General features: G+C 44.8%; 105 protein-coding genes (1 of these 105 cut by a window edge). 69 read left to right on the top strand and 36 right to left on the bottom strand.

The genetic code is table 11. The annotated features are described in order from the left end of the window. The first annotated feature begins 106 nt into the window (after positions 1-106). The gene (locus N746_RS0106660; RefSeq protein WP_029935087.1) at positions 107-1,600 is read left to right on the top strand and encodes a SulP family inorganic anion transporter; all 1,494 of its coding nucleotides are present in this window, start codon (positions 107-109) and stop codon (positions 1,598-1,600) included. Further along, positions 1,600-2,463 (top strand): universal stress protein, encoded by an 864-nt coding sequence (locus N746_RS0106655; RefSeq protein ID WP_029935085.1) that lies wholly within the window; start codon positions 1,600-1,602, stop codon positions 2,461-2,463. Before N746_RS0106660 ends, N746_RS0106655 begins: the two co-directional genes overlap by 1 nt. A 99-nt stretch (positions 2,464-2,562) precedes the next feature. Here the strand turns inward: N746_RS0106655 and N746_RS10875 are convergent, their stop codons facing one another. Further along, positions 2,563-3,270, bottom strand: a complete 708-nt coding sequence (locus N746_RS10875) for a DUF5610 domain-containing protein (RefSeq protein WP_162173034.1) — start codon at positions 3,268-3,270, stop codon at positions 2,563-2,565. 222 nt (positions 3,271-3,492) lie between these two features. Between N746_RS10875 and prfB the strand changes: the two genes are divergently transcribed. From prfB to N746_RS0106610, 8 genes are all read left to right on the top strand, one after another. Next, a protein-coding gene (prfB, locus tag N746_RS0106645) for a peptide chain release factor 2 (RefSeq protein ID WP_156018286.1) occupies positions 3,493-4,588 on the top strand; the annotation gives its coding sequence in 2 pieces (ribosomal slippage) (positions 3,493-3,564 and positions 3,566-4,588; 1,095 coding nt in all). A 50-nt stretch (positions 4,589-4,638) separates the two neighbouring features. Further along, complete coding sequence (lysS, locus tag N746_RS0106640) at positions 4,639-6,150, top strand: lysine--tRNA ligase (RefSeq protein WP_029935080.1); 1,512 nt, start codon at positions 4,639-4,641, stop codon at positions 6,148-6,150. Between the two features lie 324 nt (positions 6,151-6,474). Beyond that, positions 6,475-7,146, top strand: a complete 672-nt coding sequence (locus tag N746_RS0106635) for a response regulator transcription factor (protein ID WP_029935079.1) — start codon at positions 6,475-6,477, stop codon at positions 7,144-7,146. Next, on the top strand, positions 7,143-8,474 hold the full coding sequence (locus N746_RS0106630) for a sensor histidine kinase (protein WP_029935073.1): 1,332 nt from the start codon (positions 7,143-7,145) through the stop codon (positions 8,472-8,474). Before N746_RS0106635 ends, N746_RS0106630 begins: the two co-directional genes overlap by 4 nt. Positions 8,475-8,634: 160 nt before the next feature. After that, the gene (locus N746_RS0106625) at positions 8,635-9,810 is read left to right on the top strand and encodes a TolC family protein (protein ID WP_029935071.1); all 1,176 of its coding nucleotides are present in this window, start codon (positions 8,635-8,637) and stop codon (positions 9,808-9,810) included. Next, on the top strand, positions 9,807-10,916 hold the full coding sequence (locus N746_RS0106620; RefSeq protein ID WP_029935069.1) for an efflux RND transporter periplasmic adaptor subunit: 1,110 nt from the start codon (positions 9,807-9,809) through the stop codon (positions 10,914-10,916). The genes N746_RS0106625 and N746_RS0106620 overlap by 4 nt, the downstream gene beginning before the upstream one ends. A 2-nt stretch (positions 10,917-10,918) precedes the next feature. After that, complete coding sequence (locus tag N746_RS0106615) at positions 10,919-14,017, top strand: efflux RND transporter permease subunit (RefSeq protein WP_029935063.1); 3,099 nt, start codon at positions 10,919-10,921, stop codon at positions 14,015-14,017. Further along, positions 14,010-14,312, top strand: a complete 303-nt coding sequence (locus N746_RS0106610; protein ID WP_029935061.1) for a DUF3240 family protein — start codon at positions 14,010-14,012, stop codon at positions 14,310-14,312. The genes N746_RS0106615 and N746_RS0106610 overlap by 8 nt, the downstream gene beginning before the upstream one ends. Before the next feature lie 112 nt (positions 14,313-14,424). On the opposite strand, the gene N746_RS0106605 is transcribed toward N746_RS0106610, so the two are convergent. The 4 genes from N746_RS0106605 to N746_RS0106590 form a co-directional block, all read right to left on the bottom strand. Then, on the bottom strand, positions 14,425-14,874 hold the full coding sequence (locus N746_RS0106605; protein ID WP_029935059.1) for a DsrE family protein: 450 nt from the start codon (positions 14,872-14,874) through the stop codon (positions 14,425-14,427). A 141-nt stretch (positions 14,875-15,015) separates the two neighbouring features. Continuing rightward, positions 15,016-15,702, bottom strand: a complete 687-nt coding sequence (locus N746_RS0106600; protein WP_029935057.1) for a hypothetical protein — start codon at positions 15,700-15,702, stop codon at positions 15,016-15,018. Further along, positions 15,699-16,286: an RNA polymerase sigma factor gene (locus N746_RS0106595; RefSeq protein WP_029935055.1), complete on the bottom strand. Its 588-nt coding sequence runs from the start codon at positions 16,284-16,286 to the stop codon at positions 15,699-15,701. The genes N746_RS0106600 and N746_RS0106595 overlap by 4 nt, the downstream gene beginning before the upstream one ends. 245 nt (positions 16,287-16,531) lie before the next feature. Beyond that, a complete protein-coding gene (locus tag N746_RS0106590; RefSeq protein WP_029935053.1) occupies positions 16,532-17,302 on the bottom strand; it encodes a hypothetical protein in 771 nt (256 codons plus the stop codon). A gap of 62 nt (positions 17,303-17,364) precedes the next feature. Here N746_RS0106590 and N746_RS0106585 point away from each other — a divergent pair, with 62 nt between their 5' ends. Both N746_RS0106585 and N746_RS0106580 read left to right on the top strand, forming a co-directional pair. Further along, positions 17,365-17,613, top strand: coding sequence for a hypothetical protein (locus N746_RS0106585; protein ID WP_029935051.1), 249 nt, complete (start codon positions 17,365-17,367; stop codon positions 17,611-17,613). 80 nt (positions 17,614-17,693) lie between these two features. Further along, complete coding sequence (locus N746_RS0106580) at positions 17,694-19,607, top strand: hypothetical protein (RefSeq protein ID WP_029935049.1); 1,914 nt, start codon at positions 17,694-17,696, stop codon at positions 19,605-19,607. A gap of 46 nt (positions 19,608-19,653) precedes the next feature. Here the strand turns inward: N746_RS0106580 and N746_RS0106575 are convergent, their stop codons facing one another. Genes N746_RS0106575 through N746_RS0106560 form a run of 4 tightly spaced genes read right to left on the bottom strand, consistent with a single transcriptional unit; the run spans position 19,654 to position 23,006 of the window. Continuing rightward, a complete protein-coding gene (locus tag N746_RS0106575; RefSeq protein WP_038125914.1) occupies positions 19,654-20,523 on the bottom strand; it encodes a metal ABC transporter permease in 870 nt (289 codons plus the stop codon). Further along, positions 20,516-21,364, bottom strand: a complete 849-nt coding sequence (locus N746_RS0106570; RefSeq protein WP_051678561.1) for a metal ABC transporter permease — start codon at positions 21,362-21,364, stop codon at positions 20,516-20,518. Before N746_RS0106570 ends, N746_RS0106575 begins: the two co-directional genes overlap by 8 nt. Continuing rightward, positions 21,364-22,119, bottom strand: coding sequence for a metal ABC transporter ATP-binding protein (locus N746_RS0106565; RefSeq protein ID WP_029935043.1), 756 nt, complete (start codon positions 22,117-22,119; stop codon positions 21,364-21,366). Before N746_RS0106565 ends, N746_RS0106570 begins: the two co-directional genes overlap by 1 nt. After that, positions 22,116-23,006: a metal ABC transporter solute-binding protein, Zn/Mn family gene (locus tag N746_RS0106560; protein ID WP_029935036.1), complete on the bottom strand. Its 891-nt coding sequence runs from the start codon at positions 23,004-23,006 to the stop codon at positions 22,116-22,118. The genes N746_RS0106565 and N746_RS0106560 overlap by 4 nt, the downstream gene beginning before the upstream one ends. A 260-nt stretch (positions 23,007-23,266) precedes the next feature. On the opposite strand from N746_RS0106560, the gene N746_RS0106555 reads away from it, so the two are divergent. Genes N746_RS0106555 through N746_RS0106540 form a run of 4 tightly spaced genes read left to right on the top strand, consistent with a single transcriptional unit; the run spans position 23,267 to position 27,255 of the window. Continuing rightward, positions 23,267-23,941, top strand: a complete 675-nt coding sequence (locus N746_RS0106555) for a metal-dependent transcriptional regulator (protein WP_029935034.1) — start codon at positions 23,267-23,269, stop codon at positions 23,939-23,941. After that, positions 23,938-24,999 (top strand): nitrogen regulation protein NR(II), encoded by a 1,062-nt coding sequence (gene glnL / locus N746_RS0106550; RefSeq protein ID WP_029935033.1) that lies wholly within the window; start codon positions 23,938-23,940, stop codon positions 24,997-24,999. Before N746_RS0106555 ends, glnL begins: the two co-directional genes overlap by 4 nt. Next, complete coding sequence (ntrC, locus tag N746_RS0106545; protein ID WP_029935032.1) at positions 24,996-26,444, top strand: nitrogen regulation protein NR(I); 1,449 nt, start codon at positions 24,996-24,998, stop codon at positions 26,442-26,444. The genes glnL and ntrC overlap by 4 nt, the downstream gene beginning before the upstream one ends. A 37-nt stretch (positions 26,445-26,481) precedes the next feature. Continuing rightward, a complete protein-coding gene (locus tag N746_RS0106540; protein WP_029935031.1) occupies positions 26,482-27,255 on the top strand; it encodes a hypothetical protein in 774 nt (257 codons plus the stop codon). Positions 27,256-27,305: 50 nt separating this feature from the next. Here the strand turns inward: N746_RS0106540 and N746_RS0106535 are convergent, their stop codons facing one another. Together N746_RS0106535 and asd are read right to left on the bottom strand one after the other, a co-directional pair. Next, a complete protein-coding gene (locus tag N746_RS0106535) occupies positions 27,306-27,644 on the bottom strand; it encodes a P-II family nitrogen regulator (RefSeq protein ID WP_029935030.1) in 339 nt (112 codons plus the stop codon). A gap of 2 nt (positions 27,645-27,646) precedes the next feature. After that, the gene (gene asd, locus N746_RS0106530; protein WP_038125912.1) at positions 27,647-28,573 is read right to left on the bottom strand and encodes an archaetidylserine decarboxylase; all 927 of its coding nucleotides are present in this window, start codon (positions 28,571-28,573) and stop codon (positions 27,647-27,649) included. Positions 28,574-28,766: 193 nt separating this feature from the next. Here asd and N746_RS0106525 point away from each other — a divergent pair, with 193 nt between their 5' ends. The 5 genes from N746_RS0106525 to N746_RS0106505 all read left to right on the top strand — a co-directional run bounded on the left by N746_RS0106525 (position 28,767) and on the right by N746_RS0106505 (position 34,620). After that, positions 28,767-29,987: an argininosuccinate synthase gene (locus N746_RS0106525; protein WP_029935028.1), complete on the top strand. Its 1,221-nt coding sequence runs from the start codon at positions 28,767-28,769 to the stop codon at positions 29,985-29,987. A 22-nt stretch (positions 29,988-30,009) separates the two neighbouring features. Next, positions 30,010-30,513: a phosphatidylglycerophosphatase A family protein gene (locus tag N746_RS0106520; protein WP_029935027.1), complete on the top strand. Its 504-nt coding sequence runs from the start codon at positions 30,010-30,012 to the stop codon at positions 30,511-30,513. 43 nt (positions 30,514-30,556) lie between these two features. Further along, a complete protein-coding gene (locus tag N746_RS0106515) occupies positions 30,557-30,850 on the top strand; it encodes a rhodanese-like domain-containing protein (RefSeq protein WP_029935026.1) in 294 nt (97 codons plus the stop codon). 138 nt (positions 30,851-30,988) lie between these two features. Beyond that, on the top strand, positions 30,989-33,289 hold the full coding sequence (locus N746_RS0106510; protein WP_162173033.1) for a diguanylate cyclase: 2,301 nt from the start codon (positions 30,989-30,991) through the stop codon (positions 33,287-33,289). Between the two features lie 26 nt (positions 33,290-33,315). After that, positions 33,316-34,620: a dicarboxylate/amino acid:cation symporter gene (locus N746_RS0106505; RefSeq protein WP_029935021.1), complete on the top strand. Its 1,305-nt coding sequence runs from the start codon at positions 33,316-33,318 to the stop codon at positions 34,618-34,620. 24 nt (positions 34,621-34,644) lie between these two features. Here N746_RS0106505 and N746_RS0106500 read toward each other — a convergent pair whose 3' ends face one another. The 3 genes from N746_RS0106500 to N746_RS0106490 form a co-directional block, all read right to left on the bottom strand. Then, positions 34,645-35,385, bottom strand: a complete 741-nt coding sequence (locus N746_RS0106500; RefSeq protein ID WP_038125911.1) for a UDP-2,3-diacylglucosamine diphosphatase — start codon at positions 35,383-35,385, stop codon at positions 34,645-34,647. A 3-nt stretch (positions 35,386-35,388) separates the two neighbouring features. Further along, positions 35,389-35,895: a peptidylprolyl isomerase gene (locus N746_RS0106495; protein ID WP_029935019.1), complete on the bottom strand. Its 507-nt coding sequence runs from the start codon at positions 35,893-35,895 to the stop codon at positions 35,389-35,391. A gap of 72 nt (positions 35,896-35,967) precedes the next feature. Next, on the bottom strand, positions 35,968-36,543 hold the full coding sequence (locus N746_RS0106490) for a peptidylprolyl isomerase (RefSeq protein WP_029935018.1): 576 nt from the start codon (positions 36,541-36,543) through the stop codon (positions 35,968-35,970). Positions 36,544-36,683: 140 nt separating this feature from the next. On the opposite strand from N746_RS0106490, the gene glnS reads away from it, so the two are divergent. Both glnS and cysS read left to right on the top strand, forming a co-directional pair. Beyond that, the gene (gene glnS, locus N746_RS0106485) at positions 36,684-38,357 is read left to right on the top strand and encodes a glutamine--tRNA ligase (protein WP_029935008.1); all 1,674 of its coding nucleotides are present in this window, start codon (positions 36,684-36,686) and stop codon (positions 38,355-38,357) included. A 61-nt stretch (positions 38,358-38,418) separates the two neighbouring features. Next, a complete protein-coding gene (gene cysS, locus N746_RS0106480) occupies positions 38,419-39,795 on the top strand; it encodes a cysteine--tRNA ligase (protein WP_029935006.1) in 1,377 nt (458 codons plus the stop codon). 245 nt (positions 39,796-40,040) lie between these two features. On the opposite strand, the gene N746_RS0106475 is transcribed toward cysS, so the two are convergent. Genes N746_RS0106475 through gloB form a run of 3 tightly spaced genes read right to left on the bottom strand, consistent with a single transcriptional unit; the run spans position 40,041 to position 44,573 of the window. Then, the gene (locus N746_RS0106475; RefSeq protein ID WP_051678560.1) at positions 40,041-42,011 is read right to left on the bottom strand and encodes a transglycosylase SLT domain-containing protein; all 1,971 of its coding nucleotides are present in this window, start codon (positions 42,009-42,011) and stop codon (positions 40,041-40,043) included. Continuing rightward, entirely contained in the window at positions 42,001-43,758 is a 1,758-nt protein-coding gene (locus tag N746_RS0106470; protein WP_245603343.1) for a lytic transglycosylase, read from the bottom strand. The genes N746_RS0106475 and N746_RS0106470 overlap by 11 nt, the downstream gene beginning before the upstream one ends. Positions 43,759-43,784: 26 nt before the next feature. Continuing rightward, positions 43,785-44,573 carry a hydroxyacylglutathione hydrolase gene (gloB, locus tag N746_RS0106465; RefSeq protein ID WP_029935002.1) on the bottom strand — a complete coding sequence of 263 codons (789 nt, stop codon included), beginning with the start codon at positions 44,571-44,573 and terminating at the stop codon, positions 43,785-43,787. A 195-nt stretch (positions 44,574-44,768) separates the two neighbouring features. On the opposite strand from gloB, the gene N746_RS0106460 reads away from it, so the two are divergent. The 3 genes from N746_RS0106460 to N746_RS0106450 are packed head-to-tail and all read left to right on the top strand — an operon-like array spanning position 44,769 to position 46,918. After that, the gene (locus tag N746_RS0106460) at positions 44,769-45,572 is read left to right on the top strand and encodes a class I SAM-dependent methyltransferase (RefSeq protein WP_029934999.1); all 804 of its coding nucleotides are present in this window, start codon (positions 44,769-44,771) and stop codon (positions 45,570-45,572) included. A gap of 22 nt (positions 45,573-45,594) precedes the next feature. Continuing rightward, on the top strand, positions 45,595-46,047 hold the full coding sequence (rnhA, locus tag N746_RS0106455; RefSeq protein WP_029934996.1) for a ribonuclease HI: 453 nt from the start codon (positions 45,595-45,597) through the stop codon (positions 46,045-46,047). Beyond that, positions 46,037-46,918 (top strand): M23 family metallopeptidase, encoded by an 882-nt coding sequence (locus tag N746_RS0106450; protein WP_029934995.1) that lies wholly within the window; start codon positions 46,037-46,039, stop codon positions 46,916-46,918. The genes rnhA and N746_RS0106450 overlap by 11 nt, the downstream gene beginning before the upstream one ends. Positions 46,919-46,976: 58 nt before the next feature. Here N746_RS0106450 and N746_RS0106445 read toward each other — a convergent pair whose 3' ends face one another. Beyond that, positions 46,977-47,708, bottom strand: coding sequence for an outer membrane protein assembly factor BamD (locus N746_RS0106445; protein ID WP_029934993.1), 732 nt, complete (start codon positions 47,706-47,708; stop codon positions 46,977-46,979). A 65-nt stretch (positions 47,709-47,773) separates the two neighbouring features. Between N746_RS0106445 and rluD the strand changes: the two genes are divergently transcribed. After that, complete coding sequence (gene rluD, locus N746_RS0106440) at positions 47,774-48,823, top strand: 23S rRNA pseudouridine(1911/1915/1917) synthase RluD (RefSeq protein WP_029934991.1); 1,050 nt, start codon at positions 47,774-47,776, stop codon at positions 48,821-48,823. Next, entirely contained in the window at positions 48,801-49,571 is a 771-nt protein-coding gene (pgeF, locus tag N746_RS0106435) for a peptidoglycan editing factor PgeF (protein ID WP_211245125.1), read from the top strand. Before rluD ends, pgeF begins: the two co-directional genes overlap by 23 nt. A gap of 49 nt (positions 49,572-49,620) precedes the next feature. Here the strand turns inward: pgeF and N746_RS0106430 are convergent, their stop codons facing one another. After that, positions 49,621-51,618 carry a cation:proton antiporter gene (locus N746_RS0106430; RefSeq protein WP_029934986.1) on the bottom strand — a complete coding sequence of 666 codons (1,998 nt, stop codon included), beginning with the start codon at positions 51,616-51,618 and terminating at the stop codon, positions 49,621-49,623. Positions 51,619-51,675: 57 nt separating this feature from the next. Continuing rightward, the gene (nadC, locus tag N746_RS0106425) at positions 51,676-52,512 is read right to left on the bottom strand and encodes a carboxylating nicotinate-nucleotide diphosphorylase (RefSeq protein WP_029934984.1); all 837 of its coding nucleotides are present in this window, start codon (positions 52,510-52,512) and stop codon (positions 51,676-51,678) included. A gap of 116 nt (positions 52,513-52,628) precedes the next feature. On the opposite strand from nadC, the gene ampD reads away from it, so the two are divergent. Beyond that, on the top strand, positions 52,629-53,186 hold the full coding sequence (ampD, locus tag N746_RS0106420) for a 1,6-anhydro-N-acetylmuramyl-L-alanine amidase AmpD (RefSeq protein ID WP_029934978.1): 558 nt from the start codon (positions 52,629-52,631) through the stop codon (positions 53,184-53,186). 27 nt (positions 53,187-53,213) lie between these two features. Here ampD and N746_RS0106415 read toward each other — a convergent pair whose 3' ends face one another. Next, a complete protein-coding gene (locus N746_RS0106415; protein ID WP_029934977.1) occupies positions 53,214-53,423 on the bottom strand; it encodes a hypothetical protein in 210 nt (69 codons plus the stop codon). Positions 53,424-53,565: 142 nt separating this feature from the next. On the opposite strand from N746_RS0106415, the gene fldA reads away from it, so the two are divergent. Further along, a complete protein-coding gene (gene fldA / locus N746_RS0106410) occupies positions 53,566-54,081 on the top strand; it encodes a flavodoxin FldA (protein ID WP_029934976.1) in 516 nt (171 codons plus the stop codon). Positions 54,082-54,169: 88 nt separating this feature from the next. Here the strand turns inward: fldA and N746_RS0106405 are convergent, their stop codons facing one another. Next, the gene (locus N746_RS0106405; protein ID WP_029934975.1) at positions 54,170-54,826 is read right to left on the bottom strand and encodes a histidinol-phosphatase; all 657 of its coding nucleotides are present in this window, start codon (positions 54,824-54,826) and stop codon (positions 54,170-54,172) included. 178 nt (positions 54,827-55,004) lie between these two features. On the opposite strand from N746_RS0106405, the gene N746_RS0106400 reads away from it, so the two are divergent. From N746_RS0106400 to lpdA, 4 genes are all read left to right on the top strand, one after another. Continuing rightward, positions 55,005-55,493: an RNA pyrophosphohydrolase gene (locus N746_RS0106400; protein WP_029934974.1), complete on the top strand. Its 489-nt coding sequence runs from the start codon at positions 55,005-55,007 to the stop codon at positions 55,491-55,493. Positions 55,494-55,823: 330 nt separating this feature from the next. Next, complete coding sequence (aceE, locus tag N746_RS0106395) at positions 55,824-58,484, top strand: pyruvate dehydrogenase (acetyl-transferring), homodimeric type (protein ID WP_029934964.1); 2,661 nt, start codon at positions 55,824-55,826, stop codon at positions 58,482-58,484. Between the two features lie 60 nt (positions 58,485-58,544). After that, entirely contained in the window at positions 58,545-59,879 is a 1,335-nt protein-coding gene (gene aceF / locus N746_RS0106390) for a dihydrolipoyllysine-residue acetyltransferase (protein ID WP_029934961.1), read from the top strand. Between the two features lie 15 nt (positions 59,880-59,894). Continuing rightward, positions 59,895-61,667: a dihydrolipoyl dehydrogenase gene (gene lpdA, locus N746_RS0106385; protein ID WP_029934959.1), complete on the top strand. Its 1,773-nt coding sequence runs from the start codon at positions 59,895-59,897 to the stop codon at positions 61,665-61,667. 143 nt (positions 61,668-61,810) lie between these two features. Here the strand turns inward: lpdA and N746_RS0106380 are convergent, their stop codons facing one another. Beyond that, complete coding sequence (locus N746_RS0106380; RefSeq protein WP_029934949.1) at positions 61,811-62,233, bottom strand: hypothetical protein; 423 nt, start codon at positions 62,231-62,233, stop codon at positions 61,811-61,813. A gap of 91 nt (positions 62,234-62,324) precedes the next feature. Here N746_RS0106380 and N746_RS0106375 point away from each other — a divergent pair, with 91 nt between their 5' ends. The 8 genes from N746_RS0106375 (at position 62,325) to ylqF (ending at position 68,704) form a co-directional block, all read left to right on the top strand. After that, positions 62,325-63,419: a DNA alkylation repair protein gene (locus tag N746_RS0106375; protein ID WP_029934948.1), complete on the top strand. Its 1,095-nt coding sequence runs from the start codon at positions 62,325-62,327 to the stop codon at positions 63,417-63,419. Continuing rightward, entirely contained in the window at positions 63,416-64,084 is a 669-nt protein-coding gene (locus tag N746_RS0106370) for a TIGR01621 family pseudouridine synthase (RefSeq protein ID WP_029934947.1), read from the top strand. The genes N746_RS0106375 and N746_RS0106370 overlap by 4 nt, the downstream gene beginning before the upstream one ends. Beyond that, positions 64,069-64,521: a YcgN family cysteine cluster protein gene (locus N746_RS0106365; protein WP_245603342.1), complete on the top strand. Its 453-nt coding sequence runs from the start codon at positions 64,069-64,071 to the stop codon at positions 64,519-64,521. Before N746_RS0106370 ends, N746_RS0106365 begins: the two co-directional genes overlap by 16 nt. A 230-nt stretch (positions 64,522-64,751) precedes the next feature. Then, positions 64,752-66,305 carry a TIGR04141 family sporadically distributed protein gene (locus tag N746_RS0106360; protein ID WP_029934945.1) on the top strand — a complete coding sequence of 518 codons (1,554 nt, stop codon included), beginning with the start codon at positions 64,752-64,754 and terminating at the stop codon, positions 66,303-66,305. A gap of 77 nt (positions 66,306-66,382) precedes the next feature. After that, a complete protein-coding gene (locus N746_RS0106355) occupies positions 66,383-67,018 on the top strand; it encodes a hypothetical protein (protein WP_029934944.1) in 636 nt (211 codons plus the stop codon). 46 nt (positions 67,019-67,064) lie between these two features. Beyond that, positions 67,065-67,484, top strand: a complete 420-nt coding sequence (locus N746_RS0106350; RefSeq protein WP_029934943.1) for a hypothetical protein — start codon at positions 67,065-67,067, stop codon at positions 67,482-67,484. A 67-nt stretch (positions 67,485-67,551) separates the two neighbouring features. Further along, positions 67,552-67,731, top strand: coding sequence for an AbrB/MazE/SpoVT family DNA-binding domain-containing protein (locus N746_RS0106345; protein WP_051678557.1), 180 nt, complete (start codon positions 67,552-67,554; stop codon positions 67,729-67,731). A 37-nt stretch (positions 67,732-67,768) separates the two neighbouring features. Further along, entirely contained in the window at positions 67,769-68,704 is a 936-nt protein-coding gene (gene ylqF, locus N746_RS0106340; protein ID WP_029934940.1) for a ribosome biogenesis GTPase YlqF, read from the top strand. Positions 68,705-68,863: 159 nt separating this feature from the next. Here the strand turns inward: ylqF and N746_RS0106335 are convergent, their stop codons facing one another. Then, entirely contained in the window at positions 68,864-69,343 is a 480-nt protein-coding gene (locus N746_RS0106335; RefSeq protein ID WP_051678556.1) for an FKBP-type peptidyl-prolyl cis-trans isomerase, read from the bottom strand. A gap of 109 nt (positions 69,344-69,452) precedes the next feature. Between N746_RS0106335 and N746_RS0106330 the strand changes: the two genes are divergently transcribed. From N746_RS0106330 to N746_RS0106310, 5 genes are all read left to right on the top strand, one after another. Continuing rightward, positions 69,453-69,872, top strand: coding sequence for a CopD family protein (locus N746_RS0106330; RefSeq protein ID WP_029934936.1), 420 nt, complete (start codon positions 69,453-69,455; stop codon positions 69,870-69,872). A gap of 40 nt (positions 69,873-69,912) precedes the next feature. Beyond that, positions 69,913-70,920 (top strand): cation diffusion facilitator family transporter, encoded by a 1,008-nt coding sequence (locus N746_RS0106325; RefSeq protein WP_029934933.1) that lies wholly within the window; start codon positions 69,913-69,915, stop codon positions 70,918-70,920. A gap of 45 nt (positions 70,921-70,965) precedes the next feature. Next, positions 70,966-72,384 (top strand): DNA recombination protein RmuC, encoded by a 1,419-nt coding sequence (rmuC, locus tag N746_RS0106320; RefSeq protein ID WP_051678555.1) that lies wholly within the window; start codon positions 70,966-70,968, stop codon positions 72,382-72,384. Between the two features lie 172 nt (positions 72,385-72,556). Then, positions 72,557-73,888, top strand: coding sequence for a 30S ribosomal protein S12 methylthiotransferase RimO (gene rimO, locus N746_RS0106315; RefSeq protein WP_029934928.1), 1,332 nt, complete (start codon positions 72,557-72,559; stop codon positions 73,886-73,888). 203 nt (positions 73,889-74,091) lie between these two features. Then, positions 74,092-74,481: a Gfo/Idh/MocA family oxidoreductase gene (locus tag N746_RS0106310; protein WP_029934926.1), complete on the top strand. Its 390-nt coding sequence runs from the start codon at positions 74,092-74,094 to the stop codon at positions 74,479-74,481. A gap of 106 nt (positions 74,482-74,587) precedes the next feature. On the opposite strand, the gene N746_RS0106305 is transcribed toward N746_RS0106310, so the two are convergent. Beyond that, entirely contained in the window at positions 74,588-76,372 is a 1,785-nt protein-coding gene (locus N746_RS0106305; protein ID WP_029934924.1) for a hypothetical protein, read from the bottom strand. A 349-nt stretch (positions 76,373-76,721) separates the two neighbouring features. On the opposite strand from N746_RS0106305, the gene N746_RS0106300 reads away from it, so the two are divergent. The 7 genes from N746_RS0106300 to N746_RS0106270 all read left to right on the top strand — a co-directional run bounded on the left by N746_RS0106300 (position 76,722) and on the right by N746_RS0106270 (position 81,959). Next, a complete protein-coding gene (locus tag N746_RS0106300) occupies positions 76,722-77,189 on the top strand; it encodes a hypothetical protein (RefSeq protein WP_029934921.1) in 468 nt (155 codons plus the stop codon). Positions 77,190-77,206: 17 nt separating this feature from the next. Continuing rightward, positions 77,207-77,722 (top strand): DNA-deoxyinosine glycosylase, encoded by a 516-nt coding sequence (locus tag N746_RS0106295; RefSeq protein ID WP_051678554.1) that lies wholly within the window; start codon positions 77,207-77,209, stop codon positions 77,720-77,722. Positions 77,723-77,755: 33 nt separating this feature from the next. Then, the gene (gene trhP, locus N746_RS0106290; RefSeq protein ID WP_029934917.1) at positions 77,756-79,174 is read left to right on the top strand and encodes a prephenate-dependent tRNA uridine(34) hydroxylase TrhP; all 1,419 of its coding nucleotides are present in this window, start codon (positions 77,756-77,758) and stop codon (positions 79,172-79,174) included. A gap of 142 nt (positions 79,175-79,316) precedes the next feature. Next, positions 79,317-79,574, top strand: a complete 258-nt coding sequence (locus N746_RS0106285) for a YfhL family 4Fe-4S dicluster ferredoxin (RefSeq protein ID WP_029934915.1) — start codon at positions 79,317-79,319, stop codon at positions 79,572-79,574. Between the two features lie 15 nt (positions 79,575-79,589). Next, the gene (locus N746_RS0106280; RefSeq protein WP_029934913.1) at positions 79,590-80,273 is read left to right on the top strand and encodes a glutathione S-transferase family protein; all 684 of its coding nucleotides are present in this window, start codon (positions 79,590-79,592) and stop codon (positions 80,271-80,273) included. Between the two features lie 95 nt (positions 80,274-80,368). Beyond that, entirely contained in the window at positions 80,369-80,890 is a 522-nt protein-coding gene (locus N746_RS10670; RefSeq protein ID WP_051678553.1) for a DsrE family protein, read from the top strand. 34 nt (positions 80,891-80,924) lie between these two features. Then, the gene (locus N746_RS0106270; RefSeq protein WP_029934909.1) at positions 80,925-81,959 is read left to right on the top strand and encodes a nuclease-related domain-containing protein; all 1,035 of its coding nucleotides are present in this window, start codon (positions 80,925-80,927) and stop codon (positions 81,957-81,959) included. Between the two features lie 47 nt (positions 81,960-82,006). On the opposite strand, the gene N746_RS0106265 is transcribed toward N746_RS0106270, so the two are convergent. From N746_RS0106265 to N746_RS0106250, 4 genes are read right to left on the bottom strand one after another with little or no spacing between them, the layout of a single operon-like run. Beyond that, positions 82,007-82,240 (bottom strand): SlyX family protein, encoded by a 234-nt coding sequence (locus tag N746_RS0106265; RefSeq protein ID WP_029934906.1) that lies wholly within the window; start codon positions 82,238-82,240, stop codon positions 82,007-82,009. A gap of 9 nt (positions 82,241-82,249) precedes the next feature. After that, positions 82,250-83,071, bottom strand: coding sequence for a CPBP family intramembrane glutamic endopeptidase (locus tag N746_RS10945; protein WP_051678552.1), 822 nt, complete (start codon positions 83,069-83,071; stop codon positions 82,250-82,252). After that, the gene (locus tag N746_RS0106255) at positions 83,071-84,867 is read right to left on the bottom strand and encodes a M61 family metallopeptidase (RefSeq protein ID WP_038125907.1); all 1,797 of its coding nucleotides are present in this window, start codon (positions 84,865-84,867) and stop codon (positions 83,071-83,073) included. The genes N746_RS10945 and N746_RS0106255 overlap by 1 nt, the downstream gene beginning before the upstream one ends. 30 nt (positions 84,868-84,897) lie before the next feature. Next, entirely contained in the window at positions 84,898-85,857 is a 960-nt protein-coding gene (locus N746_RS0106250; protein ID WP_029934899.1) for an SLAC1 anion channel family protein, read from the bottom strand. A 147-nt stretch (positions 85,858-86,004) separates the two neighbouring features. On the opposite strand from N746_RS0106250, the gene N746_RS0106245 reads away from it, so the two are divergent. Both N746_RS0106245 and N746_RS0106240 read left to right on the top strand, forming a co-directional pair. Further along, positions 86,005-87,090: a mechanosensitive ion channel family protein gene (locus N746_RS0106245; protein ID WP_029934897.1), complete on the top strand. Its 1,086-nt coding sequence runs from the start codon at positions 86,005-86,007 to the stop codon at positions 87,088-87,090. A gap of 90 nt (positions 87,091-87,180) precedes the next feature. After that, the gene (locus N746_RS0106240) at positions 87,181-88,026 is read left to right on the top strand and encodes a DUF5718 family protein (RefSeq protein WP_029934895.1); all 846 of its coding nucleotides are present in this window, start codon (positions 87,181-87,183) and stop codon (positions 88,024-88,026) included. A 34-nt stretch (positions 88,027-88,060) separates the two neighbouring features. Here the strand turns inward: N746_RS0106240 and N746_RS0106235 are convergent, their stop codons facing one another. Next, the gene (locus tag N746_RS0106235; RefSeq protein WP_156018284.1) at positions 88,061-89,689 is read right to left on the bottom strand and encodes an FMN-binding glutamate synthase family protein; all 1,629 of its coding nucleotides are present in this window, start codon (positions 89,687-89,689) and stop codon (positions 88,061-88,063) included. A 71-nt stretch (positions 89,690-89,760) separates the two neighbouring features. Then, positions 89,761-91,809, bottom strand: a complete 2,049-nt coding sequence (locus tag N746_RS0106230) for a site-specific recombinase (protein WP_051678551.1) — start codon at positions 91,807-91,809, stop codon at positions 89,761-89,763. Positions 91,810-91,951: 142 nt separating this feature from the next. On the opposite strand from N746_RS0106230, the gene gltX reads away from it, so the two are divergent. The 4 genes from gltX to N746_RS0106210 all read left to right on the top strand — a co-directional run bounded on the left by gltX (position 91,952) and on the right by N746_RS0106210 (position 95,017). Next, complete coding sequence (gltX, locus tag N746_RS0106225; RefSeq protein ID WP_029934890.1) at positions 91,952-93,367, top strand: glutamate--tRNA ligase; 1,416 nt, start codon at positions 91,952-91,954, stop codon at positions 93,365-93,367. A gap of 272 nt (positions 93,368-93,639) precedes the next feature. After that, positions 93,640-94,242 carry an NAD(P)H:quinone oxidoreductase gene (gene wrbA / locus N746_RS0106220; protein WP_029934889.1) on the top strand — a complete coding sequence of 201 codons (603 nt, stop codon included), beginning with the start codon at positions 93,640-93,642 and terminating at the stop codon, positions 94,240-94,242. A 54-nt stretch (positions 94,243-94,296) separates the two neighbouring features. Then, positions 94,297-94,818, top strand: coding sequence for a small multi-drug export protein (locus N746_RS0106215; protein ID WP_029934886.1), 522 nt, complete (start codon positions 94,297-94,299; stop codon positions 94,816-94,818). Then, positions 94,802-95,017: a hypothetical protein gene (locus N746_RS0106210; RefSeq protein WP_156018282.1), complete on the top strand. Its 216-nt coding sequence runs from the start codon at positions 94,802-94,804 to the stop codon at positions 95,015-95,017. Before N746_RS0106215 ends, N746_RS0106210 begins: the two co-directional genes overlap by 17 nt. A 61-nt stretch (positions 95,018-95,078) precedes the next feature. On the opposite strand, the gene N746_RS0106205 is transcribed toward N746_RS0106210, so the two are convergent. The 3 genes from N746_RS0106205 to dnaQ form a co-directional block, all read right to left on the bottom strand. Next, the gene (locus tag N746_RS0106205; RefSeq protein ID WP_029934883.1) at positions 95,079-98,180 is read right to left on the bottom strand and encodes an efflux RND transporter permease subunit; all 3,102 of its coding nucleotides are present in this window, start codon (positions 98,178-98,180) and stop codon (positions 95,079-95,081) included. Then, a complete protein-coding gene (locus N746_RS0106200; protein ID WP_051678550.1) occupies positions 98,180-99,274 on the bottom strand; it encodes an efflux RND transporter periplasmic adaptor subunit in 1,095 nt (364 codons plus the stop codon). The genes N746_RS0106205 and N746_RS0106200 overlap by 1 nt, the downstream gene beginning before the upstream one ends. 69 nt (positions 99,275-99,343) lie before the next feature. Next, a complete protein-coding gene (gene dnaQ / locus N746_RS0106195; protein ID WP_029934879.1) occupies positions 99,344-100,039 on the bottom strand; it encodes a DNA polymerase III subunit epsilon in 696 nt (231 codons plus the stop codon). Positions 100,040-100,099: 60 nt separating this feature from the next. Here dnaQ and N746_RS0106190 point away from each other — a divergent pair, with 60 nt between their 5' ends. The 3 genes from N746_RS0106190 to N746_RS0106180 all read left to right on the top strand — a co-directional run bounded on the left by N746_RS0106190 (position 100,100) and on the right by N746_RS0106180 (position 102,660). Further along, the gene (locus N746_RS0106190; RefSeq protein WP_029934877.1) at positions 100,100-100,525 is read left to right on the top strand and encodes an FKBP-type peptidyl-prolyl cis-trans isomerase; all 426 of its coding nucleotides are present in this window, start codon (positions 100,100-100,102) and stop codon (positions 100,523-100,525) included. 52 nt (positions 100,526-100,577) lie between these two features. Then, complete coding sequence (locus N746_RS0106185; RefSeq protein WP_029934874.1) at positions 100,578-101,096, top strand: DUF3087 family protein; 519 nt, start codon at positions 100,578-100,580, stop codon at positions 101,094-101,096. 232 nt (positions 101,097-101,328) lie between these two features. Then, complete coding sequence (locus N746_RS0106180) at positions 101,329-102,660, top strand: tetratricopeptide repeat protein (RefSeq protein ID WP_051678549.1); 1,332 nt, start codon at positions 101,329-101,331, stop codon at positions 102,658-102,660. 111 nt (positions 102,661-102,771) lie between these two features. Here the strand turns inward: N746_RS0106180 and N746_RS0106175 are convergent, their stop codons facing one another. Continuing rightward, on the bottom strand, positions 102,772-103,275 hold the full coding sequence (locus N746_RS0106175; protein ID WP_029934871.1) for a DsrE family protein: 504 nt from the start codon (positions 103,273-103,275) through the stop codon (positions 102,772-102,774). Positions 103,276-103,513: 238 nt separating this feature from the next. Here N746_RS0106175 and N746_RS0106170 point away from each other — a divergent pair, with 238 nt between their 5' ends. From N746_RS0106170 to N746_RS0106150, 5 genes are all read left to right on the top strand, one after another. Next, entirely contained in the window at positions 103,514-105,247 is a 1,734-nt protein-coding gene (locus N746_RS0106170) for a diguanylate cyclase (RefSeq protein WP_051678548.1), read from the top strand. A gap of 167 nt (positions 105,248-105,414) precedes the next feature. Beyond that, positions 105,415-109,359, top strand: coding sequence for an ATP-dependent RNA helicase HrpA (gene hrpA / locus N746_RS0106165; protein ID WP_029934866.1), 3,945 nt, complete (start codon positions 105,415-105,417; stop codon positions 109,357-109,359). A gap of 64 nt (positions 109,360-109,423) precedes the next feature. Beyond that, positions 109,424-109,954 carry a c-type cytochrome gene (locus tag N746_RS10920; protein ID WP_245603341.1) on the top strand — a complete coding sequence of 177 codons (531 nt, stop codon included), beginning with the start codon at positions 109,424-109,426 and terminating at the stop codon, positions 109,952-109,954. Between the two features lie 93 nt (positions 109,955-110,047). Further along, complete coding sequence (locus tag N746_RS0106155) at positions 110,048-111,943, top strand: SLC13 family permease (protein ID WP_029934862.1); 1,896 nt, start codon at positions 110,048-110,050, stop codon at positions 111,941-111,943. Beyond that, positions 111,940-114,288, top strand: coding sequence for an SLC13 family permease (locus tag N746_RS0106150; RefSeq protein ID WP_029934856.1), 2,349 nt, complete (start codon positions 111,940-111,942; stop codon positions 114,286-114,288). The genes N746_RS0106155 and N746_RS0106150 overlap by 4 nt, the downstream gene beginning before the upstream one ends. Here the strand turns inward: N746_RS0106150 and N746_RS0106145 are convergent. Then, positions 114,285-115,187, bottom strand: coding sequence for a 1-aminocyclopropane-1-carboxylate deaminase/D-cysteine desulfhydrase (locus tag N746_RS0106145; protein WP_029934854.1), 903 nt, complete (start codon positions 115,185-115,187; stop codon positions 114,285-114,287). The genes N746_RS0106150 and N746_RS0106145 overlap by 4 nt on opposite strands. Positions 115,188-115,237: 50 nt before the next feature. Here N746_RS0106145 and N746_RS0106140 point away from each other — a divergent pair, with 50 nt between their 5' ends. Next, on the top strand, positions 115,238-115,343 hold the 5' end (the start) of the coding sequence (locus N746_RS0106140) for an ammonium transporter (RefSeq protein ID WP_029934853.1). The gene runs 1,112 nt beyond the window's last position; 106 of the gene's 1,218 nt are visible here — the first part of the coding sequence; the start codon lies at positions 115,238-115,240; its stop codon lies off the right edge, out of view.

The following is a 115,343-nucleotide window of genomic DNA, read 5'->3' as shown; positions in this document are numbered from 1 at the left end:
CTTTCTTTTGCTTTAATTTTATCTTGGTTTCAGTATCGATTCTCAATTTATAGGCCAGAATGGTCTCGAATGCATATACAAAAATAAACAAATGATGGGCGGTAAAATGTTGTTATCACAAAATAAAAAAGACTGGTTTGGCAATGTACGTGGCGATATTTTGGCCGGTATTGTTGTCGCGCTAGCCTTGATTCCGGAAGCGATAGCGTTTTCGATTATTGCGGGCGTTGATCCCAAAGTGGGATTGTATGCATCGTTTACGATTGCGGTGGTTATTGCAATTGTAGGTGGACGTCCAGGTATGATTTCTGCCGCTACCGCGGCTACGGCATTGTTAATGATAAATCTTGTGAAGGATCATGGGCTGGAGTATTTATTAGCCGCTGGCATATTAGCCGGTCTTCTGCAAATTCTAGCGGGTTATTTAAACCTACAGAATCTAATCAGTTTTATTTCACGTTCCGTTATGGTCGGTTTTTTAAATGCCTTGGCGATTCTGATTTTTATGTCACAACTGCCTGAGTTAACGAATGTCACCTGGCACGTCTATGCCTTAACGGCATTTGGTTTAGCGTTGGTTTATTTATTTCCTTATGTTCCCAAAATTGGTTCGATCATTCCATCGCCTTTGGTGGTGATTATCGTATTAACCGCGATTGTTGTCGCGATGGGTATTGATGTGCGTACGATTGGCGACATGGGTGAGTTGCCAGATACTTTACCGGTATTTTTATTGCCAGATGTACCGTTTAATTTCGAGACTTTATGGATTATTTTGCCCTATGCCGTGGCGATTGCTTTAGTTGGTTTGTTGGAGTCATTAATGACGGCGCAAGTATTGGATGAAATGACGGATACTGATAGTGATAAAAAGCGAGAATGTAAAGGTCAGGGCGTGGCAAATATTGCATCTAGCTTTACTGGTGGTATGGCCGGTTGTGCGATGATTGGTCAGTCTGTCATTAACGTAAAATCGGGTGGCCGTGGACGTTTATCCACCTTTACGGCAGGCGTGGTGTTGTTGATTATGGTGGTATTTTTGTCTGACTTCCTATCGGTTGTGCCGATGGCCGCTTTAGTCGCAGTTATGATTATGGTATCAATTGGTACGTTTAGCTGGAGTTCGATTCCTGAAATGCGAACGAATCCATTGTCTGCCACGATTGTTATGTTGGCTACGGTGATTATTACGGTCTGGACACATAACCTGGCATTTGGTGTGATCGCTGGTGTCGTATTAGCGGCCTTGTTTATGGCTTCTAAGCTCAACCAATTTATGTATGTAAGCAAAAGTTTCGATGAAGCCACGGGAACTCGTGTTTATTCGGTGGTAGGGCAGGTGTTCTTTAATTCTGCCGATAAGTTCATTAGATGTTTTGATTTTAAAGAAGCCGTGGATAAGGTGACGATCGATGTGCATCGTGCCCATTTCTGGGATGTGAGCGCGGTTTATGCGTTGGATAAAGTAGTCATAAAGCTACGTCGTGAAGGCGCAGATGTTGAAGTGGTAGGTTTAAACGAAGCCAGTGAAACCTTAATGGATAAATACGCGGTACATAATGATCCTGCGAAAATAGAAAAAGTAATGGGAGGTCACTAATGCAAGCATTAGAGCAGAAATGGGTTATGGCTTGCGTCGATGGCTCGGAAATGAGCGATTCGGTAGTCGATTATTCAGCTTGGATCGCGCAAAAAGTGAACTCGCCATTAGAGTTGGTTCATTCTATTGAGCACAGTATGTTGTTGGAACATACGGATCATTCGGGCAATTTAACGCCTAATATGCGTGAAAACCTAATGCAAGATTTGTCCGATCAGGAGCAGTCTGAAAGCAAGCGCTTAATCGAACAAGGCAAGGTGATGTTGGAAAAAGCCAAATCTCGCATTGCTCACTTTTCGATTAAAGAAGTGGCTGCTAAGCAACGTCATGGCAACTTAGCTGAAACGCTTTCTGACTTGGAAGGTGAGATACGTGTGCTGGTTTTAGGTTTGCGTGGTCAGGGCCATGCCGATGAAGCAAAAGGGATTGGTTCACAGTTGGAAGCCTCCATTCGCGCTTTGCATAAACCGATTTTTATCGTCAACGGTAACTTTAAAGAACCTAAGTCGATGATGTTGGCTTATAACGATACTGAAGGTGCGAATAAGGCCTTGGATATGGTCTGTAAAAGTCCGCTGTACCGTGACATGCAAATCCATCTTGTACATGTGTCAGATAAGCCTGACGCGCAGACTTTGTTGGACCAAGCTGCTACGCAGTTAAAACAGGCCGGTTTGTCTTACCAAGTGGCCTTGTTAAACGGCGATGCGCAAACTGAATTACTAAATTATCAGGATGAAAACAATCTGGATATGACGGTGATGGGTGCGTTTAGTCATGGTAAGTTACGCAGTTTATTTTTTGGCAGCTTTACCCTTAAGATGCTAGAGCACAATAGCAAACCCGTATTGTTATTGCGTTAAGCGAATCTGCTTGTAACAAAAAAGCCGACATTGATTGTCGGCTTTTTTGTTGGGTCATGCAAAATCTGATGTTTAAATATCAATCACCAAAGCTGTTGATTAGTCCGAACCAGTAGTCTGAGTCAGTGCATCCTCATTTGATTCTTTTGGACTACTGATTCCCATTGCTTGCATTTGCTGTTCACGGAAGGCCGCTAAGCCTTGTTGGACTAAATCAAATGTTTTTTCAGCATTGTCTTTAATCGAATCTTTATATACCCCAAAGCCTTCTAAGATATTGGTGGCATCTTTAAATCCAGATTCAATCCCACCGCCTATCACACTTAAGAATTTATCCAACAAAGCTTCGCCTTCTAAGTCTGGGTTTGCCGCTTTGTAGGACTCAAAAAAACCAGTAGTACCTTGTACAATGCGTCCGGCTGTGTTTTCCGGTGACCAATATTCCATGCCACCCTGTTCAGCTAGTTTTTCTGCGCTAATGGCATTCGGCCCTAAGTCCGGTGCTAATACCTCGTTAAGTTTTTCAACTGTTTCCTGGAAGAAAATCTTTAGGGCATTCGCTTCTTTAGGTGCGCCTTTGCCAAATAAATGCTCAATTAGGTTAGCTTGTTGCTCGATCTTTTGTTGTTCTTTGGTGAGCGGCTTTTCTTGTCCCGAAGCTTGACTGGTTGCGTTGGAACTGTCTAACGAAAACTTCTCAGTTTGACGAGCCTGATTGTTGAGTAATTTGTTCTGTGGTGTGGCATTTTCGATTTGCGACACTTTTGAGTAAGCTTGATTAAGGCCGTTAGCTGATTGAATAGCCATAGTAAAATCCTTTTCTGGTCAAGGTGTTAGCTGGTTTAGCTTGTATTTTTATTTTAACGCACTTTTTATTTAATTTGTTATTTCACCACCAGGCCTGGTGGTTTGTGTGCTTTAACTATATCGGCGCAATGAACGAAAGCTTGAGGCTTGTTCAAAAACGCTCCTAGAATTTGGCTAATAATGGTATTATTCACGGTTTAATTTTAATGGGATTAAGGCGCAATGGAATTGAATCCACTGTACAACCGAATAGACGATTATCAAGCCCGCAGCCAGGTGCTGAGGGGGTATCTTTGACTACGAAACCAAATCCGAACGTTTAGTTGAAGTATCACGTGAATTAGAAGACCCAAAAATCTGGGATAACCCAGAAAAAGCGCAAAGCCTCGGCAAAGAAAAAGTCCAACTTGAAAAAATTGTCGGCACACTGGATGAACTGTTGGGCGGCTTAGAGGCCTGTAAAGAACTGCTTGAAATGGCCGAGGCCGATGATGATGTCGGCATGGTCGAAGAAGTCGAAACCGAACTCGACAGCTTAACCAAAAAGCTCGATGAGCTCGAATTTCAGCGCATGTTCTCAGGTGAGATGGACCCAAATAATTGTTACTTGGAAATTCAATCCGGCTCGGGCGGAACCGAAGCACAGGATTGGGCGAGTATGTTATTGCGTATGTATTTACGTTGGATTGAATCGAAAGGCTTTAAAGCCGAAGTCTTGGAAGTATCCGATGGCGAAGTAGCCGGCATTAAAGGTGCGACCATTCATGTAGTGGGCGACTATGCTTATGGTTGGATGCGCACCGAAACCGGCGTGCATCGTTTAGTGCGTAAATCACCGTTTGACTCCGGTAGCCGTCGTCACACCTCATTTGCCTCGGTGTTTATCTCGCCGGAAGTCAATGATGATGTCGAAATCGACATTAATCCGGCTGATCTACGAATTGACGTGTATCGCGCCAGTGGAGCGGGTGGTCAGCACGTCAACAAAACCGAGTCGGCGGTGCGTATTACGCATATCCCAACTAATACCGTGGTGCAGTGTCAAAACGGTCGTTCGCAACATCAGAACAAGGCCGAAGCCATGAAACAGTTGCGTGCTAAGTTGTATGAGTTGGAGATGCAAAGCCGCAATGCAGAAAAACAAAGTTTGGAAGATTCCAAGTCGGATATCGGTTGGGGTAGTCAAATTCGTTCTTATGTATTGGACTCCGGACGTATTAAAGACTTACGCACCAATGTCGAAACCGGCAACACGAATGCCGTGTTAGACGGTGAGTTAGACCAGTTTATTGAAGCCAGCTTAAAAGCGGGCTTATAACCACCAGGCCTGGTGGTTGATTGCAGAATTAAAATTTAGGGAAAAATCGAATGTCAGAACAAACACCTACGCCAGAAGTCGATGAGAACAAAATTATCGCTGAGCGCCGCGCCAAGTTAGACAATTTGCGTCAAACCGGTCAAGCTTATCCCAACACTTTCCGTCGTGATGTATTGGCGATGGATTTGCAAAACGAATACGCTGATAAAACGAAAGAAGAATTGGCGGCGATGGAGCCGGTACGCGTTAAATTAGCCGGCCGTATGATGTTGCGCCGCATTATGGGCAAAGCCAGCTTTGCTACTTTGCAAGACATGAGCGGGCGTATTCAGGTGTATGTCACGCGTGATGAATTGCCAGAAGGCTTTTATAACGAGCAGTTCAAAAAGTGGGACTTAGGCGATATCGTGGGTGTGTCGGGTTATTTATTTAAAACCAACACGGACGAGCTATCCATCCATGTTGAATCGATTGAGCTGATTACCAAAGCCCTGCGTCCTTTACCGGATAAGTTTCATGGTCTACAAGATCAAGAAGTGCGTTATCGCCAGCGTTACTTAGATTTGATTATGAGCGAGCAAAGCCGCAAGACCTTTGAAATGCGCTCAAAAATTATTCACGCAATGCGCGAATTCTTTGTGCGTAAAGGCTTTATGGAAGTCGAAACACCGATGATGCAGGTCATCCCGGGGGGCGCCTCCGCTAAGCCGTTCGTGACCCATCACAATGCGCTAGATATGCCGTTGTTTTTGCGTATCGCACCAGAATTATATTTGAAACGTTTGTTAGTTGGTGGGTTTGAGAAGGTGTTTGAAATCAACCGCAACTTCCGCAACGAAGGCTTGTCTACGCGTCATAATCCCGAGTTTACGATGGTTGAGTTTTATGAGGCGTATGCCGACTATAACGACATGATGGACTACACCGAAGAAATGTTTAAAGAACTGGCGCATTTAGCGTTAGGAAGTGGTGAAGTACCTTATCAAGGTCAAGTATTCCATTTCGATAAACCGTTTGCGCGTATTCCGTTAAAAGAATCGATTGCGATGTTTAACGAAGGCGTCAAGGCGGATGATTTAGACGATATCGAATACTGCATTGCGTTGGCAGAAAAACTGAAAATTGATGTGCGTCCGGGTTATGGCTTGGGCAAAATTCAAACGGAAATTTTCGAAGAAACGGTTGAGCATCGTTTAATGGACCCAACCTTTATTACCGAATATCCAGCCGAAGTGTCACCGTTGGCGCGTCGTAAAGATGACAATCCGTTTGTGACGGACCGCTTTGAGTTGTTTATCGGCGGGCGTGAACTCGCCAATGGTTTCTCAGAATTAAACGATGCCGAAGACCAAGCCGAACGTTTTATGGAACAAGTACGCGCGAAAGACGAAGGCGACGATGAAGCCATGCATTACGATGCCGACTTTATCACCGCATTAGAACACGGTATGCCACCGGCGGCCGGGCAGGGTATTGGTATTGACCGTTTGGTAATGCTGTTTACGGATTCAGCCAGCATCAAAGACGTGTTGCTGTTCCCACATATGCGTCACCAGGTTTAATCCTACAACCACCAGGCCTGGTGGTCGCTATAGCTTACAAGGTTAGATCCCTTAGGATCTAACCTTGTTTAGCCAGTCTCGGCACAAGCCTTGTCTTATTAACTCAAGTTTGTTCTTGTTAGACCTTACAACCCCACGCGTTATCTTCTCATTTTCTGTAGGCTAATATTAGTGGTCGCTTAGGTTTCACCAATCTCGACCTATTATTTTTTTATTATGAATAAGTGAGTTGGCAATCTTTTTGATACTTTTCTTTATTCCATCGCAGATACCAGGCCTGGTTATAATAGTTACATTCCGCACACACTTAAGATTGAATAAAACATGCGTTTATTGATTGTTGAAGACGAAGTTGAATTGCAAAATCACCTTGCGAGCCAGTTAAAGTCCCAAGGGTACTTGGTTGACCAGGCATTTGATGGTGAGGAAGCGTTATATTTAATGGCGGAGTTTAACTATGACCTGGTTATTCTTGATTTGGGTTTGCCAAAACGGCCTGGCTTGGACGTATTGCGAATTTGGCGCGAACAGCATTTGACGACCCCCGTCATTATTCTAACAGCACGCAATGCATGGCAGGAACGAGTTGAAGGTTTACGGGTTGGAGCAGATGACTATCTCGGTAAACCATTTCATTTCGAAGAGTTATTGGCGAGAGTTCAGGCGACATTGCGCCGTGGGCAACAGCCTTTGGACGAAAGCTTGCAAGTAGCAGGATGGCAGCTCAATTTAGACACAAAAGTATTGAGCCATCGCGATGGTCGACATTTTCAACCGACGGCTAACGAATTTCGTGTATTGCGGCTGTTAATGAAAAGACCGGGTCAAATATTTTCTAAAGAGCAAATTTTAGAGCGTCTGGGCAACCAAGATTCTGAGTCAGAAGGGAATCTGGTTGAGGTCTATATTCGGCGCTTACGCCAGATGGTGGGTAAGACACAAATTCAAACTCAGCGCGGTTTGGGTTACCGTTTTTGCTCAGAGGAGGAGCGATGAAGTCCCTACAAAGCCAACTGAGTATCTCACTATCTTTCGGGTTGATTGCATTGTTTGGTTTGTTCTGGGGTGTAATGAGCTATAGCGTACACCACTTGGCCGAAGAATATATTGTCATGCGGCTGAACCACGATACTGAGAACCTCAAAAAAGCGCTATATCAGGACGAACAGCAACGTATCCAAATTAACCTAGAGGAAGTCGATCCGATTTTCCTGCATCCCGAATCCGGACATTATTTTGTTGTCAAACGTCCAAGCGGCGAACCTATTCGTTCTCCCTCTTTGCAAGATCATCCGTTTTATGTCAAATCGCTTGGATCTGAAAGCCTGAAAGTTTATGAAACCCAGGGGTCTATGAGCGACCATGTGATGGTTCGCGTGTCGAGTTGGTCAATCAACGATCAACCCATTGAATTAGCGTTAGCCGAAGATCATGCTCAAATCGAAGATATGGTGCACTTGTTGGATTGGGTATTTGCCTTATTATCATTGGCTGGGTTGGCGGCCATTTGGTTTTGGCAGCAAACCATTCTGAAACGTGGCTTTTCGGGTTTGCAACCCATGCGTCAAGCACTAGAAACCGCGCCGCATTTAGGGGTTCCAAAAGATATACAGGTGCCTTCCGAAATTGAACCTTTGGTCAACAGCCTAAACAAGACCTTGGCGCAGTTGCATGAACGTTTGGCTCGATCGCGACAGCGTACCGGCAACTTGGCTCACAGTTTAAAAACCCCTTTGAACTTAATTTATCAACAATTAGAGTCGAGCCGCTTGCCTGCTGAACTGAGACAGAGCATGAGCGAACAGGCTCAGAGAATCAATCAACTGATAGATCGCGAGCTAAAGAAAGCACGTTTGGCCGGTGGCGAACTGCATGCGCAAACCTTCGATTTTCAGCAAGACCTGCAAGATTTGATAGAAGGTTTTCAAAAGTTATATCGAGAAAAAGACATCCATTACAATGTGCAAATCAATCTACAAGTTCCTTTTTTGATTGATCGAGAAGATGGGTTTGAACTCTTGGGCAATTTAATTGATAACGCCAGCAAGTGGTGTTGTCAACACGTAAGTATCCACATAACCAGTCAACAGAATGGTTTGGTGGTAATGATCGAAGATGATGGGAAGGGTGTCGAACATGAGGGTTTACAGCGCCTCAAACAACGCGGTCAACGTTTGGATGAAACTCAGCCCGGATATGGACTTGGTTTATCAATTGTTGAAGAAATTGTTCAGATCTATCAAGGTCAATGGCAAATAGAGCCCAGCTATTTAGGTGGTTTGAAAGTCAAGGTTCAACTACCGCAGTTGATAAAGAACTCATAAATAAGCGCGAGTCGCTATAAAATATTGCCTTAATCTAAAGATAATTTTAACCACCAGGCTTGGTGGTTAGTGTTTCTCAGCTATTTCTGCTTCCTTTTCAGTTTCATTTCAGTTTTATAGCTTAGAGTATACAAATTAGGTAATAAACCGGGGTATCGATATGCCACAGCTATTTGTTTTTATCACGTTAATGTTATTAAGCTCGGCGCAGGCCGCCAGTTTAGGTGAATGGGTTGAGCGTTTAGCCCAAAATCAACCCGAAGCTTTACGAATGGAAGCTCAGCAAGCTTGGGCGCAAGCACAAACACAACAAGCAAAACGTTGGTTTCCTCAAGGCGGTCAATGGCGTGTTGCGCATGAAACGGATCAAATGACAGGTTCGCAGGGTATTCAGAATTGGGAAGTCGGGGTTGGTTTTTCATTATGGGCTTGGGGGCAGCGCCAAGCCCAACAGGATTATGCCCAGTTTAGTCAGCAGAATTCGGAATTGTCACAGAGTTTATTAAAGCTTGATATGGCAGAAGTTTTGCGTGAGGCCGCTTGGAACCTTCGTCAATCTAAGGCGGAGCTTGAGATGGCTCAGCGTGAGCATCAGGTTTGGCAACAATTGACTGAAGGTGTCAGCAAAGCGGTTAGAGCCGGTGAAAAGCCGCAGCTAGATCAGAAACTAGCTGAGCAGGCTTTGTTGCGATCAGAGGCTAATTTAGCCCAGACGCAAGCGAAATTTAATCAGGCGCAGGCTTTGTTGCAAAGCTGGGGTGTGGATAGTGAAATTGAGGCGTTAACTGAGCCGCAGGCTAAAGAGGATTGGCAAAATCATCCCGCCTTGATTTGGCAACGCAATCTTGCGCAACAAGCGCAGGCGAAACGTCGTATCGCCGAGAGCGAAGTGTCTGGCCAACCTTCGATCGAATTAACAGCTAAGCAAGAACAGGACGATCAAACGCAAGCGAATGGCGCTTTAGTGTTAGCGTTTAGCATGCCTTTTGGAGAGGGGAACCGTGTGGCATTAGCGGATAGTTTGCAAAACCAAACAGAACAACAAGTTGCGCTTGCGACTCTTAAACGTCAAATCCACCAGGCCTGGTTGAGTGCAGATAATAATTTAAAGCTTGCACGTCAACAAAATGGTTTAGCACAAAAACAAGTCGAAATGAGTCGACAGACCTTAGTGATGGCACGCCAGTCTTATCAGAGTGGGGAGACCAATTTAACCGAGTTGCTGCGAGTTCAGCAGCAAACCCTTTTTGATGAGCGTCAGGCGGTATTGTCAAGCCTAGATGTTCAGTATCAAATTGCCCGTTTCAATCAGGCTTTAGGAGTAGTTCCACAATGAAAAAGTCCGCATTATTTGTTTCAGTTTTTATGACCGCCACCCTGAGTTGGTCAAGTTTAGTCGGTGCGCAAACACAAGATTTGGCTTTGACCGAATCACAACAGCAGGCGTTCGGACTCCAGTTTTCAGAGGTCAAATCTGTATCGAATTATGTATCGTCAACTTGGAACGGATTAGTATCAGTACCTAGTGGGCAGAGCCATATTATGAGCGCGGGTTCGGGCGGCTTGCTGCATCTGCAGAATTTAACCGAGGGTGCACGGATTGAGCCAGGTCAGGTTTTAGCTCAAATCGACAGTCCTCGGAGTTTGACCTTACAACGTGAAGCGTTGGCGGTCTTGTCAGATCTTGATTTGGCGAAACAAAACCTAGCGCGTGATGAAGAGTTAGCCGACAGCGGTGTGGTGGCACAAAAGCGTTTACAGGCTTCGCGCGCCGAAGTTGCGAACCTCAGTCGTAAATTGGATGAAGTTTGGCAAAACCTGGCATTAATGGGTATGAGTTCTCAAGCTTTACAAGCCTTGAAGCAGACTCGAAAGCTGCAAAGTCCAAGATTGAATTTGAGCGCATCGGCACCAGGCCTGGTGGTAAAGATTTTGGCAAGCTCTGGCGAACGTGTCACTGAAAATCAGCCAATTTTACAATGGGAGCAAACCTCGCCACTTTGGTTAAACTTAAAAGTCAGCTTAAACCAAGCGCAAAGCTTGTCAGTCGGTCAGGCTGTGGCGTTGCAGGGTTTGGATGCACAGGGTGAAATTATAATCATTGATGGTCGCGTTGAGCCATTAATGCAAAGTGTTAAGGTCGTGGTGGCTTTGCCGCAGAAGTTGAAGAATTTACGCCCAGGCCAAAGTTTAAAGGCGCAGTTTATTTATCCGAGTAAGGATTTGATGTCAGTGCCCGCGAAGGCTTTAATTCACTTAGATGAGCAGGCCTGGTTGTTTTTTAAGCAAAACCAGCAGTTGCAAGCTTTAACTGCAGACTTGCTATATCGTGATGATCAGCGTGCTACGGTTCGTATTGAAGGGGCCGACAAGTGGTTGGGCACACAAGTCGTCAGTAAAGGTACCGCCGCACTGAAAGCCATACTGGAAGGAGGCGAGTAGTGATGTTGAATCGTTTGATCCAATTAGCGCTTACTCAGCGTATTCTCATGGCGCTGTTGACGGTGGTATTAATCGCCGGCGGCTGGATGGCATTTAAAACTACACCGATTGACGCATTTCCCGACGTTTCTACTACTCAGGTGAAAATCATTATCAAAGCACCGGGCATGACGCCGGAAGAGGTTGAGGCTCGTATTACCTCAAGAATCGAGTTGGAAATGCTGGGCATTCCCAATCAAAAAGTATTGCGCTCTATGTCTAAGTACGCAATAACCGATATCACCATTGATTTTAAAGAGGGCACGGATATTTACTGGGCCCGCCAACAGGTATCGGAGCGGTTAGGCAATATTTGGGCGGATTTGCCGGCCGGGATAGACGGCGGTTTAGCGCCTTTAACCACGCCATTGGGTGATATGTTTATGTTCACCTTGAGTGGTGACAGCCAAACGAACGCTGAGAAACGCGAGTTATTGGATTGGGTGATTCGTCCAGCCTTGCGCGCGGTACCTGGTGTGGCAGATGTGAATGCGTTGGGCGGTGAAGTGCGCGCTTATACTATTGTGCCTGATTGGCAAGCGATGAAAACGCATCAAGTGAGTTTGGAACACTTGCTCGAAGTCGTGGAACGCAACAATCTTAATGATGGTGCTGGCCGAGTGAGTCAAGGTGAAGAAGTCTTATTGGTTCGCTCGCAAGGGCGCATCCAAACGTTAGATGACTTAGGCAATTTAGTTGTTAAAGGGGCTGAGTTAGATGAACAGGGTGAGTTAAGTCGATCAGTAATGATGTCAGATATTGCTGATTTGCGCTTTGAAGGCTTAACACGTTACGGCGGCGTAACCGAAAACGGTGAAGGCGAAGTGGTGCAAGGCTTGGTGATGAGTTTACGTGGCGCGAATGCACGTAAAGTAGTCGAAGGGGTGGAAGCCGCAATTGAACAATTACAGCCCGCTTTACCGGATGGTCTGAGTTTGGATGTTTTCTACAATCGAGGAGATCTAGTTGAACGTGCGGTTAATACCGTGGCGAAAGCCTTGTTTGAGGCGGTGGTATTGGTATTGATCCTATTAGTTGTGTTTTTAGGAAACCTGCGTGCGGCCTTGACGGTTGCGTTAGTGTTGCCTTTAGCCGCTTTGATGACCTTTATACTCATGAAAACCTATGGCTTGTCGGCGAACCTCATGTCGTTAGGAGGCTTGGCTATTGCCATTGGTATGTTGGTCGATGCCGCCGTGGTGGTAGTTGAGAATATTGTTATTCGTCAAGCGCATGCTCAGTCACGTTTGCCTAAGTTGCACGTTATTTACCGAGCGGTGCAGGAAGTCAGTGTGCCGGTGATCACCGGGATTTTAATTATTATGCTGGTTTTCGTGCCTTTATTGACGCTTGAAGGTTTGGAAGGCAAGTTGTTTAAGCCAGTGGCCTTGACCATTGTGTTTGCATTGGGTAGTTCATTGATATTGTCTTTGACAGTTATCCCATTGCTCGCTTCTTTCTTGTTGGGCGAAGTGTCGCATAAAGAACCTTGGTTAGTGCGTAAACTCACCGCTGTGTATCGCCCCACTTTAAATTGGGCCTTAACTCATGACAAAGGCGTTTTAGCGGTGGCTTTAGTGGCATTACTTGGTGCTGGTGTAGTTTATACTCAAGTCGGTAAAACCTTTATGCCAACGATGGATGAAGGCGATATTTTGTTGCAATTGGAAAAGATTCCAGCGATTGATCTTGAAAGTTCTCTCTATATTGATCAACAGGTTCAAAAAGCCATTTTGCAACAGGTGCCGGAAGTTAAGCGTATTGTGGCACGTGCCGGTTCAGATGAGTTGGGTATGGATCCCATGAACTTGAATGACACAGACAGTTTCTTGGTACTTAAACCGCGTGATGAGTGGCGAATGGAGACCAAAGCGGAACTAGAAGATGCGATACGTCAGGTCGTGGAGCAGTTTCCTGGGGTGAACTATAACTTTACCCAACCGATACAGATGCGGGTAGATGAAATGTTGACCGGCGCACGTGGCGATTTAGCGATTAAAATATTCGGGGATGACCCAGATGCGTTAAATCGGATTGCCCAACAGGTGGTGACCAAGGTTGAAAAAATCGAAGGGGCGCAGGACGTGTTTACCCCAGTTAATGACGGGGCCAAATATCTACAAATAAGCTACGATCCAAAAATGCTAGCGCAACTGGGTCTGAGTGTTGAGCAGGTATCTCGTGTGATGAGCACGCAACTAGAAGGTGAGAAAATTGGCGTGGTATATGAAGGCTCAAGGGCTATGCCGCTTCTGGTACGAGCTGACGCAAGCATAAGGTCTGCGCCTGAAGTCTTTTTACAACAGCCAGTTGTGCTACCGAACGGACAATCCATGCCTTTAAGCCAATTGGCTAAAGTTGAGTGGGTCGTCGGCCCGGTTTCGGTACAGCGTGAACAAGGCCAACGTTTTTCGATTGTGGTGGCTAACGTTACGGGTCGAGATTTGGTTGGTTTCGTTGAAGAGGCGAAAGTCGCGGTTAGTGATTTAGATATGCCAGCCGGTTACTATTTTTCCTGGGGTGGTCAGTTTGAGAATCAACAGCGCGCGGCGAAACGTTTAGCTTTGGTCGTGCCAATATCGCTGGGCTTTATTTTCTTACTGCTGTTTATTACCTTCCGCTCGACGGGCTTGGCGGCGATGGTATTAACTAATATCCCATTAGCCTTAATTGGCGGCATAGGCGCACTTTGGCTAACGGGTGAGTATTTATCGGTTCCAGCTTCTGTCGGGTTTATCGCTTTGCTGGGTATCGCGGTGTTAAATGGCGTGGTGATGGTGTCTTATTTCAATCAACTTTGGGCAAAAGGTTTGAGTATTCACGAGGTGGTAATTGAGGGCGCGATGCGCCGTTTGAGACCCGTGATGATGACGGCCAGTATCGCTGCGTTAGGTTTGGTACCATTAGTGTTTGCGACTGGCCCAGGTTCTGAAATACAACGTCCGCTCGCGATTGTGGTCATCGGCGGCTTGTTCACTTCGACGCTTTTAACCTTGTTGGTGCTGCCGATTTTATATCACCGTTTTGCACCTAAATTGTTGCCAAGAGGAAACCATGACTAAGCGGATTCAACTACAAATACATGCGCGTCAAGCACGTGCAACCGAGCTCACTGATGCCTTATTGTGTTATGAACCTGAGCTGGTGTTTAGCACTAGCTTGATACGAGATTACCATCTAGACACACAAGCGTTGAGTGCAAGTGAACAGGTTATGGGATATCAAGATACGCTCTTTTATATGATTGTCATTGAAGAGGCTGAGCTTGAACCTTTGTTGGCGTTTTTACGTAAAACTCTGACTAAGGCCAGTTTGCATTATCAGGTGGTGCCCATCATACAACAAGGCATCATATAACCAGGCCTGGTGGTTAGACATAAAAAAACCGCATGATTGATTGAATCATGCGGTAAAAACTTGCTTGTAAAAAGATCTAAAGGATAAATGATTTGCTGATTTAATCAGTCTGTTATGGTCTGATGTAAACATAACCTTGCTGTTGTAAATGTGCAATTTCAGCCACACCAGCGGGGACGATATCGCTTTCTTTAGCATCATAAAGCTCATCTAAAGAGATATTTTTGCCTCTCAAGGTATTTGCGCAGACACTGAAATCTACCCCTTGAGATTTTAAGTTATCGATACTTGCTTGCATGCCTTGATTGGTTTTTGCGTGTCTTAATAATTCTAGCCCATTACCGTGCATGACGACTTTGGCATCAATTCTATCTGCGCCGACACTATTAATATGGTTTTGGATGTTTCGAAGCGAACCGCCTTGTCTTTTTACATCATCATAATTGATATGGTAGACCACTTTTTGTTCGTTGTATTTGCTGTCAACCGCTAAAGTTTGGGTTGATGTTAAAGCCAATAAGCTAGCCAATGTGATAGAGAAAATGGTTTGTAATGTTTTCATTTGAATAACCTCATTATTTATATTTAATTATTTTTAGAAACTAATGTTTCTTTGCTTCTCATATAAATAACGCGATTATTCCATTTTTATTCCATCTTCGTTTTTTATCAGTCTATTAATTAAAAATATATAGCTATATTATTAAATTTTAATATAGGTCCAGCCTTGCTTCATTTTAGCCACCACTTCATCCACGGCTGGCGAGTCGGCGCGAACTTTTTGCAGAAGTTCAAATGCCTCACCTTGTTTTTCTAAGCGCTCAACCGTGCGCTGACAGGCCATTAAATGCAAATTATCGTACTGAGTGAGTAATTGCATAATTTGTTTAGAGGTGGCTTGCGACGCATCAAATAGTTGTATGCCTTCATGATTTGTAATGATTTCGACTTTTGTTGTGGGGCTGGTATCCAATAGATAACGCGCTTTTTCTAAAGTAGCCGCCAATTTATCAGGTTGGTTAGTATCCAGGTGCACTACAAAATTGGATTCAACTGGAACTGAAGATTCAGTTTGCACGACATTCATCTCGGCTGAATTCAGGTTCTGATAACTGTAGAGTGAGGCCGTGCCAAGAAAAGCCCCCAATAAAATCGAGGCCGCTAATCGACCATATTGATTGAGGGTCGATAACCGAGGCATAGAAGACTTGGGTGGGGTAATATGGCTGTAGTATTGATGCAGTTTACGTTTGTTGTGCGTGAGTTCACATAGCTCGGCTTTTAAGGCTGGATTGGTCGAGAGTTGTTGTTCTAATGTCGCCATTTCATCAGCGGATAATTCACCATCAATATAGGCATGAATTTTATAGTGCGAAAAAGGATTGTTCATTTTTGGGCCTCCAAGTAGACCACATTGTCTTTTTTTGAGCTGTCTTTCTGTTCGGGCTTTAATAAAACCTTTAGCTGGTTTCGCGCACGTGACAGGCGCGACATAACCGTACCAACAGGTATGTCTAGTATTTCAGAAGTTTGTTGATAGCTCAATCCTTGCAGATCCACTAAGGTAATGATTTCGCGTTGTCCAGCACTTAACTGGCCGATGGCTTGATGAATATTGAAGTGGGTTTGTTCTTCAATAAAACTATCTTCAGAAGAGGGGCTGGCAATTTGATTGTCGATTTCGGTTTCTTCAACAAATAACCATTTGTGGTCATAGCGCAATTTATCGATATAGAGGTTGTGCATGATTTTGCATAACCAGGGTGTCATCTCATTAAGCTGTTTGAGTTGATAGTTTTTTTCGATGGCCTTGAGCATGGTTTCTTGTACTAAATCTTGTGCTAAAGGTTTTTGTTGTGCCCAGGAATAAGCCAAACGATATAGGTTTGTATAGTTACTATGTAGCCGCTCATTAAACTGCTGGGACTGCTGATTAGGATTGACCCAACGTTTTATGGTTTTTATGACTTTCATGATTGCTAACCATTTTATGAATTTGGCTGATGATTTAACTCCTATTTATTAGGCTTTTCAAGCTTATTAGATTTTCAATATATAAGATTAAAATGGTATAAGTTTTATTATGGAATGTATTAATAGATAAATAAAATAGATAATCAGTTTTGAATTCATGTCATAAAAGATGAGTTTAGTTTGAGTGGGCAATATCTAAAGCACCAGGCCTGGTGCTTTGCGTAAAGTGTTAATCAACTGACGATCTATTCATTTAAATGGGCTTTGGCTAGGGCATTTAATTGTTCAGCTTTAATACCAGCTTCGCTAGCAAAACCTAACGCTCGAGCTAAGCGCGCTGGAGCAGAACGGCCCATACATTTGTGCTCAGGGTCGCCGGCAAATGCTTCAGTCAATCCTTGCATTAAACGTTTACGGTCTTGTTTTTGATGGGTTAGCCAGTCTTGAATATCCAATACATCATTGGCGACCGCTTGCATCAAATCGGGATGCTGGGTTTCGAGCTGTTGTACATTCCCACCGACTTCTAAACCAGCGATATTGGTGGTGAGAATATAAAGGTTTTTACGCACCAGCTCGTATTCGAGCTCATCGGTTGAATCTACGATATAGCTAGGCAAGTCAAGTTGGGCTAAAGCATCGAATACCAAGCGCGCTTTTGGACCATAAATAGGTGAGGGCATCACCACCTTACTGTCCATGCCTTTCTTTTTCTCAAACCAAACAGAAATAACAGTCGGGTTTTCAATCGAATGTGCTTGCCAATCGCGTGGTAAAAGCTCGTTTTGAATCAGCACTAACCGGTCTTGCCAAGCGTCTGGCACTTCTCCTAATAGGGTATGAATATCGGCTTCGCCGACCGCCATAATCACGGCTTCAGGGTTGACTTGATTAACCATTTCAGCCATTGAATTATGCCGTGTCACCGGGGTTACGCTGTAGCCTAATTTTAAACAACCGCGTGCAAATACGCTTCCTAATTCGCCCAAACCGACGACAACGACACTTTTATTCATGTGAAAAACTCCGAATGATCTACAATAGTCGATTAGTTTAATAAGGATTGGAAGGAGACGCAATGGAGAAGGAACGTATCCCGTTTACTTGGCATTACTATGCAATGGGTTTGGGCGCAGTGGGCTTGTTTTTAGCTTTGACCTTACTTGCCTGGGGGTCGGTCGTTAGTAGCTTGGGATTTATTATTTTATCGCATCCAATGATTCGCTTTAGTGGACCCACGCGAACCGTGTTTTTATTGTTATTTGCCGTAATGTATGGGTTTGCTTTCCCAGATGCTGAGGTCGTGCAAGCTTTGATGGCCGACTAAAATTTGGCTTGAACATATGATCCTTAATTTTATCAAAGACTAATTTCTATCGTATTGATACACACCCGTCGGAATTATAGATGAAGCCTTTTTTTTATTTTTTGTTGGTGACCTTTTATTTTGTTACAGCGCAAGCTAACGACACCCCCTTACTTTTAGCCGGTGAATATACATTGGTAAAGAAGCATGTGGGAAGCCGCTCATATAATCAATTTTTAGATAGTATATCGGCTCCCATTGTTTCTATTGATCGAGTCTGTTCAAAACAAGCGATATGTTGGCCGATTATCCAAAATGAAGAGGGTGACGTACTTAAAAGATTTAGTCGCAATTCGACGTTGAGTGCGAAGGCTCAAGGCCGCTATACAGATCGAGCGTACTTATATTTTTCCGAATCCTACCGTTCAGGTGATAAAACCCAGATTCGTTATTATGTTATGGATAATGAAGGTCTAACTCGCCAGCTTGATAATGAGGTTAGTGGGAGTTTGGCTACCACAGTGAATCTTGAAGGCCAGGTGGTAGCGGTGAGTCCGAGTGGGCTGTATCTAGATGGTCAGATAGAACAACGAACCATCCCGGCGGGTTTGAAGTACGCAGAGTTCGGCGCAAACCCTGAGGGTCAGCTGGCATTGGTCGGTGTTGATACTGGTGGTTTTATTCATCTAAGTGATTTGCAAAACTGGCTGGCAACGGATGAGCAGCTAAGTCGTAAAGGTGATCGTAAAGGGGTGCTAAGTGTCTACCCAGCTGGAAATCAATTACATTTTGCGGCTTATAAGTACGTTAATAGTTACAACAAAGGTTTGGTCTATGGGCGCGCCGACTTGACTAGTGAAAAAACAGTGAGTGGCTGGCTATTTAACTCTGAGCTGGAAAATATCGGTTTTGATCCCAGTATTTATCAAGTTAAAGATGAGTTGCTGATTTCTGCTGTCAATTCATCAAAAAGCGAATACGCTTACTTTATGCTTCCATTGGCATTAAATGAAGATGAATTAACACAAACAACACCTACGCATACGGCTGGTTTTGAAGAAGAAAAGACTTTAGAACTCATGCTTGGAATGGGCGTTGCATCTTTATTTTGGACGGCTAATGCAGATGTAAAACAAGACTCTACTACTTACGCATCTACAGATTATGACTTATCCAACTCACTTTATAAAAATGTTTGGTTGCAAGGAAAGTTGGGTAATAAGCAACTTGCCATTATTTATGGTCAAAACGAGGCGGAAGAAAAAGGCGGGCAAACCAAGCAAGTGTCTCGCATGTTTAACGCGGTTTTAGACTTTAATGGTTTGTTTAATCCCCAGTCTTCTTTACGCTTAAAGGTGGCCCAATCAAGTCTAGGCGGTGTGGCAAACTTATCGGTGAAAGATGTGCTGGGAGTTACGCAATTAACCAGTGCACAAAATGTGGCGTTTAAAACCCGTTTCGACCAGTATTCAGCGCTAGTGCTTGGGGAGCGTGGGCGTTATTGGGGGTTGGTTTATGAGGCTTATCGAATGCCCGGTATGCTGGGCTTTTCGGACAGTTCCAAGCAGATAAGATATGTTGGTTACGACCCAGAAACAAAGTTGAGTAAATATGGCTTAGTCTATGGTTATGACGAACTTGATTATGTTCGACGTTATGAAAATGACTATAGTCAACTCTACTTCGACTGGCTGGTAGGTATTGGTTATGTGGATGTAGATGTATCGAATCAACTCAAAGCCGAACTCAGGGATGAGGGCAAAAAATTGACTTCATCCAGTGCGTTCGGTTTGGATGGTAAGCTAGATCTAGGTTATGTTCATCAACGAAAATTTAAACATTGGCGAGGAGTAGGCTATTCGCTGACAACAGGCTATCGTTTAAAAGCCGGTTATATGGGGGCGGGTCAAAGTGATAACTCAAAAAACACATTAAAACCGGATGAAGTGGCGATTGAGTTTAGTCGCTTAGATATTTGGCATGGTCTTTATGCCAACTTGAGCCTAGTGTTTTAAGTAAAAAAAGTGGTCCCAAAGCTCGGTGCGAAATGAGTTATAACAATCATGATTGAGTCGCCAAACGACTCGTGTATCGAGCTTGTTGTATTCTCTTAATTAGCAAGCTAATCAGTAGTATTATCCCAGCCGCGACACCCATTGATGCGGATATGGCGCTATCAAGCCAAGCGGCTAAACCCAGACCTATCAGCACGGCCGCTTGTGCTAAAAGTACCGAATAAAGCAACATTTTAGCTAAGCTGGTGGCAAACAAATAAGCCGTGCTGGCTGGAATAACGAGTAGGGCCACCACTAAAATCGAACCGACGGCATCAAAAGAGGCGACGGCTGTAATGGAAACTAAACTCATTAAAACGTAATGCCAGAAAGCCGCACTTATACCTAATGTGCTGGCCAATAATGGATGAAAGCTACTGAGTTTAAAGCGTTCAAACGCCATCCCGATGACGACTAGGTTGATCAATAATACGCTCAGCGATAACCAAAAGGCTTTGGGGCCCCAGTTGATGTCAAAAGCGTGCAGAGTGTTAAAAGGAATAAAGGCCATCTCGCCAAAAAGTACATGGTCATGGTCTAAATGGACATTGTCCGCGTACACAGCGATTAAAACGATGGCTAAAGCAAATAACCAGGTGAAAACCAGTCCCAAACTCGCATCTTTTGGTACCGCTGCTTTTTGATGAATCCATTCGCTTAACCAAGCGGTTAAAAGGCCAACCAACACCGCGCCGCTTAACATCCAAAGTATATTGGTTTGGCCAAATAAGAGATAGACCAACACAATACCCAATAGTACCGAATGGCTAATGGCATCACCCAGCATCGACATGCGGCGTAAAATCAACAAGCTTCCGACTAATGCGCAGGACGTGGCAATTAAACTGGCTGTAATGAAAATCCAAAATTCATACATGGCGTTGACCTCGAATCCAAGGGGTTATTAACCAAGATAAACCAAATAATAGGCCGAGAATTAACACGATCCAAGGACCAGTGGGCATGTGCGGAACCATTAATGAAATCTGAGTGCTGATGCCAGCACTAATCACACTCATAATCGCCGCGATGATTAAGAGCATTTTTAAAGATTGCGACCAAAAACGCGCAATTGTAATCGGGATTAACAAGGCCGCCGCCATTAATACCACGCCGACAATTTGCAAGCCGATTACCACGGTTAATACCAGCACTAATGCAAAACTCAATTCGTAAGCTTTTAAATTAAGACCTAAGGTTTGTGCAAATTGTGGATCAAAGCTCATGATGCGTAATTTATGAAAGGTCACCGCAATAAAACAAAGCGAAATAATGGCCACCCAGCTTAACCAAACTACGTCATGCTGTGTGATCGCCGCGGCTTGACCAAAAAGTAAGCGGTCTAATCCAGCTTTGTTCGGAATGTCGAGTGTTTGAATGTAAGATAAAGTCATCATGCCGATCGAGAAAAACAGCGATAAAACAATTGCCATGGCCGCATCCCCTTTAATTTTGCTCGTGCGTGTGATCCAGCTAATTAAGTAATAAGCGATCAGGCTACTGAGTAAAGCGGAGATCAGCACCAGGCCTGGTGCCTTGCTTTCAAATAAAATAAACCCCATCATAATTCCCGGCAGAGCGGCATGCGCCAAAACATCACCAATTAAGGCGCGTTGTCGCAAAACCGCAAAACCGCCGACCACCGCGGCACTTACGCCGAGCAATAGCGTGCCAGTTAATACCCAAGCGAGGTTAGCATCTTGCCAAAAAGCCAGCATTAGTTTGAACCTTTGGGTGTAGCGAGGCCTAGGTTTTGTAAGATCGGCAAACGACCGTCGTAAGTTCTATTGAGATTGTCGAGCGTCAATACTTCTTTTATTGGGCCGTATGCCACTAAGCCAGCGTTTATCATAATTACCCAATCAAAATAATCTTGCAGGGTGTTCAGGTCGTGATGTACGCATATTATGGTTTGTTTGTTAGCTTTCAATTGTCTAAATAGAGCGACAATTGCTTTTTCAGTGGCCATATCCACACCAGCAAAAGGTTCATCCATTAAATAGAGTTTGGCTTGTTGGGTGAGGGCGCGGGCAATAAATACGCGTTGTTGTTGGCCACCGGATAATTGACTGATTTGACGTTGGGCAAATGCTTGCATTCCGACTTTCTCAAGACTCTGTTGCGCCAAAATTTGATCTTGTTTGTTTGGGCGTTGCCAAAACTTAAGCTGGCCATGCCGACCCATTAAAACCACGTCCAGTACGCAAATAGGAAAGTCCCAGTCAACTTCTTCGCGCTGTGGAACGTAAGCGATATTATGGTATTGTTTTTTGAGTGGCTCGCCGAAAAAATCAACTTCTCCTGACACGTGTGGTAGCAGGTTCATTAAGCCTTTTAATAAGGTCGATTTTCCTGCCCCATTCGGACCGATGATCGCGGTGGCCTGAGACCGGGGCAAGTCTAAGCTGATATTTTTCAATACCTTATTGGTTTGATAACCCGCGCTTAGGTTTCGCGTCGTCAATGCGTTCATTTCAAAGCCTTTACAATCGTATTCGTATTGTGGCGCAGCATACCAATGTAGGTGTCGGTACCCTGTTTACGATCCCCTAGTGTATCGGATAGCAGTTCACCACCCAACTTAAGTTGACCGCCTTCGGCTTTAACGCCAGCAATTAAGGACTCAATTGAGCGTTTCGGCACGCTTGGTTCCATGAATACAGCTTTAACTTGACGTCGTTTGATGACCTCTTTGAGAAGACGCAAATCATTCAAACCAAACTCTACGGTGGTATTGATTCCTTGTAGGCCCATTACGTCTAAGCCGTAGCTCACACCATAGTAGTTAAATGCATCGTGTGCGGTAATTAAGATACGTTGGTTTTGTGGAATGGTCATGATTTTCTCGCCAATCCAGGCGTGCAGGTCATTTAATTCTTTGATATAGGCGTCAGTACGTGCCGAAAAATAATTGGCTTGTTCAGGTAATTGTTCCGTCAAGGTGGCTTGCACACCTTTAGCAGCTTGTATCCAGAGAGTTACATTTAACCAAATGTGTGGATCGACGATGCCTTCCTCAAGGATTAAGTCTTCTTTATTTAGAAAACTCGACACTGGAATCACAGGTTTTAGCGAGACGAGATTCTCTAAAACCGATTGCATGCGACCTTCTAGACCTAAACCATTATAAAACACCAGGTCGGCGTGGGCGAGTTTGCGCATGTCGCCAAAGGTGGCTTTGTAATAATGCGGATCAATGCCTACGCCCATTAAACTGGTGGTTTCAATTTGGTCACCGCCAATTTGCTGGACTAAATCCAGCACAATATTGGTGGTAGTCACTACGTTAGGCTTCGCCATTAATGCAGAGGTGAAGCTGAGTGAGAGCGTTAAGGCGGTGAGTTGTATTAAATATTTCATCTATTCACGTTTTCTGGGTGTGCTAATCAAAAGTTTAGTCTAGGCTAAACTTAACTAAAAATCTAGCCCTTAGCTTGCAAATAATGAACATGTTGCAAATAATTTTTCTGTGTTAAGAACTCTAAGTTAGGGTTTTAATGGCATTATTTTGATTGCAAATAGCTAAAATTTAAATCTCAGCGCACTAAAAAGCAGATTTTTGCTTTGTTATGGGGCAAAATAGAGATTCGTGACCAGTTTAAAAAGTTATAAGGAATGGTATGTCGGCGTCTAAGGCGATAGAAGATTATCTGAAGTGTATTTATAAGCTCGAAGATTTGAGTATTAAGGATAAGGGGGTTCATACCTCAGCGCTAGCGAGCCGGTTAGGCGTAGCACAAGCATCGGTTTCGAATATGATTAAAAAATTATCTGAACAAGGCTATGTTAAATATGAGCCTTACTATGGTGTGTCTTTAACTGAAACTGGGCGCCAGTTAGCCTTGCAAATGATTCGACGTCATCGTGTTATAGAGCAATATCTGGTTGATAGGTTGAGTTATTCCTGGGATGAAGTGGATGCGGAGGCCGAAGTATTGGAACACGCCGTAAGCGATAAATTAGTCGACGCGATGTGGGATGCGCTAGGTCGGCCCTCGCATGATCCACACGGCTCACCCATTCCTGACCAAGATGGCATGATCTTGCCACAAAATTTGTTACCTCTTAGTGAGTTTTCAGAGGGCGCGCAAGTGCAATTATCCAGAATTAAAAATCGCTCACCAGACGAATTACGCTATTTGTCCTCGATTGGCTTAACCATGGGGGTTGAGGTACGTATTAAATCAAAAGCGCCATTTAATGGCCCATTAATGATTGAAGTGAATCATAGTTTGCACGCCCTTGATTATCGGTTAGCGAGCGCCCTAATGGTCGAAACGGGTGATATTACATGAAAAGATTAGCTGAACAAACCGCTTGGGATGAGCTATTAGATGGTTTAGCGACAGCGGTAATTTGGATCGATAGCCAGCAAAAAGTCGGTTATATGAATATTGCCGCCGCCGAATTGTTGCAGGTCAGTACTAAGCGGATCGTCGGTGTACCTTGGAATGTATTGCTACCAGGCCTGGTGGACGATTTAACGAGTTTTGGCGAGCAGCGTTTAACCATCCACGAATATCAGGTTCAATTACCAGACCTGCAGCGTCTTCGCATTAGTTGTACCTTCTCCAACTATGAACATAACGGTCAAGATGGTTGGCTTGTTGAGCTATTTAATACCGAGCGCCATCATCGTATTGTGGAAGAAGATGAGCGTTGGCATCAGTACGAAGCAGGCAATTTATTGGTTAAGACGCTCGCGCATGAAGTTAAAAACCCATTGGCCGGAATTTATGGCGCGACTCAGTTACTGCAAAAACGTTTTCAGCAAGATACTAAGGCGTTGAGTTTTTTAGATGTGATTGCCAGAGAGGTACAACGTTTAAAGAATTTAGTGGACTCAATGTTGGGCCCTCGCCAAGGCGCACAAAAAGAGCTACATAATATTCACGAAGTAATTCGACATGTATTAAGTGTAACCAAACCCGAATTTCCACCTAATGTTCAGCTAATGCTGGATTACGATCCTTCCATTCCAGAAATTCTGATGGACTTCGAAGCCATGATTCAAGCTTTGATGAACCTGGTTAAAAATGCCATGCAAGCCATGGAAAAGCATGGAGGTTTGATTACGATCCGTACACGCGTAGAACGCAAGTTTACCCTTGGAACGCAAACCTTTCCGTTAGTTGCGGTGGTCAGTATTCACGATGAAGGTGAGGGGATTCCAAAGGAAGTGTTTGATTCGATTTTTTATCCGATGGTGAGCAGTAAAAAAGAAGGCACAGGTTTGGGATTGCCCGTGGCGCAAAATATTGTACGCCAGCACGGCGGTTTGATTGTCGCTGAAAGCGAGCCAGGTCATACTGTATTTCATATATATATCCCGTTTGATAGAGGTGAAGCATGACGTTAAAAACACAACCCGGTGAAACCCATGTCGAGCCGATTGTTTGGATTGTTGATGACGATGCTTCGATTCGTTGGGTATTAGAAGCCGCTCTGGAAGATAAGCCGTATCAGGTTAAATCGTTTGATTCTCCAACCTTGGCGTTAAAGCATTTGGATGAATTTCCACCCACTGTCATTGTCAGTGATATTCGCATGCCGGATATGGATGGTTTGACCTTTATGGAGGCGATTCACGAGTTCGATAAAAACATTCCGGTCATTATTATGACCGCGCATGCGGACTTAAATACGGCGGTACGTTCGTATCAAAGTAAAGCGTTTGAATATTTACCCAAACCATTTGATATTGATGAAGCGTTGAGTCTGGTGGATCGAGCGATTAAGCGTCAAATGTCTGGTGGACGATCAACGCGCACACGGGGAGAATCAGCGGCAAGCAAGCAGCCACTCAATATCATCGGTGCGGCACCCGCGATGCAGGAAGTGTTCCGTATTATTGGTCGTGTATCTCAGTTAGATGTGACGGTACTGGTCAATGGTGAAACCGGTACAGGTAAAGAGTTAATTGCCCAGGCTTTGCATGAACTGAGTCCGCGTTCTAATAAACCATTTGTGGCGCTAAATACCGCCGCCATTCCGCGTGAACTACTAGAGTCGGAATTGTTTGGTCATGAAAAAGGCGCGTTTACTGGTGCCCACTCACAGCGTGTCGGGCGTTTTGAGCAAGCTCACGGCGGGACTTTGTTTTTAGATGAGATTGGTGATATGCCGGTTGATTTACAAACCCGTTTGTTGCGTGTTTTAAACGATGGCAGTTTTTATCGTGTAGGGGGGCGGGATCCGATTCGAGCCGATGTACGCATTGTCGCCGCCACCCATCAAAACATGGAGCAGTTGGTGCGTGATGGCCATTTTCGTGAAGATTTATTGTACCGACTTAATATTATCCGGATCAAGATCCCGCCATTACGCGAGCGCCGAGAAGATATTCCACTGTTGTTGAAGTTTTACATGAATAAAGAAGCCCAAGCTCTTGGATTAGAAGAAAAGCAGTTTGAAAAAGAAGTCGAACGTTTTTTATCCAATTTGGCTTGGCCAGGTAACGTGCGCCAATTGCGCAGTTTGTGTACTTGGTTGACGATTATGGCGCCAGGCAAATTGGTACATATGGAAGACTTACCTTTAGAACTACGTTCGGCTGCACCCTCGATAGAGTCCGATAGTCAGGCAGATGACTGGCAAACCCCTTTACGTCAATGGGCTGAATCCTTTTTGGCATCGGGTAAAGAGGGCTTACATACCGCCGCCGAACCTATGTTTGAGAAGGTGTTGATTGAAACGGCTTTACAAGCTAGCCATTTCCACCGTCAAAATGCCGCGATTCAACTAGGTTGGGGGCGTAATACCTTAACGCGTAAGTCTCAAGCTTTGGGCTTGGATTAATCCGTGCTGATGCAAAATAGGCAAAGGGTGTGACGCGATGATTTGGGAGGCATGGCAATATTTGATAACGCCTAGTTCTAAACTGGCACGTCAGATGGGCTTTTTGTATGAGTCAATTGCCATGTCTGCGCGTGCTAAACGTTGCCATACTGCTTGGGAACCACATTACCAAAACTGCCGATTGGCAATAGAGCAGGCAGTATCTCTGTGCCACTCCTCCAAACGTAAGGTTTTAATCTTCGGTGCGGGTACGCTACAGGATATTCCACTGGCTTTATTAAGTGAGTCGTTTGACTGGGTGCTATTGGTTGATATCGTCATCACGCGCGATGCGCAGCATCTTCTTAAACCCTATCGAAATATTGAATATATCGAAGCCGATGTGACGAACAGTTTGCAACGCTTCCAGGCGGGTATTCTAAAAGTAGACTCCCCGAAGGCTTGGTTGGATGATGAAACGGTTGACCTAGTTGTGTCGCTTAATCTTATTACACAGTTGCCTTTGTTGCCGGTGCGTTGGCTGAAGCAGCGGTTTCAAATAAATGATCATCAAGCTGACCAACTTGGACAGGGTTTGATCAAAGCTCATCTGCATTATTTGCAAAACTTTGACGCGCCTGTGTGCTTGATTGCGGATAGGGTCGATCGAGAATTTAATCGTCAGGCTGAAAAAACCGATGAGTTTGATCCTTGGTGGGGCGTAAAACCACCGAGTGCGAGTAAAACTTGGCAATGGGAGGTGGTAACACTAGCAGAAAGTGGGACAGCAAGGCGGCGTCAATTAAATGAAGTGGGGGTGTCTTACTGGTAAGGTTGCGGATAAAAAGAAACCATCAAAATGATGGCTTCTTTTAAACTAGATTAAAGCGCTTCTGGCCCAGTTTCGCCCGTTCGGATACGAATAGTTTGTTCAATGCTGGTGACAAAAATCTTACCATCCCCAATTTTCCCGGTTTGGGCGGCTTGCACAATTGCATCAATTGCGCTGTCGACGACTTCGTTGGCGACTGCGATTTCGAGTTTTAATTTAGGTAGAAAGTCGACCACATATTCTGCACCGCGGTACATTTCGGTATGGCCTTTTTGACGACCATAGCCTTTTACTTCAATCACCGTCATGCCGTGAATACCAATGTCATGTAACGCATCACGTACGTCGTCAAGTTTGAATGGTTTAATTATTGCCGTAATCTGTTTCATGATTAATAGCCTCCAGTGGCGTGTTCATCAAGTTCATCTTCATTATTGTCATTGTAGTCGGTTTCATCTTGCGGTTGGTTAGGGAATTCAAAAGCTTCGCCCATTTTAACGAAGCGTTCATCCTGCTCGCCCAGCGCTGGAAATTGATTCTCAGGCGTCACCAGTACCACGGTCGAGCCCATATTGAAGCGCCCGATTTCATCGCCTTTTGCAAAGTAGTGTGGTTCGTGATGATAATCCCAGTGTTGTATGTTTGGTGCATAAGGTGGTGTAATTTTACCTTGAAAAACCGTTTCCATGCTGCCCACAAAAATCGCGCCGACCATGACCAGACAAAATGGACCATGTTGGCTTTCAAAACGTAATACTAAACGCTCATTTCGTGCGAGCAAACCGGGTACTAATTTTACCGTGGATGGGTTAACCGCAAATAAATCACCGGGTACATAGGTCATCGACATTAGCTTACCGCTAATCGGCATGTGCACGCGGTGATAATCTTTAGGTGATAAATAAATTACCGCAAAATCACCATTTTTAAATTGTTCGGCATAATGAATGTCGCCACCCATCAAAGCTTCAGCCGTGTAATCATGGCATTTAGCTTGAATCATACGGTTGCCATCCAGTGAAGCAGATTGGCTGATTACGCCATCTGCTGGGCTTACCCATACATCATCCCCATCGTGAATTGGGCGCGCTTCGGGCTTTAATGCGCGAGTGAAAAAGTGGTTGAAGTCGGGATAATATTCAATATCGGTGTGAACCGCTTCGGTGATATTAATCTTATAAATTTTGCTTAGGGCTTTAATAGTTTGGTTTTTAATCCAAGGCTGCTTGATTTGCATAAACCAATGCATACCGTTTGATAATAAGTGTTTGGGCAGAATGTACTGTGGAACGACTTTTACGTAATCCATTAACGACATATTAAATTTGGCCTTTTAATTAAAATAAAGCATCAGGTTGTCTAATAGACACGCCCTAAAGCTTAGGATTTTAAGGTATAATTCCGCAAAATTATAGGGTTTAGGCCAGTTAAATTTTCAAATAACGAATCACCAGGCCTGGTGGTTGATTTGAAAGGCTGTCTGGTAAGAATTTAGATTAAAAGGAAATAGCATGTCGCAAGTTAAAAAAGTAGTACTGGCTTATTCAGGTGGATTAGATACTTCAATTATTGCCAAGTGGTTACAAGATGAATATCAATGTGAAGTGGTCACCTTTACCGCGGATATTGGTCAAGGCGAAGAAGTTGAACCAGCGCGCGCTAAAGCGCAAGCGATGGGCATAAAAGAAATCTACATTGAAGACTTGCGCGAAGAATTTGCACGCGACTTTGTGTTCCCGATGTTTCGTGCCAATGCGATTTACGAAGGGGAATATTTATTAGGTACGTCGATTGCACGTCCACTTATTTCAAAACGTTTAGTCGAGATCGCCCAACAAGTGGGTGCGGATACGATTTCGCACGGTGCAACCGGCAAAGGCAATGACCAAGTACGTTTTGAATTAGGCGCTTATGCTTTAATGCCGGATGTGAAAGTGATCGCACCTTGGCGTGAGTGGGATTTAAACTCGCGCGAAAAATTGATGGCCTATGCCGAACAGCACAATATTGCGATTGAGAACAAAAAAGGCAAAAAGTCGCCTTACTCAATGGATGCCAACCTGTTGCACATTTCTTATGAAGGTGGTTTGTTAGAAGATCCGTGGAACGAACCGGAAGAGCCGATGTGGCGCTGGTCGGTATCCCCAGAAACTGCACCGGATACGCCTACTTATATTGAGCTAACCTACGATAAAGGCGATATTGTCGCGTTAGATGGTAAAGCTTTATCACCAGCCACTATTATGGCGGAGCTAAACAAAATTGGTGGCGCTAACGGAATTGGTCGTGATGATTTAGTGGAAAACCGTTTTGTGGGTATGAAATCACGCGGTTGTTATGAAACCCCAGCCGGCACTATTATGATTAAAGCGCATCGTGCGATTGAATCTTTAACCTTGGATCGTGAAGCCGCCCACCTTAAAGACGAGCTGATGCCTAAATACGCTAAATTGGTTTATAACGGTTTCTGGTTCAGCCCTGAGCGTGAAATGCTACAGGCGGCGATTGATAAATCACAAGAAACCGTAAACGGTGTGGTACGTCTAAAACTTTACAAAGGCAATGTGATTGTGGTGGGTCGTAAGTCAGAAAACAGCTTGTTTGATGAGTCTATTGCGACGTTTGAAGACGACAAAGGTGCCTATAACCAAAAAGACGCGGAAGGCTTTATAAAGTTAAATGCGTTGCGTTTACGTATTGCGGCGCGTAAGCGTCAGTCAAACAAAGCTTAATCAGAAAGTAAAGGCTAACAAAATGACCAATCCAACTTGGTCTGACCTGTTCAAAAACCCAGCTCTAATGCTGGGTTTTGGTTTTGGGTCAGGCTTATCACCAAAAGCCCCTGGCACAATCGGTACCTTGTTAGGTACCTTGCTGTTTATTCCGCTGATAATCTATAGCATCGAATTAGCGTGGGTCGTGTTTGCGATCGCTTCATTAGCCGGAAGCTGGATTTGCGGCCGTTCTGCCGAATTAGTTGGCGTACACGACCACGGTGGAATTGTGTGGGATGAGTTTGTCGGCATATGGCTCGTGTTGTTATTGTTGCCAACTGAAGCATGGGGTGGCGAGCACCAGGCCTGGTGGTGGTTGGCCGCTTTTGTGGTATTTCGGTTTTTTGATATTGTAAAACCTTGGCCAATTCGTTGGGTGGATGCCAAAGTATCGGGCGGGTTTGGCATTTTATTGGATGATGTATTGGCGGCCGTATTTTCCCTTATAGGGATATGGGTTATTTATATGAGTATTTTGGTTTAGTATCCTGTATATTAGCCCCCAATTATGTAGTTGGAGTTAAGCGATGTTTATTTCTTGTGAAGACACAAAACAATTAATTAAAGACAAGCAAGCCCAGTTGGTTGATGTGCGTACTCCGGAAGAGTTTATGTCGACACAACTGCCCGGTGCAATTAATATTCCGCTGCACGAGATTGACCAAGTGGCCGCGCTTAAGTTAGACAAAGCGCGTCCTGTTGTGGTGTTTTGCCGGTCTGGACAACGTTCTTATATGGCTCAGCAAATTTTAATGGGACAGGGGTTTACTGATGTACACAACATGGGACCTTTCTCAGCTTGGTTTCAATGTCCGGATTAATGGCACTTAATCATTAAATTCTAATAGTTCCTATTTGTACGATTTTTTGATTGGCAAGCTTAGTAAGTTTCGTTATATTGGTCTAAATCCACAGCTTTAAGAGAGTATTTGGTGCTTCGAACACTTACAGGCCATATTTTGAGATCATTTCTAGCTAGTTTCTTGATTGGCTTTAGCTTGACTCTTCAAGCGGCTGATCCGGTTACTTTGCAGTTAAAATGGCATCACCAGTTCCAGTTTGCGGGTTATTACGCGGCAATCGAGAAAGGCTTTTTTGCACAAGAAGGCCTTGATGTAACACTATTGGAACGCGACCCAGAAAAAAATAATATCCTACAAGTTCTTAATGGTGAAGCCGACTATGGCATTGCCGATTCTGCTTTGTTTCTGTATCAATCTCATAAAGTGGGTGTGCGCATTGTCGCCCCTATTTTTCAACACTCCCCAAATGTACTTATTACCTTAAAATCATCAGGCATTAATTCGCCACAAGATCTCGTTGGTAAACGCGTACGTTTTTATCAGAACGATGCCGAAGGTTTTCCAATTATGGCCATGCTGGCCGAATACCGAGTGTTAGAGCAGGGAGTTATTCGCCAACCGTTTACAAAAAACTTTGACGTATTGCTAAACGGTGAAACTGATGCAATTTATGGTTACAGTACCAACGAACCTTACTTGTTACGCGAGAAAGGGGCCGACATACATATTTTAAACCCTGTGAATTATGGAATTGATGTGTATGGCGATATGTTATTTACGAGCTCAACCGAAGCAGAAAATAACTATGAACGAGTTGAGGCGATGCGCCGTGCGGTGATTAAGGGTTGGCAATATGCTTTAGATAACAAGGCCGAAATTGCGCAGTTAATTATTGATAAATACTCGAGTGCTAAGTCTTTTGAGGCCTTGATGTTTGAAGCTCAGGGTATTGAACAGGTGGTGTCGCGCTATACCGTACCGATTGGCACCATTGATCGTGGTCGATTGCAGCATATATCCAAGCTTTTCGCACGGCAGGGCTTACTGGACATAGAGTTTTCGATAGAAAAGAACATTTATAATCGTCCCATGCAAAATGTTGGTGAGATTAACTTAACTTCAGAAGAAGAGGTATTTATTTCGGAAAATAAAACCATTCGCGTTGGCATTGACCGAAACTGGTTTCCATTTGAGTTTGTTAATAAGCAGGGGCAGCATGATGGCATAGCCGCAGACTATCTGAATCTGTTATCGCAGCGCTTAGGCTTGATTTTTGAAGTGGAGCGCGATGCGAATTGGTCAGATACACTGCGTTTAATGCAAGAAGGTCAACTCGACATGCTGGCAATGGCAGCGAATACGCCAGAAAGGTCGAAGTATGCAAGTTTTACCCGACCTTATCTTCGCTCTCCTATGGTGATCGTCACCGATCAAAGCATTGACTTTCTTGATGGAGTAAATGGTTTACAGGGTAAAAAAGTGGCCGTGGTGAAAGATTACGCCTCGCATGAATGGTTGAAAAACCACCATCCCGAGCTTGATTTGTTCGAGGCAGATACAACCACCCAGGGCCTAAAAAAGGTCGCATTAGGTGAAGTGTTTGCGTTTGTTGATAACCTGGCTTCGGTGAGCTTTTTGATTAAACAAGAAGGCTTGGTTAATTTAAAAGTATCGGGCCAATTACCTTACTCATTTGACTTGGGCATGGGTGTGCGTAACGACCAGCCTTTACTACACAGTATTTTACAAAAAGGTTTGGATTCGATCGGTCCTAAAGAGCAAGATGCCATATACGAAAAATGGGTACGCTTGGAGTTCGACACACGTGTAGACTATTCAAAAGTCCTGCCCGCTTTTATCGGCATTTCGATTATTTTATTGCTTGTTATTTTATATACTCTCCGTTTGAGAGCACTTCATGGGCGCCTTCAAACCGCGGAAGAAATGTTAATTGAAAAAAATACCGAGCTTCAAAATCTGTCGATCACCGATAAATTAACCGGTGCCTATAATCGCCATAAACTGGATGAGGCTTTGCAAGAACATATTGCGTTGGCTCATCGCTATGAGCGCCCATTATCGATTATTTTGTTTGATCTAGATTATTTCAAAAACATCAATGACCAATATGGACATCAAGTGGGTGATGAAGTTCTACAAGTCTTTAGTCGCTTAGTGAAAAAAAGTGTCCGAAAAAGTGATGTATTTGGGCGCTGGGGTGGGGAAGAGTTTTTGTTGATTTGCCCCGAAACCAATCGAACTCAAGCATTAGATTTAGCCAACAAAATTCGTTGGTTAATCTCAGATTTTCACTTTAAACAAGGGTTTTATCAAAATGTGAGTTGCGGTGTAACTGACTTGAAACCTCGACAAACGGCGGATCAAATTATTTCGCATTGCGATAAATTACTCTATGAAGCCAAAAATGCGGGTCGTGATCGCGCGGTTACAGATTAAGACTGACAACAATATTAGGAGAGGGAATGAAATTAGCGTTACATTGGCAAATCATGATTGCACTGGTTTTAGCCGCTATTATGGGCAGTACAACGGGTGTGACCGGTCAAGTATTTGGGATAAGCTGGATCGCGATTTATGACTTTGTCGGTACGCTATTTTTAAACGCTCTCAAAATGATTGTGGTGCCGTTAGTCGTTTCGGCTATTATTATTGGCGTCAGTAATGTAGGTGGTCAGGGCGGCTTTAGCCGACTGGGTTTAAAAACCTTGAGTTATTATGCATTTACTGGCTTGTCGGCTATTATTATCGGCTTATCGGTGGTCAATATCATCCAGCCGGGTGTTGGTCACGCAGAGGCACCGGTGCTTGAAACAAATATAGAGTTAATGAGTGCGGTTGAAGGTAAGGGAGCAGGGGATATTGTTCAGGTTTTCCTTAGAATGATTCCTGATAATATTTTTGCTGCCGCCGTCGAAACTCAGATGTTAGGCTTGATATTCTTCAGTATTTTATTCGGTTACTTTATGACGCAGTTGACCGGCCGAACCCGCGAAACGCTGCACGATTTTTGGCAGGGTGTGTTTGATGTCATGATGTTGATCACCAATTTAGTGATGAAACTCGCGCCTTATGGGGTATTTGGTTTGGTCGCCGCGTCGATTGCTCGTACCGGATTTGAGCAGTTTGAAAATCTCGCATGGTTCTTTGTCACGGTCTGTTTAGCACTGGCGTTACACTTTTTTGTCGTAATGAGCTTAATTTTAAAGTTTGTCGGGCGCGTTCAAAATCCCTGGTTGCACTACCGAGCTATGTTCCCAGCACTTTTAACCGCGTTTTCAACGAGCTCATCATCAGCCACCTTGCCGGTGACCATATCCAATGTCGAAAAGCGTGCCGGGGTATCGAATCGTGTATCCAGTTTTGTACTTCCTTTAGGGGCGACAGTTAACATGGATGGCACCGCTTTGTATGAATGTGTGGCGGTTTTGTTTATTGCTCAGCTGTTTGGTGTTGATTTAAGCTGGACGCAGCAGTTATTGGTGGTGATGCTTGCCTTGGCAACTTCTATTGGTGTCGCGGGCATTCCATCGGCCAGTTTGGTCGCAATTAGTGTTATTTTGATGGCGGTAGGCCTGCCTATTGAGGCCTTGGGCATTTTACTGGTGGTGGATCGTTTATTAGATATGATGCGCACATCGGTGAATATATTTAGTGACTCGGTCGGTGCGGTCGTGATTGCGCGTTCAGAAGGTGAGTTAAATCTATTGAAGCCAGTGCAAGACGAGCAAAAAATAGCCGCTGCAGCTAAGGCTGAACAAAAGATTTAAGGTCATAGCATAGGAAGTCGGTTTTTAATTTAACTTAACTAAGCTAATTTGCTGGTTGCTGATTTTGATGATTTGGGCTTCAGGTCGCCAATCGCCTAGTACCCAACGTTGCTTTTCAATATCGCCAATTTTCAGGCAGTGGTGAGCCGGTCGATGAGTATGTCCATGAATAACATGCTCAATTTTAGGGTGCCGTGCATACAAGTCTGTAACGGCTTGACTGGAAACATCCATAATGTTGGCCGGTTTGTTTTGTGCTTGGTTGCCCGATTGTTGACGTAGTTTTTGGGCGATTTTAAGTCGAGTTTTTTTAGGTAAGTGTAAAAATAACCACTGTATCCAAGGTTTACGGAACCAGTGACGCATGCGCTGATACCCCTTGTCATCGGTGCATAAACTGTCACCATGCAACAGCAAACAGTCCACGTCCTCAATCCGTGTTAGGGTCTCGTCTTCTATAAACTCAGCTCCTGTGGCTTGCCAAAAGGCTTGGCGCATCAAAAAGTCTCGATTTCCATAACCTATGTAAAGTTTTGTTCCCGAGTCCGTAAGCGTTTTAAGCGCGCTGATTTCGGTTTGATAGAGTGGAAGACTGAGATCGTCACCCATCCACGTTTCAAACAAGTCGCCTAGAATATAAACCGAATTAGCTTGTGGCGCTTGTTGTCTAATGAAGTTTAGAAACGCTTGATTGATTGGGTGATGATGTTCTGGCTGAAGATGAACGTCAGCCAGAACATAGCTAAGGGAAGGGCGAGTGACCAAAGCTTATTCTGCCGATTTAACCGTGGTGTTTTCCACCAAAATATCTTCAACCGGTACATCTTGATGACCTTGGCGGCTAGTAGTGGCCACCTTGGCCATATTTTCGACCACATCCATCCCATCAATAATGCGGCCAAATACCGCGTAACCCCAACCTTGTGGTGTTTTAGTCGTATGGTCTAAAAAGTCGTTATCTTTAAGATTGATAAAAAACTGTGAGGTTGCCGAGTTTGGGTCCATGGTGCGCGCCATAGATAACGAACCTTTCAGGTTTTTAATGCCATTGTCGGCTTCGTTTTCAATCGGCGCACGTGTGGTTTTGTTTTCCATGCCAGGCTCTAAGCCGCCACCTTGCACTACAAAGTTTGGGATAATGCGGTGAAATATGGTGCCGTTATAAAATCCGTCTTCAGCGTATTGCACAAAATTAGCCGCGCTCATCGGTGCGTTTTTGTGATCGACTTCAATGGTGATGTCGCCCAGTGTGGTATGAAAAACAACCTGTGTCATGTTTTAACTTCCTTTTGTAGGTGTAACCACCAGGCCTGGTGGTTGGTCTATTAACGCTTATTAAAATAATTTTTAACGAATTTGACGTACTTTCTGAATTACAACCGGCTGTAAAGGCACATCTTGATGTCCCATTTTACGACCCGTTGGCATATTACGGATTTCGTTGACCGTTCTCATGCCCTCAACCACACGACCAAATACGGTATATCCATAAGCGCGGGTAGTTTTTTCGCGAAAGTCGAGCGAACTGTTATTGGCGACGTTGATGAAAAATTGAGCCGTGGCGGAATGCGGATCACTGGTGCGTGCCATCGCAATCGTACCAATTTTGTTTTGTAAGCCATTGTCCGCTTCGTTTTGAATCGGCTTTAAAGTCGGTTTTTGTTTCATATTTTCATCAAAGCCACCGCCTTGAATCATAAAATTACGAATCACACGATGAAAAATGGTGCCTTCATAAAAACCACTTTTGACATAAGCTAAAAAGTTTTCAACGGTTTCAGGCGCGTCTTCTGGGTAAAGTTCGATAATCATTGCACCATGACTGGTTTCCATCAGTACACGTGGGTTTTCGGCGTGAACGGATATAAAAGGGGTGAAAAGCAGGCTTAATACGAACCCGATGCGTAACACTAACTTTGACATGATTAGATCCTTAAATCAGATGGAATTGTGGGCATTTTACCATTGATCAACTCAGCAAGGAACTGCATCTAAGGCCGTGTTAAGGCGAAATAGGAATGTTATAATGGCTCACTATTTTTCAACATACATGGATTTTGTCGATGAGTCAGGCTGAAGCAGGTGAACGCGCCACTAATTTTATTCGCAATATAATTGATGAAGACCTTGCAAGCGGGTTGCATAAAAGCATTCAAACTCGTTTCCCGCCTGAGCCGAATGGTTATCTTCATATTGGCCACGCCAAGTCAATTTGCCTTAATTTTGGCCTAGCGGAAGATTATCAAGGTCAGTGTAATCTGCGTTTTGACGATACGAATCCAGAAAAAGAAGACCTAGAATACGTGGGGTCTATTCAGCGTGATGTGGCCTGGTTGGGTTATGAATGGTCGGGTGAGATTCGTTATAGTTCGAATTATTTTGAATCCTTTTATCAGTACGCTTTGGAACTGGTGGGGAAAGGGTTGGCGTATGTGTGTTTCCTTAATGCCGAGCAGCAGCGCGAATATCGAGGCACTTTAACCGAGCCGGGTAAAGCAAGTCCATATCGCGACACGTCCGTTGATGAAAATCGCAACCTGTTAGAAAAAATGCGCGCGGGCGAGTTTAAAGAAGGCGAGTGTGTCTTACGCGCCAAAATAGATATGGCCTCGCCCTTTATGTGTATGCGTGATCCGATTTTGTATCGAATTCGTTTTCAAGCACATCACCAAACTGGTGATGCTTGGTGTATTTATCCTATGTATGACTTCGCGCATTGTATTTCGGATGCGATTGAAGGGGTGACGCATTCGTTATGCACTTTGGAGTTCCAAGATAATCGTCGTTTATACGACTGGATTCTGGATAATATCACCTTGCCGAGTGCCACGCGTCCGCGTCAGTACGAGTTTTCGCGTCTAAATCTAGAATACACGGTGATGTCAAAGCGCAAATTGCATCAATTAGTGAATGATCGTATGGTCACTGGCTGGGACGATCCTCGTATGCCAACCATTTCGGGTTTGCGCCGCCGTGGTTACACGCCTACTTCGATTCGAAGTTTTGCTGATCGAATTGGCGTGAGTAAAGTCGATAGTTTTACTGAGATGAGCATTTTAGAAGCGGCAGTACGCGATGACTTAAATGTGCATGCGCCACGCTCCATGGCGGTGTTAAATCCCGTCAAGCTGGTGATAGAAAATTACCCGGAAAACCAAGTTGAGCCTATTCAAGCGCCAATTCATCCTCAAAATGAAGACATGGGCAAGCGTGAAATTTGGTTTGGGCGCGAAGTCTATATTGACCGAGAGGATTTCCGTGAAGAAGCCAATAAACATTTTAAGCGTTTAGTATTAGGCAAGGAAGTGCGTTTGCGTAACGCGTATGTGATTAAAGCTGAACGTTTTGAAAATGATGAACAAGGTGAACTTAAAACGATTTACTGTAGCTACGATCCAGATACCTTAGGCAAAAACCCAGCGGATGGCCGCAAAGTTAAAGGTGTGATTCACTGGGTTGAAGCCAGCAAAGCTGTGCCGGCTGAGTTTTATTTATACGATCGCTTATTTAATGTACCTAACCCGGGTAAGGCCGAAGATTTTGAAGCCGTTTTAAATCCTGAGTCATTGGTGATTAAACAAGGTTTTGTTGAACCAAGCTTGGCCGATGCCGTACCGGAATTAGCCTATCAGTTTGAACGTGAAGGTTATTTCTGTCGCGACAATAAACAACCAGGCCTGGTGTTTAATCGCACGGTCGGTTTAAGAGATACCTGGAGTGAGCAAACCAAATATTAGCCAGGCTGATCTTGAACGTTTTATCGCTAAACATCAGTCAAACACCCAAAACGGATAGATTATGAGTTTACAAATTTACAATACTGAGAGCCGACAAAAACAAGAGTTTAAACCGATTGTGCCAGGAAAAGTTGGCATCTATGTCTGCGGTGTAACCGTGTACGACTTTTGTCATATCGGCCATGCGCGCGTGATGGTGGTGTTTGATACGGTGGTTCGTCAGTTACGTGCACTGGGTTTAGATGTTAAATACGTGCGCAACATTACCGATATCGACGATAAAATCATCAAACGCGCGCTCGAAAATAAAGAATCGGTGCAATCTTTAACAGAACGCTTTATTGATGCGATGCATGAAGATGAAGCCGCGTTAAATGTGCTGCGCCCAGATGAAGAACCACGCGCGACCGATTATATTGACGCCATCAAAACCATGGTGAAAACCTTGATCGATAAAGGTCATGCTTATGCCGCGGATAACGGCGATGTGTATTTTAAGGTCACGTCTTTTGAATCCTATGGGCGTTTGTCTGGCAAAAAACAAGAGGACTTAGAGGCGGGTGCGCGTGTTGAGATTAACCCGCACAAACAAAATCCAATGGACTTTGTTTTGTGGAAAGCTTCAAAACAAGACGAACCGGCTTGGGATTCGGAGTGGGGCGATGGCCGGCCGGGTTGGCATATAGAATGTTCAGCCATGTCGGAACAGTGTTTGGGTGAGCATTTAGATATTCATGGTGGCGGCATGGATTTACAATTTCCTCACCACGAAAATGAGATTGCCCAATCCGAATGTGCTCACGGCGGACAACATTATGTAAACACTTGGATGCATGTTGGTTTTGTGCGAGTCGATGATGAAAAAATGTCCAAGTCATTAAATAATTTTTTCACCATTCGTGAAGTTCTAAAAGACTACCACCCGGAAGTAATTCGTTATTTCTTACTGTCGAGTCACTATCGTAGTCCGTTAAATTATTCACAGGAAAACCTACAAGCTGCCAAAACCAATTTGGCACGTTTGTATACGGCTTTAGAGGCTCAAGCACCAGGCCTGGTGGCGAAAGATACCGAGTTTGAAACTCGTTTCAATGCCGCAATGGAAGACGATTTTAATACGCCTTTGGCGATCTCCGTATTGTTTGAATTGGTTAAAGAAGTTAATAAAACCAAACAAGCCGATCTAGTGGCGCTTCTGCAAAGCTTGGCAAATCGATTAGGTTTGTTAATGCAGACCCCAGAAGACTTTTTTAAAGGCACAGCGGGTGAAGCTCTGGATGGACTATCGGATGCGGATATTGAAGCTTTAATTGCCGAACGAGCTCAAGCCAGACAAGATAAAAACTGGGCTAGGTCGGACCAGATTCGAGATCAATTATTGGCTGATGGCGTGGAATTATTAGATTCGGCGCAAGGCACCAGTTGGCGTCGCCAGTAAAACTAGGAGACAAAAAGGGTCGGAAAAGCATAATAAGCGTAATCTTATATAGATCGAACTTATGTTGATATAAAATTTATTTGACAGCTTGTTAAACTTTTTATACAATGCGCACATTCATGTTTCTTCATGAGTATCCTCCTTTAGTTATCTTTTAATTGAGATACTATTTAAACCCGGCCAAATATTGAGCCGGGTTTTTTTTCGTCTGTCGAAAAGCAGATTGGGTGGTCGAATTGTGATGATTAATCAAGGGCCGCTTGCTGGTCGTTAGGTGAAGAGATGGGCCGCATTAAGCTTTGCAGTTTTTGCGGTTGTTGACCCAGTAGAGTTTCAAATACCACTTTATATTCCATGATGGCCTTTACATACTTTCTGGTTTCACTAAATGGGATCGAATCCACCCATTGATCGGCCTCAAGGTTGTGATGGCCTTTTATCCAATAATCAACACGTTTAGGCCCTGCGTTATAGGCAGCCGTGGCCATGACTAAATGACCGTTATAACGTTCCAATAGATAAGCTAAATAGGCACTACCTAGTTCAATGTTGGAGTTTGCATCCAGTAGGTTTCGATATTGTTGGCGGGTATAACCAATTTTTTTGCCCATATATTGTGCAGTGCCGGGCATTAATTGCATTAATCCAACCGCTCCTGCGGAGGACTTGGCATGTGTTTGGTAGGCGCTTTCGCGTCGTATAATGCTGTAAATCCAAGCGGCTTCAATATTATTTTTGCTCGCATTCTGGATTACAGGCCCTTTGTATGGAGTTGGAAAGCGAAGCTCAAGCTGATCCCATTGTTTGGCTTGGGCTAAAGCGCGAATGACAAAATTATGTTGTTGCCATTCGCTCGCAATTTGAGCGATCGCCTGGATGTCATGCACGTCTGCTTGACGAATTAAATGTTGCCATTCCCTGTGGGCATTCACTGTCCAACCGATATTCAAAAGCTCTTGAATGAGAGCTAAAGAAGGATACTTCTTGTGTAGTTGTTTTGTACTTAATTCAGAGGCAGGTTGGGTTTGATGAAGTTGATAGTTCAGTCCTAACTGGTCAGCGGCCAGAAATCCATAGTAGTGTCGTTGTTGAGCTAAAGACTGATAAATGGTTTGTGCCGCGCCCGATGCCTGTTGTTTATCGAGTGCGCGAGCCGTCCAATATCGCCATTTAGGTTGGTTTTGTTCATGCTCAGGCATTAGACCAATTGTGCTGAGAAGCTGCGCCCAGTCCGATTGTCGTAGCGCAATTTGGGCTTGCCAGCGCAAGGTATCACTATCGCCGCTATATTGGTGGAGCGAGTTCAGATGCGACTTGGCCTCAGGCGCATTGCGATAGGCGTAACGTAAGCTAATGGTGCGTTGAATTTGATGTTGCTCATCGGGGTGGATCCGATAACGTTCTTTATGAAGGCTTAACAATTGAAAAGCCGCCTCAGGTTGACGATTAGCGAGCCTTTCAAGTGCCTGTAAAAAAATTTTTCGGTTGATAAATGCGCTGGCTTGGTTGGGTAGCTGTCGAATAAGTTTTTGTGGTTTCCGATAGTATTCAATCCAATGATTTAGCGCATCTTGATCGGTCGGTGATAAATAAGACATAAGTGATCGCGCGACGCTGAGTTGTCCTCGCTGCATAGCGAGGTCAATTTTTTGCCAAATTAGCCAGCCCGGCAATTCGCCTGAGCTAATTAATTGATTTTCTATGGGTTGACATGCGGTTGGTAGTTTAAGCTGTTGAAGCCAAAACTGCCGTAGTGCGTTGATGCTAATGGATTGGTATTCAAGTTGAGCACGCATAAAGTAACACTGCTCTAACAGGTTAGGATTGTCTTGTGGGTGCTTAATTAATAAGTCCCAGCGTTCTTGTTCGCCCAAGTAGTTGATCCAATGGTTGCGTAAACTGTGGGACAAAGCAAGGTGCTGGTAACGCTCAAAATATTGTCGGATAGCTAAATCAGGTGTGCGGTCAAAGTTTTTAAGGGTATCTTGGTAAAGTAGTTGCGGATAAAGCGGGTGGTCTTGTAGTAGGGCTTTCAGGTTAGCGACTTGGAGTCGGTCTCCGCTATTGATGTAATCCATCGCCTCTAAAAATTGTTGTTGTTCTGGGGTTAGGTTTTGAGCTTGCGGAGCGGTTGAAAATAGCCCAAAAAAAAGACCGATCCCGATGAGTAAAGGGACGTGTAAGATTAAATATGTGCGAGCTAGGCTAGCTATCATTTGGGATACGTAACACTTGTCCTGGTCTTAAATATTCATTTTGTGAAAGCTTGTTGAGTTTTTTTAAGCTTTCGCTATTTATATTAAACGCACGTGCAATATCCCATAAGGTATCCCCACGTTGAACGGTGTATTGGTCAGGTGGACCAGAACGCCAAATGGTTAATTCTGTACCGGGACGTAACGTATTCGAACTGCTAATTTTATTCCAGCGCGTTAAATCACGAATGGTGACTTGGTAGCGGCGAGCGATTAGCCATAAGCTTTCACCATCTTTTACCGTATGTTGCACGGTGTGGCCGTATTTATTGCTGCGAATTTCTAAACGCTGTCCCACTCTAATTGGCGCGCGAGGATTTAAATTGTTCCATTGCGCTAATTTCGACGTATCTAACCCATAATAGTTGGAGATCGTCCAAAGAGATTCACCGCGCTGAACGTAATGAGTGCGGAAACTTTTATTGTCTGATTCATCATTTTGGGTGTTCTGAGCGAATTGGGTATGCTTATGAGCTTGCGAAGCTGGGATCGGAATTAACAAGGTGCGTCCCGCTCGAATCATATTGCCTTTTAGATTGTTAAGACGACGGATTTCACCAATCGACGTACTATAGCGTTGAGCAATCGTACCTAAGCTGTCGCCCGTCACAATTTGATGACGTTGCCAGCGGATATTAAAAATATCGTTGCTATTTTCAGCGAGTTTTTGTTCAAAGGCTTGTTTATGAGAATTAGGTATCAATAGGTGATGTGGGCCGTCAGGCGGGGTAACACTTTTTAAATAACCAGGGTTCAAGTGTTTCATCATTTCTTTTGACAAACCAGCTAACTCAGCCGCCTTGTTTAAATCCATTTGGCGGTCAAGTTCAATGTAGGTCAAGTAGGGTTCATTGGGAACGTCTTGAATCGCCAAATTATACTTTTCGCGATTCTTAATTAGGTAGCTGACGGCTAATAATTGCGGTACATAATGACGAGTTTCGCGTGGTAAATAAGGACGAATCGTCCAATAATTAATTTCGGCATTCGGTTGATTACGTTTTAAGCGTGCGGTAGCTTGCTGAATACGGCCATAACCCGCGTTATATGAAGCAAAAGCTAACAACCAATCTTCGTTGTTGAGTTTATATAGGCTTTGTAAAAAATCCAGTGCGGCATGGGTACTCATGTACACATCTTGTCTACCATCAAACCACCAGTCCTGCTTTAAACCGTAAATGCGACCAGTGCTTGGAATGAACTGCCACAAGCCACCAGCACGTTTGCTGGAACGGGCATAAGGGTAAAAAGCACTTTCAATTACTGGCAACATCGCGATTTCATAAGGCATCTCACGATTGCGGATTTCATCCATGATGAAATATAAGTAAGGCTGAGCGCGAACCGAAACACGTTCTAAATGCTTGGTGTTATTAAGATAGAAAGCTAAATAATCTTGAAAACCGTCGTGGTGTTGTTCGATTAAGTGGAACTGATCGGCTAGCTCATCCCAAATTTCTGTGTGGGGGAGAGGTTCAGCAAGCTTTAACGGAAAGGGTTCAATTTCACTTAGGATGGACTTTTCAAATTCGGCCTCGGCTTGGTCTAAGGTGGGATCAGTCGGGATGAGAATGTCGCTATTGACGATATGTTCAGGGTTTTCAGGCGAGGTCGAAGCTTGATTTAAGCTTTCACAGCCGCCAATAATTAACGCGAAAGACAAAAAGCTTAAACGTAATAAAGTGGTTTTTAGGCGGGTTATCATCATGTAATTAAGTAGCAACATTTATTTAGTTATTCATCGAGTTCACCGGTAGCATCCAGTGCGTCTTTCCAAGCGCGTAATTCAGCAAATAGTCTTGACGGTGTCATTTTATGTGATTCCAGCCCACAATGCTGTGCAATATTAACTGATAATGGTGTTTGATCAAAGTGTAAAAAAGGATTAGTGTGTTTTTCAAGTGATAATTTTGATGGTACGCATGGTTTTTTCGCTAGTGTGTCGACTCGTACTTGATCACGACGCGCCAAAATATCCGAATTATCAGGTTCAGCGATGGCCGCAAAGTTCATATTGGCTAAGGTGTACTCATGACCACAATAAACCTCAACATCTTGTTTTATAGCTCGAAGTTTTAGCAGCGAGTCGGTCATTTGTTCTGGTGTACCTTCAAATACACGACCACAACCTCCGGCAAATAAAGTATCACCACAAAATAAAACTTGATCGTTAAAATACGCGATATGATCCAGTGTGTGGCCAGGGGTTTCTAAAACAGTTAAGGTTGCACCTGCTACATTAATTTGGTCGCCTTGTTTTAAAGAGTCTGTAATGTAAGTTTTATTGGTCAATTGACCTGCATATACGCGTGCTTTTGGGAATGCGGCCAATAAATCTTCTACCCCATTGGTGTGATCCCAGTGGTGATGTGTTAACAAAATGCCTTGCAGCTGCCACTGGTTTTGCTCAATCAAATTAAGCAGAGGTTGGCTTTCACCGGGATCAACCACCCAGATATTTTTTTGTTCTGAGATGATCCAAATATAGTTGTCTGACAGTGCTTCTAAGCCTTGTACTTGCATGGTTAGCTCGCTTACATTAAGTGGGTGGGGTAACGCTAGGATTCACCAGGCCTGGTTGTTACAATACGATATAATTAATCATTTGGTAAATTTTAAGTCTTTCAATGGCGTTGTGTAAACCTAAGTTTTGTTTGTAAGTGAGGATAAATTCACTTTAAGTTCGCGAAATTAAGCGGTAGAGCGAAAGGGGGCAAGTTGAATTCGGACATCCAGTTTCAACGTTTCTTGAAGGATTGGTTTGATACACCAATGGGTCAAGCATTATTTGAACAAGAGCGCGTGCTGGTGGAAAAAGAGATGCCGCGTTTGTTTGGTTATTATTTGGTGCAAGTCGGTCAAGCATCACGCCAAAGCTTATTACAGACCAGTCGCATAAAAACCAAGGTGGTGTTAGATAATCAGGTTAACCCTTCGATTAGCGACCTTCAAGTACTCGCTGATCTGGATTTTTTGCCCTTTAAAGAGGATAGTTTAGATGTGGTGTTTATGCCGCATAGTTTGGAGTCCGTCGCCGATCCGTATCATTTAGTGCGTCAAGTGGATCGAATGTTAATGGCCGAGGGCGTGTTAATGATATCAGGCTTTAATCCTTATGGTTGCAGCCTGCTACGTAGCTATTTTAGCGGGGCACGCAAAGGCCTTAAACAGGCTAATTTAATTAAAATGCACCGCATTATTGATTGGTTGAATTTATTAGGTTATGACATTCAGGTTGCACAGCATGGCCCAATTTCGTGCTTTAAACAACGTAGCGAACGTTTAGACTCTTGGTTTTGGTTGAATGTTGAACGTTTTGAAAGCTGGTTAGAACGCATAGGCGTTCATTTTGGCAATGTTTATATTATCGTCGCCAAAAAACGTGTGGTGACACCGACACCGGTAGGGTTGAATTGGAAGTTAGCAAACTGGTTACCACTGCGAAAACCCCAGGCCGTGGCATCATGTGATCGTCACCATAGCAAACAAAACATTAGAGCCAACCTAAAGGGTAAATCTTGAATAATAAGTTAGAGGATAGGTTTTGCAAATAGTTGAAATTTTTACCGATGGTGGTTGCCGCGGAAATCCAGGACCTGGCGGTTGGGGCGTTTTACTCAGGTTTAAAGGGCAAGAAAAACACTTAAAAGGCGCGGAGCCCGATACCACTAACAATCGTATGGAGTTAATGGCGGCGATTCAAGCTTTTAAATCGCTCAAGCGCCCTTGTCAGGTGGCCATCACCACCGATTCACAGTACGTCAAAAATGGCATAACCCAATGGATGGCGAACTGGAAAAAACGCGGCTGGAAAACCGCCAGTAATCAGCCAGTTAAAAATCAAGATTTATGGCAACAACTCGAACAAGCCATGCAAGGACACAAAGTGGACTGGCATTGGGTAAAAGGTCACAGCGGACATATGGAAAACGAAACCGTTGATGGCTTGGCGAATCAAGCTATTGATGAATTATTAGGAGTGACGAATGAAGCTTAATCAACTGAAAACCTGGGCGCTCATGAGTATGGGGTGTTTACTATCGTCAAGCGTATTGGCGTTAGAAGTCAAGGGCACGTTAGCACAGGGTGCTTGGGTTCAGCTCAAAGTCGAGCCTAACAGTAAAATTGAGTTCGAAAAACGCCGTTTTACAGCGGATTCAGAAGGTTTAGCGTTAATCGCGTTTTCGCGTGATGCGCAACCGAATGTGCGCTTAACCGTCACGCCTCCAAATGGTCAAACTCAACAACATGAATTGAAAGTGGCACAGCGAGATTATCAGATTCAACGTATTAATGGCTTGCCTTCTAAACATGTTACGCCGGACGAAGCGACCTTGAAAAAAATCCGAGCCGATGCGCAAAAGGCGGCGCAAGCACGCAAGGTGTATTTAAATATGCCGTATTTTCAAAACGGCTTTGATTGGCCTGCAGAAGGTTGGATTACTGGCGTATACGGCAGTCAGCGTATCTTAAACGGTCATGCACGTGCGCCACACATGGGGGTTGATATCGCCAGTAAAACCGGCACACCGATTTATGCGCCAGCCTCCGGCCAAATTACCTTAGCTGAGTCGATGGAGTTAAGCGGTAATACGATATTTATTGATCACGGTTATGGCCTACGTTCTGGTTTTATGCACCTGGAAGACATGTTGGTTAAAGAAGGTGAAGTGGTTGAGCGCGGTCAATTGGTCGCCACTATGGGCGCAACTGGGCGAGCGACCGGGCCGCATTTACATTGGGGGATGAGTTGGTTTAATGTGCGGCTTGATCCAGCGTTAATGTTTCAATTGCCGCGAGATCTAATAAGCGGTGATAAAATTGTCAGTAACCAAGTTGTGTTTGATGAGACACAAGCCAGAAACTAATCAATCGTATCTATTCTGAATTAATTTAAGAACCACCAGGCCTGGTGCCTGGTTTTAATCAAGTGTTTTGGTCGATAACAGCTTGAACACTATCCGCATTACCTTGCATGCCTAGCTTTTCATAAGATGTTTTCAGCAGTTTTAAGGCTTTTAAATTGGTCTGAGCCAATGGGTAATCTTCAAGCAATTGTTTGGCGCGGGTAGCGGCGGCCATATAGGCTTTGCGTTTAAAATAATATTCGGCTATCTGTAGTTGGCCACGTGCTAAACGGTTGGTCAGAATAATTAAACGTTGCTGAGATGGTTTGGCATAGGCGCTGTCAGGAAACTTCTCAATCACTTCTTGGTAAGCGCGATAGGCCTCACGAGACGATTTGGCATCGCGGTTAGCCGGGTCAGTGATAAACTTATCCAACCAGCTTTGGTTAATGGAGTCCGTCGCCACAGCCTTTAAATAATAGGCATAATCTAATCGGCTGTGGCGCGGATAAAGTCGAATAAACTCTTCTAACTCACGAATAGCCGATTGCGGTTCGTCATAACGATAATAAGAGTAGGCAAGTTCTAGGTAAGATTGCTCGGCGTACACGCCATAAGGAAAGTTGGCTTTAAGCTTCTCATAGTACTCAATCGCCATGCTCCACTGGCTACTATCAAACTCATTTTTAGCCTTTTCGTAGAACTCTTCAACCGTCCACTCAGATTCGGGTTTAATCAGTAAGGATGAACAGCCAGAGGTGAGGGTGATAAAAAAGCTGGTAAAGATTAACAGTGAAAGCGTTCTTAACATAGGTTCTCGGTTACAATATGAGCCAAAATAATCAAGAAATAGTATCACACAATAAGGATGTTCGCTTGAGTAGTCAGACCCTGTCCGCAAAAATTTCAGCCGCACACATGGGAGCCCGTTTGGATGCCGTGTTAGCGAGTGAGTTTTCACAATATTCGCGTAGCCGATTGCAAAGTTGGCTAAAGCAGGGGGCCGTGACACTGGATGGTAAAGTCATCACAAAACCACGCCATATTGTTTTAGGTGGCGAGCAGGTGTTGGTCAATGTGTTAAGCGAAGATGAAACCGACATCGAAGCCCAGCCGATTGAACTAGATATTGTTTACGAAGATAATGCAATTCTCGTCATCAATAAGCCTGCAGGCCTGGTGGTTCATCCGGGTGCGGGTAATCCAGATGGCACGGTTATGAACGCCTTGCTTTATTATGCGCCCGCTTTACGCGAAGTGCCGCGTGCGGGTATTGTTCACCGTCTGGATAAAGATACGTCCGGCTTAATGGTGGTGGCCAAAACCTTACAAGCGCAAACACATTTAGTCGATCAGCTACAACGTCACGATGTCGAACGCGTTTACGATGCCCTAGTGGTCGGCAATATGATTTCCGGCGGCAGCATTAATAAACCGATTGGTCGTCATGTGCATGATCGAAAACGTATGGCCGTGCGTACCTCCGGCGGAAAACCGGCGGTGAGTCATTATCGTGTCGCCGAAAAGTTTCGTGCGCATACGCATGTTAAAGTCAGTTTAGAAACCGGCCGCACTCACCAAATTCGTGTCCACATGGCGTATTTAGGTTTTCCATTATTGGGCGACCCGGTTTATGGCCAACGTTTGCGTATTCCAAAACAAATGATGCCCGAATTCGTTGAGTTATTACGCAACTTCAAACGCCAAGCACTTCACGCAGGTGTGTTAAGTCTGACGCATCCAGAAACCGGCAAAATCCTAAAATGGAAAGCGCCAATGCCAGACGATATGGCATTGTTAATTGATATACTGCGTGACGACCAAGTTGATTTTATTGCCAACCGCAATAACGCCTACGATGAGTTTGATTACGATTACGACGTTGAGGTCGAGTGGGTAACGGATGATGATATCCCAGACGATTGATTTGCCACTGATCAAACCGAACTGGCCAAAAGTTGCTTCAGTGCAAGCCTTTACCACTACACGTCAAGGTGGCGTTAGCTTGCCGCCTTATGATTCGCTCAATCTTGCCTATCATGTTGAAGATGATCCGCAAGCGGTTAGCCAAAATCGACAGCTTCTAGCCCAAAAACTCAAACAATCGGCCATTGTTTGGCTAGATCAGCAACACACCACCAATTGTTTGTATGTTGATCATACTCCTCAGCAAATACCCACAGCGGATGCCATTTGGACCGATCAACCCGGCCTGGTGCTTAGTGTTATGACAGCGGATTGTTTACCCATACTTTTAACCAACGGCAAGAGGGTGTGTGCGATTCATGCCGGTTGGCGGGGTTTGGTGGACGGTATTATTGAAACCAGTTTAAACCAATGTATCACCAGGGCTGGTGACGATAGCTGGCAGGCTTGGATTGGCCCGGCGATTTCAGCCGCGTTTTTTGAAGTGGGTGATGAAGTCCGTCAAGCCTTTATCCAAAAATACCCATTATTTACTGACTATTTTCAGCCACACGGCCAGAAATGGTTGGCCGATCTGGCCGCAATGGCCGAACAGATATTACGTTTTCACGGCATCGAAATTATCACTCAATCCGGCTTATGTTCCTACGCCGATTCCACACGTTTTTATTCTTACCGTAGAGACAACCAAACTGGCCGAATGGCGAGTTTGATTTGGTTGGAAGCAAAAGCCGAATCCGATAAATAGGATTAACCACCAGGCCTGGTGGTTAGGTTGTTTCTAATGCGCCGGTTTATTAATAACCTTGCTTTAAAATGCTATCCATTTTTTCGACCGCTTCCGGTAGACCTGAGATAATAACCGTGTCCTCAGTACGTAGGCGGGTGTTTTCATCGGGATTTTCGCCACGTACCGAGCCGCGTTTTACCGCATCAACATGCACGCCATTTTCGGCAAAATCGATTTCTTTTAAGCGTTTCCCGATTGCAAATGCATTCTCATCTAAGCTGACGGCATGAATAATCCCGCCTTGTATTTGCGGTGCGCCGGTTCGGATGTCGGATTCACCGGCATAGAAGTTGGCAAGCAGACTATAACGGTCTTCACGCGCTTTACGGGTTTCTTTAAGCACTTGGCTGGCCGGATGCCCGAGCATTAATAGCAGGTGCGAAGACAACATGATGCTGGATTCGAAAATATCTGGAATCACTTCGGTCGCACCCGCATCCAAGAATTCTTGTAGATGACTATCATCTTGGGTTCTAACCAAAACTGGAATATCACTACGAATCTGACGAATCGCGTTCAGTGTTTTTAGCGAAACGTGGTGGTCGTGATAGGTGATGATGATAACTTTGGCTTTATCTATTTTGCAGGAATGCAGAATATCCGCCTTGGCGGCATCGCCATAATAAACCGGTTCACCCGCAAGTTGCGCCTCTTTGATGCGGGATATATCGAGATCGAGCGCCACAAACGGAAAGTTGGCGTTGGTCAAAAATCGTTTAGTGGTTTGGCCTACACGCCCAAAACCACACAAAATAACATGGTCTTTTAGGTATTCGGTATCTTGCTCAATCGCACTTTCCATTTGTTTGCGTTCAACGTTGTAACCGATACTGATGAAGTTGGTTAAGCGTCCATTAAACTTCACTAAAAGCGGGGCGGCCATCATGCTTAATACAGCAGAAGATAAAAGAATTTGGCCAACCTCGGTTGGCAGAAGATTGTAGGTAAAACCAAGCGTCATGATGACTAGACCAAATTCGCCTACTTGACCTAGTGTAATCGCAGAACGAATGGATACGCCCCCTGGTTTTCTGAACACAAACCGCATTAAACCAAAAATAATCAAGGCTTTAAGAAGCATAATGCCAAATGTGATACTTAGCACCATCAACAGATTTTCGTAAATCACCATCGGGGCAATCATCATGCCTACGGTAATAAAAAACAGACCTAATAATACGTCTTGGAAAGGGCGAATATCCGCTTCAATTTGGTGGCGATATTCGGTTTCGCCCAGCATCATGCCGGCTAAAAACGCGCCCAAAGTTAAAGATAAACCGATTTCTTCGGTTAAAGCAGCTGAACCGAGCGCGACAAACAACACGGTTAACATAAAGAGCTCGGTGGACTTGGCAGAGGCCACTTCGTTAAAGAGCGGGCGTAACACATAACGGCCTAATAACAGCATCAAAATAACGACAAATAGGCCTTTCAAAAACGACATGCCGAGCGCCGAGCCAAGAGAAATATCCGATTGTGTGAGTGCCAAGGCGGGAATTAAAATCAGTAACGGAATCGCAATAATATCTTGGAAAATCAACATACCAATAGCGCTACGACCGTGACGAGATTGGATTTCACCTTGTTCGGTGAGCTGTTTAATGACAATCGCGGTGGATGATAAGGCGAAGGCACTGGCAATCACGATGCTTGTGTTGGTGTCTAGCCCAAAGGCCTGTGCGATTAAAAATACAACACCGCCGGTGACAAATACTTGTAATGCGCCCAACCCAAACACCAGATTTCGCATGGCTTTCATTTGCGCTAACGAGAATTCTAATCCGATTGAGAATAATAAAAAGACGATGCCGATTTCAGCCAGGAATAGGGTGCTGGCCTTGTTCTCAATTAAACCCAATACACCCGGTCCAACAATAATGCCGACAATGATATAGCTAAGGATGGGGGGCATGTGCAGGCGTCTGGATAAAGAAACGGTTAATACGGCCAGACCCAGAAGCATGACTACCATTAATAAAATATGATCTTGACCTGAATGATCCATTCTTAAACCTTAATTACTTTATCTGACACTTGAGCGGAAATAGTAAAAACCACCGAATTATATAAACTCAAAGCGCATCGACAAATCGATGGCTTGAATATGCTTGGTAATGGCACCAGTGGAAATAAAGTCTACTCCGGTATTGGCGAGGGTTTTGAGTTGAGCGATCTCGACATTGCCAGAAGCTTCGAGTTTGGCGCGTCCAGCTACTAATTTGACGGCCTGCTCAATTTCAATCAAACTAAAGTTATCCAGCATAATAATATCGGCTTGCGCCGCTACCGCCAGTTCGACTTCCGCTAGGTTTTCGGTTTCAACTTCGACTGACACCCCTGGGTGTTGTTGTTTGGCGCGTGTTACCGCTTGGGTTAAGTCACCACAAGCAATGATATGATTTTCTTTAATCAAAATTGCATCATACAAACCAAAACGGTGGTTTTGACCACCGCCACATTTTACGGCGTATTTCTGCGCAAGTCTCAAGCCTGGCAGAGTTTTTCGGGTATCAAGCAGGCGGGTTTTTTGTCCGCTAAGCTCCGCTACATAACGCGAGGTAACCGTAGACGTCGCTGAGAGGGTTTGTAAAAAATTCAAAGCGGTGCGCTCACCGGTCAATATTTTGCGTGCATTGCCGGTAATTTCGCATAACAATTGATCCGCTTTAACCCTATCGCCTTCTTTACAATGCCAATGAATGGTGAGGCTAGGGTCAAGTTGATGAAACACCTCATCAAACCAAGGTCGACCGCAAACAATCGCGTCTTCGCGGCATAGAATGCGGGCATGGGCTTGAGTTTGCGGGTCAATTAAATCCGCTGTCAGGTCAGCATGTCCCAGGTCTTCTTGTAGCGCAAAACGCACGCACGCGGTTAAATCCTTAAAAAATTGATCCATAGGCTGTGAGGTGTTTACTTTAAAATGTTTAAATAGAGTGCGAAAATAACCCCATAATTATACACCAAAAACCCAGCCCTGGCGGAGTGTGAAAGGATGAAAGCCAATTGAAAACCATGCATGTGAATCCGCAAAACGGCCGATTAGAAGAAGCTAAATGGATTGCGAGCCCGAATTTTGAACCGCGACCACCAGGCCTGGTACCTGAATTGATTGTGGTGCATGGCATTAGTTTACCGCCTGATGAATTTGGTGGAATGGGGGTAGAGCAGCTTTTTACCAACCAACTTAACCCGCAAGAAGACCCTTATTATCAAGGCATAGATGGGCTAAAAGTTTCATCGCATTTATTTATTCGACGTAATGGTGATGTGATTCAGTTTGTCGATTTTAACCAGCGCGCTTGGCACGCGGGTGTGTCCTGTTTTGATGGGCGTGAAAATTGTAATGATTTTTCGATTGGGATTGAGTTGGAAGGTGCGGATCATATCGCCTATACGGCTAGTCAGTATGAGGCGTTAGCCTTGGCGGTTTTGGCGCTTCAAAAGGCCTATCCAAGTTTAAGTAAGTCCGCCATAGTGGGGCATAGTGATATTGCCCCTGGACGTAAAACCGACCCAGGACCATTATTTAACTGGGCGGCCTTGAGGCGTTTAACAAACTCGTCCACTTAGCCAGGTTGAACCGATTTAAAGTCGGTTTTAAGCAATCCAGCCGTTCTCTTTATTTTTACCGGGTTTGGCATTATTGGGTTTAGGGCGAAATTTCATACAGGCCTCTCCAGAAGTTTCATACACCACCTGGCTGGGCAAGCGCGAGGTTTTAAAGCCAAAGGCCTTGCAGCCACGGGGTTTACTGGCTTCCCAGGTAATGTAGAAATATTGGCAACGAAAGCAGTCAATGTTTTTCATAATCAGTATTTTTCATGCGTGTTCATAAAATTCGTCAATTAGCCAAGCTGGCTGGGTGTGCTATTATTGTCGCACTTTTTTTAAGATTGTCATTATCAAATAGCGCTCATTGTATTGAGTTGCTAAGTGTAAAGGAAATTGTATGGGAAAAATCGGCTTGTTTTACGGAACAGATACTGGCAATACCGAGCGGGTTGCCGACTTAATTAAACAGAAGTTGGGTGCGGATCTGGTGGATGTGCATGATATTGCATCGGCTAAAAAATCAGATTTTGACCAATATGATAAATTGATTCTCGGTCAACCAACTTGGTATTACGGCGAACGTCAAAGTAGCTGGGACGATTTTTGGGAAGACTTTCGTTCAATCGATTTTACAGGTAAAACCGTGGCCTGTTTTGGTTTGGGTGACCAAGCGGATTACGCCGAATACTTTGTCGATGCGGTTGGTATGATGCACGATGTGGTGCTTGAAAATGGTGGCACCCCAGCTGGCTATTGGTCAACGGACGGTTATCAGTATGATGAATCGAAAGCGGCGACCGAAGATGGCGAGTTTTTTGTCGGTTTGGCGCTGGATGAAGATCAGCAACCGGAATTAACTGAAAAACGTATCGCTGAATGGGTAGCGCAAATTAAAGAAGAAATGGAACTGTAAGGTTCATTTCTTTAGTACTAATTAGTGTAACCATCTAACCCTAAGCACCAGGCCTGTTGCTTAGGGTTTTGTGTTTTCAGCTGACGTGTTAACCGCGCAAACTCATTTGTTTCCAACCCTTTTCTTTCGCCACCTGAGTTAAGCGCGGATCGGCATCCACCGCAATTGGATAACTCACTTGTTCTAATAACGGTAAATCGTTGTGCGAGTCAGAATAGAAGTAGCTGTCTTCTAAGCTTTCATCATGTTGTTTTAGCCAGTCCGCTAAGCGCGTCACTTTACCTTGTTGAAACGACGGCACGCCGGCAACGCGTCCGGTAAAGCGACCTTCATGAACTTCTGGTTCGGTACCAATCAACTCATTTATGCCCAATTTTTCAGCAATCGGTCGGGTAATAAAGGTATTGGTGGCGGTAATAATCAGCGGGCGGTGGCCTTGTGATCGGTGCGATTCAATCAGCGCTTGGGCTTGCGGCAACATAATCGGCTCAATCATCTCGCGCATAAATTCGTTATGCCAAGCCTGTAGTTGTTGCATTGAATGTAAAGTAAGCGGCTTGAGCGAAAAAGTTTGGTATTCAAAAATATCTAAATCGCCGTTTTGATATTGTTCATAGAAGCGTTCGTTTGCACGACGGTATTCGTCCGCATCAATGAGTTGATTTTTAACCAAAAATTCGCCCCAAAGATAGTCGCTGTCGCCACCAATTAACGTGTTGTCCAAATCAAAGATTGCCAAGCTCATGCCGAGTTCCTATCACTAAAAATAAAGGGAATCCTAAACCAAGCTAGCGTTTTCAACAATGCTTGGCTAAACAATTACCAAAAATAAACGGTTTTGATTGAAAAGATACGACCTTTTAGGCATTATTAGTTCCAATTAAATTTATTTGGTTTAAAAGCCATCGTTTTAGGGATTTTTTGTGATTGATCAGGACGGATACCGCTTAAATGTGGGCATTATTATTGCCAATAAACAGGGCAAGTTGTTCTGGGGCAAGCGTATTCAGCAAGAAGCCTGGCAGTTTCCGCAGGGCGGCATTCGCGAAAGTGAAACCCCACAGCAAGCCGTGTTTCGTGAGTTACGTGAAGAGGTCGGTTTGTCGCCTTCTGATGTGCGCGTATTAGGCAAAACAAGCGATTGGTTGCATTATGACCTTCCTAAACACTTAATTCGACACTACAGCCAGCCGGTATGTGTGGGGCAAAAGCAAATTTGGTTTCTACTCGGTTTGGAAAGTTCAGACGACGCGATCAACTTAGCCGATCACCCAACGCCAGAGTTTGAAACCTGGACCTGGGTCGACTATTGGCGTCCGGTACAAGAGGTCGTCAACTTTAAACAATCGGTTTATCATCTAGCATTAACCGAACTGGAAGACGCGCTGAATAAGTTCTGGCTACCTAAATAACCGACTTAAACCTCCCTGAAACATCACTACCAGGCCTGGTGCTCCCAAGATTTTTTGTCTACTTTTCGTGTTTTAATCGATAGAAAAATGCCATTTTTTTATGCACTTTTCATGCACATTTTTGGGTTCAAAACGTTGGCACGCTGTTTTTCGGCCTAAAAAGTGGTATGATTCCCGCCATTAATTTTTCTAAAAAACGGTAAAGACCGCGCCCAACCAGGCGTTTACAGGCTTTTATGTTAGACCCAATAGCCCAAAAGTCTTTATTTTTGTTCAGAGTGTATCGCTAAACCCGCGATCTACTCAGTTTAAAACCCAAGAGGTGAATGTATGAGCGATCAGTTCATTGATCAAGATCCACAAGAAACACAAGAGTGGCTTGATGCGTTAGAAGCCGTTGTTCAGTTTGAAGGTACCGATAAGGCCCACCATCTGATTGCAACCTTGATTGAAAAAGCCCGTGTTCACGGCATCGATATTCCTTATTCTGCTAATACCCCTTATATCAATACCATTGCTCTTGAAGAACAAGACAATTATCCGGGTGACTTAACTCTAGAACAGCGCGTACGTTCAATTTTGCGCTGGAATGCGATGGCCATGGTGGTAAAAGCCAACAAGGAAACGGGTGTAGGTGGTCATATTGCTTCTTATGCATCAAGTTGTACCTTATATGAAGTCGGCATGAACCACTTCTTTAAAGGTCCTGATCATGAACTAGGCGCAGATATGATCTTTTTCCAAGGTCACACGGCACCGGGTATGTATGCACGTGCTTTCTTAGAAGGACGCATGGAAGAAGACAGATTGAAAAACTTCCGTCAAGAAGTGGATGGTAATGGTTTGTCTTCTTATCCGCATCCATGGCTAATGCCAGATTTCTGGCAGTTCCCAACCGTATCTATGGGCTTGGGCCCATTAATGGCGATTTACCAAGCGCGTTTCATGAAGTATATGGACTCACGTGGATTGGCAAAAACCGAAGGCCGTAAAGTTTGGGCGTATTTAGGTGATGGTGAGATGGATGAGCCAGAATCACGTGGTGCGATTCAACTAGCGCAGCGTGAGCGTTTGGACAACCTAATTTTCGTGGTGAACTGTAACCTACAGCGTTTGGATGGACCGGTACGTGGTAACGGTAAAATCATCCAAGAATTAGAAGGCATGTTCCGTGGCGCAGGCTGGAACGTGATTAAAGTGCTATGGGGCTCCGGTTGGGATGCGTTATTAGCCAAAGACACCAGCGGCAAGTTAATTGAACGCATGGGCGAAGTGGTCGATGGTGAATACCAGGCCTATAAAGCTAAAAATGGCGCTTGGGTACGTGAGCACTTCTTTGGTAAATACCCAGAAACCGCTGAGTTGGTTAAGGATATGACCGACGGCGAAATCTTTAAGCTAACACGTGGTGGTCACTCACCGCGTAAAATCTACAACGCCTATAAGCGTGCCAGTGAAACCAAAGGTATGCCATCGGTAATCTTGGCTAAAACCGTTAAGGGTTATGGCATGGGCGAGTTTGGTGAAGCCGCCAATAGCGCGCACCAACAGAAGAAACTGGATATTAACGGCCTGAAATACTTCCGTGATCGTTTCTCTGTCCCGATTTCAGATGAACAGCTGGAAAAAGAAGTGCCGTTCTATCGTCCAGAAGCCGATAGCCCAGTAATGAAATATGTTGAAGAACGCCGTGCCGAATTAGGTGGTTCACTGCCAATTCGTCAAGACAAGTCAGAGCCTTTGCAGGTGCCGGAACTGGACGCATTCAAAATGTTGCTAGATGGCACAGCAGATCGTGAAATGTCGACCACTATGGCGTTTGTTCGTGTGTTATCTATCTTGTTGCGCGACAAAGAGCTAGGTAAGCGTGTTGTGCCGATCATTCCTGATGAAGCGCGTACTTTCGGTATGGAAGGCTTGTTCCGTCAAGTCGGTATTTATGACCCAGCTGGCCAGCTATATGAGCCAGTCGATTCAGACCAGTTGATGTGGTACAAAGAATCATCAAACGGTCAGGTATTAGAAGAAGGGATTAACGAAGCCGGTGCGATGTCATCGTGGGTATCTGCCGCGACCGCTTATGCCAACTATGGCGTGAGCATGATTCCTTTCTATATTTACTACTCAATGTTCGGTTTCCAGCGTATTGGTGACTTAGCTTGGGCCGCGGGCGATTCGCGTGCACGTGGTTTCTTAATCGGCGGTACAGCCGGTCGTACCACTTTGGAAGGTGAAGGTCTACAGCACCAAGACGGTCACAACCTAGTGATGTTTGATGCCGTGCCTAACTGCTTAAGCTACGATCCAACTTTCGGTTACGAAATGGCGGTGATTGTTCAGGACGGTCTAAAACGCATGATGCAGAACAAAGAAGACGTGTTCTACTACATCACCGCGATGAACGAAAACTACACTCACCCAGCTATGCCGAAAGGCGCAGAAGAAGGTATTTTAAAAGGGATTTACTCCTTCAAAAAATCTGAATCTAAGTCTAAGACTCGCGTACAGCTAATGGGTTCAGGTACGATTTTCCGCGAAGTAATTGCCGCGGCTGAACTGTTAGAGCAGGATTGGAAAGTCGCCGCTGATATTTGGGCCGTGCCAAGCTTTAACCTATTGCGCCGTGAAGGTATTGAAGTCGAGCGTTGGAACACCTTACACCCAGCTTCAAAAGCCAAGGTGCCTTACATTACGCAAGTATTGGCGGATGCAAAAGGGCCGTTTATTGCGGCGACGGATTACATTCGCGATTACGCTAACCGTGTTCGTGAATATGTGCCGGGCGATTTCCATGTATTGGGTACCGATGGTTTCGGTCGCTCAGATACGCGTGAACAGTTGCGTAAATTCTTTGAAGTGAACCGCCATTATGTAGTGGTTGAAGCCTTAAAAGGGCTTGCGAAGCAAGGTCAGATTAAACCTGATGTCGTGCAGCAAGCGATTGATAAATACGGCTTGGATGCAGAAAAAACCTATCCAGTTCACGCATAAAATTGCTCACAAGGGCGCGACTCAAAAGGGCGCACCCTTGTTTGACTAAGGAAAAATGTTATGGCAAAAATTCAATTTACAGTGCCCGATATTGGTGATTTTGATTCGGTTGATGTGATCGAGGTTTTAGTAAACGAAGGCGATCAGGTTCAAGTTGACGATTCGGTACTAACGCTGGAGTCTGATAAGGCGACGATGGAAGTGCCGTCTACCCATTCAGGTAAGGTCAGCAACATCCAGGTCAAGGTTGGCGATAAAGTCGCGCAAGGTACCTATATTTTCGATATCGAAGTCGATGAGGCCGAACAAGCCGCTGAACCGGCTAAAGCTGAAAACAAAGCGGAAGAGCCGGTGAAACAACCCGCCCCTCAAGCGGCGGCCGCACCAGCGCCTAAGTTGCACGAACAAACCCAGTCTAGCTCGGTTGGTTTACCAACAGACGCTTCGGTAAGCAATACACCTAAACCAGTGAATCATCAGTCGATGGGCGCGGTGAGCCATGCTTCACCAGCGGTTCGTGCGTTTGCACGTGTGTTGGGTGTCGATTTAGCCGGAGTTAATGGCTCTGGCTCAAAAGGGCGTGTGCTTAAGTCTGATATTCAGAACTTTGTTAAGTCGGTCATGCAAGGTCAAGCTTCGGCGGGCGGCGCACAAGGTTCGGGCATTCCGCCGGTTCCGACCATCGATTTCAGCCAGTTTGGTGAAACCGAAGAGATCGAACTTAGTCGTATTAAGAAGTTGTCGGGCAAACATTTGTCGACGGCTTGGTTAAATATTCCACACGTCACCCAATTTGACGAGTGTGATATTACCGAGATGGACAAGTTCCGCAAAGACATGAAAGCCCAAGCTGAAAAAGCCGGCGTTAAACTCACGCCGTTGGTCTTCATTATGAAAGCCGTGGTCGCGGGCTTAAAAGCCTTCCCAAATTTCAACGCGTCCTTGTCGCCAGACGGTCAAAAATTGATCCGCAAAGGCTATTACAACATCGGGATCGCGGTGGATACACCGAATGGTTTGGTGGTGCCGGTTGTTCGTGATGTCGATCAAAAATCAATCTTTGAACTATCACGCGATTTGATGGAGCTTAGCACCAAAGCACGCGACGGCAAATTGTCACCTAAAGATATGTCGGGCGGTTGTTTCAGCATTTCTAGCCTAGGCGGCATCGGTGGTACGCAGTTTACGCCGATTGTGAATGCGCCAGAAGTCGCGATCATGGGGGTTTCAAAAGCCTCAATGCAACCAGTTTGGGATGGCTCAGAATTTAAACCACGTTTGGTGATGCCTTATAGCATTTCATACGACCACCGTGTAATTGATGGAGCGGAAGGTGTGCGCTTTAGCACATTTGTGGGTCAGCATTTGGCCGATATCCGTCAACTATTACTCTAAGCAAGGGAGCCTGATATGAGTCAAATCGTAGAGATTCGTATTCCAGATATTGGCGACTTTGCTGATGTGGATGTGATTGAAGTATTAGTCGCTCAAGGCGACGAAGTGGTACAAGACGATTCATTGTTAACCCTTGAATCGGACAAAGCCACCATGGAAGTGCCGGCTGAGTTATCTGGACGCATTGTCGAATTAACGGTTTCGGTAGGCGACAAAGTTCGTCAGGGAACCGTGATCGGCAAAATGGAAATCGCCGATGAAAGCCCAGCCAAACTAACCGAACAAAAAGCTGAGCAAAAATCAGAAGCCAAACCAGAAACGAATGCACAAGCCGCTCCGCAAGCGGTGTCGTCAAAAGACCTACCACCAGCCGACAAAACTTGCCAAGTGCTGGTTTTAGGCGGTGGCCCAGGTGGTTATACCGCCGCTTTCCGCGCGGCGGATTTGGGCAAACAAGTGATTTTGGTTGAACGTTATCCGGTCATCGGTGGCGTGTGTCTAAACGTGGGCTGTATTCCGTCTAAAGCGTTATTGCATATGTCAGTGGTGTTAAACGAAACCCAAGAAATGGCCGCACACGGCATTGAGTTTGCCAAGCCAAAAATCAATTTGGACAAGATGCGCGATTATAAAAACAGCGTGATCACCAAATTGACCGGCGGCTTAGGCGCGCTCGCGAAACAACGTAAAGTTGAAGTCGTACAAGGTGTTGGCAAGTTCAGCTCAGCGAATACCATCACGGTTACCGCAGAAGATGGCAGCGAACAAACCATCGCGTTCGAAAAAGCCGTGATCGCCGCCGGTTCACGTGTGATTAAATTGCCGTTTATTCCGCATGATGACCCACGCGTAATGGACTCAACTGATGCGTTAGAGCTTGAAGAAGTACCGAAACGTTTATTGGTGATCGGTGGCGGCATTATCGGTTTAGAAATGGCGCAGGTTTACGACTCACTAGGTTCAAAAGTCACCGTAGTCGAACTGGGCGATAACATTATTCCGGGTGCCGACAAAGACTTAACGCGTCCGTTGTTAAAGAAAATCAAAGCGCGTTACGAAAACATTTTCCTTAAATCCAAAGTCACCCACGTTGAAGCCGCCAAAGGCGGGCTAGTGGTGTCGTTTGAAGGTAAAGACTGTCCAGCACAAGACACCTTTGATCGCGTATTAGTGGCGGTCGGTCGCACACCAAACGGTAAATTGTTGGATGCTGAAAAAGCCGGTGTGGTCGTAAACGATTGGGGCTTTATCGAAGTCGATGAACGTCAAAAAACCAATGTCGATCACATTTATGCGATTGGCGACATTGTGGGTCAGCCTATGTTGGCGCACAAAGCGGTACACGAAGGCAAAGTGGCGGCGGAAGTCATTTGCGATATGCCGAGCGCCTTTACGCCAATGGGTATTCCAAGTGTGGCCTACACCGATCCAGAAGTCGCGTGGGCCGGTAAAACTGAAGAAGAACTTAAAGCCGAAGGCGTTGAGTACGAAAAAGGCGTGTTCCCTTGGGCGGCGTCAGGTCGCAGCTTAAGCTTAGGGCGTGATGAAGGTCTAAGTAAGTCCTTGTTCTGTGCCAAAACCCATCGCCTATTAGGCGCGGGTATTGTCGGGCCAAATGCCGGTGAATTAATTGCCGAAGCCATGTTGGCGATTGAAATGGGCGCCGATATGCAAGATATCGGCTTAACCATTCATCCGCATCCAACCCTAAGCGAAACCTTTGCGTTCGCGGCGGAAATGGCCGAAGGTACGATTACTGATTTGATCGCACCCAAGAAGAAAAAGTAACCTAAACAGCTTGTTATAAGCCTTGTTAAGGTTGCCGAGATAAGTACCAGGCCTGGTGCTTATCTATAAAAAAACCCGCTTCAAATAGAGCGGGTTTTTTTATAGATTGACAAAAATCGAACCAGAAAAGTAAAGCCAGTCGATTAAGTGTCCTGATTCATTAACGCATCAATGTCTTCTTGGCTCATATAATCAAGCGCATCCGCTTGTTTTGAGGCGACCGCGCTGGGCAGTTCAAAGTCGACATTTTTCAATTTTGCGCCTTCAAGTTTGTCGGTAAAGCTTTGTAATGCCAGAATAACTTGGCCGCTTAAATCGCGGCTGGTTTGTTCGACAATAATGTCTTGCAACTGATTCATCCACTTTAGCTGGGTGTTGCGTACTTGGTCGGTGTACTCAGCCAAGTTATTATTTTTAACCGCATCAAGATAAGAGTCGTTAAACTCTCGAATGTCTTCCATCATCATTTCGGCGATTTGAATAGTTTGCTGCGAGGTGGTTTCCAAGCGATTATCGATATAGTTTAAACAAGTTCGAACTTTTTCTTGTGGTGTCATATCTGACATGGTGCGTCCTTTTTCAGGTCAGAATCAGAAGCTTCTGAAAGGTGGTTAAGATGGAATTTAATTTAGCACAAAGCGCGTGGTAAAACAAAGCATGTCGAACGCATTAAAAGATCAATTTAACCAGGCCTGGTGGTCACGCTGGTGGCAAGCCCTACAAACCGAGTTTGGCGATTTAGGTGTGGCCGAGTGGTTGAGCGACGCTCAACTGGAAGATTGGTCTGAGTTGAGCTTAAAACAGCGTATCCAATACACCAGCCATTTGAGTTATCAGCGTTTAGAGCAAGCAGGTTTCGGTTATGCCGAAATAGTAGATGGCCTGCAAAACATCGCACCGCAGTTTCCGGGGTTACCAGGCCTGGTGCTTTCGCAGATTGTCGAAGAATATGGTTTAGCGGATTTTGACGTATCCTTTAAAGCGCTCGAAACCTTTACTCAATTTTCGACCGCTGAGTTTGCGATTCGCGCTTTTATTGAACAAAATCAAACCGTTACTATGGCGCAAATGCAGGCCTGGTCTTTGTCGGATAATCATCATCTACGCCGTTTAGCGTCAGAAGGCTGTCGCCCCAGATTACCTTGGGGCAAAGCCCTAACGGAATTTAAGCGCGATCCCACACCGATTCTGCCCATTCTGCAAAACCTAATTCACGACCCCAGCTTATATGTGCGCAAAAGTGTGGCGAATAATTTAAACGATATTGGTAAAGATCATCCTGAGGTTTTATTGGCCTTCTGCCAGGCCTGGTTAAGCACCAGCACACAAGCGGATTGGATTATTAAACACGCCAGCCGCAACTTTTTAAAACAGCGAGACTCGCGGTTTTTAGCCTTATTAAATCTACCAAAAACCGATCATGTGCAACTGGTAGATTGGCAACAAGACACACAAGTCAAACTGGGTGAAGCCTGGCATTATCATTTTGAATTACAAACATCCAAAGCCTCAAAACCCCTAGGGCGCTTACGCCTTGAGATACAAGTGGATTATCCCAGACCAAGCGGCATGCCATTACGCAAAGTGTTTAAGCTGGCCGAAGCGGATTACAGCGAGGCACGCAAAGAATTTAACAAAACCCTGTCGTTTAAACCCTTAACTACACGCCGGCACTATGCCGGACAACATAAAATACAGCTCGTGATTAACGGCGAAATAAAGCACCAGGCCTGGTTTGAGGTAAAAGCATGAATCTCATTTTTGAAAACACGAATTTTGTGTTGCTGGATAAACCAGCGGGCTTGAACTTCCATTCAGAACAAGCACCAGGCCTGGTGGTGTTGGCACAACAGCAGTTAAGTCTGCCGTCACTTTATCCAGTACATCGGTTAGATAAAATGACCTCGGGTTTAGTGATTCTGGCGAAAACCCTCGCCTCCGCGCAAGCGTTTCAAACCTTGTTTGAACAACGCGAAATCGAAAAATACTATCTCGCCATCTCCACCCACAAACCCAAAAAGAAGCAGGGCTGGATAAAAGGCGACATGCTACCCAGTCGGCGCGGCAGTTACCGTTTAACCACCACTATGGACAATCCCGCGATTACGCAATTTGTCAGCGCCAGCCTCGCACCGAATAAACGCGCGTTTTTGGTTAAACCCCATACCGGCAAAACCCACCAAATCCGCGTCGCGCTCAAAAGCCTAGGCGCACCGATAGCGGGCGATGCGCGTTATCAAGCGGTAGAAGAAGCCGAACAAGAAGATCGCGGCTATTTACATGCTTATGCGTTGAGATTCAGCTTATTCGGCGAAAACTTCGCCTTCGTTTGCCCGCCAACCAGCGGCCAGCGCTTTGTGTCGGATGCCTTTAAGGTACAATGTGCGGCTTGGAACGAACCATGGAAAGCGTTTTGATGTCGAAAGCGACCACTAAATACTGGGAAGACACCCCGCTAGAACAACTCACCCCCGCACAATGGGAAAGCCTGTGCGACGGCTGCGGTTTGTGCTGCCTGCATAAACTGCAAGACGAAGACACCGAAGAGATTGTTTATACGCGGGTCGTGTGTAAATTTTCAGACTTAGAAACAGGGCAGTGCGGCGACTACGAAAACCGCTCGGTGAATGTGCCCACTTGTGTGCCGCTAACCCTAGAACGCATCGCCGAATTCGACTGGCTACCCGAATCCTGCGCTTACCGTTTACGCTACTTCAACCAACCCCTACCAGACTGGCACCCACTCAATCTTGGCGACCACACCCAAGTCAAATACCACGGACTAAAATCTATTAACGTCGTAATCGAAACGGCGGATATTGATGCAGAAGATTATTTAATGGATAAGCCTTAACCACTATATTTTTTAGGCTAAATCAGATGACCGTTTAGGTGTAAATTTACGATGCGTATTTCATCTAGAAAAATAGTTTTATTTGCGATAGTATTTATCGAAGTTGTAACGTTTAAGCCCTGATTAACCTAATATGAAATCATTATTACCTGAAAGTAAGTTCAATATTAAATAGTAGGGTAAATGTGTTTTGTACTAAATGTTAGGCAGTCGACACGGAGTCACTTTGAATGAAACTGAATGTGGTTTGCTACTTGATTAAGGAAGGCGTATCTGAAGAGGACGCCTTAGACAAGGACAAGTTATCTACGAGAACTCCTATAGAAATTAAAGGAATCCCCTGTGGCCTTTATATTAAAAAGTCGCGCTCAGAACCCAAATGGGCAAAGCTATTTAGTGATATAAATAGTATTGATCCGAATATTTTTAGGTCGGAAAGCGTTAGAGGGCTCTTAGTTGTAAATATTGAAAATAGGCTATTCGCATTCACCTTTGGGCATGGAAGGTCAATGTTAAAGTCATTTATGGTGGAGCGTGGCTTTGGGTTGAGGGTAACTCTTAATCTTGGAGATTCAGAGCAAATAAAGTCTATCGACAAATCAACCTTGGAAAAGGTTTCGTTGAATACGCGCTCGCAAACATCAAAGAATACAAATGTAAATGACTTTGATTTTGAATTTGACCAAGAGATACTGAAATCGATCTGCGCTGTGGTTGAAAGCAATGATAGTGAAAGCTCAGAGATAGTATCAGGTTGCGACTCTGTTTCAATTAATACCGAAATCGAATTAGATACATTCCCAGACTTAGCAAAAAGGCTACTTGTGGCTTATGAAGATGATAAGTATGAAGAAAAATATCCTTGGGTAGATTTTATACAGTTTGTCTCTGATCCATCACTGCTTCAACAGTTAAATGAAGAAATGGCTAGACTTCTCAATGAGGAGAAATATGAAGATGTATGGATTTCTCCGCCAGAAGTTATTGATTACAATGATTTCTCTGGATTTGTCTACAAAATAAGAAACAATCAAGCTCTTTGCTTTCATAGTGAGTTAGACTTATCTACTTATATCGCTGAATCAAAGCCTAGGAAACCTATAACAATTGATGCATTAAAAAGGAGAGAGATATTAAAATTTAATGCAGAAGAAAAAAATAACGGTAGTTGGGCTGTCTTTCACTGCATGAATTGTGAGCTAATACTCGATGGTGAAACTTATATCTTAAATGATGGGAAATGGTACAGGATTGATAGTGAATTTTCGGACTCTGTAAACAATTTCTTCAATTCTCTAGACAGATCTCGAATTTATTTCCCCCCCTATAATGGAATGAACGAAGGTCACTATTTGCGGAAAATAGCCGATGGCGAAAATTTCGCACTTCTTGATCAGCAGTGGATTCGCCCTAAAGGTACTGGTAATAGCCTAGAATTTTGTGATTTGCTTTCCCAGTGTGATGCGTTTATTCATGTAAAAAAATATGGATCTTCATCTGTTTTAAGTCACCTATTTTCACAAGCATCTGTTGCAACCGACTTTCTTATGAATGACCCTAGCGTGCAAGATCAAGTTAATAAGCACCTAGAGAAAACGTATTTGAGTGTAAATTTTAACAGTGAAGATAGTCCTCGAAAATACAGAATTGTTCTAGCTATCATGCAAAAGAATGCTGGAGATCTTCATTTGCCATTTTTTTCCAAAGTAAATCTTCGGCATCACGCAAGGAGATTAATTAATATGGGTTTTAAAGTTGAACTTGCCAAAATCAATATTACTTAATTGCCTAACAAACGCGTCAATTAGGACGCTCGCAAGCTCGCCTATTACGGAGGCGTTAGCCAAAAAGGAGAAAACCATTGCCTGACCAAGCATTAATGGATTGGGTTTCGTTGATCAAAGATACACTGTTGGGTGTTGCGGCACTTGTGACAATCTTCGTTGGCATATACGGGCTAAGAGCATGGAAGAGGGATATTGTGGGAAAGGAAGTCTACGCAGCAGCAAAAGTGCTCGTAAAAGAAAGTCACTTAGTATATGAAGCGGCACGCAAACTACGGCAACCATTATGGTCTTATGAAAAGCGCCAATTCACAGACGAAGAAACAGTTCACACAACAGAAAATGAACGCTGGCGCCTGTTAGAAGCTGAAGCGTATAAGGACAAAATCGAAAAGTTTGCACGGGCACTAGAACGTTACGAATCAGCAAAACTTGAACTCCGTGTTCTAGTAGGGTCAAGAGTCTATGAGGGCTTTTTGCCTTTTGGTCGATTCCTCTCCGAATCCATAGAACGCGTTAACGCATATTTAGACTTACTTCAAGATCACACGCAAGCGCACTTGCCAGGCTCGCCAGAGATTATCGAAGCACAACAAGAGCTATACCCATCAGATAATCTTGATGATGAATTATCACAAAAGCTTGCGGAGTCGCGTGAAGAAGGCGAGGTGTCTTTGCTGTCGCACCTTCATCGCAAGAGCATTTATGGCTAATAGAAAAGGGTAGCGTCCCCTTTTTACGCGCTAAAGGGAAATATTTATGTTTATGTTTGAATTTAAAGATATGGGTTGGTGGTATTGGCTGGTTACAGTGTTACTTCTTACTGTTGGTGTCTTAGGAAATGAATTAGGGTTTATCTTAGCCATCGGTCTAACCATATTTCAACTAATTCACTACGTTATACGTGAGAAAAGCATTAAAGCTTTTCCGGTTCAGGTGCGTTTTTGGTATTTATTGCTTCTTATCGTGGCTTTTCCAGGAATCATGCAGTGGTTGTATTGGGCGCCATTGATTGGCACTTGGGCGCAAGTCGTATTTGGTTATTGCGCAATGGCACGTCTAGTCTCACTCTGGCCGTGGAACAGAGAAGCGCCTTTTACGCTTAAACTTATAATTAAAACTTTTCTGTCACGCCCTGTTAGAGGTAGTGTTCAGCAAGGCTTCGTAGAGAGCAAATAAGCCCATAACTTGGTGTTGAAATCTAAGCCTAAAAACCCTTGCTAACGCTTTTGATTTGCTGGTATCCATGCCTGAAGATTTTATGGTTGAGGGCTCTGGTGATACTAAAGCCCAAAATGATGCCACAAAATCACGTATTATCACGCCAGTTGAACAGAGTCGGGATGATTGGTTTGAGTCGGAAGGTGTCAGTAATGACTTTATGAGGGATCGCCAACAAGAGCCAGATTCAAGTCGAAGAGGCTAAAATGCCCAGAGTTAATAAAATAAATGAGAAAAATTAGATGGCGATAAATTGGTTTCCTGGACACATGCACAAGGCCCGCAAAGACATTGCTGAGGTGATGCCGCAGGTGGATGTGATTATTGAGTTGCTGGATGCGCGCATTCCGTTTTCGAGCGAAAACCCGTTGGTGAATGGGCTGCGTGGCGAAACGCCTTGCATTAAGGTGTTGAACAAGGCCGATTTGGCTGATCCGGCCATTACTCAAATGTGGGTTGAGCATTTTGAACAGCAGAAGGGCGTGCGTGCGCTGCCGATGACGTCGCAACATCCTGAACATATTAAAAGCTTATTGAAACTGTGTGAGCAGTTAATGGGTGATCGTGATTTGGCGATTCGAGGTGGCCGCGCGATGATTATGGGGATTCCGAATGTGGGCAAATCCACTATGATTAATACCTTAGCTGGCCGCACGATTGCTCGAACTGGCAACGAGGCGGGTGTGACCAAATCTCAGCAACGTATTAAGTTAGCGAACAATATGACCCTGACTGATACGCCTGGGTTTTTGTGGCCTAAGTTAACGCCGCCAGAATGTGGCAATCGTTTGGCGATTACCGGCGCGATTAAAGACACGGCGTTTGATTTTATCGACATTACTTTGTTTGCCGCTGATTACCTGTTGAAAAACTACCCAGATGCGTTGAAAGAACGTTATAAATTGGATGAATTGCCAGAGCACGACGAAGAATTGTTGGCGTTGATTGGCAAAAAACGCGGTTGTATGCAAAAAGGCGGCTCGGTGGATTGGGATAAGGTCAGCCGGATTTTAATCACCGAATTGCGCGATGGAAAGTTGGGGCCAATTACGTTAGAAACGCCAGAGATGACACAAGTTGAAGTTGCTAGAGCGGAAGCTGCAGAAGCTGAGAAAGCGCGTTTAAAAGAGATTCATGATGCGGAGCGTAAGGCGCGCACTAGGCGGAATCGTAAGTAGGGGGATAGTGTTTTATTCGGTTGGGAGATTCAGGCTTCGTTTTACTTCGCGCTGACTTTGTTTCTTCGCTTCGCTCAGGATGACAGTTTGGGGTTCAGGATGACAGGTGGGATTCAGATAACCACCAGGCCTGGTGCCTGATGGTTTGAGCGGTTCAACTTAGTGGTGATGACCGCCAGCACCGTGCGCGTGGCCGTGCTCTAGTTCTTCTGCAGACGCATCACGAATATCCATGATTTCGACTTCAAAGGTTAAATCCTGACCCGCTAAAGGGTGGTTGGCATCAACGGTTACTTGGTCGCCGTCAATCGCTACGATTTCAACCGATTGCGTACCTTGATCTGACTGAGCTTCAAAACGCATGCCGACTTCGATTTTTTCAACGCCTTGAAACAGCTCGCTTGGCACTTGTTGGATCATACCATCGTGTTTTTCACCATAAGCATCCGCAGCGGCAATGGTCGCAGTAAATTTATCGCCTACGGCTTTGCCTAATAGCTCGGCTTCTAACCCAGGGATTAAGTTGTGGTGACCATGTAAATAGGCCAAAGGCTGGCCATTGGATTTATCCATAACTTCACCGGCAGAGTTAGTTAGGGTGTATTCGATTTGCGCGACTTTATCTTGTTCGATTTTCATTCGGTGTCCTTAATTAGAGTTAAAATATTGATTTTCATGCGTCATGATACCGATTCGTGATCGGATTTTGGGACGTATTTAGGCAAAAAACACAATTTGAGGTCGTTTTATGATGTATCTATGGGTTAAGGTTTTCCACTTGTTATTTATGATGTCGTGGATGGCGGGGATTTTTTATCTGCCACGTATTTTTGTGCATTTTGTCGAAGGCAAAAAGGCCGGACAACAAGTCGAACGCTTAGCCATAATGGGTCGTAAGTTGTGGAATTTTATGAGTATTATGATGGTGTTGACCTTAATTACCGGCTTTGGTTTGTGGTTTGGATTTGGCATCAGCGGTGGTTGGTTGCATGCTAAGTTATTAATGGTCGCGTTATTAATTGCTTATCACTTTTGGGCACGCAAGCGTGTGATCGAAATGCAAGCCGGTCACTTAGATCATTCCGGTGTTTATTATCGTTGGGCGAACGAGATTCCGTTGGTCATTACCTTAGCGATTCTTATTTTTGTGGTTATCAAACCCTTTTAAACACGTTCAAACTTTAACTTTGGCTTAATTAGGAGTCAGCATGTCGGTGTCAAAACGAGCACATTTGATTAAATTGGAAAAACGCGCGTTGGATTTTTCCGTTTGGGGTAATGTGTTTATGGTCGTGATTGGGGTCGGTTTTGCGATCGTCAGTTTTTCCGATGCCATCATGTTGGATGGCTTGTACTCTTTTATCCATTTATTGATCGCCTTGCTCACCTTGCGTGTCTCCAAATTGGTGATGAAACCCAGTAACGACGAATATCCGTTTGGTTATTGGATGTATGAACCCATGATCAATATGGCGAAAGGTTTGATGATTCTGACTTTGTTAACCATTGCCTTGTTTAACGCGTTTGCGTCTATGTATGGCGGTGGTAAGGCCGTGATTTTAGATATGGCGATTTTCTATGCGTTTTTGGCGACAATTGGCTGTTTTGTCAGCGCGGGAGTGATCAAACACTGGGGCGAACGCGCCCATTCGCCGCTGGCGTTAGTGGACGCGAAAAACTGGCTGGTGGATGGTTATATTTCGGCCGTCATGTTGGCGGTGTTTATCGCAGCTTATGTTATGCAAAATGGCCAATACGCGCATTGGGTGCCGTATTTTGATCCGATAATGGTTATCGTGCTAGTCGCGCTCATTTTGGTGGTGCCTTTAAGCATTATCCGTGATGCGTGGAACGAGATTGTGGGCAAACACCCGGGTGAAGATATTGAAGATAAAATTCGTGAAATGATCGATTCCCTGGTGAGTTCAGCGGTGCATAAGGGGTATCATTTACGTTTGGTCATGACGGGCCGGTTTTTATTGGTTCATGTCTATTTTACGGTGCGCGCCGATACGCCGTTAGACAGTGTTGAAGCACAAGACGATGTGCGCGAAGCCATGTACCAAGGTTTTCGCAAGCAATTTCCTTATGTGGCGATGGACGTGGTGTTTACCCAACAAGCCAAGTGGGAACGAATCGCGACTGGCGAGCAGGCCGCTCAACTGCCAGCGGGTTTGACGGAAGATCCGAATAGCCCGAATAAGCTTACAAACTAACGAGTACAACACAAAACAAAAAAGATTAAAACACTTAGGATGTTTATGGAATTTGATTGGATGCAATATGCGACACCAGGCCTGGTGGCTTTAGTGACAGCTTTAACTGGTTTCGCGAGCTTGGGCGGTTGGATAGTCTGGCGTGAAATTACGAAACGTAAAGTGTTAGAGCAAAGTTTGACCGAGATACAGCAGCAGTACGAAACCCAGATAACTGAGTTAAATCAAACCCTTAATCAACAAACCACTCAATTGGCTTTAGCCCAGGCCGAGCAACAACGTTGGCAACAAACGGCGGATCAACTTGAAGAGCGCTTAAACACCAGTCAGCAAACCAATACTCAGCTCGAAGTCTCGCAGGCTAAATTGCAAACTCAGTTGGCGGAAAAACAGCAGCAGTTTGAAGAGCAACATGCGCGTTTAAAACAAGAGTTTAGCCAGTTAGCACAAGAGATTTTTGAACAAAAAAATAAATCGTTTAAAGAGCAAAGCGAACAAAGTTTAAACCAGCTACTTACGCCGTTTCATCACGATGTGAAAGCCTTTAAAACTCAGGTCGAGCAAATTCAAAAAAACGAAAGCGAGCAACGTTTGGCGCTTAAGTTTGAATTGCAGAACCTGCAGAAGATGAACCTGAATTTATCCGATCAAGCCCACCAACTCACCCAGGCTCTGCAAGGCCAGAAAAAGGCGCAGGGTAATTGGGGGGAGATGATTTTGGAGCGCGTATTGGAATCTGCAGGCCTGGTGGCGCCAAGAGACTATCAGCGCGAAGTCAGTATTCAAGGTGAGTCCGGTCGTTTACGCCCGGATGTGGTGGTGTATTTGCCGGGCGAAAAACACTTAGTCATTGATGCTAAAACCTCTTTAGCGGCCTACAGCCGATTTGTAAATGCCGAAGACGAGCAAGAAAAACAGGTCGCGTTAAAAGAGCACGTCAGTGCGTTGCGTGATCGTATGAAAGAGTTGTCGGATAAAGAATATGCCAAACTACCAGGCCTGGTGGCGCCGGAAGTGGTAATTTTGTTTGTGCCGATCGAGTCGGCTTATATGGAAGCAATTAAAGCCGACGAGCGTTTGCTAGATGAAGCCATGAAGCAGCATTTGTTAATCGCCACGCCTTCGACCTTGTTAAGTTCGGTGCAAATTGTGCGTCAGCTGTGGCGTTTTGCCGAACAGAGTAAACACAGCACCGAGTTAGCGCGCCGTGCGGAACTGTTTTATAACAAGCTCAACAGCTTTATCGGCAGCTTACAAGGTGTCGGCAACCAATTGGATAAAGCTAAAGACAGCTACGAAAAAGCCTTTAGCCAGCTATATTCTGGGCGCGGTAACTTGATTAAACAAGCTGCCGAGTTTAAAGACTTGGGTGTGATGGTGCAAAAAGAATTGCCTGAAGAGTTGGTCGAGAAAGCCAAGCTAGAACTGGTAGACGATGTGCCAAAATCTTTAGAATCTAAATAATCAGCGCTCCTAATTTTAAAACCTAAACTTATTAAGCCGCGCGATTTAAGCAATCTGAATTGTTCGTTCAATTTTATTGTAAAATGCGCGTTAATTTTAATTGCACCAGGCCTGGTTGAGTTTCTAAAAGAGACCGAGCACCAGGCCTGGTTGTTTTGACCGTGAGAATTTTATGAGTAAACACCAACCCACCGTAGGCGTCGTGAGTTTAGGTTGCCCGAAAGCGACTGTTGATTCGGAACGCATTCTGACCCAGTTACGTACTGAAGGCTATCATTTATCGAATTCGTATGAAGATGCCGATACCGTGATTGTAAATACCTGCGGCTTTATTGATTCGGCCGTTCAAGAATCGCTGGATGCGATTGGTGAGGCGTTACGTGAAAACGGTAAGGTGATTGTGACGGGCTGCTTGGGTGCGCGTGATGAAGAGATTTTAAGTCAGTATCCGCAAGTTTTATCCGTATCCGGCCCGCAAGCTTACGAAACCGTACTGAATGCGGTGCATGATGTGGTGGCACCACCGGCGCATAACCCTTATGTGGATTTGGTTCCACCGCAAGGCGTCAAACTCACGCCGCGTCACTTTGCGTATTTAAAAATCTCGGAAGGTTGTAACCACCGTTGTTCTTTCTGCATTATTCCTTCGATGCGAGGCGATTTAGTGAGTCGTCCGGTGAGTGAAGTGCTCGACGAAGCCAAGCGTTTAGTAGAGGCGGGCGTGCAAGAGTTATTGGTGATTTCGCAAGATACCGCCGCTTATGGTGTGGATGTGAAACACAAATTGGACTTCTGGAACGGTCAGCCGGTAAAAACCTCGATGACCGGCTTGGTCAAAGCGCTGGGCGATATGGGCGTTTGGGTGCGTTTGCATTATGTGTATCCTTATCCGAATGTGGAAGAAGTGATTCCGTTAATGGCCGAGGGCAAGGTGTTGCCTTATTTGGATATGCCATTACAACATGCTGATAAACGTGTGCTGAAGGCGATGCGCCGCCCGGGCAATATTGACCGCCAGTTAGAGCGTATTCGTCAATGGCGTGAACAAGTGCCGGATTTAACCTTGCGCTCGACCTTTATTGTCGGTTTCCCAGGCGAAACTGAAGAAGAATTCCAACGTCTACTAGACTTCTTGGAAGAAGCGCAGCTAGATCGTGTGGGTTGCTTCCAATATTCGCCAGTGACTGGCGCGGCGGCTAACGAAATCGCTGAGCAAATTCCAGATGACATTAAACAAGACCGTTACGATCGTTTTATGCAAACTCAGCAGGCGATCAGTGCTAAAAAAATGCAGGCCAAAATTGGCAAGCGCATGACGGTGTTGGTGGATGAAATCGACGAAGAGGGTGCGATTGCACGTTCAGCGGCGGATGCACCTGAAATAGACGGTATGGTGTTTATTCCCGAAGGTGAAGGCCTGCAACCAGGCGACATGTTGGAAGTTGAAATTTTTGCCGCCGATGAATACGATTTATGGGCGCAACCGGTTTTAATTGAAGATTAATTGATCTACTCCAAGCTTGCATGAAAGGTTTGGTGTATCGAATAAATTTTATACGTTGGCCTATAAATAAAATGATGGCAAACCGGGTGATACAAGCCCATATCAGATGAATGTTTCCCCTATACTTATCTATGTTTTAGGTTAATTGGTTCTTAAATCACTTAACTGAAGCTAAATATAAGACTAAAGGAGAAACAAGAGATATGAGGCAGATTACGGTTTTAATGATAGGTTTGGGTCGAATTGGCGGTAAATTTTATAATCAGTTTACGGCGCTAGACGAAAGTCGAGTTAAGATTATCGCGGTGAGTGAGCCGAATATGAGCAATCCGTTGTTAGCGGATGCGGAAAAACGCGGTATTAAAAACTACCCGAGTTATGAAGAAGCGATCCGTGAATATGGCTCGAAAATTGACATTATCATGGACACTTCAAACCGCCCTGAGTTGAAGTTGGCGGTGCGCAAAATGCTTCAAGAGACAAATAATCAACATACCGTTTTAGTACCGATGGTGGTCGATTATTTGATGTGGTATCTTTTACCTGATGCGGAAGCCATTCCGCAGTCTCATCATTCAAATATCGGTTATTAGAGTTGTTTTAAACTCAATTTGTGTGATAGAAAAAGCGCCTAAGGGCGCTTTTTTATTATGTAAGGTATTTGTTAAATTCCTTATCACCAGGCCTGGTGATAAGGTTTTAGGCCGGAATTTCAGTTTGTTGAACCTGGATCAGGTGTTGCCATTGTGTAATGTTATCTGACATGGTTTGCTGACTTTTGTTTGCCAGATAATGCAGGCTCACCCAGTGATGCCAGCTATTGTCACCTGGTGGCGTCTCCTGAATAAAACGCGTCAAAGCCAAATCTAAATGTTCTAGCTGTTGATACAAACTCGCTGATTGACCGGAGATGCGTTCCATTTCCAGTTTAGTCAAAATGCCATGCAAGGCCGCGGCGAAAGCTGGCAAAGCCGCGGTAAATAACAACAGCCAATTGGCATGAATATAAATATGCACCACCACGGCAATAAAGGTCAGCAGAAACTGCAGCTCAGCCAAGGCATGCAGTCGCTTGTGCCCCAAGTGTTTTTGGTGGTGGTGCATTTGATGGTAATGCATTTGACTGCGTACGCTAGCTTGAATATGTTCTGCCAATACATGGTTGTGATAAGGCGGTGTATAAACCTTGCCATCATCACAGGGCAGGCCGCTGACAATCAAATGACGTTGCAATAACCAAAGCTCGGCACTATTCAGTTGCAGTTGGTTTTGATGGTTGACCTCCCAAACCGGCGCTAAAAAAGCGTTGGGAATGGCTAAAGCTGGGTAACCCATGATGCAATAGCGCATTTGTTCAGCCAAAAACCGATGCCGAATCCACTTTTGATGTAATTGAATTTTACGCGCCCACCAAACCCGATAAATAACCATCGCAATCAGTGCCAATTCCACATAGGCCAACCAATGCAGTTGCCAAACTTCGGCACTGACCGCCACCAATACCGCTAAGGCGGAGAAGCCATACAATAGCCAAATATTACTGCGATGCAAGCCACCGGCTTGTTCGGCCAAGTTGTCATGGTGAGAAAAGGCTTGGTTTAAAACCGCTTTAGGTTGTACTTCGTCAGGGGTTTTTGACCAGAGTTTAGGTCTTCGATAGTTTAAAAATTTGCGTTTAAAACTTGACCAAGCGCCTTTTTGATCGCTATGCAGTAGTCCGGTCATGACATCGTGTAAACGTCCGGTGTCTCGAAAAGCTGTGTGTCCGTTGGTTTGAGTGAGTTCACGCAGAATGGTGGCGTTTGGATTGTGGATTTGAATGGTTGGATTCAATAACAATTCAATATAACTGCTGATGGGCGTTTGATCGAGTTGAGTAAAAGGCTTAAAACAGGCGACTAAACTGTCTGAAGAATAGTTGCTGGCTTTTAATAACTCTAAGGCGGCATCATCTAGGCGTTCTATTTCTAGCCAGTGCATTTTTCCGTCGGGGCTTAACCAAATGACCGGTTTGCGACTTTGCGCCGCTCGGCCAATCAATTGTAAATGCTCAAATTGCGAGGTTTCGTTGCAACGACTGTCCCAATAAATAATTAATAAATCCGCAAAGTTGAGCGCGATATGGTCACGTTCCTTAAAGGGGTCGGGGGTTAAATGGGGTTCCGTTTTAGAGCGGCCCAGCGAGACGATTTTACTAATGGAGTCGCCTTCGATTAAACGCTCTAGCCCATCGGTTTGACGGGTTTTATGAGTTAAAAAAAGTTGAATTTCCCAATTGAGTTGTTGTGCTTTTTTCACGCAGATTTGTTCAATGCCCGGTTCAAAACCACTTAGTAAGCGGGTAGCGGAGTCATAAGGCAGGGCGTGTTGTACTTGCTCGATTAGGTTAGAACCGATTGATGTCAAATCCGGTGCAGTATCTGGGCAGCCATGACCTGTGACCATAATGCTCACGAGACGTTTAAAGTTGAAATTGGATGTCATCGGTTCTGTTTGTGTTGTTTTCGATTTTAATGGGGGTTAATAATTAGTAGTTAGTTTACTTGAGTGGTTGTTTTAATAGCAATAAATTTACATCTTAAGACTGAATTTAAAGCTCTGATAGCTTTTTTTAAACTAAAAACATGCATAAATTAATTGGTTTAATTTAGACTTATTTGAGATACTTATGCGCCCATAAGTAAAGGGCCGCTCGATTACCCTATGATGATTCTGCAGGACTTAAAGGGGACTTTGCCAAGTTATCGCTTTGCATTGTAAACCTTGTCCTGAATCACCAGAGGTAATTGAGCTACCTTAGAGTTAATTAAGTTGTCGAGTGGAGTTTGGTGGTATGAAAAAAATAATAATGTTTGTGTCGGGTTTCATGATGGCGATGAGTTTTAGCATTGTGAATGCAGAGACCACAACGCTCTCTCAGCAGGTTTTTGAAGATCAGCATGCGGAAAATATAAGCTTGTCGGTAACAACGCAGTGGCTCATTTTTTCGCACGATAAGCAAGGCGGCGAATGGGTTAGAGATGCATTAATTGAGTTGAATATAGATAATCTGGAAGCACGTGGTGGTTTATATGTGGCGGATGTTTCGGGCATGCCGGCTATTATTACAAAATGGTTTGCGTTACCCAAAATGCAGAAGTATCCGTTTCGTATTGCATTAGATACGAGTGGTGAACTTACTAAGGACTGGCCTAGAAAAGATTCGACCGTCACTTTGGTCCGCCTTAATGGGTTGGAGGTGATTGAGCAGGTGAAAGCCAATAGCCCAGAACAAGTGAAAGCCTTTTTAGCGGCTTTTTAAACGAATATTGACTGTTAATGATGAGTGTTTGTCAGAGCTTTGACCCAATTGAACCCGCTTATATGCGGGTTTTGATTTTAGGCTCGATGCCAGGTCGGGCCTCCTTGGAAGCGCAAGCTTATTATGCACACCGGCGAAATGGGTTTTGGCCGATTATGGGTGCATTGTTGCAACGAGATTGGTCAGACGATTTTGCACAACGTTATCGAAATCTGCAACAACATCATATTGGTTTGTGGGATGTGTTGGCAGAGTGCGAACGACCGGGAAGCTTGGATGCCTCCATTCGTGCGCACAGCATTCAGGTCAACGATATACCAGGCCTGGTACTTCGTCACCCTGAGTGCCAAGTGATCGCATTAAATGGTAACAAGGCCGCGGACTTGTTTAAACGCCATTTGCTTAAAGTCCATCCAGCGGCTTTTGAATCAGTTCAAGTTGTGACTTTACCTTCAAGCAGTCCTGCCCATGCTCGGATGAGTTTAGAAGATAAAACCCAAGTCTGGCGCGACAAAGTAGCTAATTTCCTATAAAATAGGTAGGTTATAGTTTTGGGGAAAAATGACATGACTTTTAAGTCCGAACTCTTGTCGCCAGCCGGCACAATGAAAAACATGGAATACGCGTTTGCTTATGGGGCCGATGCCGTTTATGCGGGTCAGCCGCGTTACAGCTTGCGTGTACGTAACAACGAATTTGATTTAGAAAACTTAGCCAAAGGCATTGCCCGCGCGCATGAGTTGGGTAAAAAGTTTTATGTTGTGACCAACATTGCGGCGCATAACTCTAAGTTAAAAACCTTTCTAAAAGATATCGAGCCCGTTGTGAATATGAAGCCGGATGCGCTCATTATGTCCGATCCGGGCATGATCATGATGGTACGTGAAAAATTTCCACAACAAGAAATTCATTTATCTGTGCAATCGAACGCGGTGAATTGGGCGACGGTTAAATTTTGGTATGACCAAGGCGTGACTCGTGTGGTGTTGTCTCGCGAATTATCCGTTAACGAAATCGCCGAAATCCGCGAAATGGTTCCAGGCATGGAGCTGGAAGTATTTGTACATGGCGCGCTGTGCATTGCTTATTCCGGTCGTTGTTTGCTGTCGGGCTATATTAATAAACGCGATGCTAATCAAGGCACTTGCACGAATGCGTGTCGCTGGAATTACAACACCTACGAAGGCAAGGAGAACGCGGCGGGTGAAGTGGTTGGTATCGAGCGTATGACCGATTTAACTGGTACCACGAGCTTGCCCGCGCCTGAGATTACGCAAGCGGAACCGACTTTGGGTGAAGGCGAAACCACCGATCGTGTTTGGTTGTTGGAAGAGCAGGGTCGTCCAGGCGAATTAATGCCGGCATTTGAGGACGAACACGGCACCTATATTATGAACTCGAAAGACCTGCGCGCGGTGGAACTGATTCCTGAACTAGTACAAATGGGTGTGCATTCGTTAAAAATCGAAGGTCGAACCAAATCGCATTATTATGTCGCGCGTACAGCTCAGGTTTATCGTAAAGCAATCGATGATGCGGCTGAAGGTAAGCCGTTTGATCCAGACTTATTGTTACAGTTGGATGGTTTAGCCAGTCGTGGTTACACTGAGGGCTTTTTACGTCGCCATGTGCATTCCGAATATCAAAACTACGACTACGGCGTGTCCAAGTCCGATAGCCAACGTTTTGTAGGTGAAGTAATTGGTGTGACCGATGACACCTTAGAAATTGATGTTAAAAACAAATTCTGTGTGGGTGATTCGATTGAAATTATGACCCCAGCTGGGAATGTGACCTTAGTGTTGGATCAGATGAAGGATAAACACGACAAACCTATTGAGGCGGCTTTGGGATCAGGTTGGATTGCGAGAATTCCTAACCCCTTTAAAGGTTTGTCTGCGGATGTGTTAAAGTTTGGTTTAGTGATGCGTAACGAAGCTTGGGGCGGCGACACCAAACGCGATTCGGCGGCTAAAGTTGGTTAATCACTAGGTACAGAGGCTCAGCTAATTTTTAATTGGTGGTGTATTTCGTATAATTCGACATTTAGAATTTATGATTCAAAATTAAAAACTCGGTGTCTCGTTTTCTTTGTGTTTCGGTGGTGAATTTTTTAGTGGGTAAAACATGGCGTTAAAAATTCTTTCCGGTTGCATCAATTGCGATATGTGCGAGCCGGAATGCCCAAATACGGCGATTTCGATGGGCGAAAAAGTCTATGAAATAAATCCGGACTTGTGCACCGAGTGTGTTGGGTTTTACGACAAGCCGACCTGCTTGAGTGTATGTCCGATTGATGTGATCATCACTGATCCCGAGCATATTGAAACAAAGACGGACTTAATGGAAAAGTTCAAACAGTTGGTGAAAACCAACCAAATTTAAGTATAAGGAGCTCAGATGTCACAATCGATTCCGCAACTCGAACTGATTAGTTTTAAACTTTGCCCATTTGTACAGCGTGCCGTTATTACGTTGTTGTATAAAAATGTCGATTTCAAAATCACCTATATTGACCTGCAAAATCCACCGGAATGGTTTTTGGAAATTTCGCCATTGGGAAAAGTGCCGGTTGTGAAGGTGGACGATTCGGAAGTTTTATTTGAATCGTCGGTGATTCAAGAGTATGTCGATGAAATTACGCCGCCGTCTTTGCATCCGACTGATCCGTTAATTAAAGCCAAAAACCGCGCATGGATGGCGTTTGGTGGTGAGTTAATGGGCATGGATGGTTTGCACGGCATTATTCACGAAAAAGATGCGGCGGCTTGTCAGAAAAAAATTGATGGTTTGCAAGGGTTATTGAAACGTTTAGAAAGCGTGCATTCTGGCCAAGATTATTTCAATGGTGCTGAGTTTAAACTGATTGATGCCGCTTTTGCGCCGATGTTAATGCGTTTGGATTTGCTCAAAACCCATTGTGATTTAGATGTATTGAAAGGTTTACCTGTGTTACAGAATTGGCAAAAAGTGTTACTCGATTTGCCTTGTGTTAAAGACTCGGTGGTGCCGGAGTTATCAACGATGTACCGTGGCATGATTAAGCATTTTGATGGTCATATGGCCAACCGTTTGGTTGACTAAAATTAAACCAATTCAAATTGGTTTAAAATAGAAACCCGCCTTTAAAGCGGGTTTTTTGTTAGTCTAGTTAGGCTAAACGCGAAAGGGGACGTACAATGAAAACTTGGCTTAAGGTTATATTATTGAGCTTATTGTCCTTTGCTCAAGCGTGGGCCTTGTCCAACTACAGTTTACACCCAGATGTGGAGCGTATTTTAATGCAAATGTCGCCACCCCCTGGTGTCGTGATTGAAGTGGAGAGTTTATCGCCCGATGCCATGTCAGAGCATTCACAACTGATTCAAACTCAGGTGGATGCATTAAAACAGCGTTATCATGATTTAGATGTGGTGATTGTAAGCCACGGTCGTGAAATGGTTCAGTTTACTAAACCGGAATCCAGTGCTGCACCGAGTGATGTGTTACAAACGTTTGAAACCATGTCCAAAGTGCAGGATGTAACCGTGCATGTTTGTGGCGTGGTGGCCGGTTGGCAAGGAAAAAGCGATCAAGACTTTGTAGATTTTGTTGATGTATCGGCTTCTGGTGAAGCCCAAATAAACGACTATAAAGCCTTAGGTTATGATGTGATCGTGATTGAGCGCCTAAGCGACAAAGAGCGCCAGCAGTTAAATTAGCAACAATAAAAATAGATGAAAGGAAATGGTATTTATGCCGGTTTTAAAGAAAAGTGAATCACGCAGTAATGAAATAAGACAAATCGAAACAATTTTAGACACACTGACACCCGAACAAGAAAAAATTAAACGTTTAGCTGTAGGTGATTTAAAACGTCTACAAGCCGCAGAAAGAGCTGAGCAAAACGCGACTAAGGTATTGGGTAGTCTTTTTAGAGATCAAGCGGGTGCGATTTTATTAAGTGGTTTACGTTTTGAGCATGACGGACAAGTGGCGCAAATTGACCATTTGGCTATTAATGAACATGGCGTGGTTAGTTTGTTTGAAACCAAGCATTTCTCATCGGGTATTAAACTGGATTCGAAAGGGCGTTTTTGGCGTTGGGATCGGTTTAAAAAGCGTTATATCGAAATTGCATCGCCGTTTAACTTATCAAAATTGAATCAGCCTATCGTCAAACAAGTTTTGGCCGAACTGGGTATGAATAATCCGACGTTTCGCCACTTTGTTGTGGTGGATTACAAAGCCAAGCTAATTAAGCCGAAAAAAGGCTATGACAACTTATGTCGTCCTGATCGTGTTGAGAAGACGTTAATGGATAAAACCAACGGTGGAGGATTCTTCTCAATATTTAAACGTTTAACTGGCTGGCTAGGTTGTCGCTCAATGGATCAAGCTGCATTGGTTGAATTAGGTGAAGATCTACAAGATCAAAACGCGCCGATTAAAGTCGATTATTGGGCTAAATATGGTTTAACTCCATCCAAATCTCAGATCGCAAAGGCCGAATTTAAAACGCAAACTCCATCATCGAATTCGGATGACGATGCTGATAAACCAGAACGCTTAGAACGTTTAACCATGCCAAAGCTGGCTAGAGCCTTGAACATTAGCCCTGCGGAAATGGAGTTGCGTTTGATTGAAGAAGGCTTTATGGAAAAACGCGGTGATAAAACCTTTGTGACCGATCAAGGTAAAGCGGCCGGTATTCAGTTTAGAAAGGGTCGTCGCGGCTTCTTTTTCTTGTTGCCAGCAACGCTGGTGAACGAGCCAACTTTGCAAGATTAACTAGGCCTTACCTTAGTTAATGTCAGCCTCGCGTCATCGCACACAATCTAGTAATGCGGTGGCGGAGTTTCTTCACTAAGTGGTTTGATCGGGTCTTCCCGTAGTGATTTTAAATACTCTCCTAACAAACTCAATTTACGTTCCAAAGATTGAATGGATTGCTGTTGATAGGCCGCGGTTTTTTCAAGCGCGTCCAGCGTACTTTCTTGATAGGATAATTTAAACTCCAATTCGGCCACACGTTCCTGCAAAGCTACTACCAGGCCTGGTTGTTCTGACATTCTAAACTCCTAAATTTCGATATTTTTCATTTGATTCGACAAGCTGTTTCTTCCAAATTTTATAACCATAAATATGGCCACCAAAAGCATAGTGCCTACATAAATAACGGCGATTTTCGAACTGATGGATGTCGGTAATAATGGAAGCATTAGCCAATTGATCGTATTGAAAAATGTATGCAGTAAGACGGATAACCAAAGTTGACCTTTACCTGTGTTGTATAACCAGGTAAATATGATGGCCAAGGCTAACGTGTTTAACCAATAGAGATAAAACGGCATGAGAGTGTAGCCGGGTATTTCAGCCATAAAGAGTGGCAGATGCCAAATCGCCCAAATGCTGCCAATCCATAAACTAGCATTTAAAGCACTGGTCGATTGTTGTAATTTAGGCAATGCAAAACCACGCCAACCAAGTTCTTCGTTCATTGGTCCACCCAAAAGCAAGATCTGGATAAATACCAAACCAAAACCGCTGATGGTAGGCAGAAGAGACCAATCATATTGGGCATTAAATAATAGAGTCCCAAGGGCTAGGGTTGTGACCAATATTCCGATAGGCAGAAACGCCACGACGAGATAGAGTTTAAATGAAGCTTTAAACCGAGTTAGTCGTTTGAAGAGTCGTTTTAAGCCGGATGAACCGTATAGTAAGCTTATTAGAATGATACCAGCGAGCGATGGTCCAAAGCTGCCTAGGCCCCACCAGTTTGGAAGTTGATCTATCCAACCTTGCTGGTAAAGCCAGGGTAAGCTCCAAAACGACCAAGAAATAACAAAGGTCAAAACAAAAAACAGTGAAACTGAATATTGTTGAAGAATTTTGGTCATTACACTGGTCTTAGGTAGTGATGGTTTGCGGAATCCATGGCTATTAATTCGACCCTATCGGATGGTGTTTGATCCAATATCAGTTCGCTTTGCATGAGTTCATCACGCCGGAAAAAATGGCAACTCAAAACATCGCCGGCTTTTTGGCGGATCAGGCGTTTTTCTAATGCGGTTGTATTGGCAATTTTCAGCCCTCCAATCGCCACGATTTCATCGTTGGCTGCAAGGCCTGCAAAGTAGGCGGGGCGCTGGTGCCAAACATGGCTTATTTTAACCGTTTGATGTTCAGTATTGCTCAAGTTTGCGCCCAAGCTGAAGTAAGGTTTGGTTTTGTCTGCTTGCCCACCTAAATCGGCCGCGTCATTAGCCGGGCGAAGATTAAATTGAATACCATATTCGGCAAACCATTGCTCAAATGGTAAATCCTCGGTGCCGCGCAAATAGCGGTCAAAGAAATCGGTTAAATCTACTCCGGCGACTTCAGACGCTAAACGTTCAATTTCGCCTTCCTTAAGCCCGATTTGAGGTTGTCCATATTCGTGCCAAAGCCGGATTAACAAATTGTCTAAACATTTTTCGTCGTTGGTCGCTTGGCGAATTTTAAAATCTAACCCCAATGCAATTAACGAACCTTTGGTGTAGTAGCTGATGATCGCGTTGGGGGCATTTTCGTCTTGTTGGTAAAACTTGGTCCAGGTATGAAAGCTAGATTCGGATACGCTCTGTTTGAAGCGTCCGGGCATACGGTAAACGGTGGTCATTTGACGTGCGAGTTGTCTTAAGTATAACGCGTTGTCCACTAGGCCTGCTTTGTACAGGAACAACAAATCGTATACGGATGTAGCGCCTTCAAACCACCATAGTTGTTCGGTATAAGCCGGTTGGTTTAAATCTGGTGTTTGAAACTGGACGGGCATAATGCGTTTGACGTTCCAGGAGTGGAAATACTCGTGCGAGCATAGTTCTAAAAACTGTAAGTACTCATCGCTGGCTTTCTCCATGCCGGCATAAGGTAAACTTTCACGCGAACACACTAGAGCGGTGGAATGACGATGTTCTAAACCGCCATAACCATTGCCCACGACCATGACCATAAATACATAATGCGGGAAGGGTGCCGGTTTTCCGAAAAAACGAAGTTGGGTTTGGCAGATTTTTTGTAAATCATGAGTTAAACGTTCTAGGTCACAATCATGCTGGCCGGTTAATACCACTTGATGTTTAATACCTTCAGCCACAAACTCAGCTTGGGTGTAAGTGCCGATTTCAACTGGGTGATCAATGAGCTCATCGTAATCAGCCGCTAAATAACGTCCAAATCCTTGAGCGTCAATTTTGACATCTTGCATAGCGGTGGCTACGCACCAGGCCTGGTCGCGGGTGAAGTCATTAGTTTCAATATCCAAACTCACTGTTTTATCACGCTGACCTACAGCCATCAAAAAGGTGCTGGTGCCGTTAAAAAACGCATGGGTTTGATCAAAGTGCGCGCCGCGCACGGATAAGTCCCAGGCATAGACTTGATATTTAACCCGCAGCGGTTCATCGCAAGACTGGATTTCCCAGTGGGATTTATCCAATGAAGTCATCATTAATGGCTGGCCGTCTAAGGTTTCAGCATGCAAACCAATTAAATGCTTAGCAAAGTCGCGAATCATATAACTACCCGGAATCCAGATCGGCAAGCTCACCACCTGACCGGCTAGGTCTGGATGGGTTATTTCCATACACACGTCAAATAAATGCGCGTGTGGATCAGCGAGTGTAATCGTGTAATGAATGGCTTGTTGTTGCATAAGCGTAAAATCCTTTGTCGGTTGACGTCTTTAAGCTTTGGGTGGTACGCAAAGTTGTTTGTTTTTAATCACGATTAATGTTTTTAATGTCAGGTGAAAAATCAGCCCGCTTAATAGCGCAATCAAGGCAGCCGATAGATAACCAAATTCGACTTTAGCGGTCACGTCATACATCATGAAGCTTGCGTTGGTGATGGCGGCTAAGGGGAAAGTGTAGGCCCACCAAGAAATCGCAAAGGGCACTTTTAAAAAGCGTTTACCTTGGGCGAATAATAAAATCGTAATAAACAGGCCGGCGTAATAAAGTACATGTGCAAAATTGTCTAAATAATAGTCGTTAAGCGCCATGTAGGATAAGAAACCCATCGCCGGTGGGGCGATAAAAATAAACAGCGTCGGAATTAATTGTGGCTGTAAAAAAGGGTGGAAAATCAATCGATACAATACAATGGCTTTTAATACCAACCAAAAAGTAATGCCTATGCTAAAGAAAAACCAACCCAGTTCCATATAACCAAATTGTGCGGCGCCCAAGGGTGCAACAATGTTGCCGACGACGGGTATAAACCAAGCCGGTGTGGCGTGTACAATTTCCCAACGGTCATGATGAATCCAGTTGTTAATAATCACCACGGTTAACATCAGTTGAGCGGCGGCACCAATTAACCAAAGCACTTCAGCTATTTGCGGCACGTCACTTTTTAGGAGAACCGATAAGAGTAATAAACTAATACTAATGGTCGGGAAGAAGTGCAGTGCAATGGGGTGGTTAAATTCGTTTTTAACGGCCTCAAAGTGTTTGATGATTTTTAAGCTGTAAGTCAGAACCATTAAACCAAAAAACACGAGGGTAATGACCAACAATGTTTGATAGAAAATGGCGCTTAGGCCGAGAAATTCGTGGGAGGCATGAAAACTGAGCGTTAATCCGCTCCAACCCATTATGGAACCGAATATCGCAACCGGAAATAAGGCTAAACGTGAAGACATGTGATCGATCCTAGTGTGCAAACTAAAAAGTATTATTTTAAGCTTTTTAACTATAATTAGACAGGAAGAAACCAGATCGGCTGGTAATTTGTTGAAGCACAAAGAAAAGTAAGTGCGTACGCGCTCAAAATAATAAGGTAAATGTAAATGATAGAGCAGTGGATAGCCTATTTAGGCTTAGAGCATCCGATATTACAGGCCATTTTTTATGTGATTTTAGCATTAATAGGAGCCTTGCTTTTAAACCTAATAATTATTATAGGTCCTAAGCGCTGGGCAAAGTCGCAAAACCGAGAGGTTTTGACTTATTTGTTAACCCATATTCGATTGCCTTTGACAGTTTCAGTGCTGTTTATTGCAATTAGTGCCATTTTAACGCTGCAATTTAACTGGCAAGACACACATCTTCTCTATACCAACCGAATTTTGACCAGTCTAAATATTTTAGTTTGGGGTCAGTTTGTATATCGTAGTTCGCAATTTGCGCTTCGATACAATAGTCAGCGCCAGTTGATGGGGTCATTTATTAAGCCGCAAACTTTGCCGCTGTTGGATAACTTGTCTGCGATATTGATTGTGCTGTTCATTTTGTACCTGATTTTTATTACCTGGAATATTAATATGACCGCTTGGCTGGCCTCAGCTGGGGTGATAGGTATTGCGGTCGGGTTTGCAGCTAAAGATACGATAGCCAATATTTTATCCGGTGTATTTATTATGGCGGATTCGCCTTATAAGATTGGCGACTACATTGTGATCGAAGGCACGGATCGCGGCAAGGTAACACATATAGGTTTGCGCTCAACACGCCTGTTAACACGTGATGATGTAGAAATAAATATTCCCAATTCCGTGATTGCGAATGGCAAGGTCGTGAACCAATCTTCCGGTCGATTTGTTAGTATGCGAATGTTCGCTAATGTAAGTGTGGCTTATGATTCGGATATCGATCAGGTACGAGAAATTTTGCTCGATATTGCCCATAAGGAACCTATGGTGCAATCCGATCCTGAGCCACTCGTTCGTTTTTTAAGTTTTGGGGCTTCTGGATTGGATTTTTCATTAAGAGTCTGGATTAGTGATCCCGAAATTCGTACAAAAGTACTGGATAGCTTAAATGTCCAGATTTTTAAACGTTTTGCAGAGGCTAAGATTGAAATTCCCTATAGTAAACATGATCTGTATATTAAATCCATGCCAAAGCGTGAAGTTGAGTCGGATGAGGCCTTCTAATCCTTACCAGGCCTGGTGGTATTAATCTAGACAGAGCCTGATTAATCAGGCAAAATCGGAGCTTTTAAAAATAAGCGACTTGATAAGCCTATGCAATTGCAGCCCGACGAATTACAGAATTTGCCTGTATTCGGTATTGCCGGTAATTTTGCCGATCATTTAAATCAAGCTGGTGAAGCCTCTGATTTTGTTAATGTGAAAACCGAAGAACAACAAGCACCCAAAGGTATTTTCCCGATTTACATTCCCGGAGATTCCTCTTTTCTGGGTGTTTATCCACTTTGTAATCTCGCCATTCGTGCCGATTTTTCGAAACCGATTAAATTACAAGCTGAACCCGAAATATCAGTATTGTTTGAACTCGATTATGACGGTAAACAAGTTAGCCGCGCTCATGCACGAGCTTTCAGCGCTTTTAATGATTGTTCGTTGCGTTGGCCGGCGGCCAAAATCAGTCAGAAGAAAAACTGGGGAACCGCTTGTACGGGACTGTCAGAGCAGTGGTTAGAAATCGATCAATTTAGCTCGGGCGGGGTGTTGGACCACTATCATCTGGCTTGCTTTATAAAGCGCGACGCTCAAGTTTATGAATACGGCATTGATAGTCCGGCGATTAGTTATAGTTATTTCTATCAAAAGCTAGCTGACTGGGTAGTAAAAACGCTAAATCAACAAAAAGATTATGGTCCGCTCGAAGATCTTCCGGCCTTATTCGCGCAAATGAACTACCCTAAAGAAATGATTCTTACGCTTGGCGCTACACGTTATACCGAGTTTGGTGAAAGTCATTATTTAGAGCCGGGCGATAAAATTGGTGTATTTGTATATGACCCGCAACAGATAAAGCTTGAACAGATTCGACAAGCTTTTGCGCGAGATGATAATTTTTCAGACTTTTCAGGTTCCGCTCTTGTTCAAACTATTGAAGCGTCTTAAAACCTAAGGCTCTGCTTATAGAGCCAATAGACTTTTAGACTTTCTTGCTTGGGTTGGCTTGTTGTTTCTGCTGTTGTTTTGACCAACATTCAGGATTGGCGGACTGCCAGTAATAACGCCAATCTTCTGGCACGCTGCTTTCGTTTAACAAGGCACCTTTGCGCATGACCGGATAAATGTCCGCTAAACTTTTCACCTGGGTTTCACTGATGCGGCGGAATATATCGTGTGCACTGATATCCTGAGTGTTGTTTAAACCGGCCGCCACCATGATTTTGCGAAAGTGAAACACTAACGAACTTTGATAGTTTGCAACCCGTTGTGATTTGTTAGTGACGTCTAGAGCCTTGGATCGTTTTAGGTTTTGCGTGGTAATGCCGGTGGGGCATTTATCGTTATTGCAGTTAAGTGATTGAATACAGCCCAGTGCAAACATCATACCGCGACCTGAATTAATGCAGTCTGCCCCCATCGCCAACGAACGATACAAATGAAACGCCGAAAACAGTTTGCCTGAGGCCACAACACGAATCTGTTCACGCAAGCCACAGCCTACCAAACACGAATGCACCAAATGCAAAGCTTCACGTAAAGGTGTGCCCATTGAATTAGAAAACTCAATGGGTGAGGCGCCAGTGCCACCTTCGCCGCCATCCACTGTAATAAAATCGGGCAAAATATTAGTCGTTAACATGGCTTTACAAATGGCCAAAAATTCCTGCGGACGGCCTACCGCCAATTTAAAGCCCACTGGTTTGCCGGATATTTGACGTAAATCTTCAATAAACTCCAACAATTCAGTTGGGTTACGAAACGCGGAATGGTCGGGTGGTGAAACCACATCTTTGCCAATTTCGACTCCTCGAATCTGGGCAATTTCCGCGGTCACTTTCGCGGCAGGCAATAAACCACCATGTCCAGGCTTGGCTCCTTGTGAGAGCTTCACTTCAATCATCTTAACGGCTTCATGCGCGGCATTTTTAGCGAACAGTTCGCGGCTAAAATGGCCATCTAATGTGCGGCAACCAAAGTAACCTGTGCCGATTTGCCAAATTAAATCGCCACCGTTTTCTAGGTGATAAGGGCTAATGCCGCCTTCGCCGGTATTGTGCGCAAAGTTACCTAGTTTGGCGCCTAAGTTAAGCGCACGCAATGCGTTGGGGCTTAAGGCTCCAAAACTCAGGGCGGAAATGTTTACCAATGAAGAACAGTAGGGCTGGCGTGCACGCGATTCGCCAAATATTACCCGAGGTTCATCAGCCATCATCGGTGCGGGGAACATTGAGTGATTCGTCCATTCGTAACCCACCCGATTGGTATCAAAGGTGGTGCCAAAAGGGCGCGTATCCGATTGGCCTTTGGAGCGTTGATAAACCAGCGAGCGAAACTCACGGCTCACCGGCATACCGTTGGTATCGTTTTCAACGAAATATTGTTGAATTTCCGGGCGAATGCTTTCAAATACATATCGCAAGTGACCGATCACCGGATAAAGCCGTAACACAGTGCGCTTTTTTTGCCAGATATCGTGAATGCCCAATAACACCATTGGCGTAATCAGTAAATAAGCCCAAAGCACCGGTTGCCAGAAATAACTCGCCGCCAATACCAATAAGATTGCCAACACAGAAACGAGAATAAACATATCTTGCATGGTTCTCATTATGGTTTCCTCTTTAAAATGTTTTGAGCGAGGGAACAGGATATTGGCTGGTCAAGCTGGTAGGGCATATATTATTTCTCATTGGGTTTTGAATGGTATTTTTTAATATGTTTATTCTGGTTGTCGCCATTGTCTAATGACTTCTGCATAATGACAACGGGGAAGAAAAATCGTAAAGGATTGTGTTTAATTTCGAGCAAAACATTCAATAGTAAACCGCTAAAACTACCAATTCTGGCACCACGTGATTTGAGTGCGACCCAAAGTGCAAGTGAAAAACTTACCCATAAATTAACAAACCCGATCATTAAAACGAATACCAGTCCTAGTAAAAACGTTCCGATATCCAATGGTGAGCTTAAAGTAATGAAACCTAAATTAGCGGATGAAAAAGCGACGTGTCGTATATCTAATGGCAGACCGATTAGATAACCTATATAGCCTGTTGTGCCGAGCATTACGCCGAAAAAGAAGTTACCCATGATGGCGCCATAGTTCTCGTGCAAGTAATTGGCGAGTTTGTTAGCGATATTAGAACCAAAAATATTAAACAGGCGTAACTGTCTTAATCGTAAACGCAGTTCTAAATAGTCGGCGCGGTTATCAAAATAACCAGCAATAATGCCAGAGCAGAACAACCAAACCCCCGCAATCGCCGCGTACAGTAAGGCCAGACTACTAAATGGAGCCAAGGCTTGCCAATGATAGGTCACAAAATCCGGCGTTAATACCGGTTCATTCATCTGCCAAACCACAATAAATGAAATGGCCAACGCAGTTAAAATCGCCGTCGAGACATTCCCCCAAACCGCGGCCCACTGAGATCGATTTACATCAATCAATAATCTAGCTAATTTAGGGTGGGCCGCGCGGCCAGCTTTGCTGTGTTCTACTTCGGCCGCCATACTAGCGGCCGTCATCGCAGGTTGTTTGGTTGCAATCGTGAAACTTAAAAAGTGAACTAAAACAAAGCCCAAACCGTAATTTAAACTAATCCAAACGGTTTCTTTTAAAGGACTTAAGCCCATGGCCTCAATCTGAATTTTAATCCAGGCCATGATGGCAATCACGACACCTGCACCCATGGCTGAGCCAATGAGCGAAAAAAAGGCGGGTGCATCTTTTGCAATGTAATGTTCGCCATGATCACTTTTGTTTTCGGTAATGCTGAGGGATAGTGTATGAATCCCTTTTCTAAACACGATTGCCAGGCTGTTTTTTTCGGCGGCCGCGATGACCAAAATCCGCCAAAGTTCGAGGATTTTTGTGCGCTGTTTATCGGTATTTTCATTAATTAAAATCACCAGCAATAACTCAATACGTTGGAGTGTTTGCTCTAGGCGTTCTAGTAAGTTTGATACCCCCATCGATGATCCAGCGCATCCAGCGGCCCGTCTTCTTAAGTTATCCACTTGTTCTTGGCATTGTTCTAACATTACCCAAATATGCTGATTGTCATAAGGCGAGATAAGCGGGTCTTCCAAGCGTTGATTTTCGATATTTACAAAGGCATGCAATTCTCTTTGCAAACCTATGAAAGCTGAATCAATGTCGACCAGCCGTTTATCAATCCGCATTAGTTCGGGCTCGAGCTCTTCAGCGGCCACCCAGATGCCCAGCATTTCTAGTGCATATAAACATTCTTGCTTAAAATGATAGGCCGAATTATCGAGCTTTTGCTGGGGTGCATGGCGGGTTAAGGTATCGTAGAGTTTCAGCCAAAGCTCTGCAGGGATATTTACAAACCAATCTTTATCGGTTTTTTTATTAAATAAGCGTGACAAGGTATCTTCAGAGCTGTCACTATCCATTGGAGGTGGAATTAAGCGGTCATAAGTACGTGAGGCGATCTCGCGCATTAATCCGTGACGAGAAAACAAACCTAAACCCACTAAAGCTGGGTAGAGGTGAATACAGGCTAACCATTCATGAAACAGCGCACCAAATTTTATAGCGTGAGCTTGATCAGATTCAAAGCACTCTATTATGGCCTCTAATAAGGCGGGTGCTTCAGACGGCGGTGCGAGTCTAAGTTGAGCGGTTAACTTATTAAGTAACTCGAATACAGGGTATTCAGCATCATCGTCAATCTCGTTAATGATCGAGCAGGGCGTTTTCAACGGAGTCCTCTCTAATATATATAGATATGAATCATCACAGTATACTGGTGGCCGATAGGTTTTCACAAGTAACGACTTCTGACTTCACCAGGCCTGGTTGTTGTATAATTCGCTTTTCATTTTTTAGTTTCAGGAGTCTGTTGTGATTCGTACTCGATTTGCGCCTAGCCCAACGGGTTATTTACATATTGGCGGTGTGCGCACTGCGTTATTTTCATGGTTGTTTGCACGCAAAATGGGCGGCGAATTTATTTTACGAATCGAAGATACAGACTTAGAACGCTCAACCCAAGAATCGGTGAATGCGATTTTAGAGGGCATGGCTTGGTTGGGGCTAGATTATGATAAAGGTCCTTTTTACCAAACCCATCATTTCGACCGCTATAAAGAAGTGATTCAGCAATTACTGGATCAAGGCGATGCTTATTATTGCTACGCCAGCAGCGAAGAGTTGGATGCAATGCGTGAACAGCAGCGTGCGAACGGTGAAAAACCACGTTATGACGGACGTTACCGCGATTTTAAAGGTACACCTCCTGAAGGTATTAAGCCGGTTATTCGTTTTAAAAATCCGTTAGATGGCGAAGTCGTCATCGACGATCTAGTGAAAGGCCAAGTCACCATCCGCAATACCGAAATTGACGATCTGGTGATTGCACGTTCAGACGGCACACCTACCTACAATTTAACCGTTGTGGTGGACGATTGGGATATGGGTATTACGCATGTTATTCGCGGTGACGATCATCTAAACAATACGCCACGTCAAATCAATATTCTAAAAGCCTTGGGTGCACCGATTCCAAAGTATTCGCACATCCCAATGGTGTTAGGCACCGACGGCGCGCGTTTATCCAAACGCCACGGCGCGGTGAGTGTATTGCAATATAAGGAAGAGGGCTTTTTACCTGAAGCTTTATTGAACTACTTAGTTCGACTAGGTTGGGCGCATGGCGATCAGGAAATCTTTACGATGGATCAAATGGTGGAAGCCTTCAGCTTAGAAGCCGTGAATAACGCGCCTTCCACCTTTAACGATGAAAAATGTGAATGGGTCAGTCAACAGCATATTCAAGCGGCCACACCAGAGCATTTGGCGCGCCATTTATCTTTGTTTATGACCGAACGCGGTTGTGATCTTAGCCAAGGCCCAGCGTTGGAGCTGGTGGCGGACTTACTGCGTGATCGTGCAAAAACCTTAATTGAGATGGCTGATAGTGCGTTGTATTTCTATAAAGACTTTACCGAGTTTGAAGCCAATGCCGCCAAAAAACACCTGCGCCCAGTCGCGGGTGAGCCGCTAGCGCTCGTGCTGAAAAAGTTTAATGAGCTGGAGCTGGAAGACTGGAAAGCCGAACCCATTCATCAAGCGATTCAAGCCGCTGCAGATGAACTTGAATTAGGCATGGGTAAAGTTGGTATGCCACTGCGTGTCGCCATCACCGGTGGCGGTCAGTCTCCATCGATTGATGCCACCGCCGAACTCATCGGCAAAGATCGTTGCCTCACGCGCTTACAAATGGCACTAGACTTCATCGCCGCACGCACCGAAGGCTAAAATTTCAAACGCTTTCTAACTACCAGGCCTGGTTATTATCCAAATAACTAGGCTTTTTCTTGTGTATTCGAATGATCGACTAACCCCGCCTTAAACTAAAAGCCCCTAATTCTGTTGAGCTTTACGCAGTTAAACACGTTTAAATTTATGCCAGCGTGAACGTTCAAATCACATGCAATTAACAAGCTAAAAACGTTAGAGAGAGAGACGGTAGATTTTTGTTTTCTCAGGGCGTATATTGATATTTCTCCCATATGAAAAGGAGCGTCATCATGACAAAGGTTTTGGTTGTTTATTACAGTATGTACGGTCACGTAGAAACTTTGGCGCATGCCATAGCGGAAGGGGTGAGCACTGTTGATGGCGCACAGGCCAGTGTCAAACGAGTGCCGGACTTGATGCCTGAAGAGATCGCACGAAAAGCGGGGGCGAAGCTGGATCAAAGTGCGCCGATCGCAACCCCGGATGAGTTGGCGGAATATGATGCGATCATCTTTGGCACACCAACCCGATTTGGCAATATGTGTGCCCAAATGCGTAATTTTTTAGATCAGACTGGAGGCTTGTGGGCGGGTGGAAAATTGGTGGGCAAGGTCGGTAGCGTATTTACCTCCACCGCCACTCAGCACGGTGGGCAAGAAACCACAATCACTTCTTTCCATACTACGCTTTTACATCACGGCATGATTATTGTCGGTGTGCCTTATTCTTGCAAAGGCTTGGATGAGATGGAAGAAATTAGTGGTGGAACTCCTTATGGCGCTAGCACTTTGGCAGGCGGAGATGGAAGCCGTCAACCTTCTGAAAACGAACTCAGCATTGCACGTTTTCAAGGTGCTCATGTAGCACAAGTAGCCAAAAAGCAATCCGCTTAACCAAACAGTTTTGATAGCATAAGCTCTTATAAAGCCAAAAGAGTGACTAATAATATGAATGAACCCCAAAATCAGCCTTCTACACAAACAATGGATCGCAGTTGGCGACAAGCTTTTGGTTCGATTGAGGGGTTAATATTAGCTATAGGCATTTTGCTAGCCGCGACGGGACTGGTGACCATTGCTCTGTTGGCGATCTGGTGGCCAGAATTGTCCGGCATCATCGGTAGCATGGTGTTTTCTAACCTTATGCTCGGGCGTTCGGTTTCGTTGTTGATCGGTTATGCGGCAGGGCAAGGGCACTTGTTGGTGATTGGGGTTAATATGCTAACCGAAACCATTTTGGTTTTGCTGTTCTTTCCGTTATTTGTGTTCAGTTTAAAAAAACTCCCCTTACTCCCTAAGCTACACACCATAATCGAACGCACGCATCGTCGGGCCGAAAGACATCGAGACCGGGTGCATCGCTATGGTGTGATCGGTATATTTGTGTTGGTTTTTTTTTCCGTTTTGGATGACCGGTCCGGTGATCGGATGCGCACTAGGTTGTTTAATAGGATTGCGTCCCTTAGTTAATTTGGTGACCGTTCTATCTGGTACTTTTATCGCCATGCTGGCTTGGGCGTGGTTATTGTATGGCTTGCATACTCAAGCCACCCTGTTTGGTTCATGGGGTTTGCTATTGTTGTTTGGCGTGCTGCTGGGTATCGCGGCGATGGGTTACTGGTTTAATCTTCGGCAAGAACGCGTCTCAGAACACGAGAACAAATCATAGTTATCGGAATCACCAGGCCTGGTCGTTAGCGAGTTTTGGTTTCGCTAACCATTGGGCCTTTTTATTGGGCGGTTTTGAGTCTTCGGTTGCCATCCCAGGCGAGCAGACTTGGTGTTAGCAGAAGAGTTATAAAGGTGGCGATGGTGAGACCACCGACGATACCGGTTGAAAGTTGAGTCCAGAACTGGCCGGATGGCGCACCAAAGAAGAGATCGCGCTCAAAAAAGTCGATGGTTAAGCCCATTACCATCGGCAATAAGCCAACAATGGTCGTGATGGCGGTTAACAGAACGGGACGCAATCTTTCAGTACCAGCTTGTTGAGCGGCTTGGTTTGGATTAAGTCCTTTACTTCGATAGTAGTTATAGGCGTCAATTAACACAATATTGTTGTTCACCACAATCCCCGCTAACGCCATAATGCCAATGCCACTCATGACAATCGAGAAGGCTTCTTGACGAAGGATTAAACCTAAAAAGACACCCGCGATAGAAAACACGATAGCCGACAAAACTAATAAGGCTTGGAAGAAGCTATTGAACTGGGTGAGTAGAATCAGCAACATTAAAAACACCGCGAGTAAAAACGCGAGAATTAGGAATTCAGCGGCTTCTTGCATGTCTTCTAGTTCACCTGTAAAACTGACTTCTACACCTGGGTCTAAATCTATATTTTTAAGACTTTCACGTAAAACTGCCAACTCCTTAGCCGCTGTAGTATTCGATTTAACATCCGCCGAAAGAGTTTGCACATTACGCGCATCCACTCGGTTGATCAGTGGGTGATTGGGTACACCTACCAAGCGCACAAAGTTAGCGATGGGGACCATGCCGTCAGTGGTTGAGATTCTTAAGTTGGCTAACTGAGCAAAGGTGCGTTCATTGGCTGGATAACGTAAACGAATGTCGACTTCATCACGGGCAAAATCCGGCAAATACGAACCAATTAAAACCCCGTTAGTCAAAAGCTGCACGGCCGAGCCAATCGTGGCTATATCTACACCATAACGTGCGGCTTGTTCACGATTTACTTCAACTCGAATCTCAACATGCGGCATTGGTGCATCGCTAGAGATATCTGTAAATTTGTCTTGTTGCGCCATCAGGCGTTTTATTTTTTGCAGGTTGGGCAGCAGATCTTCACGTTGATCGGCCGACACTTGGATTTGAATTGGACGAGCTTCACCCGGGCCAGATTGTTCTTTTTCAATTTGCACCCCAACGCCGGGTAAGTCGGAGGTTAGTTGGCGAATTTTGTTAAGAATGCGGTCAGCCGACTCACGTTCGCGCCAGTCTAGAAAATTTATTTGAATCGTGCCAATCACATCGGGGGATAGATTCGCATTTAGCCGATCTTCAACAGAGGCAATGGTGCGTGAATACAAACGTTCGATACCGTCGGTGCCGATAATGCGTTGCTCAACCATACGCACGATCTTGTCGGCTTCTTGAAGCGATAAGTTGCCGTCTGCCTGAATTTGAAGTTGGGCTCTTTCGGGTTCAATATCTGGGAAGAAGTTCACGCCGCGACCATAGTGACTGTAAAGCATGATGCTGACAATTAAGGTAAACAAAGTCAAACCTACCACCAGGCCTGGTTGTTGAATCATAGCCTTTAATATGCGTTCGTAAAGACGGCTAAAACGGTTTTTAGTTTCACTTAAAGTTGTGTATTCTCTGGGTTGGTCTTGGGCGGTTTTATTCGATAATAAACTGCCCATAACCGGCACAAAAATGAGCGCCATAAGTAAAGACATGGATAAAGTGAGAATGACGGTCGCAGGTAAATAAAACATAAACTGGCCAGCGGTGCCAGGCCAGAAAAGTAACGGAAAAAATACCGCAAGCGTTGTGGCGGTGGAGGCGGTAATTGGCCAAGCCATATATTGAGAGGCCTTTAAAAAAGCTTGTTTAGCGGTTTTGCCCTCTTGTTGTAAACGTTCAGCACGTTCGACCACAATAATCGCACCATCCACCAACATACCAATTACTAGAATTAAGCCAAACAACACCACAATATTCAGGGTAAAGCCCAACATATTAATCGCTAAAATACCGCCCATAAACGCGCCGGGTATCGCAATTGATACTAATAAAGAAGCACGTAAACCTAGAGCTAAAATCATAGTTAGGCTGACCAGCACAACCGCGCTGATGACATTATTTTGTAAGTCACCTAATAGGGTTTTGATGTTGTCGGCTTGGTCTTGTAAATAGTCAACCTTAAGCGTGTCAGGCCAGTCTTGGCGCATTTGCTCGACGCTGGCTTGAACATCCGCCACCGTTTCGATGATGTTTGCGCCACTGGTTTTGCGAACATCCAACGCAATGGTGGGGTAATTATTGACGCGAGCAAAACTATCCGCATCTTGAAAAGTTTGGCGAACCTGCGCGACATCCTTTACCCGAACGACAGTGTTGTCGGTGACTTTGACCGGCATTGCTTCGATGTCTTGCTGGGTTTGAATCGTGCCGGGAACCGATAATCCAATGCGTCCGGCACCAGTATCAAACGTGCCAGCGGTGATGAGCTGGTTGTTATTGCGGATGGCTTGATGAATTTGTTGCGGTGAGATGCCATAAGATTGCATGGCTAGCGGATCAATCACAATTTCTAGTAAGTCTTCACGAAGGCCGGAAAGATCAACCTCTAACACCCCCGAAATGGTCTCGAGCTTTTCTTCTAGCTCACGTGCGATTAAGTTGAGTTCTCTTTCTGGTACGTTTCCCGATAAGCTAATGGTTAACACTGGAAACAGCGAAATATCGATTTCTCGTATTACCGGACGGTTCGCCCCCGATGGCAGGTCGGGCGTTGCATTATCGGTTTCGTCACGCACGCTTTGAATGGCTTGTTGTTGATCATAACCGGGATCAAATTCCAGAATAACGGTAGCAAAACCTTCACCGGCGCGGGCCGTCATTTGGCGCAGTCCTTCGAGCGATTGCAGTTTTCGTTCTAATGGTTCCACTAATAAGCGCGAACTGTCTTCGCTGGAAATACCTGGATAACTCACGCTAACCACAAAAAATGGAATATAAAACTCCGGTGCCGCTTCTTTAGGAATGGTGATATAGGAATAAGCACCGGCGCTTAAAATTAACACCAGCAATAAAATAACAGAACGCGCACGGGTAAATAGGGCGGCGATCAGCGCATTCATTATGGGGTTCCCTTGCTTTGACCGCTAAAAGAGTCCGGAGTGGGTTGAACGTTCACCCTTTGGCCATCCGTTAATTCGCCATGTGTGAGGGTGGCAATTTGCACACGAGGCTTAAGTCCGTTAACCCAAATCGCCTGGCCATCTGCTCGCACAATTTCGATGGGCCTAAACTCTAGAGTTTGTTGACCGTTGACGATATAGATTCCCGCTTGACCGGTTTCATCCAAGCGGATAAGTGCGGGCGAAATTTGATGCGCCATTTGAGCATCTAATTCCAATGTCACTTCGGCACTTAAACCTGAAGGTAAAGGGTTTTGGCTATTGTCGATTTCGATTTCAACTCGGAAAGTGCGCGTTTTAGCATCCCCAATCGGCGAAATAAAACGCACTTGACCTGTGCGTTCTTCACCACCCACAAAGCGAACTTGTGCGGTTTGACCAAGCTGAATGTTAGCGATTTCAGCTTGTTGGATTTGAATAACCGCCAGCAGCGGATTGTTATCAACGATTTCAAGCAGTTGGCCACCCAAAGTAACAAAGCTGCCTTGTTCTGAGAAGATATGGTTAACGGTGCCGCTAATCGGCGATTTTACACGCGTATTTTCAATCTCAAACTCAATCGCCCGCAAGGCAGCGCGGGCTGATTCGAGCTGGGCGAGTCGAAGTTGACGTTCAGAGTCGGATGCTAGGTTACGTTCAATTAATTGACTCACCGCGTCATAATCGCGCTGGCTAGAAGCCACTTGTGCTTTGGCTTGGGCAAGCTGCACTTGTCGGTCATCCATGGAAAGGCGCGCAATTTCATCGCCTTCACGAACGGTTTGGCCAACACGCACTATATCTTCAACTAATCCGTCAGTACGGGCTCTGACAACCGCGACCTGAATCGGTTGGGCATCGCCATAAATCACCAGTTTACGATGAATGGATTGGGCTTCACTCCAACTCGCGGCAACCGTAGGCAGATTAGGTTCTTCATCGATAGATTGATGGTGATTGTTTGAACCCAGTATTCCACTTGCGATCCAACTTACAACCAGTAATAAAATCAATATAAATACTATATGGCTGGCTTGGAGATGTTTGTGAACCATTCGGATCAAGGCCTCGCTTTGCGAACAAAAGTTGATTTTTCAGTGCGCCTATTGGCGATAAGAGTGAGCTTACCAAACAGGCGGATTTTCTTGGTCTTTAAACATTTTTGCCAAATAAGCTTGGTGGGCCGTCAGTTCTTCAGGCGTAGGTTCGAGCACTTTAAGTACCCCGCGTTGATCACGGCTTTTTCGTGTCCAACCTGCGCCGCCAGACGCGCTTTCGTGCGCCAGTTTTAAACTCACCTGGCCGCCGGTCATCATTAAATACACATCCGCCAGAATCTCGGAATCGAGTAGGGCGCCGTGTAATTCTCGGCCCGAGTTATCCACGCCTAAACGCTTGCACAAGGCATCCAACGAATTACGCTGTCCCGGATAGGTTTTGCGCGCCATTTTTAAGGTGTCAGTGATTTTGCAATGATCTTCTATTTTTCCCCAAACATTGTCTTTTAATAAAGACAGTTCGTGGTTGATAAAGCCCACGTCAAACGGTGCGTTATGTATCACCAGTTCCGCGCCTTGCACAAACTGCATAAACGCGTCGACCACCTCAGCAAACTTAGGTTTGTCGGTCAACAACTCATTCGTGATGCCATGCACACCAATCGCTTCTTCTTCCACCTCGCGTTCGGGTTGAATATATTGGTGGTAATGCTGGTGGGTTAATTTGCGATCCAACAGCTCGACACAGCCGATTTCGATAATGCGGTGGCCTTGTTTGGGATCAATGCCCGTGGTTTCGGTATCTAAGATTATCTGACGCATAACCGTCTCTTGGTTTAAAATAAGCCTCATTTTATCACTTTTAAAATTGAGGAATACCCGATGCGAGTGAAGAAAGGCGCAAAAGTTACGTTTCATTATGAACTGCGTGATAACAAAGGCGAACTGTTAGATTCGACCTACGATGTCGCACCGGTGGTTTATATCCAGGGTGAAGAAGAAATTATCGAAGGCCTAGAAGAGTTTTTAGACGGCGAAGAGCCGGGCTTTGAAGCCAAAGTAACCATCTCACCAGAAAAAGCCTATGGCTACGAAGCCGATGACTTAATGGTCGTCGCCAGCCCAGAAAACTTTGACGACAATGTCGAGTTAGTCGAAGGTAATGTGGTCGAAACCGTCGACCCAGAAGGCAACCCAATCAATTTCCGTATTACCAAAATTGACGGCGACAAAGTCTATTTAGACGGCAACCACCCACTAGCGGGTAAAAGCTTGGATTATAAAGTTGAGATTATTTCGGTTGAGTAGGCCGGATTTTTTCTCGCTCGACTTAAAATGAATTCAATACAAGGTTGTATAAATGTTTGAAATAAAAGAGATTGACCCGCATCAATATCGCGTAAAAACCCGCAACGCAACCTTGCGGGTGATGGCGCTGTTTATTGTCATCGGCTTTTTAACCTCTTACTTTTTCCCCAGCTTATTTGGCGAAAATCCGCATAACTTACTGACCCTACAAATCATGGGCGCGTTAATTGGCTTAGGTCTCGTGTTTTGGATTACCGCTAAGTTCTTTAAGCACCAGCCCTGGATGCAAGAGGCCATGTATGGCTGGCAGTTAAAACGTAGCTTAATGCACATCACCAACGCCATGCGCTCGTTGCAAGAAAAGGTCGAAGCAGGGGATGTAGAGGCGATGAAAATCTTGCGCTTTTACCATTTGGGTATTACTCAAATGTACACCTTCGAGCAGAACACTAGCGGTTTGATTGACTTAAAAGTCGAAAAAGACGAGCTAGAAGCCAAAATGCGCGAATTAGGTGTAGATACTGAGCAAACCCAGTTCGATCTAGACAAGCTGAAAGCCGTGGTGGGATAGCCAGAAAAATAAAACTAATTCAAAGGCTTATTAATCAGATCTACAAAACCACTTATCCAACAGGAAAAAGATATATTGGAAAAGATAGCATCGATATTACCGTAGCTCTGATATGAATGTAGTCAATGCGGATTTTGAAAACTTGCCGTTAGCAATTAGATGCAATTATATAATTCACAAATTGGATCTAACCACTGGCTAAAATGGAGTGGCTATAAGAAGGAATGGTAATATGAAATTAAAACAAATAATCTTAGCGGGCCTATTTTCTATGAGCCTTGCTCAGACGGTGATGGCGGATAGGGAAAAGGGCTTGTCAGCCTATCAAAGCGGTGATTATAAGTCTGCACTCAGTGAGTTTAAAAAGTCCGCAGAAAATGGAGAACCTTTTTCACAATACGCTCTTGGCGTATTGTACGAAAATGGCCAAGGCGTAGCGAAAGATCGCAAGCAAGCCGTCTATTGGTACGAACAAGCCGCGAAACAAGACAATGCCAATGCGCAGTTTAATCTTGGCTTAATGTACGATAAAGGCAAGGGCGTGGAGCAAGACCACAAGCAAGCCGTCTATTGGTACGAACAAGCCGCGAAACAAGGCCATGCTAAGGCGCAGTATAATCTTGGATTAATGTACGAAAACGGTCAAGGCGTAGCGAAAGACCACAAACAAGCCGTCTATTGGTACGAAAAAGCCGCGAAACAAGGCGATGTCAAGGCGCAGTTTAATCTTGGATTAATGTACGACATAGGCCAGGGCGTAGAGCAAGACTACAAACAAGCCGTCTACTGGTACGAACAAGCCACGAAGCAAGGCCATGCTAAGGCTCAGTTTAATCTAGGTTTAATGTACGAAAACGGCCAGGGCGTGGAGCAAGACCACAAGCAAGCCGTCTATTGGTACGAACAAGCCGCGAAACAAGGCCATGCTAAGGCGCAGTATAATCTTGGATTAATGTACGAAAACGGTCAAGGCGTAGCGAAAGACCACAAACAAGCCGTCTATTGGTACGAACAAGCCGCGAAACAAGGCGATGTCAAGGCGCAGTTTAATCTAGGTTTAATGTACGAAAACGGCCAGGGCGTGGAAGACCACAAACAAGCTGTGTACTGGTATGAACAAGCCGTGAAACAAGGTGATGTCAAGGCGCAGTTTAATCTAGGCTTAATGTACGACAAAGGCAAAGGCGTAGAGCAAGACTACAAACAAGCCGTCTACTTGTACGAACAAGCTGCGAAACAAGGTGATGCTAAGGCGCAGTTTAATCTTGCTGTGAAGTATGACAACGGTCAAGGTGTGGTGCAAGACTATAAAGAAGTCGTGTACTGGTATGAACAAGCCGCGAAACAGGGAGTTGCCCCTGCGCAGTTTAATCTTGGTCTGATGTTTGCCAAAGGTGAAGGTGTAATTCAGGATTACATTCAAGCCCATAAATGGCTCAATATTGCTTTAGCAAACGGTTATGAACAGGCGAGAAAAAAGCGTGATGAATGGGTTGCACCCAAAATGACGCCCGCACAAATTCAACAGGCGCAAGCCTTAGCGCGTGCTTTCCTTGCGGAATAAAAGGGCACGTTATCCTTCAATTTCTTAATTGATTGTAATTGTTTGCTCTGTCTTTTCAATTAACACCATCCTTTTTGGATGGTGTGCTAAATCTAGCGGACTTATATAGTCTTAATGAATGCCAATAATGGTATAACCTTGCTTGTCATAGCCGATATTGGACACATAAGTGTTGCCCACCACATGAATGCCATTACGGATTTCTGGACGGTCTGCACCGTATAGACGAATAGCGATGGCACAGGCTTCAATTCGTACACCATCAAGCGCCATTAATTTGTTTAAGTTTTCATTAAAGGTTTCGACTTGGTTTATATCTTCCATGGGCACGGTGTCTAGGTTTTCGGTTAGATAGTGCACATTCTGGCCGTGAAAGGCGAGAACCATCTTTGGCGTAATGCCGTTTTTTTTCAAGTCCTGATAGGTTTCAAACATCACTCCCATTTGTGCCGTTAACATTCTTGGCTCAGACAGCGTGATATCAAACAATACATCACCATTCTTAACACCGGCCAGAGCATGATCATTGTTCTGCGGCTCGGCATAAGCCTGCATCGGTAGGGCGAGCATGAGACTGGTTGCTATAGAAAGGGCCATTGCGCGTAGTGATTTCATTTCGATCTCCTTTGGTAACGTCGATTCTCATAATACGCCAGTTTGTTTAACGGTCAATAGTGTCAAACGCATTCACTTGAACCAGAAATATAGGAGATTGGAGTAAATTTGTTTCAGCGTAACTTTGTCTAATCTTTTAAATTCAACCACCAGGCCTGGTGGTGGCTAAATTTAGCAATGCTTACATTCTTGTGCTTATCAGCTTATAATTGAGTTTTCAAATCATCTGGATTTCGATATGTTTAAGCAGGGGTGCTTGCTGTTTTTTGTATTTTGGCTATTGCCCTTTAGCGTATTGGCAGGTTCTTATTCTTTTAATAACTCAGAACATATCATTTCACAGCAGGTCTATTGGCAAGACCGAGATGAGGCGAGTTACGAAGCCTCAGAGATTTATAACCTTTGGCAGCAGGGGCAGTCCTTTCGGTCGTTAGATAAACAGGTGCTGGCAAGCGGTTTGAATAGTGCGCCTGTTTGGGTGGGCTTGGAACTTTATAACGCTGAATCGGAAGCAATCAAACGTCATTTGCTGTTGGATACCTCTTGGTTGGATGAGGTGCATTTTTACCAGTTTTATGACGGTCAGTTGGTTAAACAGTGGATAACGGGTGATAACCATTCCGCGCTAGATCGCACGTCGAAGGTGACGGGCTTTTTAATGCCGCTTTATCTGGAACCTGGAAAGACACAGGTGTTAGTGCAACTGGATACCCCCGATCCGCTAGTCGCGCCGTTTTATGTTGTTGATGATCAAAAACTTGATCACTTTACGCTTGTGCGCTTGTTTAGTTATGGGCTGGTTTATGGCTACCTCTTAGCCTTGATCTTTTTTAATACCGCACTGTCTGTTGGTATTCGTGACCGCCGCCATTTGCTTTATGCCTTTTATTTACTTTCCTTTGTTGTTGCCAATTTTTCCTATACCGGGCATGGTTTTGTTTGGGTCTGGTCGCAGTCGGTCGAGTGGCAGCGCTGGGCGCAACCTTTGTTAATGATGCTATTTGGTTCGGCTGGGCTTTGGTTTGCTACGGTGTTTTTAGACATTCGCAGCAAGTGGCTAGCGTTATATCGTTTTTCATCCTGGATACTTGTCGGCAGTTGGCTTGTTTTACTTTTCAGTTATCTAACTGGAAACCAAGCGTTAGCACTAATGGTCGCGTTTGCATTTATGCTGATATTCACCTCATTAATGTTGATAATGGGCGTTTTTAGTGTCTTGCAAGGCAGTATTAGTGGTCGGTTTTACCTGACCGCTGTTGTTGCAGGAACCTTGGGTACAATCGTGACTACCATGGCGGTGCTGGGTTGGTTGCCTTTTAGTGAGCTGACCTTCAGGGCCGCGGAAATCGGGATGTTGCTTGAAGCGACGTTGCTGGCTTTAGCACTCGCCTCACGCATACGTCGTGTGCAACACAAACAAGTATTGGCAGAAAAAGATGCAAATACCGATGCGTTGACTCTGCTAAATAATCGTCGTGCGCTCTATTACTGGGCCGAAGGGCTCTGGAAAGATCCCTATAAACGCCGACAGCCACTCTGTGCTCTGATTATGGATATTGACCATTTCAAGGAGTGTAATGATGCGCATGGCCATATGTTTGGTGACCAGGTGTTGCAAATGATTAGCAAATTGCTGAATGAAAAAATTCGAAAAGAAGATATGGTTGCGCGTTGGGGTGGTGAAGAATTTATTGTGCTCCTGCCGAATACCCAAATCGAAGAGGCACGCCAGTTTGCCGAAAGATTTTTGCAACAGCTGCGTGAGCAAAAGCTAATCAACGGAGAAGAGGCGGTCAGTGTGACCGCGAGTATTGGCCTAGCCACCGGCTTGCCAGAACAAACCGAGCTGGACGACCTGATCCTTCGCGCCGACGAAGCTTTATACCAAGCCAAACAAAGTGGACGCGACCAGGTTATTTGCATCCTAGAAGCTTTGCTCCCAGATGATAAAAAAAGGCATAAGCTTGCTTAATCTGGTGAAAATGAAAACCGAATATTTTACCTAAAACCCTATCACCAGGCCTGGTGCCTTTTCTAGCGCGCAGTGTGGTTGGTTCAAAATGTGTTCAAAACTCCTTGGCTTGTTCAGTTAAAATAGGCGATCATTTTAACTTGTCTATTTCTGGTAACTCTTAGTTGATGTCTGAATTTCCGCGCGATAAATCTGCACTTCATTCCCTTATTGCTCAAGCGCAAAGCCGTGATCAATTTCGTTTAAAACGAGATTTGGATAGGCTCGACTTGGCTAAGCTGAATGTCGAGTCTGATAATAACCACCAGGCCTGGTGGTCTTGGTGTGAGCGTTTGCAGCGTTCGTTGGATAAGGTGGATGCACGCAAGGCGTTGGTGCCAAACATTCAGTATGATGAAGCCTTGCCAGTAGTGGGGCGGCGCGCTGAGTTGGTGGATTTGATTAGCCAGCATCAGGTGGTGGTGATTGCGGGTGAAACGGGTTCGGGTAAAACCACTCAAATTCCAAAGCTGTGTTTGGAAGCCGGGCGTGGTGTGTTAGGGCGTATAGGTTGTACGCAACCGCGACGTTTAGCGGCGCGCAGTGTGGCGGAGCGTTTGGCGGAAGAACTCGGTTCGTCGCTGGGTGAATTGGTCGGTTATCAGGTGCGTTTTCACGATCAGGTGCATGAGACCAGTTTGATTAAGGTGATGACCGACGGGATTTTGCTGGCGGAGATTCAGAACGATCGTTTTTTAAGTCAATACGACACCATTATTATTGATGAGGCGCATGAGCGCAGTATCAATATCGATTTTCTGCTGGGCATTCTGAAACAACTTCTCCCCAAGCGTCCGGATTTAAAGTTAATTATTACCTCGGCCACCATTGATACCGCGCGTTTTGCCGAGCATTTCAAACAACCAGGCCTGGTGGTGCCGATTGTGGAAGTGTCGGGGCGGACTTATCCGGTTGAAACGCGTTATCGGCCTTTAGGTCAGGTGGAAATGGACGACGGCACGGTGATTGAGCAGGACTTAACTACGGGTATTGTCGAGGCGTTGGAGGAGTTGGCTGATCACGATCCGCATGGCGATGTGCTGGTGTTTCAGGTCGGCGAACGCGACATTAAAGAAACCGCCGAAGTTTTGCGTAAACAAAACCTCAAGAATACCGATGTGATTCCGCTTTATGCGCGTTTGTCGGTGTCGGATCAAAACAAGGTGTTTCAAACTTCGAATAAACGCCGCATTATTTTATCCACGAATGTCGCCGAAACCTCTTTGACTGTACCAGGTATTCGGTATGTGGTTGATCCAGGCCTGGTGCGTATCAGCCGTTACAGTGTGCGATCTAAAGTGCAGCGTTTACCGGTGGAACGCATTTCGCAGGCCTCCGCTAATCAGCGTAAAGGCCGTTGCGGTCGTGTGGCGGACGGCATTTGTATTCGACTTTATTCGGAAGAAGATTTTAAGGCGCGTCCTGAGTTCACCGACCCAGAAATTCATCGCACTTCCTTAACTTCAGTACTGTTAAATATGGCGCAGCTCAAATTAGGCAAGGTTGAGCGGTTTCCATTTATTGAGCCGCCGCAGGAAAAGGCCGTCAACGATGGTTATCGTCAGTTAATGGAAATCGGCGCGCTCGATGATAAAAAGCGCTTAACTGAGTCTGGTCGAGATTTAGCACGTTTGCCGCTCGAACCCCGCATTGCCAAAATGGTGTTGGAAGCCGACAAAAATAATGTGTTGGCCGAGGTGCTGATTATCGCGGCGGCGATTAGTATTCAAGATCCGCGCGATATCAACGAACAAACCATGCAGGCCGCACGCAAAGCCCACAAGTCATTTGAAGACCCACGTTCGGACTTTTTGTTTTTCTTAAATTTGTGGCGTTTTTATGAACATCAGCAACGCCACCTTAGCCAAAACAAACTGCGGAAGCTTTGCAAAACCAATTATTTATCGTATTTGCGACTGCGTGAATGGCACGATTTGTATCATCAGTTAAAAGTGAGCTTAAAGTCGATTGGGTTAAAAGTCGGTGAGTTGCATTTGTATGAAGAGGTGACCGAAAACGGCCAAACTCTAGAACGCTTGAGTGATTTACATAGCATTAATGTACATCGCTCGTTGCTGGCCGGTTTGTTGGGGCAAGTGATGATGCGTGATGATGAAAACGTGTATATGGGCGCGCGTGGCACCAAGTTGTTTATTCACCCTAGTTCGGTGCTGTTTAAGCGCAAACCTAAATGGGTGATGTCGGCTGAAATGGTCGAAACTACCAAACTATATGCGCGCACCAACGCTGAAATTGATGTGCATTGGGTTGAGCAATTAGCGCCGCACTTAATCAAACGCAGTTATGCCGATCCGCATTGGCAGAAAAAGCGCGGTCAGGTAGGTGCGTATGAGTCGGTGACGTTATACGGTTTGCCTATTGTAAATCGCCGACCTTGTAATTATGGGCCGATTAACCCGAAAGAATCGCGCGGCATTTTTATTCGCGCCTTAGCCCAAACCGAAGTAAATACGCGTGCGGCGTTTTATCGGCACAATTTAGAGTTGATTAAACAGATTGAACGTTATGAGCAAAAGTTAAGACGCCCAGATTTTTTGGTGGATGAGACGGTGCTGCAGAATTTTTATGAAGAGCGTTTGCCTGCACACATATACAACCAACCCGCGTTAGAAACCTGGTTTAAAAAAGCCGATGCCAAAACACAAGATAGCTTAAAACTGACTGAATCTTTATTGCTAAAACAAGATTTGGACAGCCAGTATGAACAGGATTTTCCGGATCAAATTCAGCTAAGTCAGCGTATTCCACTGCAGCTGGATTATCGGTTTGAGCCGGGACAACAGCAAGATGGTGTGGTGTTTAAAATTCCACTAGCGGGTTTGAATTTGGTGAATGTCGAGCAGTTTGAATGGCTCACCCCGGGCTTTTTGAAAGAGAAAATAGTTTGTTATATCAAAGCTTTGCCAAAACAACTTCGTAAACAATTTGTGCCGGCACCCGCTGTGGCGGAGCGGGTAGCGAATCAGATTAGCAGCGATCAAGGCGAGTTTGTGCCGCAATTAATTCAAGCCTTAAACCGAGGCGCGAATCAAAAAGTCCGGCTGGATGATTTTGGTGCGGTAGATTTGCCCGCGCATTTACGGCCTTGGTTTCAGTTGTTGGATGACAAGGGTAAGTTACTAGCGGAAAGCGCGGACTTGGATGATCTGAAGTCACGTTATCAGCACTTGGTGGAAGCGAAGATTCAGCAAACCCAAACCGAACCCAAGCAAGTGATTAGCGAATGGGATTTTGGCGATTTGGCGCAGGAAGAATCGATTAAGTCACATGGTAAAACTCTATTGGCTTACCCAGGCCTGGTGCTTGAAAAAGAACAGGTGTTTTTAATCCGTAGTGGGGATGAACGTCAGGCACAAAAACAGCACGGCTATGCGGTCTGGTTTTTGTTAAAGAACCAGTTAAAAGACAAACATAAATATTTGCAGAAACATTTAGCGCTGAAACAAGCTTGCTTGTGTTTTTCGCCTTATGGCAGTTGTACGCATTTAACCGAGCAGGTGATTGAAAAAGCCTTACGTCGATTAGTGCCAGAGCCACAAACGATTCGCAGTCAAGGTGCATATGAAGCCGCGGTAACTCGGTTACAAACCGATTGGGTCAAAGAGGCGCAAGCAATTGCGAACTTGGTGAGTGACATTTTGCAAAACCACCAACGCTTAGCGAAGCAGATTAAAGGCAAGTTGAACCCGCGTTGGTTGGCTTCGTTAGACGACATCAAAACTCAGTTAGATGATTTAGTGAACCTGAATTTTGTGTTGGATACCCCGGATATTTGGTTGGCTCAGATTCCGCGTTATTTAAAGGCCTTGCAGGTTCGGCTGGAAAAGCTCGATTTAGACCCACAAAAAGATCAACAAGTTCAACGTCAGATGCAAAGTTTGCTAATCGAATTTAATGAATTGAAAACGCATGAATCTTTACGATTAAATCCGGATTTTATCGAATTGCGTTGGATGTTAGAAGAGTTGCGTATCTCTTTGTTTTCTCAGCCGATGAAAACTCTCAAACCGGTTTCTGTGGAGCGTTTGCAGAAATTGATGAAGTCACTTTAATTATTTTTAAAGTGATTTAAATCATGCCATAATGAAACCGACTTTTTACCTAAGGAGGGTTGTCATGCAGTTCAAAACAATAATGACGGTTATGCTAGTGAGTAGTGCGAGCTTATTTGTGGCATGCAGTGATTCATCCGATTCAAGTCCTCAATCAAGTTCCGAAGTGGATACAAGAGAAGTGACTAAACAGCCTGAGCCACAAACGCCGACTCTAGACCAGCGCGTTGAAGCTACCCCAGCTCCGCAGGAGTCGACCGAGATGACGGATGCATCAACTATGGAAGCTGAACCAAAAGCGGCCGAAATTCCAGCGGTTGAAGAACCAGTGGAAGTTGAAGTCGCCGAAACGGTGGTAGAAGTGGCTTCAGGGAAAACATTGTATGCGACTTGTATTGGTTGTCACGGTGCGACCGGTGCGGGCGGTGTGGGACCGCAATTAACCGGTAAATCTAAAGACTTTTTGGTTGAACGTATTAAAGCCTATCGTGCCGGAGAACAGGTTGGTCCGATGACCGCCATGATGGCACCGATGGTTTCGGCTATGACGGATGAAGAAATCGATCGTGTTGTAGATTACATTTTGACCTTTTAAGAAGTTTAGCTTCTTATAACGCATTTCTAAATCTTCCCGGTAGCCTACTTACCGGGATTCCAATTCTACTGCTTTCTTGACGGATGCTTTAGCATGACCCAAGACCAACTCCTTATTCTGTTAATTTTAGCGTCCACTATGGTGTTGTTTGTGTGGGGTCGTTGGCGTCACGATATAGTGGCTGCGATGGCCTTAATGGCGTGCGTACTAACGGGGTTAGTTTCACCTAACGATGCTTTTTTAGGCTTTGCACACCCAGCCGTTATTACGGTGGCGTGTGTCTTGGTGTTGAGTCGAGGCTTGCAAAACTCGGGCGCGGTGGATGTATTAACGCATCACGCCATGCCTAAAAATGCAGGTAAAACCTTAAGTTTAGCGGCGTTAGTTGGCATCGGCGCGTTGTTATCTGGCTTTATGAATAACGTGGGGGCGATGGCCTTACTCATGCCGGTAGCCATTCAGTTGGCGGCGCGTCTAGAACTGCCTCCTGGCCAGATTTTAATGCCGTTAGCTTTTGGAACGATTTTAGGCGGCATGACGACTTTGATTGGGACGCCGCCTAACCTGATTGTATCGGGGTTTCGAGTAGAAAATGGTTTTGATGGTTTTAGCATGTTCGATTTTGCTCCGGTAGGAGCCGCTGTGGCGGTCGTCGGGGTTTTATTTACGGTATTGGTAGGCTGGCGTTTAGTACCAGTACGTAAACAGCGGGGCGTAACGGAGTTTGAAACGGGTGCCTATTTAACCGAAGTTCGGGTAACCGAAGAAAGCAAAGCGGCTGGCATGCGGCTACGTGAAATTGAAACCGTTCTTGATGAGGCGAATGCACAGATTATCGCGATGGTTCGTAATGATGTGCGTATTAATGCGCCGGGTTCGCAGCGAGTGGTCAAGGAAAAAGATATTTTGATTATCGAAGCAGACGTGGACGCTTTGGCATCGGTTTTATCAAATTTAGGGCTTAGACTGGAAGAATCTGGTTCATCGAGTGAAGAACAGACAGAAGAAAAAACAAAATCCAAATCTGAAAAATCAACCAAACACACCAAGTCCAGCCAGGTTGAACAATCCAAGTCCGATGAAAATGAGGCCGAACTTACAGAGGACTCGGATAAACCCAGTTCTCAGGATGATGTGGTTTTAATGGAGTTTGTGGTGCGCAGTGACTCAGAAATTGTCGGACGTTCGGCCCGAGATATTCAACTAAGAACGCGTTATGGTTTGAACTTATTAGCCGTATCTCGTGAAGGCGCTCGATCAAGCGCGCGTTTGCGTACACTTCGCATGCGGGCTGGGGATTTGTTACTGATGCAGGGGCCATCTGAAACTTTAACCGAGTTTGCAGCCGACTATGGCTGTGTCCCTTTAGCCGAACGCGAATTACGTATTCCAGATAAACGCAAAGCGATTATAGCGACCGCTATTTTGATCGGTGCGGTCGGCATTGCGGCCTTTGGTATTTTTCCGACCGCGGTAGCGTTTGCCGGCGGGGTATTGGTTTCGATGCTGGTGCGTACTGTGCCACCAACTTCGGTTTATAAAGCCATTGATTGGCCGATTATTGTATTGCTGGCGGCCTTAATTCCGGTGGCGGGTGCCATGCAGTCAACCGGAACGGCGACGTTAATTGCTAACTTTTTATTGCAGAATGTGGCACAAGGTCACAGTGTTTTTGCTTTAGCCGTCATTTTAATTGTGACGATGTTTCTATCCGATTTAATGAATAACGCGGCGACCGCGGCGGTAATGTGTCCGATAGCGGTTGGCACATCGACGGCATTAGGCGTGAATGCAGATCCTTTTTTAATGGCGGTGGCTATTGGCGCATCTTGTGCGTTTTTAACCCCTATTGGTCACCAAAACAACACTTTAATCATTGGACCGGGCGGCTTCCGCTTTGGTGATTATTGGCGTTTAGGGTTACCTGTTGAAATCTTAGTTGTATTAGTGAGTATTCCAATGTTGCTATGGGTTTGGCCGTTATCATGACATTCGATATCGCTTTGGTTTTAATCATTTTGCTAGTGAGCTTGGTGTTTTTTGTCACCGATTGGTTGCGCATGGATTTGGTGGCGTTATTGGTGCTAGTGAGTTTGGCGGTATTTGGTTTAGTCTCGCCGCAACAAGCCGTGAGTGGTTTTAGCAATCCGGCGGTGGTGACGATTTGGGCGATGTTTATTATGAGTGCCGGACTCGCTTATACAGGCTTTGCAGATCGGCTGGGTCGGAAAGTGATGCAAATTGCCGGGCCGAGAGAAGGGCGCATCATTGTGATTTTGATGTTAGTATCAGGCGGTTTGTCGGCATTTATGAATAATACGGGCGTGGCAGCTTTAATGCTACCGGTGGTGGTTGAAGTCGCTAGGCGGACCGGTATTTCCGCTTCAAGATTATTGATTCCATTGGCGTTTGGTAGTTTGTTGGGCGGTTTAATGACTTTGGTGGGTAAGCCGTCTAACCTGTTGGCGAGTATGGCGTTAGAAGAATCGACAGGCGAAGGCTTTGGCTTTTTTGATTTTGCCTATATTGGTTTGCCGATATTATTAATCGCAATTGTTTTTGTTGCTTTAATTGGTCGACATTTATTGCCTAAACAAGACAAAACCACCGAGCAGAATAGTCAGAAAGATTTACGCGCAGCTTATGGCTTGCAAGAACGTATTTTTGCATTACGCGTGCCGGACGACTCGTTGCTAGAAGGTCGCAGCATTGCGCAGTCGGGTTTGGTGACGAGTGCCGGTTTAATGGTGGTGGCGCGCATTCGAGATGGACAAACCCAAGCTTTGCCACTCAAATCCACTCAGCTAAAAGGCGGCGATATTGTGCTGACCCAAGGACGATCGGACCGATTTGAGTTGTTGCGCAGTTGGAGTCAACTCAAGATCGAACGCCAATCGCCGGTTTTACACCAATATTTGTTGGAACAAAACCAATGGGCGGAGGTGGTGATCGCCGAATCCTCGAGCTTAATTGGCAAAACGCTGAGACACCAAGATTTTCGCCAAGCTTATGATCTAAATTTATTAGCCATTCGACGACCAGATCTGGTGCGTCGCACTTATCTATCCGACATGCCGATTGAGGCGGGTTATCATTTATTGATCCAAGGGTCGCCGGATAATATTGCACAATTGGCTAAGCATGAAGACGAGTTTAGTGGGGTTCATTCGATTAACTTGGATGAAGTGCAAGAAATTTATAATCTGGATGAACGTTTGTTTGTATTACGCGTGCCGGAAGACTCAGGTTTAATCGGTAACAGTTTGGCTAAAAATCGCATAGGTGAAGCGTTTGATTTTCGCTTAATGGGCTTATTTCGTGAAAGTAAGGTATTGTCCGAACTCAGTGATGACGAAGTGGTGCGGCAAGGTGATTTGTTATTGATTCAAGGTCGAGAAGAAGATATGGATCGGTTGCGAGGCTTGCAGCAGCTTGAGCGCATGGATGATATTTCGCCTTATTTGGACGTGTTTGATAAAGGCGAATTAGAGCTGATTGAAGCCACCTTGCATCCCCACGGAAAATTGGTTGGGAGGCAGGTTAAAGAGCTGGACTTTGATGAGCGTTATCAAGTGCAAATTGCCGCGGTTTGGCGAGAGGGGAAGTCTTATCGAGCGGGTTTGGACGTGATGCGATTACAAGCGGGAGACGCTTTATTAATTGTGGGGCCCAAACCGAATCTGGCCAAGTTAAACGACAATGCTGATTTGATTATTCTTAATCCTATCCAAACCAAACCGATGGATGCCAGCAAAGCACCCGTAGCGGCTTTATTAATGTTATTTGTAGTGTTGGCGGTGTTATTGGGCTGGTTGCCGATTTATATTGCGGCGATTGCCGGCGCGAGTTTGATGGTGTTGTTGCGGTGTTTAAACATGGAGCAAGCGTATCGCGCGATAGAGTGGCGTTCGATTTTTTTGATTGCTGGCATGTTGCCATTAGGCATGGCGATGGATCAATCCGGCGCGGCCACTTATTTGGCTAATGGTTTATTAAGCTTGCTTGGTGAGGGTAATCCTTGGCTTGTGGTGGCGGGACTGTATTTGATGACCGCAATGGGTATTTTAATGATTCCGGGAGCGGCCTTGGTGTTGATTATGGCACCGATTGCTTTGACATTGAGCACACAATTGGATATTTCAGCTGCCAGCGTAATGATGGTGGTGGCCTTAGCGGCCACCGGTTTAGCGAGTCCGGTATCGCATCCGGCAAATACTTTGGTCATGGGGCCGGGTGGTTATCGGTTTATTGATTACTTTAAAATTGGTTTGCCATTAATGTTGATGATGTTTGTGCTGACGATGTTATTAATGCCAATTTTTTGGCCGCTTTAGTCAGTACAACCCTGTAAGCCTCCACTGTGATACAGCACTATTTTTTGACCGGCTTGAAAGTGGTTTTGTTCAAGTAAAGTGTTAAAAGCCCATACCAGCTTAGCGGTGTAGATAGGATCAAGTAAAATTTGAAATTTCGATTCGAACTGTTTGGTTTTTAACATGATTTCTGAATTTGATTTGGCATAGCCGCCGCCATGAAACTCGGTTAAAAGCCGCCAGTTTTGCTTAGAACTTCCAATCCAGTTTTGAATTTGAGGTTTTAGATAGTCGGCATTTTTTAAACTGGCTATACCCCAAACAGTTTGGTTAGGTGAGGCATATTTTGCTAAGCCGGCTAGGCTACCACCTGTGCCGACGGCACAAAATAAATCGGTCCAACCTTCACACTGTTGATTAAGTTGATTGATCACCTTTTCAAATCCCGCCACCGCGAATTCATTACTGCCACCTTCGGGCAAGAGGTAGGCATTTGGAAAACGTTGTTGTAAAGCGTCTAACCAGGCCTGGTGGTGACGTAAACGATAAGTTTGGCGGTCTAAAAACTCAAATTGCATTCCATGGCGTTGGGCTTGTTTTAAGGTAAGCGACCAGGCCTGGTGGTTGTTTGCCAACTCATCTCCACGAATGAGTCCGATGCTTGACCACCCCCGTTCATAGCAAGCCGCAGCTGTGGCGGCGATATGATTAGAATAAGCCCCGCCAAAGGTGATGAGTTGGGTTTGACCTTGTTTGGCGGCTTGGTCTAAATTTAAACGTAACTTGTGCCATTTGTTGCCTTGAATCAGCGGGTGGTTCAGATCATCACGTTTCATCCAAACTTCGATACCGATTTGATCAAAGCGAGCATCTTCAAGCTTTTGCAAAGGTGTGGTGATTTCTGTTTGGGGACTGGTCATATTTGGTACAATTGCGGCTTTATTCTATTCATTATTAGTGGGTAAATGTCATGGATCCGATGATCGCCAGCTTAGATGTTCTATTTGTGTTGTTAGGCGCTATTTTAGTGTTATTTATGCATGCGGGCTTTGCTTTTTTAGAAGTGGGCACGGTAC

Source organism: Thiomicrospira pelophila DSM 1534 (genome assembly GCF_000711195.1).
In the GTDB taxonomy this organism is placed as follows: domain Bacteria; phylum Pseudomonadota; class Gammaproteobacteria; order Thiomicrospirales; family Thiomicrospiraceae; genus Thiomicrospira; species Thiomicrospira pelophila.
Note: the sequence above shows the minus strand (reverse complement) of the source record. Positions and strands in the feature narration are given on the sequence as shown.

Excerpts from the sequence above, each read along its gene's own strand:
- N746_RS0106660 (WP_029935087.1), top strand. The coding sequence starts at position 107 with ATGTTGTTATCACAAAATAAAAAAGACTGGTTTGGCAATGTACGTGGC.
- N746_RS0106655 (WP_029935085.1), top strand. The coding sequence starts at position 1,600 with ATGCAAGCATTAGAGCAGAAATGGGTTATGGCTTGCGTCGATGGCTCG.
- N746_RS10875 (WP_162173034.1), bottom strand. The coding sequence starts at position 3,270 with ATGGCTATTCAATCAGCTAACGGCCTTAATCAAGCTTACTCAAAAGTG.
- lysS (WP_029935080.1), top strand. The coding sequence starts at position 4,639 with ATGTCAGAACAAACACCTACGCCAGAAGTCGATGAGAACAAAATTATC.
- N746_RS0106635 (WP_029935079.1), top strand. The coding sequence starts at position 6,475 with ATGCGTTTATTGATTGTTGAAGACGAAGTTGAATTGCAAAATCACCTT.
- N746_RS0106630 (WP_029935073.1), top strand. The coding sequence starts at position 7,143 with ATGAAGTCCCTACAAAGCCAACTGAGTATCTCACTATCTTTCGGGTTG.
- N746_RS0106625 (WP_029935071.1), top strand. The coding sequence starts at position 8,635 with ATGCCACAGCTATTTGTTTTTATCACGTTAATGTTATTAAGCTCGGCG.
- N746_RS0106620 (WP_029935069.1), top strand. The coding sequence starts at position 9,807 with ATGAAAAAGTCCGCATTATTTGTTTCAGTTTTTATGACCGCCACCCTG.
- N746_RS0106615 (WP_029935063.1), top strand. The coding sequence starts at position 10,919 with ATGTTGAATCGTTTGATCCAATTAGCGCTTACTCAGCGTATTCTCATG.
- N746_RS0106610 (WP_029935061.1), top strand. The coding sequence starts at position 14,010 with ATGACTAAGCGGATTCAACTACAAATACATGCGCGTCAAGCACGTGCA.
- N746_RS0106605 (WP_029935059.1), bottom strand. The coding sequence starts at position 14,874 with ATGAAAACATTACAAACCATTTTCTCTATCACATTGGCTAGCTTATTG.
- N746_RS0106600 (WP_029935057.1), bottom strand. The coding sequence starts at position 15,702 with ATGAACAATCCTTTTTCGCACTATAAAATTCATGCCTATATTGATGGT.
- N746_RS0106595 (WP_029935055.1), bottom strand. The coding sequence starts at position 16,286 with ATGAAAGTCATAAAAACCATAAAACGTTGGGTCAATCCTAATCAGCAG.
- N746_RS0106590 (WP_029935053.1), bottom strand. The coding sequence starts at position 17,302 with ATGAATAAAAGTGTCGTTGTCGTCGGTTTGGGCGAATTAGGAAGCGTA.
- N746_RS0106585 (WP_029935051.1), top strand. The coding sequence starts at position 17,365 with ATGGAGAAGGAACGTATCCCGTTTACTTGGCATTACTATGCAATGGGT.
- N746_RS0106580 (WP_029935049.1), top strand. The coding sequence starts at position 17,694 with ATGAAGCCTTTTTTTTATTTTTTGTTGGTGACCTTTTATTTTGTTACA.
- N746_RS0106575 (WP_038125914.1), bottom strand. The coding sequence starts at position 20,523 with ATGTATGAATTTTGGATTTTCATTACAGCCAGTTTAATTGCCACGTCC.
- N746_RS0106570 (WP_051678561.1), bottom strand. The coding sequence starts at position 21,364 with ATGCTGGCTTTTTGGCAAGATGCTAACCTCGCTTGGGTATTAACTGGC.
- N746_RS0106565 (WP_029935043.1), bottom strand. The coding sequence starts at position 22,119 with ATGAACGCATTGACGACGCGAAACCTAAGCGCGGGTTATCAAACCAAT.
- N746_RS0106560 (WP_029935036.1), bottom strand. The coding sequence starts at position 23,006 with ATGAAATATTTAATACAACTCACCGCCTTAACGCTCTCACTCAGCTTC.
- N746_RS0106555 (WP_029935034.1), top strand. The coding sequence starts at position 23,267 with ATGTCGGCGTCTAAGGCGATAGAAGATTATCTGAAGTGTATTTATAAG.
- glnL (WP_029935033.1), top strand. The coding sequence starts at position 23,938 with ATGAAAAGATTAGCTGAACAAACCGCTTGGGATGAGCTATTAGATGGT.
- ntrC (WP_029935032.1), top strand. The coding sequence starts at position 24,996 with ATGACGTTAAAAACACAACCCGGTGAAACCCATGTCGAGCCGATTGTT.
- N746_RS0106540 (WP_029935031.1), top strand. The coding sequence starts at position 26,482 with ATGATTTGGGAGGCATGGCAATATTTGATAACGCCTAGTTCTAAACTG.
- N746_RS0106535 (WP_029935030.1), bottom strand. The coding sequence starts at position 27,644 with ATGAAACAGATTACGGCAATAATTAAACCATTCAAACTTGACGACGTA.
- asd (WP_038125912.1), bottom strand. The coding sequence starts at position 28,573 with ATGTCGTTAATGGATTACGTAAAAGTCGTTCCACAGTACATTCTGCCC.
- N746_RS0106525 (WP_029935028.1), top strand. The coding sequence starts at position 28,767 with ATGTCGCAAGTTAAAAAAGTAGTACTGGCTTATTCAGGTGGATTAGAT.
- N746_RS0106520 (WP_029935027.1), top strand. The coding sequence starts at position 30,010 with ATGACCAATCCAACTTGGTCTGACCTGTTCAAAAACCCAGCTCTAATG.
- N746_RS0106515 (WP_029935026.1), top strand. The coding sequence starts at position 30,557 with ATGTTTATTTCTTGTGAAGACACAAAACAATTAATTAAAGACAAGCAA.
- N746_RS0106505 (WP_029935021.1), top strand. The coding sequence starts at position 33,316 with ATGAAATTAGCGTTACATTGGCAAATCATGATTGCACTGGTTTTAGCC.
- N746_RS0106495 (WP_029935019.1), bottom strand. The coding sequence starts at position 35,895 with ATGACACAGGTTGTTTTTCATACCACACTGGGCGACATCACCATTGAA.
- N746_RS0106490 (WP_029935018.1), bottom strand. The coding sequence starts at position 36,543 with ATGTCAAAGTTAGTGTTACGCATCGGGTTCGTATTAAGCCTGCTTTTC.
- glnS (WP_029935008.1), top strand. The coding sequence starts at position 36,684 with ATGAGTCAGGCTGAAGCAGGTGAACGCGCCACTAATTTTATTCGCAAT.
- cysS (WP_029935006.1), top strand. The coding sequence starts at position 38,419 with ATGAGTTTACAAATTTACAATACTGAGAGCCGACAAAAACAAGAGTTT.
- N746_RS0106475 (WP_051678560.1), bottom strand. The coding sequence starts at position 42,011 with ATGATAGCTAGCCTAGCTCGCACATATTTAATCTTACACGTCCCTTTA.
- N746_RS0106470 (WP_245603343.1), bottom strand. The coding sequence starts at position 43,758 with ATGATGATAACCCGCCTAAAAACCACTTTATTACGTTTAAGCTTTTTG.
- gloB (WP_029935002.1), bottom strand. The coding sequence starts at position 44,573 with ATGCAAGTACAAGGCTTAGAAGCACTGTCAGACAACTATATTTGGATC.
- N746_RS0106450 (WP_029934995.1), top strand. The coding sequence starts at position 46,037 with ATGAAGCTTAATCAACTGAAAACCTGGGCGCTCATGAGTATGGGGTGT.
- N746_RS0106445 (WP_029934993.1), bottom strand. The coding sequence starts at position 47,708 with ATGTTAAGAACGCTTTCACTGTTAATCTTTACCAGCTTTTTTATCACC.
- pgeF (WP_211245125.1), top strand. The coding sequence starts at position 48,801 with ATGATGATATCCCAGACGATTGATTTGCCACTGATCAAACCGAACTGG.
- N746_RS0106430 (WP_029934986.1), bottom strand. The coding sequence starts at position 51,618 with ATGGATCATTCAGGTCAAGATCATATTTTATTAATGGTAGTCATGCTT.
- nadC (WP_029934984.1), bottom strand. The coding sequence starts at position 52,512 with ATGGATCAATTTTTTAAGGATTTAACCGCGTGCGTGCGTTTTGCGCTA.
- ampD (WP_029934978.1), top strand. The coding sequence starts at position 52,629 with ATGCATGTGAATCCGCAAAACGGCCGATTAGAAGAAGCTAAATGGATT.
- N746_RS0106415 (WP_029934977.1), bottom strand. The coding sequence starts at position 53,423 with ATGAAAAACATTGACTGCTTTCGTTGCCAATATTTCTACATTACCTGG.
- fldA (WP_029934976.1), top strand. The coding sequence starts at position 53,566 with ATGGGAAAAATCGGCTTGTTTTACGGAACAGATACTGGCAATACCGAG.
- N746_RS0106405 (WP_029934975.1), bottom strand. The coding sequence starts at position 54,826 with ATGAGCTTGGCAATCTTTGATTTGGACAACACGTTAATTGGTGGCGAC.
- aceE (WP_029934964.1), top strand. The coding sequence starts at position 55,824 with ATGAGCGATCAGTTCATTGATCAAGATCCACAAGAAACACAAGAGTGG.
- aceF (WP_029934961.1), top strand. The coding sequence starts at position 58,545 with ATGGCAAAAATTCAATTTACAGTGCCCGATATTGGTGATTTTGATTCG.
- lpdA (WP_029934959.1), top strand. The coding sequence starts at position 59,895 with ATGAGTCAAATCGTAGAGATTCGTATTCCAGATATTGGCGACTTTGCT.
- N746_RS0106380 (WP_029934949.1), bottom strand. The coding sequence starts at position 62,233 with ATGTCAGATATGACACCACAAGAAAAAGTTCGAACTTGTTTAAACTAT.
- N746_RS0106375 (WP_029934948.1), top strand. The coding sequence starts at position 62,325 with ATGTCGAACGCATTAAAAGATCAATTTAACCAGGCCTGGTGGTCACGC.
- N746_RS0106370 (WP_029934947.1), top strand. The coding sequence starts at position 63,416 with ATGAATCTCATTTTTGAAAACACGAATTTTGTGTTGCTGGATAAACCA.
- N746_RS0106365 (WP_245603342.1), top strand. The coding sequence starts at position 64,069 with ATGGAAAGCGTTTTGATGTCGAAAGCGACCACTAAATACTGGGAAGAC.
- N746_RS0106360 (WP_029934945.1), top strand. The coding sequence starts at position 64,752 with ATGAAACTGAATGTGGTTTGCTACTTGATTAAGGAAGGCGTATCTGAA.
- N746_RS0106350 (WP_029934943.1), top strand. The coding sequence starts at position 67,065 with ATGTTTATGTTTGAATTTAAAGATATGGGTTGGTGGTATTGGCTGGTT.
- N746_RS0106345 (WP_051678557.1), top strand. The coding sequence starts at position 67,552 with ATGCCTGAAGATTTTATGGTTGAGGGCTCTGGTGATACTAAAGCCCAA.
- ylqF (WP_029934940.1), top strand. The coding sequence starts at position 67,769 with ATGGCGATAAATTGGTTTCCTGGACACATGCACAAGGCCCGCAAAGAC.
- N746_RS0106335 (WP_051678556.1), bottom strand. The coding sequence starts at position 69,343 with ATGAAAATCGAACAAGATAAAGTCGCGCAAATCGAATACACCCTAACT.
- N746_RS0106330 (WP_029934936.1), top strand. The coding sequence starts at position 69,453 with ATGATGTATCTATGGGTTAAGGTTTTCCACTTGTTATTTATGATGTCG.
- N746_RS0106325 (WP_029934933.1), top strand. The coding sequence starts at position 69,913 with ATGTCGGTGTCAAAACGAGCACATTTGATTAAATTGGAAAAACGCGCG.
- rmuC (WP_051678555.1), top strand. The coding sequence starts at position 70,966 with ATGGAATTTGATTGGATGCAATATGCGACACCAGGCCTGGTGGCTTTA.
- rimO (WP_029934928.1), top strand. The coding sequence starts at position 72,557 with ATGAGTAAACACCAACCCACCGTAGGCGTCGTGAGTTTAGGTTGCCCG.
- N746_RS0106310 (WP_029934926.1), top strand. The coding sequence starts at position 74,092 with ATGAGGCAGATTACGGTTTTAATGATAGGTTTGGGTCGAATTGGCGGT.
- N746_RS0106305 (WP_029934924.1), bottom strand. The coding sequence starts at position 76,372 with ATGACATCCAATTTCAACTTTAAACGTCTCGTGAGCATTATGGTCACA.
- N746_RS0106300 (WP_029934921.1), top strand. The coding sequence starts at position 76,722 with ATGAAAAAAATAATAATGTTTGTGTCGGGTTTCATGATGGCGATGAGT.
- N746_RS0106295 (WP_051678554.1), top strand. The coding sequence starts at position 77,207 with ATGATGAGTGTTTGTCAGAGCTTTGACCCAATTGAACCCGCTTATATG.
- trhP (WP_029934917.1), top strand. The coding sequence starts at position 77,756 with ATGACTTTTAAGTCCGAACTCTTGTCGCCAGCCGGCACAATGAAAAAC.
- N746_RS0106285 (WP_029934915.1), top strand. The coding sequence starts at position 79,317 with ATGGCGTTAAAAATTCTTTCCGGTTGCATCAATTGCGATATGTGCGAG.
- N746_RS0106280 (WP_029934913.1), top strand. The coding sequence starts at position 79,590 with ATGTCACAATCGATTCCGCAACTCGAACTGATTAGTTTTAAACTTTGC.
- N746_RS10670 (WP_051678553.1), top strand. The coding sequence starts at position 80,369 with ATGAAAACTTGGCTTAAGGTTATATTATTGAGCTTATTGTCCTTTGCT.
- N746_RS0106270 (WP_029934909.1), top strand. The coding sequence starts at position 80,925 with ATGCCGGTTTTAAAGAAAAGTGAATCACGCAGTAATGAAATAAGACAA.
- N746_RS0106265 (WP_029934906.1), bottom strand. The coding sequence starts at position 82,240 with ATGTCAGAACAACCAGGCCTGGTAGTAGCTTTGCAGGAACGTGTGGCC.
- N746_RS10945 (WP_051678552.1), bottom strand. The coding sequence starts at position 83,071 with ATGACCAAAATTCTTCAACAATATTCAGTTTCACTGTTTTTTGTTTTG.
- N746_RS0106255 (WP_038125907.1), bottom strand. The coding sequence starts at position 84,867 with ATGCAACAACAAGCCATTCATTACACGATTACACTCGCTGATCCACAC.
- N746_RS0106250 (WP_029934899.1), bottom strand. The coding sequence starts at position 85,857 with ATGTCTTCACGTTTAGCCTTATTTCCGGTTGCGATATTCGGTTCCATA.
- N746_RS0106245 (WP_029934897.1), top strand. The coding sequence starts at position 86,005 with ATGATAGAGCAGTGGATAGCCTATTTAGGCTTAGAGCATCCGATATTA.
- N746_RS0106240 (WP_029934895.1), top strand. The coding sequence starts at position 87,181 with ATGCAATTGCAGCCCGACGAATTACAGAATTTGCCTGTATTCGGTATT.
- N746_RS0106235 (WP_156018284.1), bottom strand. The coding sequence starts at position 89,689 with ATGAGAACCATGCAAGATATGTTTATTCTCGTTTCTGTGTTGGCAATC.
- wrbA (WP_029934889.1), top strand. The coding sequence starts at position 93,640 with ATGACAAAGGTTTTGGTTGTTTATTACAGTATGTACGGTCACGTAGAA.
- N746_RS0106215 (WP_029934886.1), top strand. The coding sequence starts at position 94,297 with ATGAATGAACCCCAAAATCAGCCTTCTACACAAACAATGGATCGCAGT.
- N746_RS0106205 (WP_029934883.1), bottom strand. The coding sequence starts at position 98,180 with ATGAATGCGCTGATCGCCGCCCTATTTACCCGTGCGCGTTCTGTTATT.
- N746_RS0106200 (WP_051678550.1), bottom strand. The coding sequence starts at position 99,274 with ATGGTTCACAAACATCTCCAAGCCAGCCATATAGTATTTATATTGATT.
- dnaQ (WP_029934879.1), bottom strand. The coding sequence starts at position 100,039 with ATGCGTCAGATAATCTTAGATACCGAAACCACGGGCATTGATCCCAAA.
- N746_RS0106190 (WP_029934877.1), top strand. The coding sequence starts at position 100,100 with ATGCGAGTGAAGAAAGGCGCAAAAGTTACGTTTCATTATGAACTGCGT.
- N746_RS0106185 (WP_029934874.1), top strand. The coding sequence starts at position 100,578 with ATGTTTGAAATAAAAGAGATTGACCCGCATCAATATCGCGTAAAAACC.
- N746_RS0106180 (WP_051678549.1), top strand. The coding sequence starts at position 101,329 with ATGAAATTAAAACAAATAATCTTAGCGGGCCTATTTTCTATGAGCCTT.
- N746_RS0106175 (WP_029934871.1), bottom strand. The coding sequence starts at position 103,275 with ATGAAATCACTACGCGCAATGGCCCTTTCTATAGCAACCAGTCTCATG.
- N746_RS0106170 (WP_051678548.1), top strand. The coding sequence starts at position 103,514 with ATGTTTAAGCAGGGGTGCTTGCTGTTTTTTGTATTTTGGCTATTGCCC.
- hrpA (WP_029934866.1), top strand. The coding sequence starts at position 105,415 with ATGTCTGAATTTCCGCGCGATAAATCTGCACTTCATTCCCTTATTGCT.
- N746_RS10920 (WP_245603341.1), top strand. The coding sequence starts at position 109,424 with ATGCAGTTCAAAACAATAATGACGGTTATGCTAGTGAGTAGTGCGAGC.
- N746_RS0106155 (WP_029934862.1), top strand. The coding sequence starts at position 110,048 with ATGACCCAAGACCAACTCCTTATTCTGTTAATTTTAGCGTCCACTATG.
- N746_RS0106150 (WP_029934856.1), top strand. The coding sequence starts at position 111,940 with ATGACATTCGATATCGCTTTGGTTTTAATCATTTTGCTAGTGAGCTTG.
- N746_RS0106145 (WP_029934854.1), bottom strand. The coding sequence starts at position 115,187 with ATGACCAGTCCCCAAACAGAAATCACCACACCTTTGCAAAAGCTTGAA.